The sequence below is a fragment of the Prevotella sp. CAG:255 genome (assembly GCF_000431195.1).
Taxonomy (GTDB): Bacteria; Bacteroidota; Bacteroidia; order Bacteroidales; family Bacteroidaceae; genus Prevotella; species Prevotella rara.
In genome coordinates this window covers 14,481-108,886 of record NZ_HF986802.1, presented here as the reverse complement: position 1 = coordinate 108,886, position 94,406 = coordinate 14,481, and the positions used below count along the sequence as shown (strand labels likewise).

The following is a 94,406-nucleotide window of genomic DNA, read 5'->3' as shown; positions in this document are numbered from 1 at the left end:
CGTTGGTTCTTGTCTCACGGGGCGCGTCATGGCCTTCGACAGCTCCTCGGTGCCGATGTATGAGCCGCGCGTAAGCAGGGTGGCACGCTTCACCACGTTGTTAAGCTCGCGCAGGTTGCCCGGCCAGCTGTATCGCGCAAGCATCTCCGACGCCTTGTCGTCGAATCCCGACACGTTGCGCCCCAGCTCCTCGTTGGCCTGACTGACAAAGAGGTCGGCAAACAGAAACAGGTCGGCGCCGCGGTCTTTAAGTTCGGGCATGTATATGGTGAACTCATTGATGCGGTGATAAAGGTCTTCGCGGAACTTTCCGTCGGCCACGAGCTGCGCCAGGTTGCCGTTGGTGGCGCACACCAGCCGGATGTCCACGCTTATTTCCTTGGGCGAGCCTAACGGGCGCACCTTGCGCTCCTGAAGGGCACGCAGCAACTGCACCTGCACGTCGTAGGTCAGGTTGCCCACCTCGTCGAGGAACAGCGTTCCGCCGTTGGCCTCCTCAAAGGCTCCGCGTTTGTCGGTCGTGGCGCCTGTGAAGGCTCCCTTGGTGTATCCGAAGAACTCAGACGCCGCCACGTCCTTGGGTATGGCTCCGCAGTCGAGCGCGAAGAAGGGCTTGTCGGCGCGGCTGCTCTGGCTGTGAATGCGGCGCGCAACATACTCCTTGCCCGTGCCGCTTGCCCCGAGAATGAGCACCGACATGGGCGTTGGCGCAACGAGGTTTACGTAGTCGTAGAGCTGGCGCGAGGCCTCGCTCGTGCCTTCTATATATTTCTTGGCGCCCGTGTGCGGCTTATGTTCTGCCGCCGCGGCGTTTTTGTCGGCTGCTTGTGTTGTCGCTGTCGTCAGCGTAGTTCCTGCCGTGGCGGCTGCTGCTGCGTTGTGGCTGTCGAGTGCGTCGTTTATCTTTTGCAGCAGGATGTCGGGCTGCACGGGTTTGGCTATATAGTCGCACGCTCCCGACTTCATGGCCAGCACGGCGTTCTGCACTTCGGCATAGCTCGTCATCACGATGAAGGGCGTCTGCATGTTTTTCTTGCGCAGCCAGTTGAGCAGAAACAGACCGTCGTGGTCGGGCAGACGGAGGTCAGACAGTATGAGGTCGAAGCCCGTACTGTCGGTCACTGCCCGTGCCGCGGCGCTTACGGAGCTTGCTCTCTCAACTGTGAAACCCTTTTTGCGCAGCCATGTCTGCATCATGGTTGCGTATGTAAGGTCGTCTTCAACTATAAGGATACTTGCCATGTAGGTCAGAATGTTGTTATGATAACAACTGCGTGTCGTCGTGCAAAATTAGCTTTTTTATTATACATGGCGCAATAAACCGTTGTTTTTTATTGCTTTTTAAAACTTTGAGATTAATGTCTGCGGCTTTCAGATATATTGATTTTTGATTATTCGACTGATATTTGTGCTTTGCGTTGCGTGCCTCGCCGCAAAAAATGTTATATTAGCAGAACATAATCTACAATTTAAAAATCGGAAAATATTAATATCATGAAAATCAAGATTACATTACTGTTTGTTGTCATTGCCGTGCTTCAGCCGCTGAGGCTTTTCGCGGCAGATAAAGGCAATGCAGGCAAGCCCCGCGTGATAGTGCTTACGGACATTGAGAACGAGCCAGACGACGCAATGTCGATGGTGCGCTTCCTGACATACTCTAACCAGTGGGACGTTGAGGGACTTGTTGCCACAACGTCGGTGCATCAGAAGAAGGAGACGGCAGCATGGCGCATACGCGAGATTGTGACGGCATACGGCAAGGTGAGAGACAACCTGCTGAAGCACGAGAAGGGCTATCCCTCGGCCGACTATCTGCTGTCGGTGATAAAGGAGGGACGCCCCGACTACGGCATGCACGCCGTGGGCAAGGGCATGGACTCTGAAGGCTCCGAACTGATAATCAAGGCCGTAGACCGCAGCGACAGCCGTCCGGTGTGGGTGCTTGTGTGGGGCGGTCCCAACTGTCTGGCGCAGGCACTGTGGAAGGTTAAGGTCACGCGCAGCGAGAGCGAGCTTAAGGCTTTTGTGTCGAAGCTCCGCGTGTATGCCATTTCAGACCAGGACGACAGCGGCGTGTGGATAAGAAAGACGTTCAAGGACCTGTTCTATATAGTCAGTCCGGGCTTCCATCGCCTTGGCGGATACCATTACGCCACATGGAGCGGCATTAGCGGCGACAAGTTTCACGGCCGCTTTGCCGGAGCCGACTTCAGCATAGTTGACAATCCGTGGCTCGACGAGCACATACGCAGCAAGGGCGAGCTGGGCAAGCAGTATCCCTACATGAAGTTTCTGATGGAGGGCGACTCGCCCACGTTTATGTATCTCATTGACAACGGACTGGGCTGTGCCGAGCATCCCGACTGGGGCAGCTGGGGCGGACGCTACGAGCTGTATCAGCCGCGCATGGAGCGCTGGTTTATTGAGCCTGAGACAAGGCCGATATGGACCGACGCGCAAGACGAGGTGATGGGCTGCGACGGCTCATGGCACACAAGCAACAAGGCTACGATATGGCGCTGGCGCGAGGCTTATCAGAACGACTTTGCAGCACGCATGGACTGGACCGTGAAGGACTACGGCGAGGCCAACCATCCGCCTGTGCCTGCACTGGCATGCGCGGCAGAGATGACAGCCGCCACGGGCGACACCATAAGACTGAGCGCAGCAGGCACATCTGACCCTGACGGCGACAGCCTTTCGTACAGCTGGTTCTACTATCCCGAGCCGGGAACCTTCAACGTGGCTACGGCGCGCACGGGCAGTCCGCTAAAGATAGTGGGCCACGACAGCCGCGACGCCTACTTTATAGTGCCCAAGGGCGGCCGTCTCGGCACGATGCACATCATACTGGCCGTTACCGACAGCGGCACGCCGCGCCTTACGCGCTACGCCCGTGTAATAGTGAATGTTGTTAAATGACGTTATTGAAAATAAATACTGTTTCAAATGAAAAGAATATTTCTAGCTTTGAGCCTGCCGTTGATAATATTGCTGTGCGGCACTCCGTTCCAGGCTGTGGCTCAGGATGACAGAACAAGAGTTATCGTGACGAGCGACGGCGAGATAGACGATGAATGCTCTTTGGTGCGTTTTCTCCTATATTCAAACGAATGGGACATTGAGGGTATCATAACATCAAGCTCACAATATCACTGGCATGGCCACAAATGGGCCGGTGACGACTGGATGGAGCCTACGCTGACTGCATATGCCGAGGTCTATCCCAATCTGCTGAAGCACGACAGGAGATATCCTTCACCTGAATTTTTGCGCAGCCGTACTTATCTTGGCAATGTAGAGACTGAAGGTGAAATGGACAAAGTTACTAAAGGCTCACAGCGTATTGTTGAGGTGCTGCTCGACAATACCGACAAGCGCCCGGTGTGGATACAGGCATGGGGAGGCACGAACACCATAGCCCGTGCGCTGAAGACCATAGAGGAGACTTATCCTGAGCGCATGGCCGAGGTGGCAGACAAGATGAGGCTCTTCCTTATATGGGAGCAGGACAGCACATATCAGGCTTATATACGTCCTCATTGGAAGAAATACAACATAAAGACAATCATATCTGACCAGTTTGAGGCCATCGCCTACCGCTGGAAAATGGTTCAGCCTGATTATATGCAGAAGTATTATGAAGGCGCATGGATGAAAGAAAACATATTGCAGAATCATGGTGCCTTGTGTGGTTCGTATAAGGCTCATGACAATGGCGACTTCCGTTCAGAGGGCGACTCTCCGGCTTTCCTGCATACAATAAATGTCGGACTGCGTAATCTGGAGAATCCCTCATGGGGCGGATGGGGTGGCCGTTATGTGCTGGTGCGCGAGAACACATGGCTTGACCCTGTGCCTGTTGAAGGATATAAGTATCCTGAAGGCCGCTGGTATGGCGATAACGGCTGGGGGCGATGCAGTCTTCGTCCCGGCAGCACTGCCACCGACGAACAGCGCAGCGCTTACTTTAAGCCAATGTGGAGATGGAGCATTGCAATGCAGAACGATTTTGCGGCCCGTGCCGACTGGTGCGTCAAGTCTTATGCAGATGCCAACCATCAGCCTGTGGTTGTGCTGGCGCATAGTGCCGACATAAAGGCCAAGCCGGGCAGCAAGGTCAGTCTTAGCGCTGCGGGCACTTCCGATCCCGACGGCGACAGCCTCACCTTCAGCTGGTGGCAGTATGTCGAGGCCGGCACATATCCGGGTTCTGTTGATATATCAGACAGCGGGTCTGTCAATGCAATGCTGACAGTTCCTGCCGATGCAAAGTCCGGGCAGACCATACACGTGGTGTGTGAGGTTACCGACAACGGCACGCCGCGCCTTACGCGCTACGCCCGTGTGGTTGTTACAGTGAAATAAACACATTAAATACAACTTAATATTATATGCAGAAATTATCAATATTGTTATGCTCCTTGTTGCTTGCGGCTTCGGCATGGGCAGGCAGCAAGGCCGATCCGGGCAAGCAGGCCATAGTGCTCGAGGAGTTTGTGTTCATGAAGTCGCCCACGCGCGACTGTCACGCATCGTCTATAATGGAACTGTCTGACGGCACTCTGCTATGCACATGGTTCGGCGGTACGCGCGAGCGCGCCAAGGACGTAAAGATATGGCTGGCACGCAAGCCCAAGGGCGGCACATGGCAGGAGCCTGTGGCCATAGCCGACGGCGAAGGCGGTACGGTGTTCAATCCGGTGCTGGTGCAGCTCAAGGGAGGCGACATACAGATATATTATCTCTGCCCGACGATAGACGAGGGCCGCGTGATAACCTCTTCTGACAACGGCCTCACGTGGAGCCGTCCCGTGGCCCTGCCCAAAGGCTTCGTAGGTCCTGTGGTCAACAAGCCCGTGTATCTCGACGACGGCACCATCGTGGCAGGAGCCAGCCTGCAGGACGCGCCCGGCAAGCGCATACACGTGGAGCGCAGCACCGACAACGGCCGCACATGGACCAAGACGCCGGCGCTGAGCGATCCTGCCGGAACAAAATATAAGCTCATTCAGCCCACCTTCCTCGTACACTCGCAGAAGCGCCTGCAGCTGCTGGCACGCCCCAACGGCAGCGGACCCGACACGAGGATAGCGCAGACATGGTCGGACGACGGCGGACTGACATGGGGCCCGATAACCGACACCACGCTGCCTAACAATAACTCGGCCATAGACGCCGTTACGCTGAAGGACGGCCGCCATCTGCTTGTCTACAACCACTCTACGCGCAACGACACCATAGGCGGGCGCAAGGGCAGGGGCATACTGACCGTGGCCATGACGCGCAACGGCATCGACTGGGAGGCTGCCGCCGTGCTTGAATATCGCACCGGTGCAGTGCAGTATTCGTATCCGGCAGTGATACAGACGAGCGACGGACTGGTGCATATCACCTACTCATGGCACCGCAAGCGCATAAAGCACGTGGTGATAGACCCCTCAAAGCTCGTTACCTATCCCATCGTAGACGGCGTGTGGCCCAAGGATAAAATGCCGTGGACAAAGAGCACCGAGACCGAGAGCGTGGCACAAGGCACAGAGGTGCTGCAGTAATGCACAGTGCCCGCACTGTAGCTTCTATATAATGTTAAAACAAGTCTTACTGAACCATGAAGAAACTTATATTTTCTGTTGCAGCCGCCCTCGTGCCGGCTCTGTGCATGGCCGACGGCCTTAAGGCTTTCCCCACGGCCGAGGGCTATGGCAAGTTTACCGTAGGCGGCCGCGGAGGCGACGTCTACGAAGTTACCAACCTCAACGACTCGGGCGAGGGCAGCCTGCGCCATGCCGTTGAGGCCGAGGGGCCGCGCACGGTGGTGTTCCGCGTGTCGGGCACCATCGACCTGAAGAAAAAGCTCACAATACGCAACCCCTACATAACCATAGCCGGACAGACCGCTCCCGGCGACGGCATCTGCATAAAGCGCTATCCGCTGAGCATAGCCGCCGACGAGGTGATAATACGCTATATACGTGTGCGCCTGGGCAACGAGAGCGGCGGCAGCGATGACGCCTTAAGCAGCCGCGGCCGCAAGAACATCATACTCGACCACGTGTCGGCAAGCTGGAGCATCGACGAGACCATGTCGGTGTATCACTGCAAGAACGTAACCATACAGTGGTGCATGATCACCGAGAGCCTCTTCGGCTCCAACCACGTTAAGGGCAGCCACGGCTTCAGCGGCATATGGGGCTCCGACCTCAGCACATATCATCACAACCTGATAGCCCATCACTCGAGCCGCAACCCGCGCTGGGCGTCGGGAGGCGGGCGCAACGACTATCGCAACAACGTTGTCTACAACTGGGGCTACAACAGCAGCTACGGCGGCGAGAGGCAGCAGAAGGGCAACCCCAAGTTCAGCTCGATAATGGTGAACATGGTGGGCAACTACTATAAGCCAGGTCCGGCCACGCGCGGCGGCAAGGTGTCTTACCGTATAGTAAACCCCGGCAGCCGCGGCGACGACGATTATGGTCTGTGGTATGTAGACGGCAATGTGGTAGAGGGCAACGGCGCTGTTACGTGCGACAACTGGAACGGCGGAGTGCAGCCGCAGGGCGGCAGCAGCGTGCTCGACAGGATAAGGCTCGGCAAGCCCTGGGATGCCATGAAGATAGATGAGCAGGCGCCATACGAGGCCTACGAGGCAGTGCTCGACAGGGCGGGATGCTCGCTGCCCGTGCGCGATGCGGTAGACCGCCGCATAGTGGCAGAGGTGCGCTCAGGCACGGCCACATTCGGCGGTAAGAGCTACAGCATCAGGAAAGACGCGGGCGATGACCATGTGCCCACGGGCATAATAGACTCGCAGCAGGATGTGGGCGGATGGCCCGAGCTTAAGAGCGCCGCCGCCCCTATCGACTCCGACCACGACGGCATGCCAGACGCATGGGAGCGTGAGCACGGCCTCGACCCTGCCAATCCTGCCGACCGCAACGGCCTTGGCAGCAACGGATACACTAATCTTGAGAACTATCTCAACAGCATTGCGCCATGACGTTCATGCCTGTGGCAAGCCTGCGCGCTGCCATGGGCCATTGCTCAGGCACGATGCGCCGTGTAAATAAAAGCCTGGCGGCAATGCCTGACGTGTGGTATTATGACGGCCTGAAGTGTATGCACATCTGATAAAGAGAAACATCTCCGGCCAAATCATAATCACTTATCTTGGCTTAAAACTAATGTTCGCAGCTTTTAGACATACGTTTTTTTTCTTCTTTTCAGCCGTCATGTCGCCTTGCATCAGCCTGCAAATCAAAAACACGCCGAAAATCGTAACTATTTTATACGTTTTTCCTTTCAGTCTAAATATTTCATGTGTTTTGTATGACTGTACATTAAGCAAATCGCATTCATTTACTTTCATACTGTTAGTGGCCCGTTTACGACCCGTAAGTGGGCCACTTTTAATGCAAAACCGGCCCACTTTTTGGTCGTAAGTCATAGGCTTTTTGTTGTCAAACAAAGCGGAGATATAATACAAAGAATTGTCAAGCCGAAAAAACTGCCAATACAGACAATTTTGAACCACTGAAAGACAAGCACTTCACCCGAAAGCTATCAGTAAAGATATTAGCATGCAGAGCCTGCACAAGCTTGGAACTTTTCGTGATTCTTTTGCTTGTGACATACACTTTAGCGCAAATATCAGGAATGATATGAATAATTTGTTTATGGGTCTGTATGGCAAGATACGGCTAATGAAAATGGCACTCGTTGAAACTGTCAGCGAGTGCCATTTGAGTATGGATATTTAGTCGGTCAATATCATGGCTATTATTTTTCGGGCACGTAGAAGGCATCCATCAGCGGAAGCACCATTGTAGGATCATTGCAGAACTGTTGTCCTGTTATCTCTTTTTTCTCCACCATTTCGACCAGCTTGGGGAACTCCCTGAAATATAGTTTCATGGCAGCCTTCATGCCTACATTGATTCCGCCTATTCCGAGCCAATAGGCTTTGGCTATATCATCTCCTTTCTTCAGATAGTAATATCGCCAAACATAATTGATTATGGTCTCCTTCTTGTTCACTGTATAATCCGTTGTGGGCGTTATATATCCGTTGACATTCTTTCCTTCGTAAATTAGCCGTAGGAATACTGGCTTCTTAAAAGGCTTTGGATTTTTCTTAAATAGATTGGGTACGCTCTTTTGGGCCTTTACCGATTCGTAAATTAAGGGTAAGGAGTCATTGAGAGTTGACGTGTAAACTATTCTTTTCACTTCTTCTGATGTGTAGGTGCGGGCTTTACCTTTGTAGGTGTCGCTTATATCCAATTCGTATAACTGTGAAGTTATGATTTTTGTGAGCGGAATCGAGATGTAACCTTCAATTACCGTGCCGTCAGTCAGCGTGCAGGTTACTTTGTAGTCGTCAGGATTGTTGCGTGCTATTGTTGGCAGCGCCATGAATAGTAGTGAAAGTATTAAGATAAGTTTATTCATTGTGTTTTATTTTAAGGTCGTTTACAATAAGGTTATTGAACACAGATAAACAAATTTTGCAAGTTATAGTTGTTAGACCATGCTTGTAAAATTTGGCTTGTAGATTACTGCTGATCAGTATAAAAGTTCGTCGCTTGCCAAATGTGCGTTGCACTATGCATGCCGAATGCATAGATAGTATTTTCTTTCAATACTTAACGGATGGTTTTCTCTTAATTCTGCCAATTTGAACCTGTAATGTAAGACATGGCTATTTTATCAATGTAATATTTGTTCGTCGCTCCGTTTGCATCTATAGAGCGAGACAAAATTCCTATATCAGTTTAAATATTACTCACAACCGGTTCCGTTTGTTCATTGTCGTTACATAAACATTTTGCAAATGCAGAAAAAAGCCTCAATACAATTTAGACGTAGTTTTTTTCGTGCACCTCCTTTTTTAGTTAAGAAATTATATCCATAGCCAAAAATACGATTTTTTTTCTAATTTTGTATATAAATATCAATATTTTATAGAAAATGAAACGAAAATAATATGAATATCATTATTTTCATTTTTCTTATTTGTTGCATTGAAAGAAGTTGCTATTGTTCTGACGGAGAGGAAATGGCTATTGCGCTTGCGTTATTGCGCACATTTGTGGCAAAAGAATGAAGGTGCGTCAGAATGTATCTCAGCATACATGTTCTGATGCACCTTCCTTTATTGTTTATGTCGTAAAGATGTTCCTGCCGCGTGTTGTTGTTAGCGTTTATGTCTGCGCCGTGCGCTCATGTAGGCAGGACAAAGAGTTATTTCTCGTTCAGCACTTTGTCAAATTGCTTGGCGAAGAACATTATCTGATAGTCTATTGAGTTGTGCCAGTAGTCGCCCGTGTGGCCGCCGGGGCGCACGTAGAAGTCATGCTTCACGTTGAGTTCGCGCAGGCGCTTGTGCGTCTGAAGGTTCACAGGATAGAAGAAGTCGCTGTAGCCGCAGTCGATAATGATGTTCTGGCGCGAGCCGAGCAGGCGGTCGAGCGAATAGTATACGGAGTGAGACTTCCACACTGTCTCGTTCTGAAACTTGTTGCCCAGCACCTTCTCTATCTGCCAGCAGTTGGGATACTGGCAGATGTCCATGCATCCGCTCGTGGTGCCTATGTTGCCGAACACGTCGGGATGCTGCAGTCCGTTCCACATGGCTCCGTGTCCGCCCATGCTCAGGCCTGTTATGGCTCTCAGCTCGCGGCGCGCGTAGGTGGGGTAGTGGGCGTCGATATACTCGGGCAGTTCCTTTGATATGAACGTCTCAAACTGCATCGACGGGTCGACGGGCGAGTCGACATACCAGCTGTTCTGTCCGTCGGGGCAGACGATGATGGTGCGGTAGGTGTCGGCCAGGCGCGCCACGTCGGTTATTCCAGGCCATGTGGTGCTGTTGCCGCTGTAGCCGTGCAGCAGGTAAATCACGGGATATTTGGCCTCGCCTGCGGCGTCGGGCGTGTATACTATGGTGCTGAGGCTGCGCTTCATCTTCTGGCTGTACACGCTCAGCGTGTCAACCTTTGCAGCGCGTGCCGCCGTTGCGGCCAGCATTATTATCAGCGCCGTCAGTATTGTTCTTGTAATGTTTGTCATGTTGTTATGCTTATTTTTCATTGTCTTTTTCGTCAAGCCGCCTTACAGCCTCCTCAAAGGCAGTTCTGAAGAAGTGGCCTTGGGCTATGAGGTTGCCTATGCGCTCGGCGTTCATCTTCATGCAGGCATACTGTCCCTGTGTGATGTTGGGCAGAATGGTGTCGAGCTCTTTCAGCGAGTCGACGCACAGACCTATGCCGTGCTTGCTTACAAACGGCGCCAGGGCGGCCTGCTTCCATATTATCACGGGCAGCGAGCAGCGCAGATAGAGCGACGTCTTGTGCGGATTGTTTATCTTGAGATATTCGCCCCAATCGCCCGTGCATCCGTCTTCAGAGGCTCCGTCCCACACCAGGCCGAAGTGGCCACGCGCCGTGGCTATAAGCTCGTCTGACTTTACGAAGCCCATCAGCTCAAACTTGTCGGCGCCCTTTGCCTTGCCAATCTCGAAGCCGTTGCCGTAGAGCCTCACCTTGAACGAGCTTATGTGTTCGCCCCAGCGGTAGAGGAAGGTGTTCTTGCGGTGGCTCAGCGCTCCGGCATACACTATGGTGCGCATGTCTTCGCTGCTGTTGTTCTTTGCAGCCTGCGTGTCCGACAGATAGTCGAATATGCCCAGCGTGCCCACCATGGCGCGGCATCCGTGGCTCTCGAGCCACTGCTTCATGCTGTCGTTGTGGGCTATTATGTAGTCGGCGTGGTTGAGCCGGCATATCTCCTTCTCGGGCGTGAGCGCCTTGCGGCGAAAGCTGCCCAGGTCGTGTATTATCACAACTACGCGCGCTCCCCTCATGTGGGCCATGCGGCACACCAGCGTGAAGTATTTTTTCAGCGGATACTGCAGCAGCAGCGTGTCGCCGCGTTTCAGGCTGAAGGGCGATTTTATCACTCCGGCGAGCGTCAGGAAGAAGTGCGCCAGCTTGTTGTTGTATGTGGTCTGCCTGAGTCCGGCGTTGCCGAGGCCCATGCTGTCCATAATCTTCTCTATGTCAGTCTTGGCCTTGTTGCCCGCGCTGCCCAGACCCTTGTAGTTGCGCGAAAGATACTTACAGTTATTTAATTCATAATTCATAATTCACAAATCATAATTGGCTGATGCCTAACTTTGTTTCACAATTCTGAACTCATAATATGGGGCAGAGAAATTTTCTTAAGTCTTAATTATTAATTCTTACTTCTTAATTTCCCACTTCCTTTTCTGCCAGCTTGAGAGCCTCGTCCACGGTGTCGTCCATGTCGAAGTAGGCATACTGCCCGAGTCGGCCTCCGAATATCACGTTGCCCATGCTGCGCGCCATCTGGCGGTATTCGGCCGCTATGGCGTTGTTGCGCTCGTTGTTGACGGGATAATACGGCTCGAGACCCTCGCTCCATGTGGCGGGATACTCGTAGGTTATCACCGTCTTGGGCTGAGTGCCGTATTCAAAGTGCTTATGCTCAATGATGCGGGTGTAGGGCACGTCGGCCGAGGTGTAGTTCACCACGGCGTTGCCCTGGAAGTTGGGCGTGTCTATCACCTTGGTGTCGAACCTCAGGCTGCGGTATTCGAGCCTTCCGGTGCGGTAGTCGAAGTATTTGTCAATGCGTCCGGTGAACACTATCTTGTCTGCCAGTGAGCAAAGTTCGTCGCGGCGGCTGAAGAAGTCGAGCTGCAGTATGGTCTCCGTGCCCTCCAGCAGGGCGTCGATGAGCCTGTTGTATCCGCCCTCGGGAATGCCCTGATACGGGTCGTTGAAGTAGTTGTTGTCGAAAGTCATGCGCACCGGCACACGCTTTATTATCTCTGCCGGCAGCTCGCGTGCGGGCCGTCCCCACTGTTTCTCGGTGTATCCCTTTATCAGCGTCTCGTAGATGTCGCGTCCGCAGAGCTTCAGCGCCTGCTCCTCAAAGTTGGCAGGACACTCTATCGAGGCATACTCGGCGCGCTGCTTCTTGAGCATCTCCTCGGCCTCGGCAGGCGTGCGCGTGCCCCACAGCTGATAAAAAGTGTTCATGTTGAAGGGCAGGTTGTACAGCCTGCCGTTGAAGTTGGCCACGGGCGAGTTGGTGAAGCGGTTCATCTCAACCAGCCGTGTAACATATTTCCACACCTCCTTCTTGTCCGTGTGGAATATGTGAGCGCCGTATTTATGCACGTTGATGCCCTCAATGCTCTCGCAGCGGATGTTGCCTCCGGTGCTGTCGCGCCTGTCTATCACGAGGCACTTGCGTCCAGCCTTGCGCGCCTCGTGGGCAAACACAGCCCCGAAAAGGCCGGCTCCGACAATAAGGTAATCGTATTTTTTCATAGTAACAAGTGTTTTTTATGTGCCAGCATGCTGCCGCCAGTGCTGCGGCGTGCGCCTTTCAGCGCTTTTTCTGCTTGCCGGTTATCTTTCTGAAAGCTTTCTTGAATTTGCCCGTTACGGCCCGCTTGTGCTCAAACTCGTCGAGCTTCTTTATCACCAGCGCCACGGTCTTGTCGGCGTCGATGCCTCTTATTTGGGCGTAGCGCCTTATCACATAGTCCATGAGCCGCTTGTCGTGCGTGAGCCGTTTCAGGTTTTCGGCGCAGTCGTCCTCCGTCGGCTGTATGAACTTTGAGCGGTTGGTGTCTATCAGCCAGAAGCTGAAGCCGCCGTCGGCAGTCCTCTCATACAGTATGTTCGTAAGGTTCAGGTCGCCGTGCATCACTCCCTTTTCGTGCAGCCGTGCCAGCAGATGAGCCAGCGCGTCGGCCGCGTCGCGGTCAAAGTCGTCGCGTCTGAGCAGGTCGGTGAGCGGCGGCAGCATGCACGACTCCGACACAAAGTAGCAGTCGGACATCAGTATGCCGTTGCCAAGCTCAAGATATGCCACTTCGCGGGGCGTGTTGAATCCCCTCTCGCGCAGCATGGCGGCAAAGAGATATGCCCTTGCGGCCTTGCTCTTCTTGAAGAACGAGTAGGCCACGCGCTGCACGGGGTTGGGCCGCTTGTAGTGTTTCACCACGAGCGTGCGGCCGTCAACGCAGAACGACTTCACTGTGTTGCGTCCCTTGTAGAGCGTAGTGCCCCCCTGACTGAACGTCTGAGGCAGGCTGCCCACAAAGCCGCTGAGCGCGCTGAAGCCGCTGCCTACCGTCATGGTCATTATCTTTTCCTTGCTCATGGGCGGCTCAGAGGTTAATGTTCTCGTAGTGCTTAAACCACTCGATGAAGTTCTTTATGCCCTCGTGCAGCGCAACCTTCGGCTTGTAGCCTATCTCGGTCTCGAGCTTTGTGGTGTCGGCCCAGGTGCGGCTTACGTCGCCCGGCTGCATGGGCAGTAGTATTTTTTCGGCCTTGCGGCCAAGGTTTGTCTCTATTTCGGCTATGAAGTCGGTAAGGCTCACGGGGCTTCCGAGGCCTATGTTATACACCTTGTAGGGCAGTCCGTTTGCCGTTCCCGTTCCGTCGGGCGTCTTGTCGAGCACCATGATGGTGCCGTTGGCAATGTCGTCGATGTAGGTAAAGTCGCGCATCATGTTGCCGTTGTTGAACACCTTGATAGGCTTGCCGCTGCTTATGGCTCTTGCAAACAGCATGGGGGCCATGTCGGGGCGTCCGGCGGGGCCGTATACGGTGAAATAGCGCAGACCGGTGCAGGCTATGCCGTAGAGCTTGCAGTAGGCGTGGGCCATCAGTTCGTTGCTCTTCTTGCTTGCTGCATAGAGGCTTACGGGACTTATCACGACGTCGTCTTCAGAGAAAGGCACCTTGCTGTTCATGCCGTAGACTGAGCTCGACGAGGCATAGACGAGATGCTCCACGTTGAAGTTGCGGCAGCACTCGAGTATGTTCAGAAAGCCAATCCAGTTGCTGTGCATGTAGGCGTAGGGGTTCTCTATCGAGTAGCGCACGCCTGCCTGTGCCGCCAGATGTATTATCTTGTCAAACTTAACCTGGTCGAACAGCATGTCGAGGGCGCCCTTGTCCTCGATGTCGAGGCGCAGAAACGTGTAGTTGGGCCATTTGGTGCTCACCGTGCGGTGGCCCATGCGCAGGCTGGCGTCGGCCTCTATCCCTGCCCGGCGCAGGCGGTAGAACTTCAGCTCGGGCGAGTAGTAGTCGTTGATGTTGTCGATTCCCACCACCTCGTCGCCTCTTTCGGCCAGCATTTCGGCGCAGCGGCTGCCAATGAATCCGGCCGCGCCGGTTACGAGTATCTTCATCTTCTGTTGATTTTTATCTGTTCGGGAGCCTGACTCCTTGCTCCGTTGTCATTCAGTTGTTGTCCTTCTTCTCGAGATAATCAGTTATTTTTCTTGCCACTACGCTCCAGTCGAAGTCGCGTATGGTGCGCAGTCCTGCCTCGCCATACTTCCTTCTCAGCTCCTCGCTCTGGTAAAGCTCCTTGATGTGGCGTCTGAAACAGAAGCGCCAGCGTGCCGAGCGTATGCCGTTCTCCTTGTCGCGCAGCAGGTCGAGCGTGCCGGCCTTGGTGGCTATCACGGGCACGGCGCACGCCATGGCCTCGGCCACGGTGTTGTTCCATCCGGTGTAGCGCGGGTTTTCGGCCGACACAAAGCAGTCGGCACGGTTGAACAGCTCCCAGTTGCGGTCGAAGGGATGGCCCACGACAAACTCGAAGGGGCACTTGCATGTAAACTCCTTTATGCGGCGTGCGGCGCCCTCGTCAACCGGCGTGTCATAGAGGAGCAGCTTTATGTTGTAGCCCTGCGCATAGAGCTTTTCGCACGCGCTGACCACATAGTGGGTGCCTTTAACGCGCTCCACGATGCGTCCGTATGCCATGACGACGAACGGGCGGTCTTTTACCTCATAGCTCTCCTTGGGCTTATAGTTGGCAACGGTTACGCCGCCGATGGCCTTGAACGACTCGCGGCCGAACTTCTTGAGGTCGTACTCGTATACGTTAGACGAGCAGGCGAACACCTCTACCTCGGGATTTTTCATCAGCTTGGCCACGTTGTCGCTCTTTCTGACGTGATAGAATATCTTGTGGCGCGCATCAGACTCAAGCACCATGGGCATCATCTTCACCGTGGTGGTCCACAGGGCGTCGAGCTTTGTGCCTTTAATCTTGTCGAAAGTGCTCATCTCGCCCTTGAAGTCGAACCAGTCGGGGCCCTTGCCGTCGGGTGTGAACACTATGAAGCGGTGGCCCTGCTCGACAAAGATGTTGCCGAGCTCGAGAAAGCGCTTAACGCCGCCGTAGAGCTTTGTGTGGGGCAGTAATACTCCTAATATCATATATGGTTGTTGTTAATTCGGATGAAATTTTATATTACCTTTTTCCGTGCTGCCGGCATCCTGCGTATCGCATTGATATACAACGACTTGCAATATGCCGTCTTTTGGCTTGCAATATGTGGCCTTTCAGCTTGCAATATGTGGTCTTTCGCAATGCGATATGTGGTCTTTTGTATTTCAGTCTGCCGGCAGGGCTGTATTGTACGGTGCCGGCAGGGCTGCGGGTTTATTGTCTTTTGTCGTTGTCCCAGAACTTCCACAGCGGTCCGAAGTCCTTTGTCAGCATCCACCACAGAGCCTTCAGGCGTCCGCGCAGGATGTTGGCCTTCAGATGTCCGTCGTGCCTGTAAGTGTCAGTAAGGCGGCTGTCGAAGTCGTGTCCCTTGTATGTGAAGATGCGCCTGAAGGTGGAGTTTGTCATGCCCCACTTGAGCAGAAACTGCATCTGGCCCATGTTCTTGCGTATGCGGGTGGTAGATTTTGTCTCGAAGTGATACACGCGGCTTGCCGATATGCCCTTCATCATCCTTATGCCGCAGAGATACAGCTTGGCGGTGAAGTCGGGGTCGCTGTACATTCCGGGCGAAAGCTCTATGCTGTAGCCGCCCACGAGGTCCCATATGTCGCGGTGAACGATGTTCGGCGGCAGCGTTGCGCCCATCCAGTCGTTCATCTTGTATGTGCGGAACTCGTTGAGCAGGTCTTGCTCCCTGAATGTCTCAGGCGTGTCGCCATAGTCGGCGTTTATTATCGAGTCGCCCTTTGTGCGGGGCTGTATTGTCGTCGACGACAGGAAGAACCGGTTGTCGGGCAGCGCCTTTATCTCGTCATACAGCGCCTTGTCCCATTCAGGCAGCGCATACATGTCGTCGTTGATGAAGAGCATATAGTCGGTCTTCACCTTGCTGCGCATCATGTTCATGGCCAGGCACACGCCCACGTTGGTCTGCGAGTGTGTGTAGTCGAGGCCCTGCTGCCTCACCCATTCGAGCGTGCCGTCGCTTCCGTCGTTGACGTGTACTATAATCTGGTGCCTGTATGTAGAGTTCTTCCTTATGCTGTCCACGCATATCTTAAGGAAGGGCAGGTTGTTCCATGTGGGTATGAGTATGGAGAATATTTCGCCGTTCATAGTCGTTACGTTATTTTGCAGGGCTTCGGCGGCGGCATTGCTTATATCCGCCCGTGCCTTTGCTTTGTTTGTATTATATGGTTATAGCCCCTTTGGCGTGTCCTTGCCGTCAGATGCCGAGCACGTCCCTGTAGACGTTCATCACCTGCTGGGCCACGTTGTTGCCCTCAAACCGCGTTATATACTGGCGGCTTGAGGCTATGCGCTCCTCGCGTCCGGGTGCTCCCTTGACAACCTGCTTTATGGCTTCGGCCATGGCATAGACGTCGTCGGGGTCGACATATATGGTGCCGTTGCCGCCTGCCTCCTCAAGACAGCTGCCCGTGCATGCCACAACGGGCAGTCCGCTCTGTATGGCCTCGATGACCGGAACGCCGAAGCCCTCGTAACGTGAGGGGTAGACGCACGCCTCGGCCATCTGATAAATGGCGGGCAGGTCTTCGTTGGGCACGTTGTGAAGTATCTTCACGCGGCTTTCGAGAGCGTTCTCCCTGATATACGCCTTCACCTTTTCGGTGTATGAGGTGGCCTTGCCTACTATCACCAGACTTATGTCCTCGGGCAGCATCCTCAGTGCCTTGACGGCCAGCAGCACGTTCTTGCGCTCCTCTATGGTGCCCACGTTGACGATGTAGCGTTCGGGCAGCATGTAGCCCGTGTGCACCTCGTGCATCTTCTTCTCGCCTTCGCGCATCTTGTAGCGCGAGCCGCAGCTCTGATATATAACGTCTATCTTCTCGGGGTTTACGCCTCCGTAGAGCATTATGTCGCGCTTGGTGCATTCGCTGATGGCTATTATGCGGTCGGCCTCGGCGCAGGTCTTTCTGAACTTCCACGCATAAATCTTGGTGTCGGGCCAGTTGTACCATTCAGGATGACGCATGAAGATGATGTCGTGAATGGTAACCACGGTCTTTATTCCGGCCTTCTTTATGCCTATGGGCAGCTCGCCCGAGAGTCCGTGATAGAGTTTTACGCCGTCGGCGCAGAGGTCGTCCACCATTGAGTGCATGCGCCACCATGCCTTCTGCAGGCCCGAAAGGCTCCTGCGGGGGTACACGAATCTTACGCCTGCCGACTCTCTTACCTGGCTTCTCAGTGCGCTGTCGCCCTTGTCGGGGGCGTATAGGTTGAGCTTTATGTCGGGCGTTATAACCTCCGAGAGGTCGTTGATCAGTGTGCGGGCGTAGCTTCCCAGTCCGGTGCGGTTACATACAATGCGCTTGGCGTCGTATCCTATAATCATATTTTACATATTTTGTTGCGGGCTGCATTCTGCCTGGCCGCCGTGCCGGCTTGCGCCGTCTTGCCGTTCCAGGGCACTTTGCCGCATGCTTGCCGCTGTTGTGCAGCGCGGCGTGTGCCGGCCCATTAATGTTATATGTTTCACGTGTGACAGGCTTACGGCCTACTTTCTCACCACGTGTCCGTTTTCAATCTTGAACTCCTTGTCAAACTCCTCCCTCGTGCGTTTCCAGCGGTTGTGGCTCCACAGATAGAAACGCGGCTCGCGCCTTATGGTCTGCTCGAGCATGACAAAGAACTTTTTGGTTATCTCAAACTCAGGCATTTCGCCGGGCTTGTCGGTCATGAGCTTGAAGGTGTAGATATATTTTCCGCGTTCGGGGCGTTCAACGTCGATGTAGAACACGGCGTTGTTCATCTTGCGCATTATGCGCTCGGCGCCCGTGAACACAGGTGTGTCGTGGTTGAGGAACGGCAGCCACAGGTGGATGTTGCGGTAGCGGGGCGCCTGGTCGGCTATGTAGCCGAAGAGATTCATGAGGTTCTGGCTGCGGAACGACACGAGATATCTCAGTATGTCCTTCTTGGGGACGCACACTCCGCCCATGCTCTGGCGCATGTTGATGAACAGGCGGTCGAAGAGCTGGCTGCGCAAGGGGTGGTATATCAGTCCGATTACGGCCTCGGGATGCTTCTTTATGACAAGGCCTGTGGCCGAGAGCAGCTCCCAGTTGCCGTAATGTCCGAGTATGCCGGCGCAGGTCTGGCCTCTGTCGAAGCACTCCTCAATCTTGTCGATGCCCCTGAACTCTATGCGGCTGAGCAGCTCCTGACGGCTGACGGACATGAGCTTGACGGTCTCTACGAAGTAGTCGCAGAACCACTTGTAGAATCCGCGCTCTATGCTGATGCACTCCTCGAGGCTCTTCTCGGGGAATGCCGATGTTATGTTGCGTCTGACGATGTCGCGGCGGTAGCGCACTATGTGGTAGAGAACGAGGTTGGCGATGTCTGATATCACATAGAGGGCCCTGTAAGGCAACTTTGACACCAGATAGAAAATGCCGTAGATTATGTTATATAAAAACTCTTTCATTCCTCTTTCTCCGGTTAGTTGATTACAGTGTCTGCATGTCGTTCAGCTTCTTGTAGTAGCCGTCGATGGCGAGCAGCTCCTCGTGGGTGCCGCGCTCAACGATCTCTCCCTCGTGTATGACGCATATCTCGTCGGCGTTCTTGATGGTCGACAGGCGGTGGGCAATGGCCACCGTGGTGCGCGTCTTCATCAGATGCTCGAGCGCGTCCTGCACCAGTCGCTCGCTCTCGGTGTCGAGAGCCGACGTAGCCTCGTCGAGAATGAGTATCGGCGGGTTCTTCAGTATGGCGCGGGCTATGCTCACGCGCTGGCGCTGTCCGCCCGAGAGGCGTCCGCCGCGGTCGCCTATGTTGGTGTCGTAGCCGTGTTCCGACTCCATGATGAAGTCGTGCGCGTTGGCTATCCTTGCGGCGTTCTCTATCTGCTCCTGCGTGGCGTTGTCAACGCCGAACGATATGTTGTTGCGGAAACTGTCGTTAAACAATATGGCCTCCTGGTTTACGTTGCCTATGAGCGAGCGCAGGTCGTGCAGTCCCATGTCCTTCACGTTCACTCCGTCGATGAGCACCTCGCCCTCCTGCACGTCGTAGTAGCGCGGTATGAGGTCTACGAGCGTCGACTTGCCGCCGCCGCTCTGGCCTACGAGCGCCACGGTCTTGCCCTTCTCGATGGTGAGGTTGATGTTGCGCAGAACCCACTTCTGGTCGTACTTGAACGACACGTTGCGGAACTCTATCTTGCTCTTGAAGTCGGTTATGTGCACCGGATGCTCAGGCTCCTTGATGTTGCTCTCGGCCATGAGTATCTTGTCCACGCGCTCCATCGAGGCCAGACCCTTGGGTATGTTGTAGCCCGCCTTCGAGAATTCTTTCAGCGGATTGATTATGCTGTAGAGTATAACGAGATAGTAGATGAACGTGGGGCCGCTCAGAGTCATGTTGTTTAGCACCAATACACCGCCGAACCAGAGCACTATGACAATCATCACCGTGCCGAGAAACTCGCTCATCGGGTGGGCCATCTGCTGGCGGGTGTTCACGCGGCGTATGTTCTCGCGGTATTCAGAGTTAATCTTGTCGAAGCGGCGGTTCATCTTCTCCTCGGCGCAGAAGGCCTTTATGATGCGCAGTCCGCCAAGCGTCTCCTCCACCTGGCTCATCGTGTCGCTCCACAGCGACTGTGCCTTTATCGACTTCTGCTTCAGCTTGCGGCCCACAAAGCCCATGAACCAGCCCATGATGGGCACTATGACGAGCGTGAAGAGCGTCAGCTGCCAGCTGATGACGAGCAGCGTGGCAAAATAGAACACTATCAGTATGGGGTTCTTGAAGAGCATGTCGAGGCTCGACATTATGGAGTTCTCAATCTCCTGCACGTCGCCGCTCATGCGCGCTATGATGTCGCCCTTGCGCTCCTCGGAGAAGAATCCGAGCGGCAGCGACGTAATCTTGCGGTAGAGCTGGTTGCGTATGTCGCGCACCACGCCTGTGCGTATAGGAATTATCGTGGCCGACGAAAGGAAATAGGCACCCGTCTTCAGAAACGTCATGAAGGCCAGAAACAGGCCTATGACGAGCAGCGTTGTGGTGGCGCCCATGCTCCCGATCATCTCGTAGATATAATAATTGGCGTTGTTTATCAGCACATCTTTCATGTTGCCGCTGCCCCAGTCCATCAGTCCGGCAGGCACGCTGGCCGCCTGAGTCTTGAAAAGTATCTGCAGGATTGGTATTATGGCCATGAAAGAAAAGATGTTCAATACCGCCGAAAGGATATTAAACACCACCGTCAGTACCAGGTATTTTTTGTAGGGAGGTACAAAACGGCGCAATACTTGTAAAAATTCTTTCATCTATCCGTGGGTTGTTCTTTTTATGGAATTTAGGTTTATTCCGGTTGCAAAGATAGTGTTTTTGTGCAAGAAAACAAAATATGGCGGCCGTTTTAGTTCATTATGGGGCTGTCTGAGGGGTCGCAAAGGCGATATGGGGGCTGTTTGAGGGGCTGATCCATGCCGGTTGTCATACTGCCGGAGCATGGCGGAAGGCACGCCGCTGCCGGCTTTTCCGTGTTCTGTCAGCGCCTTGCAGCATGAAGGACTGGTGCCTTTAGTTGCAGTTTCGTGTCCCTGTCGTGCGGCTTGTCGTGCGGCGCTTCGGGGCGGAATGTGTCGGGTTGTATAACGCATTGATACACAATGCGTTGCAAAAGGCCATGTTTCGGGCTCTAAAAGGTGGTCTTTTAGGCTGCAAAAGACGGTCTTTCGGACGGCGAAAGGTGCCCTTTCAGAACATGAAAGGCGGCCTCTTGATGATAAGAGTGCCGCCTTTCTCTTCAAAGTTAATATTATCGTGCTTCCAATTAGTCGGTTTTATGCCTCGCCGCCGTCTGCGAGCACGCCTTTGAGCGTTGCGCTCGAGCTGTCGGTTATCCTTACCCTTACGGTCTGGCCGATGTGGCAGTTGCCCTTGTTGAACACCACCACCTTGTTCTGTCCGGTGCGTCCGAAGAGCTGTTCGCGGCTGCGCTTGCTGAAGCCCTCTATCAGTACGTCGAACTCCTTGCCCACGTCCTTGGCGTTCGACTCTGCCGACAGCTTGGTCTGCAGCTCTATCATCTCTGCCAGGCGGCGCAGCTTAACTTCCTCTGATATGTCGTCGGGCAGGTGCTTCGATGCGTATGTGCCGGGGCGCTCGCTGTATTTGAACATGAAGGCAGAGTCGTAGCCCACCTCGCGCATCAGCGAGAGCGACATCTGGTGGTCTTCCTCAGTCTCGCTGTGGTAGCCCACGAATATGTCGGTAGATATTGCGCAGTCGGGTATTATGCGGCGAATGGCCCTCACGCGGTCCATATACCACTCTCTTGTATATTTGCGGTTCATCAGCTTCAGTATGCGGTCTGATCCGCTCTGCACGGGCAGATGTATGTGATGGCAGATGTTTGGCATCTCGGCTATCACGCGCAGCGTGTCGTCGCTCATGTCCTTCGGGTGGCTCGTGGTGAAGCGTATGCGCATGTCGGGCACGGCCTCTGCCACCATGCGCAGCAGTGCCGGGAACGCCACTTTCTCGCTCTTTGCGTCGGCTTTGCCGTCGTTACCCTCGCTGTTTACTTTTTCATTTTTACTTTTTAATTCTCCTAAGTAGGAGTTAACGTTCTGTCCGAGCAGCGTAACTTCCTTGTATCCGTGTTCGTGCAGGTCGCGCACCTCGCGCAGAATGCTCTCCACGTCGCGGCTGCGTTCGCGTCCGCGGGTGTAAGGCACGATGCAGTAATGGCAGAAGTTGTTGCATCCGCGCATGATGCTCACGAATCCGCCCACGTGCGGTCCGCATATTCTCTGCGGCATTACGTCGCGGTAAGTCTCTGTGGTAGACAGCTCGATGTTCATCGCCTTGTGTCCCGTCTCGGCCTGAGCTATGAGGTCGGGCAGGGTGAGATAGGCGTCGGGGCCGGCCACGAGGTCGGCATGATGGTTCTCGAGCAGGTCTTCCTTCACTCTCTCGGCCATGCATCCCAGCACTCCGATAATCATTCTTCTGCCCTTGCGCGTCATGGCGTGCAGGGTGTCGAGGCGGTTGAGCACTTTCTGTTCGGCATTGTCGCGCACGCTGCACGTGTTCAGAAACACGGCGTCGGCTTCGTCAACGCTTTCGCACAGTTCATATCCGGCCATCTTCATCACCGAGGCCACAACCTCGCTGTCGGCCACGTTCATCTGGCAGCCGTAGGTTTCTATAAATAGTTTCTTCATCTTCGTTGTTATTGGTGTTTTAGGGTAATGGGAGCAATGGGACGTATGAGAATTATACTTTGCCGGCTGATGCCGCCGCGCAGGGCTTGCGGCTGTCGTTGCCGGGCGTCCGCTCACTCTCTTTCATCGCCCAGTATTATCTTTGTTATCTCGGCCATGAGGCGTGCGTTGTCGGCGTCGCTCATCTTCGAGTCTTTTATCAGTATGGCTATGGCCACCTGTCTGCCGTCGGGCATGGTCACCACTCCGGCGTCGTTGTCGGCCATCTTGGTGCCGTCAGCCATGCGGAATCCCGTGCCGGTCTTGTGTGCCAGCGTCATTCCTTGGCTCAGTCCGGCCTTTATCTTGTCGGCTCCCGTGGTGGTTGCGGCCAGCGCCTGCTTTATACAGCGGTCGTATTCGCCGCTGAGCAAACGGCCGTCGTATAGCTTACGGAGCAGCCACACCACCGACTCGGGCTTGCTCCAGTTGGCATAGCTGTTTATCGGTGCTTCATACATCGTGGCCTCCGTCTCCGACAGATGGCAGTCTTTTATGCCCATGGCGTGTATCTCGCGGTCAACGCTGTCTATGCCTCCGGCCATGGCTATCAGTATGTCGGCGGCGTTGTTGTCGCTCTCGGCTATGGCGTAGCGTATCAGCTGCGGCAGCGTTATGCTGAACCTGCCGTCGGGATGCTGCTTCATCAGCGGACTGTATGTGTCCTTGCGCATCTGCTCAGGCGTTATGTTGAGCGTCGTGTCCACCGCTGCGCCCCTGCGCTCCATGTCTTTCAGCAGGGCAACGGCCACGTGGAGCTTGAACACGCTCATCAGCGGATACAGCCTTTCGTTGTTCATGCTGTGCATGGCGTTGCCTTCCATCCATGCCACGCCTATCTCGGCATCCTTGCCTTCAGCGAGTTTCTTTATGGCAGCAAGCTTCTTCTGTCCTTCGTATTGCGGCATTTCAGCCGTCACGGCAGCGCCTTCAGTCGTGCTTTCACAGCCACTTTCGCGGCCGGAAGCCTGCGTTCCGGCGCAGCACATAAGGCATAGCGCAGCTGCGGCTGCCCTCATCGTTATCTCTTTAAGCATTGTCTTTGCTCCTATGTTATGTCGCCTTTTCCGGCCATATGCATCAATGCGTGCAGCAGCCGGCAGCCTTTGGCGCTTATTTCGTTACTGAAGTTATCTTGTTGCGCGTGCCTCTCATGTTGGTGAGGAAAGCCTTTGCCGAACCGAACTTCAGGAACATGTCGAGCCTTACGGGTATGTGGTTGGCGTCGTCGGTTACGAAGAAGCGCGCTATCTCGCGCCATTCGCCCTTGTCCTTCTCGGTGTACGACAGTTCGAGGCAGCGGTATTTCACGCCGTTGTCGGCCTTCACGGTCTTGCGTCCCATGAATTTCAGCTTCGCTGGGTTAAGTCCGTTGCCGTCGGCGATGGGGAAGTCAACCACGTAACCCTTCTTCCAGTTGGCCGGGTCGAAGCTGCGCGCCCTGAGAAATATGTTCATCATGTCGTAGACACACTCGCCGGGAGTCACCGTGCGCTTTTCCACCTTGCCGTCCTTGTGCAGCCGGCTCTGTGTTATCTTGCACTTTCCGCCCGGATAGCTGTACCACACCTGGTCTACGGTGTAGCGCTTTCCCTCGAGCGCTCCCTTGCGGTAGTAGAGCGGTGCGAGGTTGGTTGTTGAATAGCAGAGCAGCGTGTCGCGCATCACGAACATCTTGTCCATCTTGCTGTTGCCCCTTGTGGTGAGGCTGGCGCGGTAGGCCTGCTGCCCGTTATACTTGCTTTGCACTATCGACATCGAGGCGGTGCCTACTCTTACCCATACAAACTTCCAGTTGTAGTATAGGTTGTATGACAAGAACTCGCCCGACTTGAAGGCTGTGTTTCTGAAGCTACACTGCGCCATGGCTGCCACGGCAGTTGCAATCAGCATTATTGCCAGTGTGAGTGTTCTTAGATGTTTCATGATATGTGCATTTTTGTTTGTGTCCTGTTCTTTCCGTGCCGGCCGGCGGCTTGCTGTCAGCGTGCCTGTCGTGCGTGCCGTCAGTTGCCCGGATATGGTATGCCCATGCTCTTGGCCCGGTCGAGGTTACGCTTCTTTATGGTCTTTTCCTGTTCGGGCTTCTGCTTTGTTATCTCCATGGGCTTTTGCTTTTCGAGGCTCCGTGCCGTTGGATTCCACGTCAGGTTGAGGTCCCATTTTGCCTTACATTCTAACTTTTCGGGATAGTAGTAGGTGGTTTCGGCCTGGCGGTCGGCGGCATATTCGCCCGTGTCCCACTTGCCGTTCTTGTTCGAGTCGATAAACATCCTGGCGTAATATGTGCCCGGCTTTACGTAGAAGAACGACGCGTTGCCGTCGGTTGTGGTCGTCTCTTTCACCACTTCGTCAGAGTTGTTGAGCATCTGTACCACCACCGTGGTGTCGGCCATGCCCGTTATGTTGAACATAAGCGTGGCAAAAGCGTCTTCGGTCTGTATCTTGAAGCCTGTCTTGAACGGCGCGGTGGTCTTGCCGTAGATGTCGGTGAAGGCCATGGTGTCGGTCTCCAGACTGTATTCCGTGCCCGGCCGCCACTCTCCGAGCAGCTCGTAGATGCGGTTGGTGCCTGCCTTCTGCCGCAGCACGAACGGCGATTTATACCACAGCGTGTCATGCTTCGAGTAGAGATGTATGCAGGCCGTGTCCACCTTCTGCAGCGGTGTGGGCATCTCGATGGTTATGTTCTGGTCGGGCGCAGGCTCTGACTGCACGTTGTATTTGGGCTCGAGCGCCTCGGCGGGCATCTCCGTCTGGTATTCCTTGCCGCGCTTCTTGGCTTTCTCCTGTGCCTTCTGCCACTCTTCAAACTGCTCTTTCTTCTGCTTCATGCGCTTCTCGTAAGGCTCCTTTGACAGCACGTCGAGCGTGTCGGTCTGCATCTGCAGCACTCCAAGCGTGTCGGTGGCGAGATATTTCAGTTCCATTCTGAGCGTGTCCTGGTTGACGAGCGTGGTGTCTTTCAGCCAGTAGGTGATGGTGTCCTGCTTCTCTGTCGTCTCAATGATGAAGGCGTCCTGCTCGTTGAAGTTGAGTCCCTTGATCTCCGGCAGCTGCCTGTTGCCGTAGCTGAAGTAGAGCGTGAAGCGGTTGGCATAGGCTCTTTCGCTCTTCAGCAGGTAGCGGTCGGTCTGCTCTTCGGTGAAGGCTCGCAGCACGATGTCGTCAGGCAGGAAGTGGGTGTAGGGCACCCGGCGTATTGAGTCGATGCGGAGCGAGTCGCGCCAGATGGTGTCCTGCCTTATGTCGGGCTTGAAGGTTGGCTCTATTATGTCGTGATTGAAGGCCAGCTGTTCGCTCTTCTGATTGAAGATATAGTTGTTGTCGGCGTCAGAGAGCGCATATATGCGGTATTTTCCGGTGGCAATGCCTTTGATGATAAACTTGCCGCGGCTGTCGGTTCTCGACACTCTGAGCATGGGCTGGCGTGTGAATATGCTGTCGCTCAGGTCGCTGTAGAGGCCTACGAGGATGCCTTTTATGGGCTCGAGGTTCTGCGCGTTGAGCACGTATCCTGCCACTTCGAGCGTGTCGATGTGGTCGCCTGTCGAGAAAGTGTAGGTGTAGTTGCCCAGCGGATTGCTCTCGTTGTTGTCGCTGATGGCGTCGGAGAAGTCGACGGTGTAGGTGGTGTTGGGCTTGAGCGAGTCTTTAATCTCCACCACGATGCGCTTTCCGGCGGCCTTGATTTCGGGCGTCTCGATCTGCGGAGGCGATATGACGACCTTCTCGGTGGGGTTGTCCACCTGGATATATTCGTCGAAGTTGATGCCTATCTTGCGCGTCTTGACGTTTATGCTCTTGTCGGCGGGCGAGCTGCCGGTTATTCTTGGCGGCGTCTCGTCATACCATCCGCCGTCGGGCTGTCCCATCCTGGCGCACGACGTGATTATCACGGCGGCCATGAACGTCAGCAGGGCCAGTGCGCCTTTCTTCAGGCGTGCTGCTCTGTGGCGTGCCTCGGCGGCGTGTGCGCTGCCGTTTGTGGTGCTGCGCCGTCTGCTGTTGCGCTGTGTGTCAGTGTTCATCGTCTTCGGTGTTAAATCTCAGCATTTGTTCTATGATGTCGCGGCTGTTGCTAAGTCGCGGCACCTTGTGCTGTCCGCCCAGCTTGCCCTTCGACTTGAGCCAGTCGTTGAACAGGCCCGTGCGCGCCTTCACGATGTCGAGGTGCTGAAGGGTTATGTCCTTGTAGCGCTTTGCCTCGTAGTCGCTGTTTATCTCCTGCAGCTTCTTGTCGAGCAGCGATGCAAAGCGGCCGAGGTCGTCGGGCTCTCTTGAGAACTCGATGAGCCACTGGTGGCGGCACTTGGCGTTGCCGTCCATGAACACCGGGGCGGCTGTGTATTCGAGCACCTCGGCACCCGTCTCGCGGCAGGCGTGGGCAAGGCCCTGCTCGGCGTTGTCGACGATTAGCTCCTCGCCGAAGGCGTTGATGAAGCTCTTGGTGCGTCCTGTGATTATAAACTTGTAGGGATTGGTTGACGTAAACTTGACGGTGTCGCCTATGATGTAGCGCCACAGTCCGCACGACGTTGATATGACCATGGCATAGTTTACGCCTGTCTTTACGCCTGTTATGGGCACTACGGTGGGATTTTCGGCTCCGAACTCGTCCATCGGGATGAACTCGTAGAACACTCCGTAGTCGAGCATCAGCAGCATCGACGGGTCAGAGGGGTCGCTCTGCAGGCCGAAGAAGCCCTCGCTGGCGTTGTAGGTCTCCATGTAGTGCATGCCGGGCGAGGTGATGAGCTGCTCATACTGCTTGCGGTAGGGCGTGAAGGCCACGCCTCCGTGGAAGAACACTTCAAGGTTGGGCCACACCTCCTCGAGGTGAGTCTTGCCCGTAAGCTCCATCACGCGTGTCAGCACGGAGAGCATCCACGAGGGCACGCCGCTCAGGTTGGTCACGTTCTTGTTCATCGTCTCGCGGGCTATGCGGTCGCGCTTCACCTCAAAGTCAGACAGCAGCGCCGTCTGCTTGCACGGCACTCTGACCAGGTTTGCCAGCGGACTGATGTTCTCTATCAGTATGGCGCTGAGGTCGCCCACAAGGCTGTTGCGCAGATTATAGTTGGGCGAGTGGCTTCCGCCCAGTATGAGGCTCTTGCCGTCGAACAGCCGGCTCTTGGGGTTGTTGCGCAGATAAAGGGCCACGGCGTCCTTGCCGCCCTGATAGTGAAGGTTCTGCAGACCGTCGTGACTTACGGGTATGAACTTGCTCTTGTCGTTGGTCGTGCCCGACGACTTGGCATACCACTTTACCGTTCCGGGCCAGAGCACGTCGCTCTCGCCGTGGCGCATGCGGTCGATGTCATTCTTCAGTTCCTCATAAGTGTTCAGCGGCACGTTAGCCGCAAAGTCCTCGTATGACTTCATATTGCCGAATATGTGCTTTCTGCCGTATTCGGTGTCCTTGGCACGGCCCGTCAGATATGCCAGCACCTCGTTCTGAAGTGCCCCGGCCTCGTTGATGTGCCGCTCAAGCTCCTTCTGCCGCGGCAGAAACAACTTGCCAATTATGCTAGTAATGCTCATCTTCTAAGAGGTATTTTTAAGCTGCAAAGTTAGTCTAAACTTTTGTAATACGATAAGATTTTTAATATTCTTAACACGCACGCACATCTTTACGCCGGGGCCTTGCAGGCCGTGTGGCGTGCGTGCTGCCGCCGGCCGTTTTATGAAAGATGCCCTTTCGCCTTGCAAAAGGCCACCTTTCGCCGCCTGAAACATGCCCTTTTGCAGCCCGAAAAGCCACCTTTTGCATGGCTGGATATAACGCCTTGTCAGCCAGTCTGTTACAAGTCGCCTTCCGCCTTGGCTGCACAGGCACTGTAAGCAGCGGCGGCACGGCATCAGAAACTGCCTCAAAAACCATGCCATGCCCATGCCACGGCGCAGCCCTTGCCCTGCCGCGGCGCAAAATAAACGGCCCGACATTGCCGGTTTTCAGAAAAAAATCATATATTTGCAGAAACATACCTTACACACATAACAAGCATAACTTATGAGTCATCCACTATGGTCTGATGAATACTGGCTGCTGCTCATGCAGCTCTATCAGCGCAAGCCGGCAGGCATAAAGCCCCTCTACTCGCGCGGAATGGTAGAGCTGAGCCTCGAGCTGCACATACCTCCACACTATCTTTACGAGCAGATGTTCAGTCTGCGCCGTGCCGCCACGCCCCGGCTCGGGCGACTCTGGGCCACATACGGCGATAACCCCAGGCGCCTGTCGCGCGACGTGAAAGTGCTGAGGAGCATGGCAGGATTCAGCAACGCAGCCCTGTTCTACGACGGAGTGGCCATGCACGAGTCGTTCGAGCGCGACTTCAGGCCCATGCCCTCATGCGGCCAGCTCATGCCGATGATGCTTATAATAATACTCGACCAGTACTTCCGCCTGACGCCTGCCACGATGATGTGCAACACGCCCGAGATAGCCGAGCTGTCGAAGCTCATGGGCATAAAGGCCGACGTGGTGGTGGAGGTGATGGAGACGTTTCAGACCTTCGACCCTTATCTCAACCGCAGCAAGGCCCAGCCGTCGCCGCTCACCGACGAGTGCCGCCGCGTATGGCAGCGCTACGGCAACGGCAACCCCGAAGAGCTGTCGTCGCTGGCAGCGCAGCTGAAGGCATATTTCGGCTGAAAACGATGCATACGGAGCAATCGCTAATATTCAGATATAAATACTAATTGAAGAAATGAGAATGACAATCAGGACAACGTTGATCAACGTTATGCTGCAGGTGGCGTGTGTGCTTGCGGCAGGAGCGCAGGTGCAGGAGCCCTGCGGAGTGTATGAGGCAGCCGACAAGGTGGACGGGCTAACCCGCCAAGGCTACATGGAGATAAACATAAAGGAGCCCGCCGTGCCCGATTTTTCGCAGACATTCGTCAAGGGCGCCACGCACAACTTCAGTCTTTTGCCTTCAGACTTCATGAAGAAGCCCTCACGCTATTTTGCCGGAAAGAAAGCCACGGGCTTCATCAAGTATCGCAGCAAGATACTTATCAGCAACACCGAAACCCTGATGCTGACCGACCCCGAGCCCGTGCAGGGCGGCTACAGGCTTAAGTGGGCAAGCGACATGGGCAAGACCGGCACCTGCACGATGACCATTGCAGCCGACGGCACGTTGTGGTTCACGGGCCTTGGCACCTTCGACAAGAGCATAGGTCCCGACAAGCTGGTGTTCGTAAGGCAGCCCGGGCAGACCGCAGCCAGGACATATCTGGCAGCCGGAAACGACAAACCGCAGCAAGGAGGCGGCACGCCTGCCACAGGCACGCCCGCTACAGGACAGACCGCCAACGGCCCGAAGGGCGGAGAGACGTCGGCATCAGCCGTGGACAAAGGGCAGACCACACTGCCCACCGACGGCACGCCTGCCTACAAGCCCGCTACCGACGCCGACGGAAACATAATGCTGCCGAAGGCAAGCAGCGGCACGCTGACAGGCAGATGGATAGGCAACGACGGACTGATGATAAAGCTCAACTCGATGAAGAAGGCATACAAATATTATAATGCCACATATCACGGATTTATAACCATGGAAGGACCGGGATACATCAACGAGGGAATCGTCGCCGTGGTGAAGCACTCTGACACCTGCGTCGGCCTTTACAGCATACCGCTCGACACCGATGTCAGGCAGATTCACTACTCTGAAATACATCTCGGCCCAACAGGCCGTGCCTCCACTTACCATCTCTGCGGAAGCGTTGAGGTGCGTTCGCAGTCATACAAACTTATGACCAACACCGCCATCTATAAGCTGAATCCCATAGACACACGCTATTACGGCATGTTCTCTACGGGCAACGAGGTGAGGCCCGTGCCCCTGAACTTCTACTTCAAGCAGTCATACGACGACGGCTACGGCAACGTGAAGCTGGGCTACGGCTGCATAACCTTGTCGTACAACATGGGCAGCTACATCGACAACGACTTCATCTATGACGCACAGATACAGGCAAACGGCAGCGTAAGGATAAAGTATCAGTGCGGCAGAACCGAAAACAAATACTCTGCACTGCTGGTATGGAACAAGGGCAGAAAGTCGTGGACGGTCACTCAGATTAGGCGTATTGAGGGCAGCAGCGACGACTGCTACATGATGAACAGCCCGCAGATAACGTTCAAGGACGATATCATGTAGGCATACGTCTTGTTGTCAGGCTGCGGCACATGGCTGCCGTGCTGGCGTAACAAATAAACAGAAGAGGCTGTCTCGGGTGTAATCCCTGACAGCCTCTCTTGCTTAATTTAACAGAATTAATGATGAAGCAAGTACGGATGTCTTGCTGTGATTTATAGCTCCGCTATCTTTTTAATAAAAGCCTTGCCGTTTTTTATGAATATTCCACGCTCCGGACTGTCAACCTTTCTGCCCGAAATGTCGTATATGCTGCCGTTGCTGCCGTTGTTGGTCAACGTCTGGTCAATGCCCGAAGCCGAGCTTTCGTTTGTTATGTAGACCACGTCTCCAGCCTTGGTCTCTATGTCATAGAGCCAAGTCTCGGGCAGCCTGTTGTTCACGCTCGAGTTGTCAACGTCAACATATTCGTCTCCTGATATCTTCTTTACAGGCATAGAGTAGGTGTAGAACAGCGGATTGGGGTTTTCGCCTTCAGCCTCTTTCACCTCATGTGTGTCCGACTTGATCTTTACGGGCACCCTTAGTCTGAGGTTTCCGCCGAGCGTTGAGCGCAGACGGGCACTCATCAGCTTGCCGTCTTTCCACACCATGTCCTCAAGCACGAAGCCGCCTATGGCTCTCAGACCCTTAATTTCGCCGTCGGCCCATTCGTCAGGAACAGCCGGCATTAGGTTTATAAAGCCGTCGTGGCTTTGCATAAGCATCTCTGCAATGCCCGCCGTACAGCCGAAGTTGCCGTCAATCTGGAATGGCGGATGTGCATCGAACATGTTTGGATAAGTGCCTCCGTCCTGTCCTTCGGTCCTGTCTGCCGGCACAAGCGACAGCTGGTCTTTAATCAGCTTGTAAGCATGCTTGCCGTCAAGACATCTTGCCCAAAGACAAACTTTCCATCCCATGCTCCATCCTGTCGACTCGTCTCCGCGGTACATCAGCGACACCTTTGATGCTCTGAACGCAGCCGGTGTGCGGTAGGGAGATATTGCCGTGCCGGGATACAGTGCCCACAGGTGTGACACGTGGCGGTGATGGTCGTCAGGATTGTCCCAGTCGTCGCGCCATTCCTGCAGCTGTCCGTATTGTCCTATGCGCAGTGGCAGCATCTTGTCACGCAGGCTCAGCAGCGATTTTGCGAAGTCTTCGTCAGTGGCAAGCGTCTCGGCAGCCTTTGCGGTGTTGGTCAGCAGGTCGCTTACGAGCTCGTTGTCCATGGTTATGCCTGCAAAGATGTTCTGTCCTTTATATGCTTTTGGTGAGTTTTCGGGTGAAACCGACGGGCAGACAACCATGAATTTGTCGCGGGGATCCTCTACCATGAAGTCGAGGAAGAACTCTGACGCTCCTTTCATTAGCGGATAAACCTCTTTCAGATAGTCGGTGTCTCCGCTGTAAAGATATCTGTTCCATAAGTGCTGGCAGAACCATGCGTTGGCCGTTGGCCACACTCCGCTGTAGGCTTTGTCCACGGCTCCTGTCATTCTCCACAGGTCTGTGTTGTGATGAAGCATCCATCCGTTGCATCCGTACATGTTCTTTGCTGTTTCGGCTCCTATCTCGCTGAGTTCCTTTATCATCTTTATCAGCGGCTCGTGAAGTTCCGGCAGGTTTGTCGATTCGGCCGGCCAGTAGTTCATCTCTGTGTTAATGTTCACCGTATAACGGCATTTCCATGCAGGGTTTGTGCTGCCGTTCCATTTGCCTTGCAGGTTGGCGGGCTGGCATCCAGGCTGTGATGAACATATAAGCAGGTATCTTCCGAACTGGAAATACAGTTCTACGAGCTGTGTGTCGTTGCCTTCAGCAAAGTCTTCAATGCGTTTGTCTGTAGTCTTTGACGGGTTGCTGTTCTCTCCGAGGTCAAGGCTTACTCTGTCAAACTGTTCCTTATAGTATTCTATATGTTCGGCTTTTGCCGTCTCATAGTTGCGTCCGGCATTCTTCATATATTCGTCAATACGCTTCTGAGGGTCGGCCGAGATATCCTTATAGTTCACAAAATTGGTTGCCATGGCTATGTGGAAGGTTACGGCGTCGGCGTCTTTCACAATCAGCGCGGTGTCGTTCTGTGTCATTGCACCGCCTTCGTTGTCAATTTTTGCATTGACTATGAAGTTCAGTTTTCCGGGCACGTTGTTTGCGGCTTTTGCCGTGGTTCCGCTCAGTGCGAGTGTGTTTCCGCTTACAGAGCGGTCAACTTTCACGCCGTCAGGATAAAACAGGCTTGCTTTCAGGTTTATTGCGCCCTTCTTTGATGCCGTGACTCTGATGATGAGCATCTGGTCGGTGAACGACGTGAAGGCCTCTTCCGTGTAAGTTACGTCGCCCACTCTGTAGGTTACTGTCGACACAGCGTTGTCTATGCTGAGTTGTCTGCGCAGCGAAGAGTAGTCTTTATGGCCGTCGTATTCGATGCGCAGACTTCCTGCCGGCTGGTATGATGCACCGAATCCGTAGTCTCTGTCGGCCAGAATTTGTGTCTCGGCCAGCGCCTGTGCCTCGTCGCTCTTGCCGCTGAAGACCAGCTGTCGCAGGTTATCAAGATACTTAGGTGTCTCAGCGTTGTAGTTTTTGTAGGGCGAGCCTTTTGATATAGTCTCCTCGTTGAGCTGATATTCCTCGCATACGGGATTGCCGTATACCATTGCCGCTATGCGTCCGTTGCCGAGCGGCAGGGCTTCGTTCCAGTTGCCGGCAGGCTTGTCGTACCATAGCTCCAGCGGTTCTCCGGCATAAGAGCCGAGCGCCATTGCCAGCGTTGTGATGATTGTTAATAGTTTTTTCATTATTGATAGATTTTAAAATAGATTGTTTGTTCGATGCAAAGGTATTGTTTGTGGCAATGCTTATGGTGGACAAATATTTTAAAAAGGTTCAAAATAGTCTTTTTGTCACGACGTAAACGGGGATTTTATGTTTTTTTCTTACTTTTGCAGTAGAATAATGATATTATGAGAAAAGCAAGTCTGGCAATCTTTTGTTTTTTGTTTATGACGTTATTGTGTGCGGCTTCCGACGTGCGTATTGTACATTTTGACAATGACGACGGGCTCGACCACAACATTGTTACGTGTATTATTCAGGACCGGGAGGGGTATATATGGCTGAGCTCGCGCGACGGACTGAGCCGTTACGACGGCTACAGCTTTGTCAATTACAAGGCTCAGCCCGGCGACGGCTGTCCTCTTGAGTCGAACCGTATTGACCAGATTTGGGAGTTGCCAGACAATAATATACTCTGCATGTCGGGACATCGGACCCTCAACCTGGCGGGATGCAAGTATTATGTATTCAACCGCAAGACGGGCAAGTTTGAGGTTTACAGGGGCAAGAACCTGCCCGGAGGCTCATATTATGTGGCCGACGAGAATGTGATGAGGCGCATCTCTTCTCTGAAAGAGTATGAAGGCCTGGAGACAAGGGTGATGTGCGAGGACAGGCAGGGAGGCTATTGGGTGCGCACCAACCGCGGCATAGACAGGGTTACGTTTGTGAAGGAGCCTCTGAAGAACACGAAGTTCAGCAATTTTGGCGAAGAAGTGGTCAGGGCCTTGCATCAGGACAGGGCCGGACGGGTGTGGATTGCCGACAAGAACGGCTTTGTGAGGATTGTCGACCGCAACCTGGGCAATGTCAGATATCTGTCTGCCGACGGCAGGATTACGCCTGCTGCGGCTGTATTCGGCCATAACGTGTATTGTATTTATGAAGACCGCCACGGGCAGATATGGCTCGGCACCAAGCCCGGCGGGCTGTTCAGGCTGCGCAGAAAAGGGCAGGGATGGGTGCTCGACCGCTATGTCAGCGGCGGCAGAAAGCCTTTTGGCATTAACTGCAATTCTGTGTATGCCATGGCTGAGGACAGATACGGACGCCTGTGGATAGGCACCTATGGCGGCGGACTGAATGTGGTGGAGAGGCCGGAGGCCGACATGCCGCGTTTTATCAATAAGGACAATGTGCTTTCAGGCTATCCGCGCGGGGCGCTCAAGGTGAGGTGTCTGATGATGACACGTAGCGGAGTGATGCTTGCCGGAACCGGCAGCGGGCTGTATACGTGCATGATTGACGGCAAGCCGCTGTGCCGGCTGAAGTTCTGGCGAAACGTGAGAAACCCTCATGACCCGTCGAGCCTGAGCAACAATGAGGTGATGGCGCTGGCACGCGACAGCAGAGGCAGGATTTATGTGGCCACTTATGGCGGCGGAACCAACAAGATTCTGTCGCGCAACCTGCTGAGCAACAACATACGTTTCAAGGCTTATACCACGGCTCAGGGTCTTGCCTCGGATGTCAATGTGTCGTTGGCAGCATGGCGTGGCGACAAGCTGTGGATAGTGTCAGAGGCCGGTCTGACGCTGTTTGACACTAACCGCGATGTTATGATTAACTATATGAGAGGCTTCTTCAGGGAGGGTTTTGCCTTCATGGAGACCATGCCGCTGTGTCTTGACAACGGCTACATGCTCTTCGGAACCACTCAGGGCGTGTTCGGCTTCAGCCCGTCTGACGTCGGCAAGAGCAATTTTGTGCCGCGTATTGTGTTCGGATGCGACGACTATGTTGAGCTTCCGGCCGACAAGAAGAACTTTACGATAGAGTTTTCGGCGCTCGACTATAATAAGAATGAGGATATATGGTATGCCTACCGCATGGACGGAGTGGACGGCGAGTGGATATACACCAAGTCGCATTCGGTAAGCTATGCGGGCATTCCGCCGGGAACGCACACCTTCAGGGTGCGCTCAACCAACGGCGACGGCATCTGGACTGACAATGAACGTACCGTGACGATACACCGTACCCCGGAACTTACGGAGACGCCCCTGGCATGGATGCTGTTTGGCGGGGCGCTGCTTGCAGCCCTGATAGTTATATATAAGGTGGCAAGATATATCAGCCGGCTGCGCAAGGAGGTGAACGAGATAACCACGGTTACTAATGAGAAGATTGAATATCTTAAGAACAAGGTGCATGAGCTTCTGACAGAAAGGCGCGACATGGACGTCGCCGAAGGTGAGGATGCAGCCGCCGAAACCACAGACAGCCTGTTCAGAAACAAGGCCATGGGATTTATCAATGACAATATAGCCAACTCTGACCTGTCGATAGACGACTTCTGCAAGGCCATGGGCATGAGCCGCACTGTGCTCTATGTAAGGGTGAAGAAGGTTTTTGGTTCGTCGCCCAACAACTTTATACAGGAGATACGCATTAAGAAGGCTCTTGCTTTAATGAAAGATCCGGGCGTGAGCATATCGGAGGTGGCCTACAAGTGCGGATTCTCCGACCCGAAATACTTCAGCCGCTGCTTCAAGAAGACAATGGGCTGCAGCCCTACCGAATATATGAAGAGGGGCGAGACGGCAGAGCCGTAGCGTCTGGCTGAAAGGCGTGTTGCATGCCCCGGTCTTATAAAATCTGATAGGGCATAGTGCCGCATCTGTCTTAATCTTACAGGCAGATTGATGCTTGCGGCTGAAAGCATAATTCTCCCGATGAGATAAAAGGTGGCCTTTCAGCGTGCAATATATGCCCTTTTGCATCGTAAAAGGTATCCTTTTGGCGGCTAAAAGGCCACCTTTTGTAAAGCCGTTCTTATTATGCTGATAATCAGCTGGTTAGCCGCTGCGTCCGAGTGGCCCTGCATCATGCGTCGTGCAGGCGTGCCGTTCTTGCCGGAATAGCAGGCTATGATACGTCAGAGCCTTGTTATGCATAAGTCAAGATAATAAAAACCGCCGGAGCATATCTCATTGATGATATGCCCCGGCCGTTTTAGTATAGGCGCAGCTTTATTACGGCGCTCAGTGCGTTATTTCATTATTTTTATCACCTTCACGGTGCCGTCGCCCATCTGTCGGCGTATGATGTTGATGCCCTTTACGGCCGATCCGAGCTTCATTCCCGATGTGTTGTATATGTCTTCCTTAACGGTTGTCTCGCTTCCGGTTCCGTTTATGCCTGTAGTGGTCTCGTATGTAGTGCCTTCGCTCAGGCTTCCGTATTCGTTGACAGCCTTTACGGTGAATTTGCCGCAGGTGCCTTCGGCAGGCTTGAAGCTTGTGTCTGTAGATATGCTTACCACCTTGTCGTCGGCGTCAGTTACCACGTAGCATATAGCATATGCCGACTCGTCCCAGCTCAGCGTGCTGCTTGCTGCGTCGTATCTCATGTTGGCAGGAGCGCTCACGGCCTCCATCAGCTTGCGCGGGTTCCATCCGTCAGTGCCTCTTGTTATGGCCTCGTATGTGTATGCGGCAGCTTCCTCGTCGGTAAGTGTAGCCTTGCATGTGCCCGTAACCTTCTGTCCGGTGTCGCCGTCAGTATATTCATATTCGGTGCGTCTGTTGCTCAGGTCAACAGGATTGCCGTCGGCATCCATGCTGTTGTATTCGGCAAACAGAGCCGGAATGGCTCCCATGTTGTTCCAGCCCTCAGGCTTTATGCCTATCTTCATTGTAGTGTTGAGCCATACGGTCTTTGGAGCGTTGTGCCACGGGCGTCCCAGCGCCGTCTTGTTGTCGTTGGCAAGCTCGTTGCCGTCTATGGTGCAGTTGCTGAACACGTATCCGAACTTTGTTCCTTCCTTATGGCATGGTGCCACGATCACAGATCCGCTTCTGACGTTGTATAGCGTGCAGCCTTCGAGCAGGACGTCGCCTCCGCCGTAGAAGTAGTCTACCGCACCCTCAATCCAGCAGTCTTTCACGTAGTGGCGGTCGGCCATGTTTCTTGAAGAAGTCTGCCATGTGTCCTGATAAGAGCGGAACTTGCAGTTGTAGAACGTCATGCGGTCGTTGCGCGAATACATGGCCAGGCCCATCGGTCCCGACTGGTTGTCAACGCCCCAGCTGTTATAGAAGGTTATGTTCTCAGTGTAGAAGTCGCTTGCATTCACCTCAACCACGCTGCTGTAGCCGTAGTTGTCTGACTGCGGATTGTTCGTAGACCATTCGTATCCTACGTCAGAGCTTCCTCCGTTGTTGATGGTATGCTTTATCACGGTCTTCTCCTTGTCCTGTCCTATAAGGTGTATGAAAGGCTTGCTCTCAGGTATCAGCACGAGTTCGTCATACTCTCCGTTCTCAACAAATATTAGGTAAGGCACGCTGCTGTTGTCAGGAGCGGCGTCGATGGCCTCCTGAACTGAAGTGAAGTCGCCCGAGCCGTCGGCAGCCACCACGGCGTCGAATACTTTCTTCTCGGGTTGCGGGCGCTGCATTGTGGTAAACTTGAATGTCGTGCCTTCAAAGGCGTTGCCGTTGAGGTCGGTCAGTGCGCCCTTGGGTACAACCACCTCACACTCAGTGCCGTATCCCATGTCGGCATAGGCATAAGTGGCTGTCTTGCTTCCGAATACAGGTGTCATGGCCTTTCCGTTTATCGTTACGTCGCCTGAGCCTGCTTTCACCTTCTCGTTGAAGTGAAGCACCACGTTGCCTGATGCTGAGGCAACGTCAGAGCCGGCCTCGGGCGATGTGGCAACAAGCTTCGGTGCCTCATGGTCGTCCTTCTGTTCGTTGTCGGCATATACAACTATGTCGGCAAGATAGAATCCCTCTGTGTCGCTGTCCGACGGCTCGCCGGCCAGTCCGCTTTCGGTGTCGCCTATCCAGCGCACATACACCTGTCCGCTGAGACCTTCGGGCAGTGTGCCCTCAAGCACCATCCACTGGCTGCTCTCGGTGCCGCTTCCCATGTCGATAGAGCTGAGGTCGGTGTAGTTTACGCCGTCGGTAGAGTATTGCATCTTCTGTATCTTGTGCACGCAGGCGTTGTCGAGAGCCGCCAGTGAGTGCACCTTGATGTTCTTATATCCGTCCACTACAAACTTAGCCACAAGGTAGCGTGGGTTGTCCATGTCGGCCCTTTCGGTGTAGCGGCGTATGCAGTTGCGCTCAATGCCGCCGAAGGTGCGTGTGCTTGCGCCCCAGTTGGTTGTCTTTCCGTCGCCTTCATACAGCTGAAGGTTGCCTGTGTTGTCTGTCGTGAAGCTGTAGTCGCCGGGGCGGTTTCCGCGCGGCTCGCTTACGCTGAAGTCCCATCCTACGATGAACGGAACCACGTCGAACGTAGCCGTAAACGTCTTGTCGCCGTTCATCACCACAGTCTTCTGCGCGTCGCTGCTGCCGTCGTTCCAGTAGAGGAAAGACGTTACAGAGTTTGGCACCACCTTCATCGTAACGCTTGTTCCGCTTTCATACTTACCGTCAACGGGTTCCGGCGTGAGCGACACGTTGCCCCATTTGGCTCCGTCGCCGCTTTTGTTTATGTTGAGGGTGTATGTCTCAACCGAAGAATACACGGCTGTGATGTCCATGTCCTTCTCAATGTTGAACGTGTATGGGTTCTCTGTCGACAGTATCTGTCCGTCTTTGTCCTGCCACTGCTTGAATCTGAATCCGTAGTTGGGCGTTGCCGTTATCGTAACTTCGCTTCCGGCCTCATAGTCAGCCTTTGCCGGAGTTACCGTTCCGGCGTTTTCCGGGCTGTTGGTAACGTTCATGTGTACGGCATTTGTGAGGTTCTTCAGCCATCTCGGGTCGCCTATCGGGCCTCCGTCTGTAGCTGCCGTAGCCATGGGCGACTCTGAGGTTATGCTGAAATCGCCGTTTTCAGGGTCAGGGAAAGGTATGTTCGTCAGTCCGAAGTCGGCCAGCGTATAGTCCGAAATCTCTGTGTCGGCCGCGCTTGCCTGGTTGTATGTTCCGTAGTCGGCTATCAGGTTTTTCTCTGCCAGCAGATATCCGCCCGTGGTGTTTAGTATGTTTGGCGCCTGTCCGTCAACGCCGGCTTTGTATATAATGTTGTTTCTGAATGTGTATTCAGAGAACAGTCCCACTTTGTTTCCAGTGTTGCAGATGGCATATTTTGATGCTTTCGACCATTTGTAGACAGTGTTGTTGCTGAATGTGAACAGCATGTCGATGTCTACATTCATTGAGTTGGGCGAGAAGAAGCTCTCTCCGCCTTTATAGTTATATAGTGTTGAGTTGGTTACGCTCACCTCTCTTACGCCGTGTTTCGGGTAGATAAAGTTGTATCCTCCGTCGCCGCAGTCGTGTATTATACATCTGTCCATCTCAATCTTGTCTATCACATGCCCCTCGTTGTTGGTGCGCAGGAAGCATCTGTTGATGGCCGACAGGTCACAGTTGCGCAGTGTGATGGTCTTTATGTCACCATAGGTGAGGTCCATGAAGTAGCTGTCGTTGGGTTTGATAACGAGCCCCTCCATAATAATTCCGCCTCCGGTTACAGACGCATCGCTTCCGCGGAACTTTACTCCGAACACCACTTCGGCTCCTTCTGCAGCCTTCAGGGTGACAGTCTTGCCGTCTGGAAGATTGATGTCTCCGGTGTATGTTCCCTCTTCCATGAGCAGAACGTCACCGTCTTTTGCTCCTTCATACGTTGCCTTGAACGTAGAAGGGTCTACATTGATGTCTGTGGCGCTGCATATCAGCGGCACAAACAGAAATAATAATAATGCTTTTAGCTTCATGATAGATTTTTGATTTGATTATATTTTTTTAGTGCTCAAAGGTAGATATAATGCCCTTCATGGTGGTTCAAAATAATACTGAAAGGGTGGATAATCGTATATTGTAGCCTTGTTTGGTCCGATATTATGGCTGTTTGGGATTGTTTTCCGCTGTTTTTGCTGTTGTCATCATGTGCATGCCGTTGCCTGTCTTATGGCTTGCGGCTGTAGATGATATAGGATTGTCGTGGCTGATGCAGGTTAAAAAATATGGTTGCAGGGTTGCGTGCATAGTTGTTTTTAAGTAACTTTGCGCTTATGAACAAGATTATATTGCTGTCGGCAGTACTGTTCATGCTGTTTTCGTGCGGCAGGAAGAGTGAGGACAAGGAGGCGTTCAGGGTGGAGGTGATGAACAAGATCACGCCTGTGAAAGACCAGGGGAACAGTTCGCTCTGCTGGGTATATGCCATGCTGGCCACCATAGAGAGCGAGTGCCTGATGAAGGGCGACTCGGTCAATCTGTCGGCTGCCTATGTTGCGCGCAACCTTATGCGCCGGCAGGCTGAGAGATGCTATCTTACGCAAGGCCGGTCGGGCTTCACCACGCGCGGCATGGCGCCCAGGCTGATACACATGATACTTGACTCGGGCCTGATGCCATACGACTCTTACCGCTCTGAATGCAACTTCAACGTGCTCTGCCGCAAGCTCGACTCGCTCTGCCGCAACGCCGTAGGGAGGCGCACGGGGCTCGACGCGCTGATGAGGAGCACCGACAGCATGCTCGATGATGTGATTAATCCCGTGCCGCTGCACGTGTGGATGCTCGGGGCTGAGTACACTCCGCAGCAGTTTGCGCGCAGCGTGTGCCGCGACGATGAGTATCAGGCGCTGACCAGCTTTACGCATATGCCGTTTTATGAGGACGTGGTGCTCGACGTGCCAGACAACCGTTACGGCGACAAATTCTACAATGTGCCCATAGACACGATGATGAACCGCATTGAGAGTGCGTTGCGCCGTGGCCACAGCGTGTGCTGGGAGGGTGACATAACTGAACCGGGATTCTCGTTTGAACGTGGCGTGGCACGTCTCCGTGACAACCGTAGTATGGCGTCGCAGGATGAGCGTCAGCGGTCGTTCGAGACCTTCCGCACCACCGACGACCACTGCATGGAGCTGATAGGGATAGCCCGCGACAGGAAGGGAGACCGCTATTTTATATGCAAAAACTCGTGGGGCACAGGCAATCCTTACGGCGGACTGATGTTCATGTCAGTGGCATACGCAAGGCTTAAGACTGTTGCCGCGGTTGTGCCGGTGGACACTGCCGACCTGCGCCGCATCCGTTAGGGCTGTGGCATGTATTCTGCCGGACGGCAGAGTCAGCCGTTTTACAGTTCTGTAAGCATCCTTCCGCATAGCGGTATGTATGCTTTAACGTTGTAAAAGCTATGCTTTTGCGTTGCGATACGTATGCTTTCACGTTGTAAAAGCTATGCTTTTGCGTTGCAATATGTATGCTTTTGCATTGTAAAAGCTATGCTTTCATGCTGCGATATGTGCCCTTTTGCGGTGTAAAAGACGGCCTTTTGCAGTGCGGCTTGACATGGGGCGAAGAGCCGTCGGGACGTGTGAGAGTGTAGATCAGTATGTTTATAACGATATATTTATTTTGTTTTTTATGAACGACAGAAAGTTTTTGAGTGATAACATTAAGGCAGTGATACTTGATTTTGACGGCACCGTGGGCAATTCGCGCGGTCTTATAGTGCGCACAATGCAGCAGACTATAAGGCGGTTGGGGCTGCCGGAGAGGAGTGAAGAAGAGTGTGCGTCGATGATTGGGCTGCCGCTGAAGGAGACATTCACGAGGATTATCGACATGGACGACGCCATGGGCGACCGCTGTGCCGAGGTGTACAGAGAGATATTCAAGGAGAACAACCAGCCGGGAGTGGTGAGCCTGTTTCCTAACGTGCGCGAGACGCTCGACGCAATACACCGCAGTGGCAGGATGATAACGCTGGCGAGCAGCCGCTCGAGGGCGTCGCTGCTGGGCTTTGTGGCCGACATGGAGCTTGGCGGATATATATCCTACGTGCTCGGTGCGGGCGATGTGCCCAACGCCAAGCCTGCACCAGACATGGTGGTCCGCACGATGGAGGACCACGGACTGAGGCCCGACGAGTGTGTCGTGGTGGGCGATACGGCCTTCGACATAGGCATGGCTCATGGCGCCGGCGTATGCGGTGTGGGTGTTACTTACGGCAACGGCAGCCGCAAAGAGCTCGAGGAGTGTGGCGCCGAGTTTGTGATTGATGATTTTTCGCAGCTTTGCGGCATCTTGAACATCAACGGATGATGCCTCGGTGAGGCTGCATGTGGTGTGGTAAACAATAAAACAAGATAAAAGCATCGGCACGTGTCCCTGCGCGGGAGCTATGCCGGTGCTTTTATCTTTGTTCTGAAAATGCGGCTGCTTCGGCTGCCGCTATTATATCTTCTTTAGACATCTGGCGTGGAGTGGCAGTGATGTCCGACAGGTCAAACTCGCTGTCAGCACTGCTTCCGGCCTGCTTTTTCTCTTCAGGTTCAGGTTTTACGTCGCTCACGGGCTCGCTGCTTTTTGCCTTTTCGGGCTGCTTGCTGTCGCCGGCGGTGATGATGAAGTCTTCCTTCTGCTCGATGTCCGGAACCACCACTACGGGTTCTTCCTCCATCTTTGTGCGGTCGGCCTTGGCAGCAAACACGGCGTCGATGAACTGCGGCTTGCGCCTCAGGCTCTGCAGGGTCTGCTTGCTTGCCAGCTGCTGGCTCTCCTTCTTGGAGTATCCCTTGCCCGAACCGCCCTCGAGTCCTTCAACGATGGCCTGATAAACGAATATCGGGTTGTTGTTCTCGTCGCGTTTCTGCTCTATGAGCTTGAAGTCGAGCTTTACGCGGTTCTTCTGGCACCATTCAATGAGCTTGCTCTTGAAGTTGACCTCCTTGTAGGCCACCTTGTCGAGATTGATAAGCTGTGAGAGTATGCGTTTCTTCATGAAGCGCATGCATGCTTCGTATCCGCGGTCGAGATAGATGGCTCCCACGAGTGCCTCGAAGGCGTTTCCGTCCATGTAGCTGTTGTGTGACGAGGAATGTCCGTTTGACATTATGAGCTGGCTGATGCCAATCTCCTGTGCCAGTTTGTTGAGAGTTTCTCGCTGCACAATCTTGCTTCGGGTGTTGGTAAGGAATCCTTCGCGCTTGCCTTCGAAGTGTCTGAACACGATGTCGCCCACAATGGCGTCGAGAATGGCGTCGCCCAGGAACTCAAGCCGCTCGTTGTTGACGGGCCGTCCCTTCTCGTTGCGCTTGGCTATGCTCTTGTGGAGCAGTGCCTGCTTGTAGAGACTGATGTCGTGGGGATAAAAGCCGATGACGTTGAATAAAGAAGAATAAAGCTCCTTTTCCTTGCGGAAAGGGAGCTTCATTTTATCAATAAAGTTGTTAATCATCATATTTCTTGAAGATAACACAGGCATTGTGTCCGCCAAAGCCGAAAGTGTTGCTCATAGCGGCGCGCACGGTGCGCTTCTGTGCCTTGTTGAATGTGAAATTGAGATTATAGTCTATTTCTTCGTCCTTGTCGTCTTCTTCGTGGTTGATTGTAGGCGGTATGATGTCGTTCTGAACAGACAGAACGCTTACCATTGCCTCAACGGCTCCTGCTGCTCCGAGCAGGTGTCCGGTCATTGACTTGGTAGAGCTGATGTTGAGCTTGTAAGCTGCGTCGCCGAATACCTCCTTAATGGCCTTAGCCTCTGAAATGTCGCCCACGTGTGTAGATGTTCCGTGAACGTTGATATAGTCTATGTCCTCCGGTTTCATGCCGGCGTCGTCGAGCGCTGCCTGCATAACGAGCTTTGCTCCGAGTCCTTCGGGGTGAGATGCTGTTATGTGGTATGCGTCTGCGCTTTCGCCTTCGCCCACCATTTCTGCATAAATCTTAGCTCCGCGAGCCTTTGCGTGCTCAAGCTCCTCAAGGATGAGGCATCCTGCGCCTTCGGCCATTACGAATCCGTCGCGGCTTGCGCTGAACGGACGTGATGCCCTCTGCGGGTCGTCGTTGCGTGTAGAAAGGGCGTGCATGGCGTTGAAACCGCCAACTCCGCATCCGCAGATAGCTGCTTCGGCACCTCCGCTCACGATGACGTCAGCCTTGCCCAGACGGATAAGGTTGAAGGCGTCGGCGATGGCGTTGGTTGAAGATGCGCAGGCAGATGTAGTGGCATAGTTGGGGCCGTGGAATCCGTAGTGGATTGATATCTGGCCGGCAGCGATGTCGCTGATCATCTTGGGGATGAAGAACGGGTTGAACTTAGGTCCGTTCTCCTTGTGCAGGGCGTTGTAAGACACTTCGTCCTCGAAGGTCTTGATACCGCCGATGCCTACGCCGAAGATTACTCCGATGCGGTTTTTGTTTACTGTCTCCAGGTCCATGGCGCTGTCTTTAACGGCCTGCATTGCGCTGACCATGGCCAGCTGTGTGTAGCGGTCGAGCTTGCGCGCTTCCTTGCGGTCGATCCAGTCGTTGATGTTGAGGCCTTTCACCTCGCATGCAAACTGGGTCTTGTACATGGAGCTGTCAAACAGCGTAATAGGAGCTGCGCCACTGACTCCGGCCAGCAGGTTGTTCCAAGTTTCCTCGGCTGAAAGACCTACCGGGGTTACAGCGCCCAGTCCTGTTACTACTACTCTTTTTAATTCCATTTAAATAATTATCGGAAATTATTATTTGGTGTTAGCCTCGATGTAGCTGATAGCGTCACCTACAGTGGCAATTGTTTCTGCTTTGTCGTCAGGAATAGAGATGTTGAATTCTTTCTCGAATTCCATGATGAGCTCTACAGTGTCAAGAGAATCTGCACCAAGGTCGTTTGTGAAGCTTGCTTCAGGCTTTACTTCTGTTTCATCAACACCAAGTTTGTCAACGATAATAGCTTTTACTTTTGATTCAATTTCTGACATGATTGTAATGTTTTAAAAATGTTTATAAATAAATTCCAATTCCAAAAATCGGTGCAAAGGAACGAATTTTTATTTAAGTGTGCAAATATTTTTGCAAAAAAAGAGCCCAAAGTTGCACACATGCCGTTATAGTGTGCAAGTTTTGTTGTCTTTTTACACCGTTTTTGTGTTGATTTTGTCGGTTTTGTTGAATTTTGTGCGCACACAGCGGGCATGTTGTATACAGACTGCTTACGGCCCAGTCGGCGGCATGCGGCATAAATGCCTGTATTACAGAGGGTTGCAAAAGGGCACCTTTTAGACGCTAAAAGGTGCCCTTTTGGAGGACGAAATGTGGCCTTTTGGAAGGCAAAAGGTCATGTTTTGCAAGACGGCCCTGCCGGGCGTATGCCAAGGCGGATGGTGGTCGGTCTTCATGCCGGCATGCTGGCGCCGCTTATCTGCATATCGGGTGTTGTGATGCAGCCTGCTTTTTGCTTTATGTCGGGCTTGTTTCCGCTTGATTTTTCGCAGGCATAGAGGCCTTTGTCAGGAAGAAACGGGCGGAAATATGCCGATATAGCACGGAAAGACGGCTGGGGCGTGGATGCACACTACGGATAAAGCCGGATGATGCCTGCTGACAGTTTTCCGTTTATGCTGTGCTGTGTGCATGTGCCGCAGGCATGATTACGCCCTGCCTGCGGGGGCCGACTCGCGCCGCAGCGGATAGTTGCCGCGCAGCTCCTCGAAGCTTTCGGGCGATGCCTTCAGCCGCGAACTGTCGTCGAGCGGATTGTAGAGCTGCAGGCTCAGGTCGTCGGGGTCGGCGGCAGCAACGAAGTCCTGAGGCAGTTCGGGCGGACTTATGATGCACGGCACGCTGATGCCGAAGTGGCGGCATAGGCCGCTTATCACCATGTTGTCGGCGTTAGCCTTGCCGTCGGCGCTGTAGCCTGCTATGTGAGGCGTGGCTATCCATGCCCTGTCCATGAGCCTGAGGCTTATCTGCGGCTCGTGTTCCCAGGTGTCTATCACGGCATCTTTCACCTTATTATATATAAGGGCGTCGAGCAGCGCGTCGTTGTCTACCACGGCTCCTCGGCTCGTGTTTATTATGACAGGCCTGCGCTGCAGCCGACCGAAGAAGTCGGCGTCGGCCATGTGCAGCGTGGGGTGGGGGCCGTCCTTTACGAGCGGCACGTGGAATGTTATCACGTCACACTGCTCCTCGATGTCTTTCATCGCTACAAACGTGCCTGCGTCGCCCCGTTCCTGCCGCGGCGGGTCGCACACGAGCACGCGCATGCCCATGCCGGCTGCCACTTGCGCCACCTTCGACCCTACGTGTCCGCAGCCCACGATGCCTATCGTTGAGTTTTCGGGGCGCATGCCCTTATCTCTTTTGAGCAGTATCAGCACCGAGCGCAGATATTGGGCCACTGAGGCAGAGTTGCATCCCGGACAGCTCATCCATTCTATCCCGGCGCGCTCCAAGTAGGCTGCGTCTATGTGGTCGAAGCCTATGGTGGCCGTTGCCACGAACCTTACGCGGCTGCCGCTGAGCAGCTGCTCGTCGCATCGGGTGCGCGTCCTGACAATCAGGGCGTCGGCGTCGCGCACGTCGCCGGGTCCTATCTCGCTCCCCTTCAGATACACGGCGTCGCCTGTTATGCGGCTTATGGCGTCGCGTATGTAGGGAATCTTGTCGTCAATCACAATTTTCATAATAACAATGATTTATGCTCCGCGGTGCACGCAGCCATAGCGTTGTGCAGCCGCCGGTGTTCAAATACAAGTCCAAAGTTACGAAAAATATTCTGTTTTGTTGGCTGATTAAAAATAATTTATTAGCTTTGCATTTAATATAATAGCGCCGTCAGTGCTCCGGCCGGACATGCCGGCTATGCCTGCGGCACGTCAGCAGAAGTATTAACTAAAACAAGAGCAAATGGCATTTACCGAACTTTGTAACGAGATTTTCAGCCGGGCGATAAACGACTATCACCAGGCCGACGACGTTGACACCAAGGTGAACAACCCCTACGGAGAGGGCACGATAGAGAACAGCCTGTATATGAAGTGCTGGATAGACACCGTGCAGTGGCACCTTGAGGATATCATACGCGACCCGCAGATTGACCCGGCAGAGGCTCTGCTGCTGAAGCGCCGCATAGACCGCAGCAACCAGGACCGCACAGACCTCGTGGAGCAGATAGACAGTTGGCTCAGGGACAAGTATAAGGACGTGAAGGTAATGCCCGACGCACGCATAAACACCGAGAGCCCCGCATGGGCCATCGACCGCCTGTCGATACTCGCGCTGAAGATATACCACATGAAGGAGCAGACAGAGCGCGCCGACGCCGACCCTGAACACCGCGAAAGGTGCAGGGCCAAGCTGGATGTGCTGATGCAGCAGCAGGTTGACCTCGGGACAGCCATCGACCAGCTGCTCGACGACATCGAGGCCGGCAGAAAGTACATGAAGGTTTACAAGCAGATGAAAATGTATAACGACCCGGCCACAAACCCGGTGTTATACGCCAAAAATAATAAATGAGGACAGAGCACATACTCATAATGAGATTCTCGGCCATGGGAGACGTGGCCATGACCGTGCCCGTGGTCTATTCGCTCGCAAGGCAGTATCCCGACGTGAGGATAACCATGCTGAGCAAGCCCTTTGCGCGCCCGTTCTTCGAGCGCATGCCGTCCAACGTGAGCTTCATGGAGGCTGACATCAAGGATGAGTATGACGGAGTGAAAGGGCTCAACGCTCTCTACCGCCGACTCACGGCAAAGAACTTCACCGCCATAGCCGACTTCCACAGCGTGCTGCGCTCCGACTATCTGCGCATGCGCTTCAACATAGACCGCTATAAGGTGGCTCACATCGACAAGCACCGCAGCGGCCGCAGGCAGCTCGTGGCCATGTCGGACAAGAAACTCGTGCAGCAGCCGTCGCCGTTCAGCAACTATGCCGATGTGCTTGCACGCCTGGGCTACCCCATAAAGCTCGACTTCAAGTCGATATTCCCCGAAGGCGGAGGCGACATTGGCCTGCTGCCGGAGAGCATCAGGCGCAGCGGCGAGTTCACGGAGAAGTGGATTGGCATAGCCCCGTTTGCCGCCCACGAGGGCAAAGTGTATCCTCCGCGGCTCATGGAGCAGGTCATAAGGCTCCTGACAGAGCGCCATCCCGACTGCCGCATATTCCTCTTCGGCAAGGGACAGCGCGAGACCGAATACTTTGGTGAGTGGTGCTCAAAATACAAACAGTGTGAAAGCGTGGCCGAAAAGCTCGACGGCATAAGTCTCGAACTTGTTCTGATGAGCCATCTCGACCTCATGATTTCAATGGACAGCGCCAACATGCACATGGCATCGCTTACAGCCACGCCGGTGGTCAGCGTATGGGGCGCAACGCATCCCTTTGCCGGATTCATGGGCTGGGGACAGAGCATGGAGAACGCGGTGCAGATAGATCTGCCCTGCCGGCCATGCAGCATATTCGGAAACAAGCCCTGCATCAGAGGCGACTACTCGTGCCTCAAGAACATTTCGCCCGAACAGATAGCTGCAAGGGCTGAGTTCGTGATGTGCGGCAGAAAATAAACTATCAGTTAATATCTAATTTATTAATTAAAAAGTAAGCATTATGAAAAAGTACATTTGTGACACTTGCGGTTATGTATATGACCCCGAAGTAGGCGATCCTGATAACGGCATACAGCCCGGAACAGCATTTGAGGACCTTCCAGAAGATTGGGTTTGCCCTCTATGCGGAGTTGGTAAGGACGAATTCTCAGTAGAAGAAGACGATTAATTCACAGTCGGATATAAAAAGCGCGGAAAGCATCTGTTAAGGCTTTCCGCGCTTTTTTTGTTTCAAGACACGGCCCCGGCGGCAGCAGAAGCGTTGCCTCAAGGCTCTTGCAGGTCAGACAAAGTTGAAAAAATAGCTGAGCATACATGCTGCAACGACGAACGCTGCAAGCAGGCACATTACCGCAAACACGATCTTAGACATTCTCTTGCGGTTCTTGGCGGCCATCAGACTCTTTTTCTTAAATACCTCCGATTCGTCTGTGTGGTCATAGTCTTGTCTTTTGTTTCTTCCCATTTCTTTTATTAATTATTATTTTTTATTACATGCTATGTCATCTTATAAAACTTGCCGGCATTCCGGCCGTAATTCAGGATATGTCATGATAGCGATTTCATTATGCTAAATCTTATTGCACAGACAATCCTTGCACAGAATATCCTAAAATCGTTTCTGTGTAATTAAAATAATAGTCAATATGCAGGAGGTTGTTTGTTATAGGCCAACGCCTATTTTCATTTCATTCAGATAATTTCGGGCTGCAAAATTATCATTTTTCTTTGGAATAATGAATAATAACGTCATTTTTTAAGTATCTTTGCGGTAAAGAAATAAAAAAACAGTTGTTTTATGGATAAATTATTGCTTTTAGTCCTGTCTTTTTTACTTTTTCAGTCTCCGCTTGAAGCACAGACAGCCCGTGATGAGATAAGAAACAATGTGTGTCTTTCGGCCAGCAACTATCTGGCTTATCCCGGTCCGTCTCAGAAAAAGCTGACGCCCGCCCCAAAAGGTTACAGTCCTTTCTATATAAGTCATTACGGCCGCCACGGCTCGCGCTATCTGATAAGTCCTGACGACTATGATGTCCCGGTGCGTGTCCTTGCCCGTGCCGACAGCCTCGGAAAGCTTACGCCGCTCGGAAAGGATGTGCTCAGACGCGTGACGATGCTCCGCGACGAGGCAGCAGGCCGCCTGGGAGAGCTCACCGAGCTTGGAGCTGAGCAGCACAGGCAGATAGCCCGCCGCATGTATGAGCGCTTTCCCGAGGTGTTCAAGGGCAATGTCGTGGTAGATGCAAAGAGCACCGTGGTGATACGTTGCATCCTGTCGATGGAGAACGAGATGCAGCAGCTGCTCCTGATGAACCCCAAACTGACGATAAAGCACGACGCGAGCATGCACGACATGTATTACATGAACCAGAGCGACCCTGCGCTTTATGCGCAGAAGATGCCCCGCCGCGCCGAAGTTATGTGGAAAGAATATTGCAGCCGCCGCGTAAATCCTGAGCGGCTGATGCTAAGTCTGTTCAGCGACAGCAGCTATGTTAGGTATGAAGTGGACGCTTCTGACCTCAACTATAAGCTCTTCTCGCTGGCATCAAACCTGCAGAGCTCGGAGCTCCGCCACAAGATTACGCTCTACGACATATTCACCGACGACGAACTTTACGCCAACTGGCAGATGGAGAACACGTGGTGGTATATCAACTACGGCGCATGTCCGCTCAACGGAGCCACTCAGCCCTTCTCGCAGCGCAACCTCCTGCGCAACATAATACATCAGGCCGACAGCTGCATAGCCCTCGACAGGCCCGGTGCAACGCTGCGTTTTGGTCACGAGACGATGGTGCTGCCGCTGACATGTCTGCTCGGCATCAACGGTTACGACAGTCAGATATCAAGTCTCGACAGTCTTGAGAGCAAGGGATGGATCAACTATAAGGTGTTCCCGATGGGCGCAAACATACAGCTGGTGTTCTATCGCCGCAGCCGCAACGACAATGACGTGCTCGTAAAGGTGCTGCTCAACGAGAACGAGGCAACGCTCCCCGTAGAGACCGACTGCGCGCCTTATTATCGCTGGAGCGACTTTAAGAAATACTATCTTGACAAGCTCGACACGTATAAGAATTAGTGGCTGTGATGCAATATGTGCCCTTTCAGGTTGCAAAAGGCCACCTTTTAGCTCCTGATATGCCACCTTTTAGAACCTAAAAGACGGCATATTGCAAGTGTTTGGATAACAGCGTGTTACGCAGGCCTTGGCAGACTGCCCCGTATGGCCGTGTGGCAGGTTGTGATAAGCGCAGCCGGCACACCGCTTATGGTGAGCAGAACCTTTTGGGGCCGTAAGGAAAAATATTCAGTATTAATTACTCTTCTTCACGGAAAAATATTAATTTTGCAGCGTTATGGCACAAAATCTCATTCAGACACAGGCGCAGAAACAGGTTCAGACACAGCGCCTCACTCAGCAGCAGATGCTCGTGGTGCATCTGCTTGAAATGCCGTTGACAGAACTGGAGCACAGCGTGGCGGCCGAGATTGACGACAATCCAGCCCTTGAAGTTGCCGGGCCAGACGACGTTCAGCCTGCCGACGACATGCATGAGAGCGTTTCCGGTTCAGACGAAGACGACGACTTTGACACCGTCAACGAGCGTGAGGAGCGCGAGTCGGCGCTCGACCAGGCCCTTTCGGGCATCGGAATGGACGACGAGATGCCTGAGGCCGCGCAGTATGTGGCAAGCAACAACCAGAATGCTGACTATGAGGAGATAACCTACGGCGACCAGGTGTCGTTCTACGACAGGCTCAAGGAGCAGATGGTAGACGTGGAGCTTACGCCCCGCGAGCACGAGATTATGGAGTATCTCATCGGTTCGCTCGACGGCGACGGACTTCTGCGCAAGGACATTGCCACGCTGAGCGACGAGCTGGCCATATACCATAACATAGATGCAAGCGAGCATGAGATAGAGCATGTGCTGCATGTGCTGCAGACGTTCGACCCCGCCGGCATAGGCGCACGCAACCTGCGCGAGTGTCTCCTGCTGCAGATAAGGCGCAGGGACAAGTCGGAGATGCGCTCGATGATGGAGCGTGTGATAACAGAATGCTTCGACGAGTTCATGAACAAGCGCTGGGACAAGATAGCATCGCAGCTCGGCATCGACACCGACACCGTGAAGACGGTTCACAACGAACTGCTGAAGCTCAACCCGAAGCCAGGCTCTTCGCTCGGCGAGACCGAGGGACGCAACATCCAGCAGATAACTCCCGACTTTATAGTAGACACGGCCGACGACGGCACTGTGTCGTTCTATATCAACAGCGGCAACGTGCCCGACCTCTATGTGTCAGACTCCTTCACCGACATGGTGAAGAGTTACCAGAAGAACAAGAGCAAGATGAGCCGCAGCGAGAAGGAGGCCCTGCTCTACGCCAAGGAGAAGGTGGAGCGCGCCCAGGGCTTTATCGACGCCATAAAGCAGCGCCGCCACACTCTGTATGTAACGATGAAGGCCATAATAGACATACAGAAGGCATACTTTCAGGACGGCGACGAGAGCGACCTGAAGCCCATGATACTCAAGGATGTGGCCGACAAGACAGGCCTCGACATATCCACCATATCGCGCGTAAGCAACATGAAGTATGCCCAGACACGCTGGGGCACGTTCAAGCTGCGCCACTTCTTCAGCGACAGCGTTAAGACAGAGAGCGGAGAGGAGATGTCGACGCGCAAGATAAAGGCCGCCCTTAAGGACATAATTGACAACGAAGACAAGCGCCGCCCGCTAAGCGACGACGCCATAAAGGATAAGATGAACGAGAGCGGATACCCCGTGGCACGCCGCACGATAGCAAAATATCGCGAGCAGCTGGGCATCCCCGTCGCCCGACTAAGAAAGAAATGAAAGAGAAAGAGATTATTTTCACGGCCAAGGTGCTGAGCGTTCTGTTCACGCCTTTCTATCTTCCGATATTAGGCCTTTTGATTCTTTTCATCTTCAGTTACCTCAGCCTGTTGCCCCTGACCTACAAGCTGTTCCTGCTGTTGATGTTCTATCTGTTCACGGTATTTCTTCCTACGGCCCTTATCCGTTTCTACCGGCGCTATCAGGGCTGGACGCTCATAGAGCTGGGCAGCCGCGAGAGGCGCGCCATTCCTTATGTGATATCCATTTTTTCTTATCTTCTGTGCTATTACATAATGGCTGCCACCCATGTGCCCCACTTCATGGGGAGCATCCTTATAGCAGCCCTTGTGATACAGGTGGCCTGCGCCATCATAAATCTTTTCATCAAGATATCCACCCATACGGCAGCCATCGGCGGCGTTACCGGTGCGTTGCTGGCTTTTTCAGTTATATTTTCGTTCAATCCGGTGTGGTGGCTCTGCATTGTGCTGCTGCTTGCCGGCATGGTAGGCACGAACCGCATGATTCTGCGTCAGCATTCTCTGCGCCAGGTTGTGCTGGGCTATTTGGCAGGCGTGGCATGCTCGTTTGTGTCTGTGCTGCTGTTCTGAGCAGTGCGTCTTTGTGCCTGCGGCTCTCTGTGTTGTGGCCGCAAGCCGCAAAAGTTTCGACCAGATAATGTATATTTAAAATAAAACAAGCTTAATATGAAACCATTAGTAAGTATCATCATGGGCAGCACGAGCGACCTGCCCGTTATGGAGAAGGCATGTAAGTTTCTCGACGAGATGCACATCCCGTTTGAGGTTAACGCCCTGTCGGCCCACCGCACGCCCGACGCTGTTGAGGCTTTTGCCAAAGGAGCCAAGGAGCGCGGCATCAAGGTGATAATAGCCGGAGCCGGAATGGCTGCCGCCCTGCCGGGCGTTATAGCAGCGTCTACCACTCTGCCGGTTATCGGAGTGCCCATCAAGGGTATGCTCGACGGTCTCGACGCCATGCTTAGCATCATACAGATGCCCCCGGGAATACCTGTTGCTACGGTTGGCGTAAACGGCGCAATGAACGCTGCCATACTGGCCGTAGAGATGATTGCGCTGGCCGACGAAGAGGTTGCCGCACGCCTTGCTGACTATAAGGCAGGACTGGGAGCCAAAATCGAGAAGGCCAACAAAGACCTCGCCGAGGTGAAGTATGAGTATAAGACAAATTGATTTATAATTCAGGAGTTAAAGTAGTTAAAGAAGTTATCGCTCACGGCGTGAGCTGAGTAGTTAAAGTCAAATGCCTTGTCTGTTATGGCAGGCAAAGTTAGTGCATGTCATTTCTGTGCTTTGCTTAGTGGAAATCTGTGTAGGCAAACATTGCTATGCAGCATTCTGAGATATATGACAGTTAAGATGTTTCTCTTTAACGGCCCTGCTTTAGTGCAGGACGACAGGCGTTGACGAAGACATCATCATGACATATGACTTTAACTACTTAGCTCACGCCGTGAGCGATAACTTCTTTAACTACTTTAACTCCTAAAAAAGTACAAGTCATGGACATCTTTAATTACACCCGAAGGGATAGTTCGGTTGTCAATGTGGGCGCAACTCCGCTGGGAGGAGACAATCCGGTGAGGATACAGTCGATGACAACCACGTCGACCAACGACACCGAGGGAAGCGTGGAGCAGGCCATACGCATAATTGAAGCCGGAGGAGAGTATGTGAGACTCACCACACAGGGCGTGCGCGAGGCCGAAAACCTGAAGAACATCAATGCCGGACTGAGGAGCAGGGGATATAACACTCCGCTCGTGGCCGACGTCCACTTTAATCCTCACGTGGCCGATGTGGCCGCGCTGTATGCCGAGAAGGTGAGGATAAATCCGGGCAACTATGTCGACCCGGCGCGCACGTTCAAGAAACTTGAATATACCGACGAGGAATATGCCGCAGAGCTGCAGAAGATAGAAAAGCAGTTTGTGCCCTTCCTCAACATCTGCCGCGAGAACCACACGGCCATACGCATAGGCGTAAACCACGGTTCGCTCTCCGACCGCATAATGAGCCGCTACGGCGACACACCTGCCGGAATAGTGGAGAGCTGCATGGAGTTTCTGCGCATATGCAAGCGTGAAAACTTCACGGATGTGGTAATCTCGATAAAGGCCAGCAACACGGTTGTCATGGTGCAGTCGGTTCGCCTGCTCGTCGAGGCTATGGACAAGGAAGGCATGAAGTATCCCTTGCACCTCGGAGTAACCGAGGCGGGCGAGGGCGAAGACGGCCGCATAAAGAGTGCCGTGGGCATCGGAGCGCTGCTGTCTGACGGCATTGGCGACACCATACGCGTGTCGCTGAGCGAGGAGCCAGAGGCTGAGATACCCGTGGCGCGCCACCTTGTAGACTATGTCGGCAAGAAACAGGGCCACATGCTCATACCGGGCAAGGCCTTTGAAGGCTTCTGCTGGACATCGCCCGAGCGCCGCAAGACACGTGCCGTGATGAACATCGGAGGCGACAACGTGCCCGTTGTGATATCATCGCGCCTCGGCAGCGACGCCGCTCCGGCTGATGCTGCAGGCAAGGACATGACGCCCGACTATATATACACAGGTCAGACTCTGCCCGCAGAGTGCGTTGCCGGACAGCGCTACATCGTAGACTTCGGCGTGTATGCTGACCTCGAAGACAAGACCGGCGTATATCCCATATTTCCATATAACGCCGTGCCGCTGATATCTTCAGTGGACGCGCCGCTGAAATTCCTTGTACTCCAGTTTGGCGTCGACACCGACGAATACACAGCCTGCCTCAAGTCGCACCCCGAAGTGGTGGTGATATGCGTCAGCAACCATCAGAACCGCCTCGGCGAGCAGCGCGCCCTGCTGCACGACATGATGTCGGCAGGACTCACCAATCCCGTTGTATTCTGCCAGATGTACCGCCACTCGCAGGACGAGAAGGGTGACTTCCAGCTTGAGGCGGCAGCCGACATGGGCGCGCTGATGTTCGACGGACTGACCGACGGACTGTGGCTCATGAACGACGGCACGCTCTCGGCAGCCGACATCGACGCCACGGCGTTCGGCATACTGCAGGCTGCACGACTGAGAACGTCGAAGACCGAATATATCAGCTGTCCCGGATGCGGCCGCACACTCTACGACCTACGTTCTACGATAGCCCGCATCAAGGAGGCCACCAAGGACATGAAGGGCCTCAAGATAGGCATAATGGGCTGCATAGTGAACGGTCCGGGCGAGATGGCCGACGCCGACTACGGATATGTGGGCGCCGGACGCGGCAAGATATCGCTCTACCGCAGAAAGGAATGCGTGGAGAAGAACATACCCGAGGCCGAAGCCGTTGACAAGCTGCTGAAGCTCATCGAGAGCGACCGCGCAGCCAACGCAGCCGGCTGAAAGCCGCTATAGCTGCTCACGTATTAAGCTGGTCCGAAGGCTTCAGGCGCATCATTTAGGTCAGGTTTGAGCCCCGTCATGAAGCCAGTCGGCAAAGCCTTCGTAACATACTGATATTCAACGCATTGCAAAAGGCCGTCTTTTACACGCTAAAAGACGGCCTTTTACGTGCCGAAAGCATACCTTTTGCAAGGCGAAAGGTATGCTTTCGCAAAACGCCTCCTCGCGTGCCGCTCCGCCGTGCCTGCCTGTCGGCAGTTTGTGCCGTTATAACCGATGATATGGTCTATAATTCAGACCGACCGCCATAAAACACTCCTGAAAGACAAATAATTAGCGCTAAAATTAGAATTTTATATAAAATATATTTACCTTTGCAATCAAATATAAATATATATGAAAACAGAATTAAATTATCTTGACAGGAACGAATTTAATTTCGAGCCTTCTCAAGAGGTAAAGGACGCAATTAAGAATTTTGATCTTAACAAGCTCTGTTTTTACACACGTATCTATGATCAGGGGAAGAAGAGCATATTCTCGGTATTCCTTTCAGAACAATACAGCATCGACGAGAAGCAGATTGTGCTGGGCTACGGCGCAGAGGACCTGCTGAAGATGGCCGTTCACTACTTCCTTACGGGCAGCGACGGCAACAAGACCATGCTGATACCCAAGTTTTCGTGGTGGTATTACAAGTCGATAGCCGACGAGGTTGACGGCCGCACGCTGCAATATCCTGTGTATGAGACCGAAGACTCGTTTGCATACGACTTCGACGGGCTGCGCCGCATGATAGCTGAGGAGAACCCGAAGATACTGCTCGTGGCGTCGCCCAACAATCCTACGGGCAACGGACTCACGCCTGATGAGCTCGAGCAGCTGGTGGGCATGGTGCCTGCCACTACCGTTGTGCTCGTCGACGAGGCCTATGCGTCGTATGTAACCGAAGACATATCTTACATAAGAAACCTCATAGCAAAATATCCCAACATAATATTCTGCCGCACGCTGTCTAAGTTCTACGGACTGCCGGGCCTGCGCCTTGGCTTCGGGTTCATAGGCAAGGGCGAGACGATGGAGCGCTTCAGCCGCTATGCCAACAAGTATCTGGGATACGACCGCCTGTCGGAGGAGATCGGCATTGCCGCCCTTAAGTCGGACGCCCACTACCGCGAGATAGCCCGCGTGATGGACGAGGCGCGCCGCATGTACACCGACGAGATAGGCTCTCTGCCCGGATTCAAGGTGTATAAGTCGATGGCGAACTTCATCCTCATTAAATATCCTATCGAACTGAAGGCCGCCCTGCAGCAGGAATTTGAAGGACAGAGATATAAGCCTGCAGCAGGAATTTGCCGGACAGAGCTATAAGGTGAAGTTTATGGACGAGCCTGACATCAACTCGCACATGCGAATAACCCTCGGACGCAGGGAGCAGAACCGCATGGTGGCCGACATAATACTAAAAGTTGCAAAGCGATGATAGCCGTAATATTAGCCGCCGGAATGGCGTCGCGGCTGCGTCCGCTCACAGACGACCGCCCGAAGTGCCTGCTGCGCGTTGGCAGCAAGTGCATACTGCAGCGCACGGTAGACAGTCTTGTGGCTGCCGGAATAAGGCAGATAGTGGTGGTTACGGGCTATCGCGGAGGCATGATACGCCTGTTTCTCGAGGGCAACTATCCCGACATCGACTTCCACTTCATTGAGAACGCCGACTTCAAGACCACCAACAACATATATTCTCTGTGGCTCACAAAGCCCTATGTCGCCAGACGCGAGTTTATGCTGCTCGACAGCGACATCCTCTTCGACGGCCGCATAGTGGAGCGTGTGCTTGCAGCGCCCGACACAACCCTTGCGCTCAACAGCCACAAGCTGGGCGAGGAAGAGATTAAGGTGATAACCGACGAAGACGGAAAGGTGAGCGAGATAAGCAAGACATGCAGCATAGACAAGGCCATAGGCGAGTCTATCGGCATAGAGAAGATATGCGCCGACTATTCAGAGGCGCTGTTCAGCGAGCTCGACCGCATGATTGAGGGCGAGCATCTTGTGGACATATTCTATGAGAGAGCCTTCGAGCGGCTCATCCCGCAGGGCCACAAGTTCAGCGTGGTGGACACCTCCGACCTCTTCTCTATAGAGCTCGACACCGTTGAAGACTTTAATCAGGCTTCACAACTGATACCCAGTGAGCTGTTCTGACACATGCCGTCAGAAGGCCGACAATCATCATACATAAAACAAAAAGCTGTTATGGCTGAATACAACATACGTGAGCTGCAGCTCAGAATACTCGAAACGCTAAAGGCTGTAGACAACGTCTGCCGCGAGCACAACCTGCGCTACTACATCTGGGCAGGCACAATGATAGGGGCGGTGAGGCACAAGGGCTTCATTCCCTGGGACGACGACCTCGACATTGCCATGCCTCGCCCTGACTCCCCCCGCCTCATTGAGCATGCCGCAGAGTGGCTGCCTAAGCCCTATGAGATGGTCTGCGCCGAGAACGACGGCGTCTATCCGCTGCCGTTTGCCAAGATTCAGGATGCCGACACCACGCTCATAGAGCGCATGCACCTTAAGTATCTGGGCGGCATTTATCTCGACGTGTTCCCCATCGACGGAGTGCCCGAGGGCGCAGTGGCACGCAAGCTCCACTTCGCACGCTACGAATATTACAAGCGAGTGCTCTATCTGCTCTTCCGCGACCCCTACAAGCACGGCCACGGACCAAGTTCGTGGGTGCCCCTGCTGTGCCGCCGCATGTACACGCTTGCTGAAGTTCAGCAGCGCATCAGCCGCCTGCTCCACCGCTACAGCTACGACAAATGTCGCCTTGTGGCCGACTACGACGACGGCTCAAAGGGCGCAATGGACAAGAAGATACTGGGAACGCCGGTGCCATACACCTTTGAAGATACCAAGGTGATGGGCGTGGCAGACTATGACACATATCTGTCTAACAAGTATGGCGACTACATGACTATACCAAAACACAACGCCCAGCGCCAGCACAACTTCCATTATCTCGACCTGAATCATCCTTACAGAGAGTTCAAGCAATGACAAATACAGAGCAGGACGGCAGCCGCCGTCCTGCTTTTTTATTGTTCCTGCCTGTCTTTTAAGTTCGTCTTATTCTGCTTTAATCCGTATTTTATTCTGCCTTAATCTGAATTCCATTTTGTCTTAATCCACCTTCCATCTTGTCTTAATCCGTCTTCCGTTCAGCCTTCTCTGTCTTGCGCGTCATCGTTAGCCGTCCCTTTAATTTGCCGTTATCTTCATTTCCTTTTTATTCAGACAGCCTTACGGGGTGAGGCCGCGCTGCATACGGCCTTATGCCTACAGCAGTATGTGCGCCGGATGCCGCTGCGGCAGGCAATAAAAAATCCGGACTTATGCATCTTTACGATGTCGCATAAGTCCGGATTTATATGTCATGGCCCTGTTGCAGGCCTCATTTTGCTTCTCTAAATCGTGCTTCAGCCGGGCTTTAAGCCTTCTTGGTGCTCTTTATCAGATAAACGATGAGCAGGGCATAAGCCACGAGCGAGCATATCTCAGACAGCGGGTTGGCCAGCCATTCGGTGTTGAGCACGTCAACTTCGGCAAAGCGCAGCAGTGCACTTACAACGCCCATGAGCGCTCCTCCGGCAATGAATCCGCTGGCAATGAGCGTTCCTTTCTCGCCGCGCTCCCTGTTTACTTCCTCGTTCTTAGAGCGTGTTGTAACATACCAGTTGATGGCTCCGCCGATGAGCAGCGGTATGTTGAGCTGTATTGGGATAAACATACCGAGGGCGAAGGCCAGTGCAGGCACCTTGAGCCATGTCAGCACGATGGCTATGACGGCTCCTATGGCATAGAGAACCCACGGTGCGTCGATGCCGTTCATGAGCGGATCGATCACTGCCGCCATGGCGTTGGCCTGAGGAGCGGCAAGTTGTCCGCTGGCAAATCCGTAGGTCTTGTCGAGCAGAATCATAACTCCGCCGACGGTTGCAGCTGAAACCAGAGTGCCGAGGAACTTCCATGTCTCCTGCTTGCGTGGTGTAGAGCCGAGCCAGTAGCCTATCTTAAGGTCGGTGATGAACGAGCCTGCAACCGACAGCGCCGTACATACCACGCCGCCCATGATGAGTGCAGCCACCATGCCGCCCGTGCCTTTAAGGCCTACTGCCACCATAACCACAGAGGCAAGGATGAGCGTCATGAGCGTCATGCCCGACACAGGGTTAGATCCTACGATGGCAATGGCGTTGGCAGCCACCGTGGTGAAGAGGAAGGCTATTACGGCAACGAGCAGTATGCCCACAACGGCGAAGAGCAGGTTGCCCTCCATTACGCCGGCCCAGAAGAATATGAAGGTGATTATTATCGTGGCTATCGAGCCTATGGCGATAATCTTGAAGGGGATGTCGCGCTGTGTGCGGGGCAGCTTCTCGGCAGCAGTCTTGTTGCCCTTCATCTCCTTTGCGGCAAGACCTACGGCCTGCTTGATGATGCCCCACGACTTGATGATGCCTATGATGCCGGCCATGGCTATGCCGCCGATGCCGATATACTTGCCGTAAGCGTTGAAGATGTCTTCAGGCGCCATGGCTCCTACGGCGGTGCTTATTGACGGATCCCACTGGTTGAGCACCGTGTCGGGATACATGAGCGCCATGGCGGGCACTATGAGCCACCAAACAGCCAGCGAGCCTACGCAGATGATGAAGGCATACTTGAGGCCGACGATGTAGCCGAGGCCCAGCAGGGCGGCTCCCGTGTTGACCTTGAACACCAGCTTGGCCTTATCGGCGAGCATCTCGCCCCAGCCGAACACGCGCGTGGTGAAGTTCTCGTTCCACCATCCGAAGGTTGCAACTATGAAGTCGTAAAGACCGCCCACAAGTCCTGCAAGCAGCAGCGGCTTGGCCTGTTTGCCGCCCTTAGCGCCGCTGATAAGCACCTGAGTGGTGGCAGTGGCCTCGGGGAAGGGATATTTGCCGTGCATGTCCTTGACGAAATACTTGCGGAAAGGTATGAGGAACAGTATGCCCAATATGCCTCCCAGCAGCGAGCTGAGCAGGATGTTGATGAACGAGGCGCCCATCTCGGGATACTTGTCCTTGAGGATGTAGATGGCGGGAAGGGTGAATATGGCACCTGCCACCACCGCACCTGAGCATGCTCCGATGCTCTGTATGATGACGTTCTCGCCCAGCGGGTTGCGGCGCTTGGCTGCCGTCGACACGCCCACGGCTATGATGGCTATAGGTATGGCGGCCTCGAACACCTGGCCTACGCGCAGGCCAAGGTAAGCGGCTGCGGCCGAGAACAGTATGGCCATGAGCACGCCCCACGTAACCGACCAGCCGTTAACTTCGGGAAAAGCCTTGTCGGGGCTCATCACGGGCTGGTATTCCTCGCCCTCCTTCAACTCGGTGAAGGCGTTGTCGGGCAACTTGATGTTGTCTTTAATTTCGTTTTCCATTGTGCTTTATTGTTTTTTTAAGGTTTATTTTATCATCACTTTCGATGTCATAACCCTGCCGTCGGCCGTCTTCCTGACAACGATGTTGAGGCCCTTCTGCGGCTCTGACAGCTTCATGCCCGACGGAGAATAATATGTAACCGACTTCACGGCTGCGCCATCAGCGCCCGGATTGCTTATTGCCGTGGTTACGCCCTGTCCGTATTCAACACTGAGAGTGGCTCCGGCGTAGGCTCTTACCTCGCTGTCAACCAGGCTGACGTCGTAGCCGTCGAGCTGATAGTGGTCAGAAGGCACAAAGTAATCTATGCTGCCTGAGCGCTTCTGCTCGTCCTTGGCGCCCTGGTTGCCGGTCATGGTTATGTTATAGTCGGTGTATTTGCCGCTTGTGGCATAGTTTTTCCAAGGATTCTTAACGCCGTCGAACACGCACTTCTCAACATACGCGTTGCACTTGTAGCCTGTGCCGATGCAATAGTTGGCAACCGACGACGAATAGAGGCAGTTGAGCAGATGCACCTGTCCGAAGCGTATGCGCGGCATACGTTCGCGGCATCCCTCGTCCCACCAGCAGCTGTAGAATGTGGTGCGCAGCTTACCCTCGCTCTCGGTCTCGCTGTCGCTTCCGCCCCAGAGGTTGCTGAAGCGGTGGTCGTCGGCTCCGCCTGAGCCTCCTGCCCAAGGTTCTTTCAGATAGCGGAAGCGGCACCATGTAACGCTGATATGGTCGGAACCGTTGTTGCAGTCGAAGTTTCCGTCCACGCCGTCCTGAAAGTCGCAGTGGTCAACCCACACGTAGTTGCAGTTAGTGAGGTTAAGATTGTCGTTGCCGTCAATATCATAAGCGCCCGCGCCCTTGAACGTAACGTTGCGTATTATGATGTTCTTGCTGTTCTTGAACGACAGTATGCCGCTCTTTTTCTTGTCGGTAGAGTGTGTGCTGTTTACCAGCGCCGAGCCGGGCAGTCCGTAGATGGTCTTGTTCTGCACGTTCTCGAGACCTATCTGTCCTGTTATTTCAATCTCTCCCTCAATATACACAGTGTGGTTGTAGGTGCCGATGAGCGCCGTTTTCAGCTCGCTCATGGTGGTCACCTTGATGGCGCCCTCGTCGTTTCCACCCGTTATGGTGCCGCCGACAGTGCCCCAGCCCACCGGACTGTTGTAGTCGTGGGCCGACATCTGTGCCTTTGCGGCCGTGCCAACGGCGAGCAGCATGAGTGCGCACAGCGTTAGTTTTGAAATGTTCATAAGACTTTTGTAGTTGTTAATTTTCATATACGATTCAGCCCGGCGCCGGCCCCGGCCATGCGCCCTGTGAGCGCTTGAGGTGCAGGCGGCGCCAAGGTCCGCTGATGTTTGCAGCTGCAAATTTAATTAAAATATGACAACAACATAGCAAAAAATGCTTTTTGTTTAGTTTTTGTTTGCAATAGTTCCGCATGGTTTCGGGCACTTCTGCCGCCAGCCGTTGCGGGGCAGAAGTGCAAAAGGCCACCTTTCACACTGCGAAAGGTGGCCTTTTGCACGCTAAAACGTGGCCTTTTAGAGCCTGAAAAGCCATGTTTTGCACGTGCGTATGTAACTGTCTGTAATACAACGCGTTACATCTGTCGATATGATTGTCCTTGACTGACACGGCGCCTTGCCCCCGGCATCACTTCATGAGTATGTCCGACAGCTGGCGCATGCCTTCAGATGCTCCTGCCGTTATCTGCTTCACGTCGTGGCGTCCGGCAGCCATCACGGGCTTGGGGTCGATGAGATATACGGGCACGCCGGGCTTGACATACTGCACGAGGCCTGCCGCCGGATAGACGTTGAGCGACGTGCCTATGATTACGAAGATGTCGGCGCCCATGGCCTCTTCGGCCGCCTTCTCGATGTTGGGCACCGCCTCGCCGAAGAACACTATGTAGGGGCGCAGCAGCGAGCCGTCGCCGGCCTTCTCGCCGGGCTTCACCTCAAGGCAGTCGGGCGTGAGCGTCTTGATGAAGTGGGGGTTGTCTACGTCGCGGCTCGAGCACACCTTCATCAGCTCGCCGTGCAGATGTATCACCTTCGAGCTGCCTGCCTCCTCGTGCAGGTTGTCCACGTTCTGCGTAACCACCGTTACGTCATACTTCTCTTCGAGCGCCGCCACGAGCCTGTGCCCCTCGTTTGGCCTGGCAGCCTGCAGTTTCTTGCGCAGCATGTTGTAGAAGTTATTTACATACACGGGGTCGGTCTCCCACGCCTCATGTGTGGCCACGCGCGCCACGGGATAGTTCTCCCACAGTCCGTCGGCGTCCCTGAACGTGCTCAGCCCGCTCTCAACCGACATTCCGGCACCAGTAAGAACAACAATTTTCTTCATCACTTTTCTATAGTTAAAAGGTTATCCGGCAGTCCTTTCCCGGGCCGACTAGCCGTCGTTCTTGGTGCGGCTTGATGCGGCTGGCGCCTGCAGTTGGCACATCAGCGCGCCGCCGCCCGGCCAAAAGACTATTAACAATGCACAAAATTAGTGATTTTTCTTCAATAATAATTCCGTAATCAGATAAAAATGCTACCTTTGCACGATTTTATTAAGGTAGTAATCATAAACAAATAGACAAAGAAAATGGATAAAGTAAGTTACGCTTTAGGATTGGGCATCGGCCGCCAGCTGGCACAGATGGGTGCGTCAGAGCTGAATATTGATGATTTCGCTGCGGCGATCAAGGACGTTATCGCGGGCAACGAGCTCAAGGTATCTAACCGTGAAGCGCAAACAATAGTACAGGATTACTTCCGCAAGCAGGAAGAGAAACTCAACGCCGAGCGCGCCGAGAAAGGAAAGGTTGCCAAGGCTGAAGGCGAGAAATATCTGGCCGAGAACGCCAAGAAAGAAGGCGTGGTTACGCTTCCCAGCGGACTGCAATATATGGTGCTGAAGGAAGGCAACGGCAAGAAGCCGAAGGCTACCGACCAGGTGAAGTGTCACTATGAGGGATTCCTCATCGACGGCACAGTGTTCGACAGCAGCATACAGCGCGGCGAGCCGGCAGTGTTCCCCCTCAACCAGGTTATAGCAGGATGGACCGAAGGCTTGCAGCTGATGCAGGAAGGCGCCAAGTACCGCTTCTTCATACCCTACATCCTCGGCTACGGCGAGGGCGGCGCAGGAGCTTCAATACCTCCATACGCAGCGCTGATATTCGACGTTGAGCTGCTCGAGGTGCTCTAAGCGGGCAGCCCGGCATGGCGGCAGGAGCCGTTAAAGTAAAGAATAAATAAAACAATAACGAATAAAAACAAAGATGAAAAAGCTTACATTCGCAGCCGTTTGGGCTGTAGCAGCCGCATCATTGGTTTCTTGCGGCAATTCAACACCTAAGGCAGACCTGAAAAACGATGTCGACACAGTGAGCTATGCCATAGGTATGGCACAGACACAGGGTCTGAAGGACTATCTGGTAAGAGGACTCGGAGTAGACACAGCATACATGGACGAGTTCTTCAAGGGACTTAACGAAGGAGCCAACGCAGGCGACGACAAGAAGAAGGCCGCTTACTACGCAGGTATACAGATCGGTCAGCAGATATCTAACCAGATGGTAAAGGGCATCAACCACGAACTCTTCGGCAGCGACTCGACAAAGACTATATCTCTGAAGAACTTCATGGCAGGCTTCATCAGCGGTACAACCGGCAAGAACGGACTCATGACCGTTGAGCAGGCTCAGCGCGTGGCTCAGCTCAAGATGCAGGCTATCAGAAGTAAGGCCATCGAGGAGCAGTATGGCGCCAACAAGAAGGCTGGCGAGAAATATCTTGCTGACTATGCCAAGAAGGCCGGAGTGAAGAAGCTCGAGGGCGGCGTGCTCTACAGAGTTATCAAGGAAGGCAAGGGCGAGATGCCTACAGATACATCTACCGTAAAAGTTCACTACGAAGGAAAGACAATCGACGGCAAGGTGTTCGACAGCTCTTACGAGCGTAAGGAGCCTGTAACGCTGCGCGCCAACCAGGTAATCCCGGGATGGACCACAGCCCTGACACACATGCCTGCCGGAAGCGTTTGGGAGGTTGTAATACCTCAGAACCTCGCTTATGGCGACCGTGAGCAGAAAGACATCAAGCCTTTCTCTGTGCTTATCTTCAAAATAGAACTTATCAGTTTAGGTAACAAATAATTAAATGAAGAAAATAATTTTAGCAGCACTCGCCATTCTGGTGAGTGCTTCTTTCAATACGGCAGACGCTGCCGCAAAGAAGAAGAAAGACAAGAAGGCCGTAGAGGAGCCTGCAAAGATTAGTCTGATAACCAAGTCTGACTCGCTCAGCTATTCAGCCGGCATGGTGCGCACCGACGGCCTTGTGCCCTACCTGAAGCAGGGCTTCGGCGTTGACACAGCCTACATGGCCGACTTCATCAAGGGATATGAAGACGCCGTGGCAAGGGGCATCGACGAAAAGACAAAGGCATACTTCGCCGGAGAGCAGATAGCCCTGATGGTAAGCCAGCGCATGCTGCCCTTCCTGAAGGACGAGTTCAAGGGCCAGAGCGACTCTATCAGCGAGGCACTCTTCAACAAGGGATTTGTCAGCGCGCTGAAGAAAGACTACACGCTGATGACAGACTCTGCTGCAAAAGACTATTTTGACAAGGCCTTCAAGCAGGCTGTCGACGCTCGCAACGAGGCAACACGCAAGGCCGGCGAAGACTTCCTGGCTGCCAACAAGACCAAGGAAGGCGTGGTTACGCTTCCCAGCGGACTTCAGTATAAGGTGCTCGTAAAGGGCAACGGAGAGATTCCTTCAGTAGACGACGAAGTAACCGTGAAGTATGAAGGGCGACTGATAGACGGCACTGTGTTCGACAGCAGCTACAAGCGTCCCGGCGAAACAGCCAAGTTCCGCCCCAACCAGGTTATCAAGGGATGGACAGAGGCCCTCACAATGATGCCCGTTGGCAGCAAGTGGGAACTGTACATACCGCAGAATCTGGCCTATGGCGACCGCAAGGCAGGAGCCATCAATCCTTACAGCACGCTGATATTCACCGTCGAGATGGTTTCGGTAGAGAAGGCTAAGAAGCCCGAGGCCGAGGCTGCCGCAAAGGGTGCTGACAGCAAGAAGGCAGCAGCGAAGACTGCCGCAAAGAAAACAGCCAAGACAAAGAAATAGTGTTCATTTGTCATAAAAAAGCATGGGAGACCGGCCAAGGTCTCCCTTTTTTTATTTCATTCTGCATAAAATGCGCTATTTTTTATGTCAAAATGTTGTATAACTCATTTTTAATATGTAAATTTGCTCGCATCAAACATACTGGAAACCAAAAGAGAATATAACTTAAAAAATAAAACTAATAACATTATAAAATGGAAAAGATTGATAGTCTTGATAAAAAGATTTTGAGCATTCTGTCAAAGAATGCCAGAATTCCGTTTAAGGATGTAGCAGCAGAGTGCGGCGTATCGCGCGCAGCCATACATCAGCGTGTACAGCATCTTATCGAGGGTGGCGTCATCACAGGCAGCGGATTCGACGTAAATCCCAAAAGTCTTGGCTACACAACATGCACATACGTGGGCATAACGCTTGAGCGCGGAAACATGTATAAGTCGGTAGTTGAGCGCCTTGACCACATACCCGAAATCGTTGAGTGCCACTTCACCACTGGTCCTTACACCATGCTCGTAAAGCTCTACGCACGCGACAACGAACAGCTCATGGACCTGCTTAACAACCAGATGCAGGGCATCCCCGGCGTAGTTGCAACCGAAACCCTTATTTCTTTAGAGCAGAGCATCAAGAGAGAAGTGCCCGTTCCGCAGGGAGAAAGCAGATAGTGTGAGGCTGGAGCAATGAAATCGTTTGATATTCAGAGCAGTCTCGACGACATATACGCCCGTTATCCTGAGGCCACTCGCCAGCCGGTGATTGGCCTCACAGGCAATTTTGCCGACGGCGACGCGCGTCTGTGCGAGCAGTATTACATGTCCGTGGTGAGAGCCGGAGGCACGCCGGTGATAATTCCGCCCGTTGCCGACAAGGACGTGATAATCAACACGCTCGACAAGATAGACGGACTGGTGCTCACCGGAGGCGGCGACATCAATCCGCTGTGGGCCGGTGAGGAGCCTTCGCCGCGCCTGCACGGCATCAACCACATGCGCGACAAGGCCGAGCTGCTGACCGTAAGGCTGGCATATAACCGCCAGATACCTATGCTCGGAATATGCCGTGGCATACAGACGCTCGTTACGGCCCTCGACGGAGAGGTTGACCAGGACATAGCCGAGAGCTTTGCCGCCGCACACGGGGCAGGCCGCGCTGCCGCGGCAGCAGGCCACAGCCTGATAAAGCACAGCCAGGACGCCGACCGGAGCGAGCCCACCCATACGGTGAGAATAAGCCGCGAGTCGGTGCTCTATTCGTTGTATAAGACGGAGACGCTTGCCGTCAACTCCATACACCATCAGGCCGTAAGGGCTTCAGGCAGGCGCTTCAGCGTCAGCGCAAAGGCACCCGACGGCGTGATCGAGGCCATAGAGAGCAGCGAGTTCAAGCCGTTTATCGGCGTGCAGTGGCATCCCGAGTGGCTCGGCGAGAGCGGACAGGTGCTGTTCAGATGGCTTGTAGACCGTGCACGCGACTTCTATACGGCCAAAGACCTTCACCGCCGCATGCTTACGCTCGACACCCATTGCGACACGCCTATGTTCTTTCCGCAGGGCATACACTTCGACCAGCGCGACCCGCGCATTCTCGTCGACATGCACAAGATGGCCGAAGGACATCAGGACGCTGTCATCATGGCGGCATATCTGCCACAGCCCAAGCTCGGCGAGACCTTTTCGTCGAAGGTGGCATTTAAGGTTGACGGGCCGCTTCAGTATGCCGACCTTATCTTCGACAAGATAGAGGAGATAGTAAACGCCAACAACCGCTACCTGAGCATAGCGCGCACGCCTTCCGACCTGTATGAAGACAAGCGCAAGGGGCGCCGCTCCATAATGCTCGGCATAGAGAACGGACTGGCGCTTAACCACGACATATCCAACGTAAGATATTTCGCAAGGCGCGGCGTTGTCTACATCACGCTCTGTCACAACGGCGACAACGACATCTGCGACAGTGCCCGCGGCTGCAACACTCATGGCGGAGTGAGCCGCTTTGGCGAGCAGGTCATTAAGGAGATGAACCGATGCGGCATAATGGTAGACCTCAGTCATGCCGGCGAAAAGAGCTTCTACGACGCGCTTAGCATAAGCAGTAAGCCCATCGTGTGCAGCCACAGCAACTGCAAGGCGCTGTGCGACGTGCCGCGCAACCTTACCGACGACCAGCTCAGGGCTCTTGCCAAGCATGGCGGAGTGGCCCACATCACGCTCTATCACGGTTTCCTGCGCAACGACAGTCAGGAGGCCACGGTCATGGATGCCATAGCTCATCTTGAGCATGCTATCAGCGTTATGGGCATAGAGCACGTAGGACTAGGCACCGACTTCGACGGCGACGGAGGCATAAGAGGCCTGGCAGACTCGTCAGAGCTTATCAACTTCACCCTGCATCTTCTGCGCCGCAGGTACAGCGAGCGCGACATCGCCCGCATATGGGGCGGCAACTGGCTCAGGGTTATGGCTCAGGTGCAGAGCAAATAAGAGAGTGTTTATAAAAAAGAAGTGTTATGCCGAACCAACAGCCGCATGGCGGCAGCTTGGGGTTCGCATATCAGTGCCACACTTCTTCCATTTATATTAAACGGTCTTTAGGGACTGGAGACCACAAAATATCAAAAGGCTATGAAGACATTTATTAAAAAAGCAGCATTGATATTTGTATTGATTCTTGCTGCTGTGCAAAACGTTAAGGCTGAAAGTACGGTCTATTTCTTTATTGACTTCAAGTTCTGGAACAGCGAATATAAGTTCACTCTTAACGGAAAGGAAGCCTTCTCTCTGATTCCCGAAGGAAAAGCCGTAAGTGGCATGGGCGGGGCTACGATGTATAACAAGGTTATGCGTAAGGTTGTCTTCAATAATCCCGACAGTTATGTAGTAGCCGTTGACTGTCCTTCTGCCCGCGGAACTTATCATGCGGAAATGAATCTGAATCTAGAGGACGGCGAGACATATTATGTGATTGTAAACGCTTCATTAAAGCGTAATTTCTATATTGAAAATCTTGACGAGAAGGATGGTGCTAAACTTCTTAAAAAGGCGCTGAAGGATGATAAGTATACAAAGAATGAAGACTTTGTCTATAATGGCAAGTAGATTGCTTGTTATTGCAGCCCTGCTGTTTAGTATGTGTGCTGTGGCCAATGCTCAGGAAATTTCAGACATCCTCTTTGGCCAGAATAACAAAGAAGATTATATGGGCCAGTATAACTACAATGGCAAGCGTAAAAACGGCTTTGGCATTGAACGTTATAAAAATGGAGCCGTCTATGTAGGCGATTTTGTCGAGAATGAGATTTCCGGTCGTGGCATGCTTATCTCACTGAAAAAGGAGATATCTAACGTTGATGGTGCTTATGTCTATGTGGGTAACTGGCGCGAAGGAAAGAAAAGCGGCCGCGGAGTTTGTTATGATGTATCCGGAAAAGTGGTTTATAGCGGTAAGTTTGTGAATGATAAGCCTTCAGAAAAGTCTTCTGCCGACAGTAAAAGCCGTTCGTTTGTTATTAAGGATATAGACAATAACCTTTATCTCGGAGAGATGTCGGGCGACAGCCAAGACGGCTTCGGACTGACATTAAGCGAGAGCGGCGAGATTGTCTATGGCTCTATGAAGGACGGTGTGCGCCAGGGTATAGGCATGATCTTCTATGCACCTGATGTATGGGAGGTAGGACGCTGGAGCGAAGGAAAGTTTTCTGCCTTCAAGAATTCACAGACAGCAAATGCCGATATAGCTTCGTTTCGTGCCTCAAACAAGGAACAGAACAGAATAATGCGTGAACAGTTGTTTGCTGCTGCAGAGAATTTTGCGCAGGCAGGCCTCACCGTTGCCACTATGGTCAACGATATCAAGGGTGGCGGTGCTTCTTCCGCTGCCGGTGGCGATGAGGCTGTAGACGGCAACGTTCCTTCAGGAAAGAGCAGAAGCTATTATCAGACAATGTATGACAAATGGGAGTTGAAGGCAAAAGAAACTTATAAGGATGGTGTGCGCCATAAAGCAAGTGCTGAAACACCCGGTGATTTTAGGGTAGTGACATCAGAAGGCAAGCTGCTGAGAACTTATCAGAGGTCAATGGAGCAAGTTAGACGTATGGCGAAGAAGGAAGGTTTTAACCTTAAGGTTTCTAAATATGAAACTGTCTCTTTTTAATTAAAAATATATATGATGAATGTTTTAAAATATTCTTTATTGTTATCTGCTTTTATGCTTATGGCGTCTTGCAGAGGCAATAAGAAGGCGGCTTCTGATGCCGATATGGCTGCTCAGCAGCCGGTTGGTCCTTCGTTTAATGCCGATTCGGCCTATGCTTACTGCAAGGCTCAGTGTGATTTCGGACCGCGCACGATGAACAGCGAGGCGCACGACAAGTGCGGCGAGTGGATTATGGGCAAGTTCCGTCAGTATGGCCTTACGGTGATACCGCAGAACGTTACGCTCACCGGTTTCGACGGCACTCCGCTCAAATGTACCAACATCGTGGCGAGCTACCGTCCGGAGCTTACCACCCGCATTCTGTTATGTGCCCACTGGGACAGCCGTCCGTGGGCCGACAACGACCCAGACTCGGCCAACTGGCGCAAGCCTGTGATGGGTGCCAACGACGGTGCCAGCGGTGTGGCTGTGATGCTTGAGATAGCGCGTCTGCTGGCAAGCGACACGACGAAACTTAATCTTGGCATCGACTTTGTGTGCTTTGACGCTGAAGACCGCGGCGTGCCGCGCTGGAGCACAGTTCCTGATAATGGCGACTCGTGGGCTTTGGGTGCGCAGCATTGGGCTGCCAATCCGCATAAGCCGGGATATGAGGCACGTTTCGGCATCCTGCTCGACATGGTAGGAGGTCAGGGCTCGAAGTTCTCTCAGGAAGGATTGTCAAAGCAGTATGCCCAGGGTATTGTCGACAAGGTTTGGGCTGCGGCAGAGGCAGTGGGCTTTGGCAGCTATTTCCCGTCGACAGACGGCGTGATGGTAACCGACGACCATGTGCCTGTGAATGATGTGGCAAAGATTCCTACGATAGACATCGTTCCATATTATCCTGACTGCCAGCAGAGCAGCTTCGGTCCTACATGGCACACGATTAACGACACGATGGAATATATCGACAAGAACACTCTTCAGGCCGTAGGCCAGACTGTTATTCAGGTGCTTTATTCAGAGAAACCATAAGACAGTAATATAATAATAAAATAGGCACGGCCATGCGGCTGTGCCTATTTTATTGTGGGGATGAGGATAATGGGAGAGATGGGACTTATAAGAGCCATGAGTCATATTAATCTCATAAGTCCCATAGCTCCCGTTCTTCCAATTAATTTTATAAGTATCATTTTTCCCATTAGTCGCATTCTTAATTACAGCTGTCCCGACTCAACCATCAGCACAACGCGCTCTGTCAGGCGGTCGGTCTTTTCGGGGTCATATTTCTTTGTCAGACTGGCGCCGAAAGCCCAGGCGAAGGCCTGATAGAAGCCTGCCCTTATGGGGCTGATGAACGAGCGTATAAGGTCGTAGGCAGATGAGTTGCACTCGCGGTAGACGAGCTTTATGAGCAGCTTGCCCTGCGAGTACGACAGCTTTTTCATTCTTGGCGTGTATCTCTTCTTGATGTCTTCCTCCACGCGCTTCATGTGCTCGTCGCGCGCTTTCTTGTTTGGCAGCGTCTGCAGATATTCGTAAGTCTCGATGATAACCCTGTTCACCTCCTTGGCTATGGGCAGCACCTTCTTTACGTTATACACCAGACGGTTGTAGGCGGCGCGCTGCCTGGCGTTCTTGAACACTGGCTGCGGATACACATACACGTTGTTAAGCTCAACATACTGTATGCTGTCGCCGTCAATGAGCACCTTGCCCACCTTGACCATAGGCACAAACGTAGGGTTGTCCATGTCAACCTCGTTGTCCTCGGGATTGTCGCCTTTCTTGTCCTGTGCCGTAGCCGTGGCCGCAAGCATCAGTGCCATCAGAGCCGTTATGAATATTCTAAGTCTTGTCACGGTTGCAAAAATAGTTATTTTATGCAAGTTGCCGAAGTTATGTTAGTTAAAGAAGTTTTCCGGCAGTTAAAAAAACAGGGCAGACATATCGCTTTTTCTGCGGCATGCCTGCCCTGACTGTCTTATTGTCTTGTCACCATCTTTCTTGAAACAGCCATGAGCGCCATGTAGAGCAGCGCGCCGCTCACCAGTCCGGCCAGTGCGTCTATGGCATAATGGGCCTGTATGTAGACCGTGGCGAGGCACAGCAGGACGTAGAAGGGCAGCAGGACGTAGAGCAGGCGGCGGTTGCCGCTGTGCCATGTAAGCAGCATCAGCACGGTGCTTATGCCCACATGGCTGCTCGGGAAGGCTGCCGTGGGCCTTTCGCCGGCTGCCTTGGCGTCTTCAACAAAGTGATAGAATATGCCGTCCTTGTATCCGGGACTGGGCAAACAGTCCTGATAATAGTTGAAATAGTCGTGAACGTTGGGGAACACGCCGTTGGCTATATTGGTCAGTCCGGCAGCCTTGTAGTAGAACGTAGGGCCTGTTACGGGCACGAGAACGAACACCACATAATAGATGAAGAAGGCTGTGAGCACCACGAACGAGGCACGCTCGAACTCGTGGTAGCGGAAGGCGAAGTAATAGAGCACCACGAGCGCTATCATCGGATAGTAGGAGGCATAGCCCATGTCCATAAGCTCGCTCACCACGGGCCACGGCATGGCCTTGCAGAACAGCAGGGCCGGCTGGCAGCCGAACATGTCCTGCTCCCATTGGGCAAACACGTGGTCGAGGTTGGGCAGCATGCGGTTGATCTCGTAGGTGTCGGGATACCACCAGCCCAGCAGCGCCATCTGCACCACCACGCGTGCCAGTCGTGTAAGCCGGCACGGCAGCATGCGGTAGACGCCCCACAGCGCCACCGTGATGACGGCAATGCGTATGCGCCCCCATATCATGGCGTCGGGGTTGGCCGCCTTGGTGTATGTGAAGAACACTATGAGCAGTGTGAGCACGAGATATGCCAGCACCACCCACTCGAGGGCAAACAGCCCCTTCTTGGGTTGCTTCTCTATTGTGAAAAGCTGCTTGATGAATTTTATCATTTTAAGAGATTGTTAGTGGTGGAAGAGGGGATGGGAGAGAACGGGAGAGATTGGGGATGTGGGGCTGATGAGACTTATAGGACTTATGTGAGCCATGCGCCCCATTTCTTTCATCAGTCTCATTAATCTCATTTTTCTCATTAGTCCCATTATTCTCATCTATCCAATTATCCTTATAATTTCCTTTACAGCCATCCGTTGTCTTTATACCATTTTATTGTTGCCGCCACGCCGCGTTTCAGGTCGTATTGCGGCTTGTAGCCGAGCTCGTTCTCGGCCGGCTTGATGTCGCACATCCAGTTGCGCTGTTTCATTATGTTATACTTGTCGTTGTTCAATGCCGATATCTTGCCCGTAATGCGGGCTGTCCATTCGCCGGCAAAGGATATTATGCGCAGCAGCCACAGCGGCGCCTTTATGCGCAGCAGCCAGGGATTGCCCAGCTCGTTGCTTATGAGGTCGCTGAACGTGCGCGACGAGTACACGCTGCCGTCGCTTATGAAGTATCTTGAACCTACGGTGCCGTGGTCGAGGGCAAGGAATACGGCCTGCACCACGTCCATGACATATATGAACGTAAGGTGCTGAGGTCTGTAGCCTACTGCGAAGTCAACATGCCTGCTTATGCTCTGCGCCATCATGAAGTAGTCTTTCTCGCGCGGGCCGTAGACGCCCGTGGGGCGCAGCACTATAAACGGAAATCCCTTTATGGCCTCGAGCCTTTGCTCGCTCTCCAGCTTGCTCTTGCCGTAGGCCGTGTCGGGGCATGCCTTGTCGGCTGCCGTTATCTCGGTGTGAGGCTCCTGCTCGCGCGCCGGACCCATCACGCTCAGACTGCTCAGATAGACAAAGCGCCTCAGCCCCGTGTTCTGTCTGCGCAGCGCCAGCGCCAGGTTGGCCGTGCCTTCAGTGTTCACCTTGAAGAAGTCGCTGCTGTGCAGGCATTTGGTTACGCCTGCCGCATGCACAACATAGTCAAACTGCTGTCCGCTCAGCTGCTTCTCCAGCTTGTCCAGGTTGCCCAGGTCGAGCTCTATAAAATGTATTCTGCTGTCGTTTAGATACTTCCTTGAGCTGCTTTTTCTTACGGCTGCCCATGTCTCGAATCCTCTTTTCAGCGCCTCCTCGACAATGAAGCTGCCTATGAATCCGCTTGCGCCCGTTATGAGTATTTTTTTCATTTATAGGATGTTGCTTCGATTTCAGGCCACAAAGTTACTAAAAAATCCGGCACAATTGCGCAAGTTGTTGTTATTAAAGTCTTTAAAACATAGTTTTGTGGCTGTTTGGGCATGCCGCCGCATGTTATAAAACATGAAAAAACACAGGCGTTAGCATGTATTATTAAAATATTTCGTTAGTTTTGTCAGTGGTTGTGCAGATTGCGTGCAGTCTGTGTTGCCGATAATTTTAAATTAACGACAAACATTTAAAACCGAATGATTATGAAACCTTTAAATCTTTTCCTGGGCATAGCCTTTGCCTGTGCGGCCTTTGGCTGCAGTGCCAATTCATCCAAAAGCGATGCTGCCGCCGCAGCAGCCGACACTGTCGCAAACCGCTCTGAGGCCGTGATATCAACGATAATGGAGCGCCGCAGCATACGCAAGTATAAGCCGCAGCCGGTTAACCGCGACACGATGCAGATGATACTGAAGTGTGGCATCAACGCGCCCAACGGCATGAACAAGCAGTCGTGGGAGGTGCGCGTGGTTGACAATCCTGAGTTTATCGACGGCATTACGGCTATCTACAAGAAGTATAATCCGGAGGTAGCGGCAGATGCGTCGTTCAAGAATATGTTCCGCAATGCGCCCACCGTGGTGTTCATAGCCAACGACCCGTCGTATGACTGCTCGCAGATAGACTGCGGACTGCTTGGCGGCAACATGATTCTGGCAGCCCAGTCGATGGGCATAGGCTCGTGCTGTCTTGGCGGTCCGGCCCGCTTTATGCGCACGCCCGAGGCTGCCGAATATCTTAAGAAACTCGAGTTCAGCAAGGGCTACGAGCTGCTCTACTGCATAGCCTTCGGCTATCCCGACGAGGCTCCCGAGGCTAAGCCGAGAAATGAGGCTAAGGTGAGGTTTATTGAATGATGTCTTTAGGAGATATTTATTTAGGAGTTAAGGAGTTAGGGGGAGTTAAGGAGTTAAGACAAATGCCTTGATTGTATTTTCAAGGCTTGTATGAGTCTCATTAGCTTTATCTGTCTCATTTCTCCCATAATTCCAATCCCATGAAACAGGGGCTAAGGCGAAACGCCTTAGCCCCTTATTTTATGGGAGTAATGAGACTAATAAGAATGATAGCCCGCATCCCCACAAGACCATATGTCTTGACTCCCTCTAACTTCTAAAATAATTACTTAACATACTCAGCAAAGTCTGTCAGATGCATGTCGCCCTTGCGCATCAGAGTGTCGTGCATGGCGAAGGCAGCTGTCAGGCAGTGGCGTGTCTGTCCCATCTTGGCAATCTTCAGATAGTCGCGCAGCAGCGGACGGTAGTCAGGATGAGCACAGTTCTCTATGATGAGGTGTGCACGCTCTATTGGGCTCTTGCCTCTCAGGTCGGCCACACCCTGCTCTGTAACTATGATGTTTACATCGTGCTCAGAGTGATCCTGATGGCTTACCATCGGTACGATAGAGCTGATAAGACCGCCCTTGGCAGTTGACGGACAGGTGAAGATGCTTATGTATGCGTTGCGCTCAAAGTCGCCGCTTCCGCCAATACCGTTCATCATCTTCGTTCCGCTGATGTGTGTAGAGTTGGCGTTGCCGTAGATGTCAACCTCGATGGCAGTGTTGATGGCAATGACGCCCAGTCGTCTGATAACCTCAGGCGAGTTAGAAATCTCGCTCGGACGCAGCGTCAGGTGCTGCTTGAAGTAGTCCATGTTGTCGTAAATCTGCTTCAGACATTCGTTAGACACTGTCAGCGAGCATGTAGACGCGTCCTTGATGCGTCCCTCGAGCATCATGCCCACCACGCTGTCCTGCAGCACCTCGGTGTAGATGTTGAAGTTAGGCACGCTCTCGTCGTGTCCCAGTGCGCCCAGTATGGCGTTGGCAGTGCTGCCCACGCCGCTCTGCAGCGGCAGGAACGACTGCGGTATGATGCCCCTCTTCATGTCGCTGATGAGGAACTGTGCCACGTTGTGTCCAATCTGGTCAGTTATCGGGTCGGCATCCTTGAAGGCTCTTGCCTCGTCGGCTATGTTACATTCTACAACGCCTACAATCTTCTTGGCGTCTATCTCTACATAGGGTGTGCCTATGCGGTCGTTCACGTGTGTGATAGGTATCGGCTGGCGGCACGGCGGGTCGAGCGGCTCGTATACGTCGTGCAGATATTTTGCCTCGGGGCTGTGGAATCTGTTAAGCTCCAGCACCACGTGCTTTGCCAGGCGTGCCACTGTGGGGCTGATGCCTCCGGCAGCCGTCAGGTAAGCCTTGCATGTGTCGGCGCCTTCCTCGATGTCGCACACCTCAATTATCGCCCAGTCAACCTCTCTCATAAAGCCGTAGCGCAGCTCCTGTGCCATGTGGCTCAGGTGGATGTCGTTGTAGGCTATCTCGCCTGCGTTTACGTGCTTGCGGAAGTCAGAGTTGGTGGTGTAGGGCGCGCGGTATTTTATAGCCTGCGCGTTAGACAGGTCGCCGTCGGTGCTCTGTCCTGTAGAGGCGCCGGTGAACAGTCCTACCTTAAACTCTCTGCCGGCCTCGTGCTCAGCCTGAGCTATCTTGGCCAGCTCCTTGGTTACGGCCTTGGCGGTGCCTGCGGGCGTAAATCCGCTCAGACCTATGTTCTCTCCGTTCTTAATCATTGCCGCAGCTTCGGCAGCAGTTATGCGTGTATAAGCCATGGTGAAAAAATTAAAAATTATGTCTTTATTCAGGTTAAACTTTTGGCAAAGTTACCTAAAATCAGCGGTAAAGCAAAATAAATGGCCTTATATTTTTCAGCTCGGCAAGTTAAATTATGTCATGCCCGATGTGCCGGGGCGCAAGTATGCGCGCCCGCGTGTACTTTATATTATGCATATATGTTTTGTTTGTCCCGTTTGTTCCGGCTGTTCAGTTCCGGCTGGTTTCATCTTGCATGCCTCTTCATTCATTTAATTAAGTATCACCACTTCGGGTGATGCCTCTTGCGTTGCTGCATCCGTGGGTGGCACACCCATGGTTATCGAGGTGCAGCCCTTCGGGCTCGTGGCGTGTGTTGTCTTGCTTTATAATTTGCTCTTTTACATGTCAAAGTGTCATTTCATTTTTGTACGGATTTTCTGACGAAATAGAAAATAATGAGCCATGCATGGCCGTGTTTTGGTAAACAATATTTACATTTATGTCCAAACGGGCAGCTTTTTCTGAATAACTCGGCCACTTTTGCATCAAAAACAGGCCGTTTCAGACCTTGAAACCACCCTGTTTTTTTATTGAAATAATGGCTTTTTTGTCCTAATTGGGACAAAAAACATTGCACACATTGCCTTCATCCGGCGTAACGCCTTATGCCGTAGCGCGTTGCGCTTGCACACGAAAACTGCCCGTTTTTGCGGCCGGATGATTTTAATTTCTGAATACTTCAGTATGAGAACGTCAGTCTGAATCACATTGTAAGTGTATGCTCTAATATTCTTTCATTATGTCATTCTGTCGCTGCATATGCTTACGCAAGCCGAAAATGTGCGTGATGATATATTTTCGTTGGCTATGCTTGATGTATGTAAGTATTTTTTTCTTGCCTGATGCCTGCATTTCCCTGTATTTAAGGCAAAAAAGTATATTTCTGACACCAAAACTTTTTATTGAGAAAAAGTGCCTGATTAATGATTTTTAACGCTAAGAGGGACCCTTTGTAATTACTTATTGTTATTTTTGCAATTGAAAAGTTTTAAGATAAATATTCCTTAAATAAGGTGTGCTTTTTACAAACATGCTGCTTGGAATAAGAACTTTAGCACAAAAATGTCGAACGAGCTTAACCTTAAATGGTGCCAGCATTCGAACTACTAATGTGAAAAACCTGTAATCGGTAAAAATAACATATACGAACCTATCAGCATGAATGGCCACGCAAGCATGGCTGTAAACTAAACTGCTAACTGAAATTGTCATAAGGCAACAACACAGTCTGAGAATGCTGTTTTACGATGTGAAATGATTGGTCAACGATGATATAAAAACCATCTGCTGAGATAATATAACTATGAATAAAAACAAGATTCCGAGAAATAGAAAAAACTAAAATATTTACAGGATTTATGATTAAACGCATATTAAGTACAGCACTATTTGTGTTGGCAACTTCAGCCACAATGCTGTCACAGAACGTGGCGTTGAAGACCAATGCATTATACTGGGCTACCACAACTCCTAACTTAGGGATTGAAGCCTCAGTAGGTAAGAAAAGCACGCTGCAGCTGTTCTATGGTCTTAATCCGTGGAAACAGTCGGGCGGCGACCAGTCGAGTCTGCGCCACTGGCTTGTTATGCCTGAATACCGCTATTGGTTCTGCGAGAGCTTCAATGGCTGGTTCATCGGTGCCCACCTCATGGGCGGACAGTTCAACGCAAGCAGCGTTGAGCTGCCTTTCGGGTTCTTCCCCGAGCTTGAGGACCACCGCTATGAAGGATGGTATGCAGGCGGAGGCGTAACGGCAGGATATCAGTGGGTGATGTCAAAGCACTGGAACTTTGAGGCATCCATAGGCCTGGGATACGACTACATAAAGTATGACAAATACAAGTGCGGAACCTGCGGCGAGAAGCTCAAGTCGTCGCACACCAACTATTTCGGCCCGACAAAGGCCGCGCTGAGTCTTATTTACATCTTCTGATACTATAAACCACCAAGGACATGAAAAGATTATCTATATATTGTGCATGCCTGCTGGCCGCGCCGCTCGCGCTGCAGGCACAGTGCGTGGAGCCTAAGCTGGCCGGACGGACGGTGACGGTAGAGAATATCAAGGTAGAGAACACTAACCAGACTATGGTGGTTGACCTCGACCTCAATATGGACTCGCTGAAGCTGCCTTCTAACATGAGGCTCGTCTTCACGCCCATCATCACTAACAACACCGAGGAGAGGCAGATGCCGCAGATAGTAGTGAACGGACGCAAGCAGGACATCTCTTACCGCCGCGGCGGACATAAGGACTTTCCGGCAAACGTGGTGGCTGTAAGACGTAAGAACAACACCGACCAGACGCTCCACTACAGCGCCGTGCTGCCCTATGAGCCCTGGATGAAGAACTCTAACGTCATCGTGGCTGAAGACCTTTGCGGATGCGGCGACGTGAAAGACCAGAACACCGTTGAGCTGAAGCGCCTGCGCACGCCGTTTATGCCGTATATGCGCCCGGCAGCCGAGGCACAGAAGGTGCGCCATGAGGAAGGACGCGCGTTTATCGACTTCCCCGTTGACAAAATCACTCTCTATCCCGAATACCGCAACAACCCGCGCGAGCTGGAGAAGATTGTGAACACAATCAACCTCGTGAAGAACGACAAGAACACAACCATAACAAACATCGAAATCCACGGATATGCTTCGCCCGAGTCGCCTTATGAGCACAACGCATATCTGGCACAGAACCGTGCCAAGACGCTCAAGGACTATGTGCGCAAGCTCGTGCATATAGAAGACCGCCTCTTCACCGTATCGTCTACGCCTGAAGACTGGGAAGGCCTGCGCGAGTATGTCGTTGAGGGCAATCTCGACAACAGCGACGCCATACTTAAGCTCATCGACGACAAGACGCTCGACCCCGATGCCAAAGAGTGGAAGATTAAGTCTACTTATCCTACAGACTACCGCTTTATGCTCGACTCATGGTATCCCGCTCTGCGCCATTCTGACTATGTGGTGAGCTACAGCGTGCGCCCGTTCTCGGTAGACGAGGCAAAACAGGTGCTGAAGACCAAGCCGCAGCAGCTTTCGCTCGAAGAGATGTATATGGTGGCACAGACCTACGAGCCGGGCTCGCGCGAGTTCAACGAGGTTATGGAGACCGCCGTGCGCATGTATCCCGACGACCCTACGGCCAACATCAATGCCGCATGCACACGCATGGAGAGCGGCGACCTTGAGGGTGCTAAACGCTATCTCAGCAAGGCAGGCAACTCGCCGCAGGCTCTGCACGCCAAGGGCGTGATGGCCATGCTCGAGGGCAACACCGGACAGGCGCGCCAGCTGCTCAATCAGGCTAAGCAGGCCGGAGCACAGGGAGTGGACAAAAACCTGCAGATACTCGACATGTAAAAACACGAGAATTGATAAAAATATTTTTTAAACCAACTCAATTTTTTAAATTATGAAAAAAGTAAAATTATTTTCCTTCGCATTGGCAGCGCTGATGCTGGGAGCTTGTTCAAGCGAAGATGGCATTGACAATGGCGGACAGCCACAGTGGAATGATAAGGGTAAGGGTTATATCAACCTTGCCATTCAGCTCCCTACGCAGCCTAGTACACGTGCCAACGATAATTTCGACGACGGCACACCGGCAGAGTATGAGGTGAAGGATGCTACTCTTATTCTGTTTGTTAATGACGTAGTGAACAGTGCCTACAACATGGATCTGAACTTCTCACCGGAAGGCACTACAACTGACAACATCACAACAACAGCTAAGATTACTCAGGAGATTAACAGCGTGTCTGGTGATATTAAGGCTTTGGTGGTTCTCAACAATAATGGACTCCTTTCTATTGCAGAAGGTGGTATATTGAATGTTAACGGAGCTGCTGCTACAGGTAAAAGTCTTTCAGAACTTAATGATGCTGTCAAAACAGCTATCGGTACAGACTACAGCTGGCACGATGATGGTCTGCTGATGTCAAATGCCATTATGGCTGACGCACAAGGTGGTACTGTAGATCCTACAAGTGCAAATGTTGTAGAACCTCTTGTTACTATCGACGGTAGCAAAATCTTTAAGACAAAGGCTGAGGCAGATGCTAATCCCGCAGCAACAATCTATGTTGAAAGAGCTGAGGCTAAGGTAACTGTAAAGAATGGTGCTAATGGTACTGTAACTGACGGATCTGGGCTTACTTATACAATTGACGGATGGGCTCTTGACAATACAAACCAGACCAACAAGCTGGTTCGTGATGTTACAGACTTTACTACATGGAAAGCTTTTAAGGCAACTCGTTCAACCGATTATCGTTTCATAGGCGGAACAGCCATTGCAAGCGGACTTTATAGAGTTTATTGGGGTGATGACTATAATTATAACACTACAGGTGTTGGTGGTCTCACTACTGTTGGCGGTGAGCATGCAACTCTGCCGGATGTTAATCCTGCTAATGGAGAATATGCAGCTTATTGTTTCGAGAATACAACAGACTTGGCTAACATGCTTGAGCAGAATCTTACACGTGTTATTGTTAAGGCTACATTCAATGGCGGAACAGAGTTCTATACTGTTGATGGCGACAGAAGCGATATATGGCAAGTAGCTGATGTAAAGAAAGAAGTTGCTGCACGTTTGCTGAATGATGTTACATTCAATGCTTGGGCTAAGGCCAATGTAGATCAGGGTAAAGCACTTTCATCAGATACAGACTTTGATGTTACATTCTCAACAGAAGCTGCCGGAAAACGTACCGTTGCTACAATTGTTCTTAATGAATCAGGTAAAGGCAAACTGAAGGCTGATGCTGCTGAATATCCTACAAATGCTGCAACTCTTGCTAATGACCATATTACATTAGAGTATTATGCAAACGGAGTTGCTTATTATCCTGTTTACATCAGACACTTTGATGAAACTCAGACACCTTGGGATGCAACTTATGAAACAGGCAATAGTATTTATGCTAATAAGTCTGATGAATATCTCGGCCGTTATGGTGTTCTCCGCAACAACTGGTACGAAATCAACGTTCAAAGCATTAAGAGCCTTGGTGATCCTAACGTAACAGAAGTTACTCCTGAACCTGTTGACAAGAAGGAATCTTACATCTCTGTTGATATCAACGTTCTCTCTTGGGCTAAGCGCAGCCAGAACGTAGATCTCTAATAAGATTGAACTTCATAAAAGTTAAAGTTAATTGACAACATCCGTGTGCGGCCGGTATGGGCCGGCCGCACATTTTCTTAAAAAGGCAGAAGCCGCAGAGGTGTGGCCTGCATGTAAGTCTGCCCGCAGAGACACCATGAGATACGGCGGGGTGCAGCTCCGGCACAGAGAGAGGAGCCGTTGCGGAACAATATTGCCGCAAACTAAAACTGACAACAACGAGGCACGACGCTCAAGGGCAAGTGCCCACAACATAAACAGCGACAGCCCAAGGCTAAACATCTGCTTAAGCAACACAGACAGATAGGCATCCGGGCTGGCCCGGCGGGGATAGACAGCAATGTCGCCGCGCAAAGACAATGCAACAATTAAATATGGATAAAGGAAATAAAAACAAAAAATATATATGCTTATGAAGTATCTTTCAATAAAGCGTCTGACTTGGCTGTGCATTGCGGCTTTGTCGACACCGGTGTTCACATCGTGCGACATGATGACCGAAGACAGAGACGACTGTCCCATGGGGCTGTATCTCAACTTCAAGTACGACTACAATCTTGAGCGCGCTGACATGTTCAACGACCATGTGGGAGCTGTAGATGTCTACGTGTTCGACGAAAACGGCAAGTATGTCACACGCCAGTCGGAGGCCAACGTGGGCAGCTCGCTGCCGCTGGCCGTGCCTACATACTCAATGAAGATGGACCTCGATCCGGGCAAGTATAAGTTCATAGTGCTTGCCGGACAAAACTCTTACTCTGAGCAGATGGAGTCGGGACGTGCACGCTTCGTCCGTTCTGACCTTACTGCCGGAGACGACATGACGGCACTCGACGTCAGACTCGAGACAACACAGCAGGGCAGCGACATGCTCCTTGTTGACAACCATGGACTGCCGCTCGACACTCTGTGGCACGGCATGGAGGTTGAACCTGTTGAGGTGTTCGCCGGAAAGCCTACTTACCACACCATCTCGCTCATGCGCGACACCAAGAAAATCAACGTGACAATGCGCGAGCTCGACGACCCCACACAGATGGACGTGGCAAACTATGACATGACCATCACCGACCGCAACTCGCACATCCTCTGGGACAACTCGCTCGACGAGACCAGCACCGTGGTTTATACGCCGCACGCAACATGGAATACCGACGACCGCACGCCGGCCTTCGACCATAACGGCGACCCGATAGACGGAGTGGGCAAGATAGCTCATGCCGACTTTATGACATCGCGCATATTGTATCATGCCGATGCAAAGGACGACGGCATACTGTCTATAGTGAACAAAAACACCAACATGGAAGTGGTGCGCGTCAATCTGCCCGACCTGCTCAGCCGTCTGCGCACGAGCGAGGAGATATACCGCTACTCGGAACAGGAATTCCTTGACCGCGGCTACGACTATCAGCTCGACTTCTACCTCAAGGGCGACCGCCTGGCTTACGTAAACATCAGCATCAGCGTGCTGGGATGGAGCAAGCGGGTGCAGTTTGAGGAACTGTGATTTAAACAGCCAACCAACCTAAAAATCACGAATGTCTATGAACAAGAATATATTACATACAGTTAAGGGCGTTGCGGGATGCCTGCTTATGGCATCTCTTGCGGCCGGCTGTGCGCAGGAAGACATCGACACCGCTCCGTCAGGCGGAGGCGGCATGTCGGCATCTTCTTATGTCTCGCTCAGCTTCGCATCGCAGCAAAGCACGCCTACGCGCTCTAATCCTACGGGAGGCGAACAGGGCAACGGAGATGAGACTGGACAAGATTATGAGAATGAAATAAAATCGGCCGTGGCCTTCTTCTATCAGGGCAGCGGCACTGACGGAGTGAACAGCAGCGGTACAACTCCAATCATGGCTGTAGCAACATTTAACGTTGGAAGCCCTACCGAGCCGGGCAACGGCATCGACCGCAAATATACAACAACGCCGCAGCAGGTAGACCTCGACGACGGAACATACAACGTGCTTGTGGTGGCAAATCCGGGCGCAGACTGGTGGACAGGCCAGTCGCTCACGCTCGCCGACGTGCGCAATCATATACAGACCACGGCATGGACAGCCTCAGGCTCTGACTATTCTGACTTCGTAATGACATCAGCAGCCGACGCCACGCTCACGCTTGAATCTAACTCAGAAGATGATCCTGCCACTGCTACGGTAAACGTAGAGCGCATGGCAGCAAGGCTCGACTATAAGGCCGAAGCGTCTTATCCTTGTACTGACCCGGCATATCCTAATGCAACCGTTGAGATAACCGGCGCAGCTCTGGTGAACAATCTTACTGCAGGCAGCTATATCATAAAGCGCGTTGCTGACGATGTTAACGGCACCAATCTGTCTTATCTCGGCAATGAAACTGCTGACGAGAACGGCGCAGCAACAAATTACGTGCTCGACCCGTGGACGGCAAGCAAGAATGGAAATCTTTACGGAACATGGTTTATGAACGGTTCTTCAGACCCCAACTGGTGGGCAGGTTATGTTCAGCCGGGCACTCCTGTCTCTGACGGAGCCGAAACATGGCAACGTATAGGCTATACCCTCGAAAACACTACGGCAGCCGATGCGGCAGGCAGCGACTACAGCACGGGCGTGGTGTTCAAGGCAAAGTTTAATCCGCAGGGCGTGGCAAATTATCAAGGCGGTGCAACATTCTTCGCCCTCGGCACTCACCTATTTGCATCAATGGAAGACATGATGACATACGTGTATGGTGCCGACTTCAGTCAGTTTGACGATAAAATCGATGCCTGCGACAATTGGGCATCAGTAAAGACTTTTGCGGCATCGCTGCTCGACAACGACCCGTCAGGCTATAAGGCTTTCCTGCTGGGGCAGGACGAAGCACAAGATCTTGCACAGGTTAAGGAAAGTCTTAAATGGAGCGCATATATGCTCAGCAATTGCGGATATTCGGCAAGTCTGAACGGAACTTATAAAGTTGTGCTCGACCAGAACGGCATTGTTACCCGTAACGCCTTGCAGTCTTACGGAGTGCGTACATACGAAGACGCCACATGCTATTACACATGGTGGGTGCGCCACAGCAATGACAACAATGATGAAACAAAGGGCATAATGGAGTATGCCATTGTGCGCAACAACATCTATAAACTCACGGTCAACAGCATCTATTCGCTCGGAAACTACGTGCCCGGCGAGGACGAGAACATCATTCTTGATGTTTACGTAAACGACTGGCTGCTGCTCGACCCGGAGACTCTGCCTATGTGATAAAATGACTTTAACGAAAAAACACTGACGTTATGAACAAAATGAAACAACATATATATAAGGCTATGTTATGGCTGCTGCCATGGCTGTGCGCCGTGCCTCTTGCCTCATGCTCGTTCGACGACGACATCGACCAGGGTGGCGACGGCACCGCTACGCTGCAGCTGAGCATTACGGCACGTGAGGAAGGCGACCTGAACACAAGGGCAGACGAAGTTGGCACCAATGGTGAGTATATGCACAACCTCTGCGTGCTAATTGTAGACGGCACCAATGTTGTTACCAAAAAACTGTTGCCCAACACCGATGATGAATTTGCCGGTAACACCGCAGCGCAGCAGGGCAATCTGAAGTCGTGGGTGTCAGACCCCTTCACGCTTCCCGAAGGCACTTACACCGTTTATGCCTTTGCCAACATTGATACTTATTATGATAATTTATGGGGCAGTCTTACAGGATTGCAGAGTGGTGCTTCACTCACAACTCTGAATGTGGATATAGATAATATCGTGCTTGAAGATCCAGCTGCAAAGCTTAACTTTGCTGAGGGAAAGTTTATCCCTATGAGTGCAAAGCAGACGGTTGTGGTTACGACTGCCACCAAGAGCATCTCTATCGGTCTCGACCGCCTGGTCAGCAAGATAAGAATGAGCATATCAGGCAAGGCCAATACAAAGGTTACAGCCCTGTCGTTTGGCGGATATGCCGACAAGATAACTCTCTTCTCAGATAAAACGTTGGAAGGAGCGACATACACAACGACAAAGAATATAACTGTTCCTGGTGACGGAACTCTGAAAGCTGACGGTACAGGTACAACAGGAACACTTGTTATTCCTGACTTTTATGTAAACTCTTCACCGGCAGACCATAAATTTAATGTCAGCGTTACTACTGACGAGATGAACGGAATTACATACGAGGCAACCACCGCAAGAGGCGAGCTTCCGCGCAACAGCATATTCCCGCTTACGCTGCAGCTCAACGACTATGGCCTCGACCTTGCCGCGCAATGCTGGGTAAGCCCGATAGGAAGCCTGCCCGTGGAAGTTCAGATTACAGGCTTTGATAATACATATCAAATAGTAGTGCCCGAAGGATGCCAGTTTGAGTTTACCGTAAATGGAGTGAAAAATAGTGGAGGAACAACCACTGTTACTAATCCTGAATGTAATTGGAATATTCCAGAAGGTGTTGACGGCATAATCTTTGAAAGCCAAACTACTAATGTGAAGACTATTAAGGGCCATGTTACGGCATCTGCCGGCAAGACTTTTGATCTTAGCCTTTTGGTTACGTGGCAGGATAATGGCGCAACATATAACCGCACATACACAGTAAAGGTACTTACCGACGACATTACCAACTTCCCGTTTAAGAGCAAAACGCGTACACCGGAGTTCGGTCTCGACTATCTGCGTCATGAAATGCTTAATATGTTCAAAAAATAAAAAGGAGGACATAAGATATGAAACATATACATAATTTATATAAACTTCTCATTCTTTTCTGCGCAACATTCCTTGCACAGAATGCAGTGGCGCAGGTGGAAGGAAATAAGTATCTGATGATAGACGAAAATTCTAAAGTCAGTACATATGGTGCTGATATTACAGCCAAGACATTAAAAGAGTCTAATGCAAGTGGGTATTATAATGGAATATCTTATGCATTTGATGGCAATACTGGTACTTGGTGGGCTTCAAGTAGAGCCGGGACGATAAATGTTGATATAGATTTTTATGCATATAGAACAATACGTGCGTTTCATTTTCTTAGTGGAGGAAATACTCAGGAAAGAGAAGATGAGTTACACGTTTATTCGTCAAAAAATGGTTATACATGGGATTTCGTTGAAAGTTTTGCTGGTGATAGAACAGTACAGCAGCATGATTATTGCTTGAAAAATGCGATTAACACGCGCTATTTGCGTTTGCAGATAGTTCCTGGACGTTCAGATTATGCACTTGCTATGAACGAAATAACATTGTATTCAGATGTTGTAGATTATTCAAACGTGACCATTCATCATAAAGCTGCCAAATGGTTTGACTTGCGTTCAAACATATCTGAAGCCGCAAAGAATATGGATACGTTTAATGATGAAACTGCATGGTATTCCGGCCCGAAGGGCGATATACAGGCCAGCCATGTATATATGGATACAATCTATGTTCATAAAGGAACATCTGTAACATTGGCTGTGCCTGACAGATTGTCAAACTCTAGTGTTGTATCTTATCAGCGTTGGTACAGCTATCGTACTGATGGAACTTTCCGCACACAAAATACAGGTAGTGACGAGGTATGGGATCTTTTGACACCTGCAGGTACTACGCCATGCCGTTTTGCTAATGGTTATGTGGGCAAGCCGCTTACTACATCTGATGTTATGGATATGAAATTTTATGTCCCGACAGATGAAGAGTTTAAAGCATGGTTTGGCGAAACGGCAGCTCAGACCTTTGACAATAATTATTATCTTGTGGGGTGTGATGTGTCAGGATATACAGACTTTACTAAGAGTTATAGCGACGCTTCCGGCTCATCTTCATTTTATCCGTCAAATCAGTCAGACGGACTGACGTATGAACCAACGCTTACTCACCGTATAATTTACTATATTATTGCCGTGGATGGCCGCGATACGGGAGAGGGTGCCACAGTTACATGGCAAAATGGTATGGGACGCCTGAAAAATACGGCTTATCAAGGAGGTACTACAACAGGAAAATATTTGGAGGAATATGACATCTCATTCCCGTTTACACGTATTTCAAATAATACGAAAGAACTTGTGGCATTGTCAAAGGACGCCCGGTCGTATGCAATTCCTGATGCGGCGATAGATGACGATAATGATGTATTAGATGTAAAACTGGTTGATAACGGGTCTGGAATAACGTTAGCGACAACATCTTTGAACGGAACGTCACGTATAATTCAGTTTAATTATCCAAATCCTAATTATTCGGATGGTACAGAGTATGTTAATGCAAATAACAGTACTGCAACTATTTATGTTACAAAAACAGTTTCCGGTACAACATATAATATTGCGAAATATAATTTGACTTTTGTGCGTGATACCAGATTGCTGACACAGACACAATTAGAGCAAATTGAAAACGGCACTATTCAGGACAATAACTTGAAGTATTATCAGTTCCGTACTGATAAATATTTGAGTGAGAATTATCAGTTGCTTACCAAGCTAGATTTCGATTACGATCCAAGCGTATCTGAACTTTATGGTCAGCCCGATTTCTATCAATTCCCATTGGATTGGACTTCAAGCAGCTATTCGTTCTACGATGGTGCTGACGGTACTGATTTCAAAGGGCAAAGCGGATATTTCCCTGAGTGGGGATATTATTCAATCATGAATGGATTTATAGAAGATAAATATTGGACTAGTGGTACGCTCAATCATGCAGGAAAACTTCTTCCAAACAGTACTTATCATATATTTATTGATGCTTCTGACCGTGCCGGAGTTATTGCCCGATTGCCATTTGAACAGAAATTGTGTTCCGGTTCGGAAATGTTCGTAACGGCATGGGTTAAGAGTGCAGGATATAGTTCTACAACTCCTGATGCCGGCATGCTCTTCTCTGTGATGGGTGTAAAAAAGGATGAAGCTACAGGTCAGGATGTGTATGTGCCGATATATCGTCATGCCTCAAGTCAGATACGCCGTACAGACTATCTGACAGGAGGTATGCCCGGAACGGGAACAGGAACAAACGAATGGTTACAGATGTATTTCTCTTTCATTGTAGAGAATGATGCACTTTATGACTCTTATGTTCTTCAGGTTGATAACAACAGTGAATCAACACAAGGTGGTGATATGTATATTGACGATATCCGTGTATATTTGGCAACACCAAGCGCTGAGGTTAAACAATTGGAAGCTACATGTACGAGTGAACGAACTATGATGAGTATTAAGCTTGATTGGGATCGTCTGCTTTCACGTTTAGGTGAAAAAGAAGGAACTGATCAAACTGATGCTATAGATTTTTGTTTTATCGACAAGGCAAAGTATGAGGATTATTTAACACAACATAGTGGAGATTATGAAGGCGCAATAGAATATTCTGTTGTTGAGGTAGGTAATAATAATCCGGATTTGGGCGGAGAGTATTATAACCAAAAATATAATACACTTTATTTCAAATTAGATTTTGACTCGAATACAGATTATGATTTATTGCCACATCCACGTTTGGCAAGAGATAATGGTGATGGAACGGGTAAGTATTATTTTTACCGTACAACTGATGAAGCCGGTACAAAATCATTGGCTGTAGATTTCTACTCGGCATTGACTCCGAACCGTTCTTACCTGATGCTAATTCAGGTAAATGACGGTAACCAGGCTACAGCTGCGGATTTTGCTGAAGATATAAATGATCCGTGTGGTATAAATACACCTTTCCATGTTACAGCGCAGACATTGCTTCGCGTTAATGGTGAGGTTGTTGACCCGACAACAGATTTCTGTGCCGGACAGATATTCAATTTCTCAGCCCAGATGCGTGTGCCTGTATCAGAAGACGATGGAACAGAATCTTATATTATAATAGATAAAGGTGTTTATTTCGACTGGTTCTTTGGTACGGAAGATGAATTCTTGGCTGAAAATCCAGATTATGGTAATGTGACATTATTAAGCGCACTTACTACATTCCGCGACATTTATCCAGACAAAGAAGATCTTACGGATGTGACGGCAGGTGACCATGAGACAATTGACGGACAAACGGTTAATCTGTCGCAGAATATGATAAATATAATCAATTATTATATTACAACTAAGACCGTTGAAGAAGGTATACATGCAAGGCTTATCCTGCATAAGGAAAACCTTGATATAACTCTTTTGAAGTCTGGATTACAGTTGGTTATTCAGCCTATACCTACACTTAAATCGCCTGATGGAAGTATCAGTGATGATATGTGGTCAAAAGTTTGTTGGTCGTATATACCATTGGAACTTAATGCTTCAGGTGACGCACCGCAGTTGCATGCAGGTTTTAATTCTGTAAAGTATCCTGCAGATGATTTTAATCCGGGACTACGTATAGGCTTGAGTCAAATTGAGTCTACTTCTGTCAGTCAGCCGATAAAAGTTAATTTGCGTGGTGCTCAATTAGTGTCAGCGGGTGCAAGTTATATTGGCATGATTACTTCTATATCTCCAGATGCTTATAGCAAAATATATCTTGTCGACACAGATGATCCTGGATATAAGAATGATACTTATTTTCCAGCAGATTTTAGTGAATATTCGTTGCCGATAGGTACATTAAAGTCATTGTATGCAGAAGAATATGATGATCAGTCTTCTTTTGAGGACTACATGGAAATATATTTTGATACGCAGACTACGCAGGCAAATGGTTTCCGTTTCCAACCTAAAGAAGGATATACTTATACCTTTGCTGTACATTTTGAAGAGCATGGTAATAATACCACAAATGCTTGTTTTGGAAGATTTACGGTTGGTATGAAGGTTGTGCCAGAAAATCTTGTATGGAATGGAACCGGTGCTACAAGCAACTGGAACAATGATGCCAACTGGAAGCGTGCCGATGCTAAGGACTTGAAGAATACAGACGGCACATATACTGATAATGCTGAAAATACAACAGACAAAGGCTTTGTGCCGATGCTGTTCTCTAATGTTATCATGCCAGCAGGGAGCAGGGCTGAGCTTTATATGGCAGGATATGGTGATGGCGGTAATGGATGGGTAAATACGAGCCGTCCAAGTTATATGGAACTGCCTACAGAGAATATCCAGTATGACCTGATGGCTTATGAAAAAGGCGGCGCACTCACCACTCAGCGTTATCGTGTGAATATTTGTAATGACATTCACTTTGAGCCGGGCGCACAGATGCTGCATGCCGAGCAGCTGCTCTATAACAAGGCATGGACAGACGTGGAGATTACTCCGGGACAATGGACTGCCGTAAGCACACCGCTGCAGGGCGTTGTAGCCGGCGACTGGTATGCTCCTACTGCAACAGGAAGACAAGAGACGGAGTACTTTAAGGATATAACGTTCAATGATAACGATTATAACCGTCTGAAACCTGCCGTTTACCAGCGCAGCTGGAGTACAGGAGCAAATATCGTTGAAAATGGCAGTGACAAAACTCTTGTTTCGTTTGATACAGAATGGAGTTCTGCATACAACGACGCAAGCGTGCCTTATGTTGCAGGTGGCGGATTCTCAGTTAAAGGAATCTTGAATCAGGGACAACAGCCATATTCTACAGAAAAATTGCTGTTCCGCTTCCCGAAGGCTGATACAAAATATATAGTAAGTACTGCTGATGATAAAACAGTTGACCGTACTACAGCAGGCAAGTTGCTTGTAACAGGCTTGTTGGATAGAAGCGATCCTTTAAAATACAATCCAAAAGCTGATGTTTCGGCAACTCTTACTCCGTCTGTCGACGGCAAGTATCTGATGGTAGGTAACCCGTTTATGGCTCCGCTCGATGTCCAGGCTTTTGTTGCTGCCAACAGCGACGTGCTGGCACAGAAATATTGGATTAACTCTGATTTGACAACAGCGGCTGTAACTTATGATGAAAGTAGTGAAAAATGGTCAGAGGGCACATCTCTTATTGCACCATATGCGGTGTTCTATGTTCAAATAGCTGAAACAGCAACACCTGATGAAAAGGGCAATTTTATAGTTAAATTCACTTCTGCCATGCAGAAGTTTGAAACAACTTCAACAGGTGAAGGCTCACAGACCGTTTCTCTCAAAATAAAGGCAGAAGACGCTGAAGGCTCAAGCAGCGCGGCTGTGCGCTATGCCGTTTCGGCAAGCAACGGCTTCGGCATGGAGGATGCACAGATGATTAGCGGACTGACAGGCAATGCCGACAACGCTCCTAAGGTTTACACCGCGGCCGGCAACACGGCAGTGAGCGTCAACCAGCTGAAGGATGCACAGCGCATACCGTTAGGCGTTACGGCAGCCGACGGCTCAGTGGTAACCCTTACATTCAGCGGCGTTGCAGCTGTTAAGGATGCCGCTATCTATGACGCCGAGCTGCAGAGCGAGACACCGCTCTACGAAGGCTATCAGCTCACGGTGAACGGTCCGTCATACGGCCGCTACTTCCTGATAGGTCACGGCTCGGGCACAACGGGCATAACCGAAACGGGCGCAGAGGGCAACGTCAGCGTAAGCTCTATCGTTCCGCGCCAGGTTGTCGTTACGTCAGATACGGCTCTGCGTTCAGTGAGCGTATGGTCGGCAGGCGGTGCACTTCTGAAGAAAGTATCGCCCAGCGGCAACTTCACCTGCACTCTCAATGGTGTCGACAGCGGCATGGTTGTCGTGCGCACAGAGACAGAGAGCGGCTCGCAGGTGACGAAAATAAGAGTTAGGTAAGTTTTTTATATTTTGACCGACAGGTCAAGTTGCAGGAGAGAATGGGAGTGTCCGTGAGGATGCTCCCATTATTTTTTTATGCCAGTTGTGAGGACATACCGGAAAGAACGGGGATAGGACAGATGACTGCCGGTGAGTAGATGACGGTGCCAAGCTTGCCGTTTGTTGACTATTTGTAAGATATATGTACTGCTTTTTAGTCTGTTTTACGCTAATACGTGCGTTTGATGTGTTAAAAACCTGATAATGTTTGGCACAATGAAAAGTTAGCACTATCTTTGACACTGAAAGGAAGGAGGCAGAACATAATGCCGAAACACCTTAATAATATAGTAAAAACACATAATTGAAATATAAACCTTAAAACTATGAATTCAGAAAAGAATATCCGTATGGAGCACGACCTCCTCGGCGCACGTGAGATTCCGGCAGACGCATTGTATGGCATACAGACATTGCGCGGCGTTGAGAATTTCTCAATCAGTAAGTTCAAACTCAGCCAGTATCCTCTGTTCATCAACGGTCTGGCATACACAAAGTGGGCTGCTGCTGAGGCAAACCATCAGCTCGGGCTGCTTACCGATGCCCAGTATGAGGGTATCAAGGCTGCTTGTCAGGACATATTGGCCGGCAAATATCACGACCAGTTCCCCGTGGACATGATTCAGGGCGGAGCAGGCACCAGCACCAATATGAACGCCAACGAGGTTATCGCCAACATTGCGCTGAAGCACATGGGCTTCAAGCCGGGCGACTATGAGCACTGCTCTTCTCACGACCACGTGAA

Annotated in this window: 67 protein-coding genes and 2 pseudogenes (1 of these 69 only partly in view); 38 read left to right on the top strand and 31 right to left on the bottom strand. The window is 52.1% G+C overall.

What is annotated here, in order from left to right:
• Positions 1–1,242: sigma-54-dependent transcriptional regulator (locus QVO66_RS06015; protein ID WP_288172663.1), on the bottom strand; the 1,242-nt coding region annotated here is incomplete at its 3' end.
• 252 nt (positions 1,243–1,494) lie between these two features.
• Here QVO66_RS06015 and QVO66_RS06010 point away from each other — a divergent pair.
• The 5 genes from QVO66_RS06010 to QVO66_RS05990 are packed head-to-tail and all read left to right on the top strand — an operon-like array spanning position 1,495 to position 7,137.
• Positions 1,495–2,925, top strand: a complete 1,431-nt coding sequence (locus QVO66_RS06010; protein ID WP_021854531.1) for a nucleoside hydrolase-like domain-containing protein — start codon at positions 1,495–1,497, stop codon at positions 2,923–2,925.
• Between the two features lie 27 nt (positions 2,926–2,952).
• The gene (locus QVO66_RS06005) at positions 2,953–4,371 is read left to right on the top strand and encodes a DUF1593 domain-containing protein (protein ID WP_021854530.1); all 1,419 of its coding nucleotides are present in this window, start codon (positions 2,953–2,955) and stop codon (positions 4,369–4,371) included.
• 26 nt (positions 4,372–4,397) lie between these two features.
• Positions 4,398–5,558, top strand: coding sequence for a sialidase family protein (locus QVO66_RS06000; RefSeq protein ID WP_021854529.1), 1,161 nt, complete (start codon positions 4,398–4,400; stop codon positions 5,556–5,558).
• Between the two features lie 56 nt (positions 5,559–5,614).
• On the top strand, positions 5,615–7,006 hold the full coding sequence (locus tag QVO66_RS05995) for a pectate lyase family protein (RefSeq protein WP_021854528.1): 1,392 nt from the start codon (positions 5,615–5,617) through the stop codon (positions 7,004–7,006).
• The gene (locus QVO66_RS05990) at positions 7,003–7,137 is read left to right on the top strand and encodes a hypothetical protein (RefSeq protein ID WP_021854527.1); all 135 of its coding nucleotides are present in this window, start codon (positions 7,003–7,005) and stop codon (positions 7,135–7,137) included. Before QVO66_RS05995 ends, QVO66_RS05990 begins: the two co-directional genes overlap by 4 nt.
• Positions 7,138–7,785: 648 nt before the next feature.
• Here QVO66_RS05990 and QVO66_RS05985 read toward each other — a convergent pair.
• The 16 genes from QVO66_RS05985 to QVO66_RS05910 all read right to left on the bottom strand — a co-directional run bounded on the left by QVO66_RS05985 (position 7,786) and on the right by QVO66_RS05910 (position 28,103).
• Positions 7,786–8,457 (bottom strand): hypothetical protein, encoded by a 672-nt coding sequence (locus tag QVO66_RS05985; RefSeq protein ID WP_021854524.1) that lies wholly within the window; start codon positions 8,455–8,457, stop codon positions 7,786–7,788.
• Between the two features lie 792 nt (positions 8,458–9,249).
• A complete protein-coding gene (locus tag QVO66_RS05980; RefSeq protein ID WP_288172662.1) occupies positions 9,250–10,098 on the bottom strand; it encodes an alpha/beta hydrolase in 849 nt (282 codons plus the stop codon).
• Complete coding sequence (locus tag QVO66_RS05975) at positions 10,088–11,149, bottom strand: galactofuranosyltransferase (protein ID WP_021854520.1); 1,062 nt, start codon at positions 11,147–11,149, stop codon at positions 10,088–10,090. Before QVO66_RS05975 ends, QVO66_RS05980 begins: the two co-directional genes overlap by 11 nt.
• 106 nt (positions 11,150–11,255) lie before the next feature.
• Positions 11,256–12,365, bottom strand: coding sequence for a UDP-galactopyranose mutase (gene glf / locus QVO66_RS05970; RefSeq protein ID WP_021854519.1), 1,110 nt, complete (start codon positions 12,363–12,365; stop codon positions 11,256–11,258).
• Positions 12,366–12,423: 58 nt separating this feature from the next.
• Positions 12,424–13,206 (bottom strand): lipopolysaccharide kinase InaA family protein, encoded by a 783-nt coding sequence (locus QVO66_RS05965; protein ID WP_021854518.1) that lies wholly within the window; start codon positions 13,204–13,206, stop codon positions 12,424–12,426.
• A 7-nt stretch (positions 13,207–13,213) separates the two neighbouring features.
• Positions 13,214–14,248, bottom strand: a complete 1,035-nt coding sequence (locus tag QVO66_RS05960; protein ID WP_021854517.1) for an NAD-dependent epimerase — start codon at positions 14,246–14,248, stop codon at positions 13,214–13,216.
• A gap of 52 nt (positions 14,249–14,300) precedes the next feature.
• Positions 14,301–15,290, bottom strand: coding sequence for a glycosyltransferase family 4 protein (locus QVO66_RS05955; RefSeq protein WP_021854516.1), 990 nt, complete (start codon positions 15,288–15,290; stop codon positions 14,301–14,303).
• 226 nt (positions 15,291–15,516) lie between these two features.
• Positions 15,517–16,422 carry a glycosyltransferase family 2 protein gene (locus QVO66_RS05950; RefSeq protein ID WP_021854515.1) on the bottom strand — a complete coding sequence of 302 codons (906 nt, stop codon included), beginning with the start codon at positions 16,420–16,422 and terminating at the stop codon, positions 15,517–15,519.
• A 109-nt stretch (positions 16,423–16,531) separates the two neighbouring features.
• Positions 16,532–17,668 carry a glycosyltransferase family 4 protein gene (locus tag QVO66_RS05945; protein ID WP_021854514.1) on the bottom strand — a complete coding sequence of 379 codons (1,137 nt, stop codon included), beginning with the start codon at positions 17,666–17,668 and terminating at the stop codon, positions 16,532–16,534.
• 162 nt (positions 17,669–17,830) lie between these two features.
• Complete coding sequence (locus QVO66_RS05940) at positions 17,831–18,763, bottom strand: lysophospholipid acyltransferase family protein (RefSeq protein ID WP_021854513.1); 933 nt, start codon at positions 18,761–18,763, stop codon at positions 17,831–17,833.
• A gap of 22 nt (positions 18,764–18,785) precedes the next feature.
• Positions 18,786–20,615, bottom strand: coding sequence for an ABC transporter ATP-binding protein (locus QVO66_RS05935; protein WP_021854512.1), 1,830 nt, complete (start codon positions 20,613–20,615; stop codon positions 18,786–18,788).
• A 519-nt stretch (positions 20,616–21,134) separates the two neighbouring features.
• The gene (gene miaB, locus QVO66_RS05930; protein WP_021854511.1) at positions 21,135–22,520 is read right to left on the bottom strand and encodes a tRNA (N6-isopentenyl adenosine(37)-C2)-methylthiotransferase MiaB; all 1,386 of its coding nucleotides are present in this window, start codon (positions 22,518–22,520) and stop codon (positions 21,135–21,137) included.
• Positions 22,521–22,633: 113 nt separating this feature from the next.
• Complete coding sequence (gene bla, locus QVO66_RS05925) at positions 22,634–23,596, bottom strand: class A beta-lactamase (protein WP_021854510.1); 963 nt, start codon at positions 23,594–23,596, stop codon at positions 22,634–22,636.
• Positions 23,597–23,672: 76 nt separating this feature from the next.
• Entirely contained in the window at positions 23,673–24,485 is an 813-nt protein-coding gene (locus tag QVO66_RS05920; protein WP_021854509.1) for a DUF3108 domain-containing protein, read from the bottom strand.
• Positions 24,486–24,565: 80 nt separating this feature from the next.
• Positions 24,566–26,590 (bottom strand): Ig-like domain-containing protein, encoded by a 2,025-nt coding sequence (locus QVO66_RS05915; RefSeq protein WP_021854508.1) that lies wholly within the window; start codon positions 26,588–26,590, stop codon positions 24,566–24,568.
• The gene (locus QVO66_RS05910) at positions 26,580–28,103 is read right to left on the bottom strand and encodes a GH3 auxin-responsive promoter family protein (RefSeq protein WP_021854507.1); all 1,524 of its coding nucleotides are present in this window, start codon (positions 28,101–28,103) and stop codon (positions 26,580–26,582) included. The genes QVO66_RS05915 and QVO66_RS05910 overlap by 11 nt, the downstream gene beginning before the upstream one ends.
• 469 nt (positions 28,104–28,572) lie before the next feature.
• On the opposite strand from QVO66_RS05910, the gene QVO66_RS05905 reads away from it, so the two are divergent.
• Both QVO66_RS05905 and QVO66_RS05900 read left to right on the top strand, forming a co-directional pair.
• Complete coding sequence (locus QVO66_RS05905) at positions 28,573–29,217, top strand: hypothetical protein (protein ID WP_021854506.1); 645 nt, start codon at positions 28,573–28,575, stop codon at positions 29,215–29,217.
• A gap of 55 nt (positions 29,218–29,272) precedes the next feature.
• Complete coding sequence (locus tag QVO66_RS05900; protein WP_021854505.1) at positions 29,273–30,733, top strand: hypothetical protein; 1,461 nt, start codon at positions 29,273–29,275, stop codon at positions 30,731–30,733.
• A 152-nt stretch (positions 30,734–30,885) separates the two neighbouring features.
• On the opposite strand, the gene QVO66_RS05895 is transcribed toward QVO66_RS05900, so the two are convergent.
• Positions 30,886–33,516 (bottom strand): glycoside hydrolase family 95 protein, encoded by a 2,631-nt coding sequence (locus QVO66_RS05895; RefSeq protein WP_021854504.1) that lies wholly within the window; start codon positions 33,514–33,516, stop codon positions 30,886–30,888.
• Positions 33,517–33,720: 204 nt separating this feature from the next.
• Here QVO66_RS05895 and QVO66_RS05890 point away from each other — a divergent pair, with 204 nt between their 5' ends.
• Positions 33,721–36,108, top strand: a complete 2,388-nt coding sequence (locus QVO66_RS05890) for a two-component regulator propeller domain-containing protein (RefSeq protein WP_288172661.1) — start codon at positions 33,721–33,723, stop codon at positions 36,106–36,108.
• A 437-nt stretch (positions 36,109–36,545) separates the two neighbouring features.
• On the opposite strand, the gene QVO66_RS05885 is transcribed toward QVO66_RS05890, so the two are convergent.
• Entirely contained in the window at positions 36,546–40,238 is a 3,693-nt protein-coding gene (locus tag QVO66_RS05885) for a pectinesterase family protein (protein ID WP_021854502.1), read from the bottom strand.
• 297 nt (positions 40,239–40,535) lie between these two features.
• On the opposite strand from QVO66_RS05885, the gene QVO66_RS05880 reads away from it, so the two are divergent.
• Both QVO66_RS05880 and QVO66_RS05875 read left to right on the top strand, forming a co-directional pair.
• Positions 40,536–41,573: a hypothetical protein gene (locus QVO66_RS05880; protein WP_021854500.1), complete on the top strand. Its 1,038-nt coding sequence runs from the start codon at positions 40,536–40,538 to the stop codon at positions 41,571–41,573.
• A 349-nt stretch (positions 41,574–41,922) separates the two neighbouring features.
• Entirely contained in the window at positions 41,923–42,585 is a 663-nt protein-coding gene (locus QVO66_RS05875) for an HAD family hydrolase (RefSeq protein ID WP_288172660.1), read from the top strand.
• A 91-nt stretch (positions 42,586–42,676) separates the two neighbouring features.
• On the opposite strand, the gene rnc is transcribed toward QVO66_RS05875, so the two are convergent.
• The 4 genes from rnc to pdxB form a co-directional block, all read right to left on the bottom strand.
• Complete coding sequence (rnc, locus tag QVO66_RS05870) at positions 42,677–43,720, bottom strand: ribonuclease III (RefSeq protein WP_053397666.1); 1,044 nt, start codon at positions 43,718–43,720, stop codon at positions 42,677–42,679.
• Complete coding sequence (gene fabF, locus QVO66_RS05865) at positions 43,713–44,975, bottom strand: beta-ketoacyl-ACP synthase II (RefSeq protein ID WP_021854496.1); 1,263 nt, start codon at positions 44,973–44,975, stop codon at positions 43,713–43,715. Before fabF ends, rnc begins: the two co-directional genes overlap by 8 nt.
• 21 nt (positions 44,976–44,996) lie before the next feature.
• Complete coding sequence (locus QVO66_RS05860) at positions 44,997–45,233, bottom strand: acyl carrier protein (protein WP_021854495.1); 237 nt, start codon at positions 45,231–45,233, stop codon at positions 44,997–44,999.
• Positions 45,234–45,902: 669 nt separating this feature from the next.
• Positions 45,903–46,940 (bottom strand): 4-phosphoerythronate dehydrogenase PdxB, encoded by a 1,038-nt coding sequence (gene pdxB, locus QVO66_RS05855; RefSeq protein WP_021854494.1) that lies wholly within the window; start codon positions 46,938–46,940, stop codon positions 45,903–45,905.
• 223 nt (positions 46,941–47,163) lie between these two features.
• On the opposite strand from pdxB, the gene QVO66_RS05850 reads away from it, so the two are divergent.
• The 3 genes from QVO66_RS05850 to rd are packed head-to-tail and all read left to right on the top strand — an operon-like array spanning position 47,164 to position 49,041.
• Positions 47,164–47,775, top strand: a complete 612-nt coding sequence (locus tag QVO66_RS05850; protein WP_021854492.1) for a DUF4254 domain-containing protein — start codon at positions 47,164–47,166, stop codon at positions 47,773–47,775.
• Positions 47,772–48,830, top strand: coding sequence for a glycosyltransferase family 9 protein (locus QVO66_RS05845; RefSeq protein WP_021854491.1), 1,059 nt, complete (start codon positions 47,772–47,774; stop codon positions 48,828–48,830). Before QVO66_RS05850 ends, QVO66_RS05845 begins: the two co-directional genes overlap by 4 nt.
• Positions 48,831–48,873: 43 nt before the next feature.
• Positions 48,874–49,041: a rubredoxin gene (rd, locus tag QVO66_RS05840; RefSeq protein ID WP_021854490.1), complete on the top strand. Its 168-nt coding sequence runs from the start codon at positions 48,874–48,876 to the stop codon at positions 49,039–49,041.
• Between the two features lie 114 nt (positions 49,042–49,155).
• Here the strand turns inward: rd and QVO66_RS05835 are convergent, their stop codons facing one another.
• On the bottom strand, positions 49,156–49,338 hold the full coding sequence (locus QVO66_RS05835; RefSeq protein WP_021854489.1) for a hypothetical protein: 183 nt from the start codon (positions 49,336–49,338) through the stop codon (positions 49,156–49,158).
• Positions 49,339–49,671: 333 nt separating this feature from the next.
• On the opposite strand from QVO66_RS05835, the gene QVO66_RS05830 reads away from it, so the two are divergent.
• From QVO66_RS05830 to QVO66_RS05795, 8 genes and pseudogenes are all read left to right on the top strand, one after another.
• Positions 49,672–50,961 (top strand): histidine-type phosphatase, encoded by a 1,290-nt coding sequence (locus QVO66_RS05830; RefSeq protein WP_021854488.1) that lies wholly within the window; start codon positions 49,672–49,674, stop codon positions 50,959–50,961.
• A 277-nt stretch (positions 50,962–51,238) separates the two neighbouring features.
• Positions 51,239–52,747 carry an RNA polymerase factor sigma-54 gene (gene rpoN / locus QVO66_RS05825; protein ID WP_021854487.1) on the top strand — a complete coding sequence of 503 codons (1,509 nt, stop codon included), beginning with the start codon at positions 51,239–51,241 and terminating at the stop codon, positions 52,745–52,747.
• Positions 52,744–53,361: a phosphatase PAP2 family protein gene (locus QVO66_RS05820; protein WP_021854486.1), complete on the top strand. Its 618-nt coding sequence runs from the start codon at positions 52,744–52,746 to the stop codon at positions 53,359–53,361. The genes rpoN and QVO66_RS05820 overlap by 4 nt, the downstream gene beginning before the upstream one ends.
• 96 nt (positions 53,362–53,457) lie before the next feature.
• Positions 53,458–53,964: a 5-(carboxyamino)imidazole ribonucleotide mutase gene (gene purE, locus QVO66_RS05815; protein WP_021854485.1), complete on the top strand. Its 507-nt coding sequence runs from the start codon at positions 53,458–53,460 to the stop codon at positions 53,962–53,964.
• Positions 53,965–54,293: 329 nt separating this feature from the next.
• Entirely contained in the window at positions 54,294–56,165 is a 1,872-nt protein-coding gene (locus QVO66_RS05810; protein WP_021854484.1) for a 4-hydroxy-3-methylbut-2-en-1-yl diphosphate synthase, read from the top strand.
• Positions 56,166–56,561: 396 nt separating this feature from the next.
• A pseudogene (locus QVO66_RS05805) lies at positions 56,562–57,651 on the top strand (pyridoxal phosphate-dependent aminotransferase).
• The gene (locus QVO66_RS05800) at positions 57,648–58,376 is read left to right on the top strand and encodes a phosphocholine cytidylyltransferase family protein (protein WP_021854482.1); all 729 of its coding nucleotides are present in this window, start codon (positions 57,648–57,650) and stop codon (positions 58,374–58,376) included. Before QVO66_RS05805 ends, QVO66_RS05800 begins: the two are co-directional and overlap by 4 nt.
• A gap of 51 nt (positions 58,377–58,427) precedes the next feature.
• Positions 58,428–59,240 carry a LicD family protein gene (locus QVO66_RS05795; protein ID WP_021854481.1) on the top strand — a complete coding sequence of 271 codons (813 nt, stop codon included), beginning with the start codon at positions 58,428–58,430 and terminating at the stop codon, positions 59,238–59,240.
• A 430-nt stretch (positions 59,241–59,670) separates the two neighbouring features.
• Here QVO66_RS05795 and QVO66_RS05790 read toward each other — a convergent pair whose 3' ends face one another.
• From QVO66_RS05790 to QVO66_RS05780, 3 genes are all read right to left on the bottom strand, one after another.
• Positions 59,671–61,656: an OPT family oligopeptide transporter gene (locus tag QVO66_RS05790; protein ID WP_021854480.1), complete on the bottom strand. Its 1,986-nt coding sequence runs from the start codon at positions 61,654–61,656 to the stop codon at positions 59,671–59,673.
• Positions 61,657–61,680: 24 nt separating this feature from the next.
• Positions 61,681–62,907: a pectate lyase family protein gene (locus QVO66_RS05785; RefSeq protein WP_021854479.1), complete on the bottom strand. Its 1,227-nt coding sequence runs from the start codon at positions 62,905–62,907 to the stop codon at positions 61,681–61,683.
• A gap of 406 nt (positions 62,908–63,313) precedes the next feature.
• Positions 63,314–64,012, bottom strand: coding sequence for an SIR2 family NAD-dependent protein deacylase (locus QVO66_RS05780; RefSeq protein ID WP_021854478.1), 699 nt, complete (start codon positions 64,010–64,012; stop codon positions 63,314–63,316).
• Positions 64,013–64,258: 246 nt separating this feature from the next.
• On the opposite strand from QVO66_RS05780, the gene QVO66_RS05775 reads away from it, so the two are divergent.
• From QVO66_RS05775 to QVO66_RS05740, 8 genes are all read left to right on the top strand, one after another.
• Complete coding sequence (locus QVO66_RS05775; RefSeq protein ID WP_021854477.1) at positions 64,259–64,864, top strand: FKBP-type peptidyl-prolyl cis-trans isomerase; 606 nt, start codon at positions 64,259–64,261, stop codon at positions 64,862–64,864.
• 73 nt (positions 64,865–64,937) lie between these two features.
• Positions 64,938–65,813, top strand: a complete 876-nt coding sequence (locus QVO66_RS05770; protein WP_021854476.1) for an FKBP-type peptidyl-prolyl cis-trans isomerase — start codon at positions 64,938–64,940, stop codon at positions 65,811–65,813.
• Positions 65,814–65,817: 4 nt separating this feature from the next.
• Positions 65,818–66,807: an FKBP-type peptidyl-prolyl cis-trans isomerase gene (locus QVO66_RS05765; protein WP_021854475.1), complete on the top strand. Its 990-nt coding sequence runs from the start codon at positions 65,818–65,820 to the stop codon at positions 66,805–66,807.
• Positions 66,808–67,001: 194 nt separating this feature from the next.
• Positions 67,002–67,472 carry an Lrp/AsnC family transcriptional regulator gene (locus QVO66_RS05760; RefSeq protein WP_021854474.1) on the top strand — a complete coding sequence of 157 codons (471 nt, stop codon included), beginning with the start codon at positions 67,002–67,004 and terminating at the stop codon, positions 67,470–67,472.
• Positions 67,473–67,487: 15 nt separating this feature from the next.
• Positions 67,488–69,287, top strand: a complete 1,800-nt coding sequence (locus tag QVO66_RS05755) for a membrane dipeptidase (protein WP_021854473.1) — start codon at positions 67,488–67,490, stop codon at positions 69,285–69,287.
• Positions 69,288–69,428: 141 nt separating this feature from the next.
• Positions 69,429–69,902: a hypothetical protein gene (locus QVO66_RS05750; RefSeq protein WP_021854472.1), complete on the top strand. Its 474-nt coding sequence runs from the start codon at positions 69,429–69,431 to the stop codon at positions 69,900–69,902.
• Positions 69,892–70,962, top strand: coding sequence for a hypothetical protein (locus QVO66_RS05745; RefSeq protein ID WP_288172656.1), 1,071 nt, complete (start codon positions 69,892–69,894; stop codon positions 70,960–70,962). The genes QVO66_RS05750 and QVO66_RS05745 overlap by 11 nt, the downstream gene beginning before the upstream one ends.
• Positions 70,963–71,022: 60 nt before the next feature.
• Positions 71,023–71,982, top strand: a complete 960-nt coding sequence (locus QVO66_RS05740; RefSeq protein ID WP_288172655.1) for a M28 family peptidase — start codon at positions 71,023–71,025, stop codon at positions 71,980–71,982.
• Positions 71,983–72,167: 185 nt separating this feature from the next.
• On the opposite strand, the gene QVO66_RS05735 is transcribed toward QVO66_RS05740, so the two are convergent.
• From QVO66_RS05735 to QVO66_RS05725, 3 genes are all read right to left on the bottom strand, one after another.
• Positions 72,168–72,779 carry a DUF4294 domain-containing protein gene (locus QVO66_RS05735; protein WP_288172665.1) on the bottom strand — a complete coding sequence of 204 codons (612 nt, stop codon included), beginning with the start codon at positions 72,777–72,779 and terminating at the stop codon, positions 72,168–72,170.
• Between the two features lie 155 nt (positions 72,780–72,934).
• Positions 72,935–73,906, bottom strand: coding sequence for a phosphatase PAP2 family protein (locus tag QVO66_RS05730; protein ID WP_021854468.1), 972 nt, complete (start codon positions 73,904–73,906; stop codon positions 72,935–72,937).
• Positions 73,907–74,091: 185 nt separating this feature from the next.
• The gene (locus QVO66_RS05725) at positions 74,092–75,087 is read right to left on the bottom strand and encodes an NAD-dependent epimerase/dehydratase family protein (protein WP_021854466.1); all 996 of its coding nucleotides are present in this window, start codon (positions 75,085–75,087) and stop codon (positions 74,092–74,094) included.
• 264 nt (positions 75,088–75,351) lie between these two features.
• On the opposite strand from QVO66_RS05725, the gene QVO66_RS05720 reads away from it, so the two are divergent.
• Positions 75,352–76,005 carry a nitroreductase family protein gene (locus QVO66_RS05720; RefSeq protein ID WP_021854464.1) on the top strand — a complete coding sequence of 218 codons (654 nt, stop codon included), beginning with the start codon at positions 75,352–75,354 and terminating at the stop codon, positions 76,003–76,005.
• Positions 76,006–76,270: 265 nt separating this feature from the next.
• Here QVO66_RS05720 and QVO66_RS05715 read toward each other — a convergent pair whose 3' ends face one another.
• A complete protein-coding gene (locus tag QVO66_RS05715; protein ID WP_021854463.1) occupies positions 76,271–77,776 on the bottom strand; it encodes a succinate CoA transferase in 1,506 nt (501 codons plus the stop codon).
• A 1,401-nt stretch (positions 77,777–79,177) separates the two neighbouring features.
• On the opposite strand from QVO66_RS05715, the gene QVO66_RS05710 reads away from it, so the two are divergent.
• The 8 genes and pseudogenes from QVO66_RS05710 to QVO66_RS05675 form a co-directional block, all read left to right on the top strand.
• A complete protein-coding gene (locus QVO66_RS05710; RefSeq protein WP_021854462.1) occupies positions 79,178–79,753 on the top strand; it encodes a DUF3575 domain-containing protein in 576 nt (191 codons plus the stop codon).
• Positions 79,754–79,773: 20 nt separating this feature from the next.
• Positions 79,774–81,180, top strand: coding sequence for a DUF3868 domain-containing protein (locus QVO66_RS05705; RefSeq protein ID WP_021854461.1), 1,407 nt, complete (start codon positions 79,774–79,776; stop codon positions 81,178–81,180).
• Positions 81,181–81,232: 52 nt separating this feature from the next.
• Positions 81,233–82,948 (top strand): Mfa1 family fimbria major subunit, encoded by a 1,716-nt coding sequence (locus QVO66_RS05700; protein ID WP_021854460.1) that lies wholly within the window; start codon positions 81,233–81,235, stop codon positions 82,946–82,948.
• A gap of 412 nt (positions 82,949–83,360) precedes the next feature.
• Entirely contained in the window at positions 83,361–84,458 is a 1,098-nt protein-coding gene (locus tag QVO66_RS05695) for a FimB/Mfa2 family fimbrial subunit (protein ID WP_053397660.1), read from the top strand.
• Positions 84,459–84,495: 37 nt separating this feature from the next.
• Positions 84,496–86,193, top strand: a complete 1,698-nt coding sequence (locus tag QVO66_RS05690; protein ID WP_021854457.1) for an Mfa1 family fimbria major subunit — start codon at positions 84,496–84,498, stop codon at positions 86,191–86,193.
• A gap of 32 nt (positions 86,194–86,225) precedes the next feature.
• A complete protein-coding gene (locus QVO66_RS05685; protein ID WP_021854456.1) occupies positions 86,226–87,644 on the top strand; it encodes a hypothetical protein in 1,419 nt (472 codons plus the stop codon).
• 17 nt (positions 87,645–87,661) lie between these two features.
• Positions 87,662–93,619 carry a discoidin domain-containing protein gene (locus QVO66_RS05680; RefSeq protein ID WP_021854455.1) on the top strand — a complete coding sequence of 1,986 codons (5,958 nt, stop codon included), beginning with the start codon at positions 87,662–87,664 and terminating at the stop codon, positions 93,617–93,619.
• A 368-nt stretch (positions 93,620–93,987) separates the two neighbouring features.
• A pseudogene (locus QVO66_RS05675) lies at positions 93,988–94,406 on the top strand (aspartate ammonia-lyase) (it continues 1,043 nt past the right edge of the window).

Excerpts from the sequence above, each read along its gene's own strand:
- QVO66_RS05685 (WP_021854456.1), top strand. The coding sequence starts at position 86,226 with ATGAACAAAATGAAACAACATATATATAAGGCTATGTTATGGCTGCTG.
- QVO66_RS05790 (WP_021854480.1), bottom strand. The coding sequence starts at position 61,656 with ATGGAAAACGAAATTAAAGACAACATCAAGTTGCCCGACAACGCCTTC.
- glf (WP_021854519.1), bottom strand. The coding sequence starts at position 12,365 with ATGAAAAAATACGATTACCTTATTGTCGGAGCCGGCCTTTTCGGGGCT.
- QVO66_RS05760 (WP_021854474.1), top strand. The coding sequence starts at position 67,002 with ATGGAAAAGATTGATAGTCTTGATAAAAAGATTTTGAGCATTCTGTCA.
- QVO66_RS05895 (WP_021854504.1), bottom strand. The coding sequence starts at position 33,516 with ATGAAAAAACTATTAACAATCATCACAACGCTGGCAATGGCGCTCGGC.
- QVO66_RS05765 (WP_021854475.1), top strand. The coding sequence starts at position 65,818 with ATGAAGAAAATAATTTTAGCAGCACTCGCCATTCTGGTGAGTGCTTCT.
- QVO66_RS05960 (WP_021854517.1), bottom strand. The coding sequence starts at position 14,248 with ATGAAGATACTCGTAACCGGCGCGGCCGGATTCATTGGCAGCCGCTGC.
- QVO66_RS05810 (WP_021854484.1), top strand. The coding sequence starts at position 54,294 with ATGGACATCTTTAATTACACCCGAAGGGATAGTTCGGTTGTCAATGTG.
- QVO66_RS05800 (WP_021854482.1), top strand. The coding sequence starts at position 57,648 with ATGATAGCCGTAATATTAGCCGCCGGAATGGCGTCGCGGCTGCGTCCG.
- fabF (WP_021854496.1), bottom strand. The coding sequence starts at position 44,975 with ATGGAATTAAAAAGAGTAGTAGTAACAGGACTGGGCGCTGTAACCCCG.
- miaB (WP_021854511.1), bottom strand. The coding sequence starts at position 22,520 with ATGAAGAAACTATTTATAGAAACCTACGGCTGCCAGATGAACGTGGCC.
- QVO66_RS05915 (WP_021854508.1), bottom strand. The coding sequence starts at position 26,590 with ATGAACACTGACACACAGCGCAACAGCAGACGGCGCAGCACCACAAAC.
- QVO66_RS05735 (WP_288172665.1), bottom strand. The coding sequence starts at position 72,779 with ATGGCACTGATGCTTGCGGCCACGGCTACGGCACAGGACAAGAAAGGC.
- pdxB (WP_021854494.1), bottom strand. The coding sequence starts at position 46,940 with ATGAAAATTGTGATTGACGACAAGATTCCCTACATACGCGACGCCATA.
- QVO66_RS05995 (WP_021854528.1), top strand. The coding sequence starts at position 5,615 with ATGAAGAAACTTATATTTTCTGTTGCAGCCGCCCTCGTGCCGGCTCTG.
- QVO66_RS06010 (WP_021854531.1), top strand. The coding sequence starts at position 1,495 with ATGAAAATCAAGATTACATTACTGTTTGTTGTCATTGCCGTGCTTCAG.
- QVO66_RS05905 (WP_021854506.1), top strand. The coding sequence starts at position 28,573 with ATGAGTCATCCACTATGGTCTGATGAATACTGGCTGCTGCTCATGCAG.
- rd (WP_021854490.1), top strand. The coding sequence starts at position 48,874 with ATGAAAAAGTACATTTGTGACACTTGCGGTTATGTATATGACCCCGAA.
- QVO66_RS05975 (WP_021854520.1), bottom strand. The coding sequence starts at position 11,149 with ATGAATTATGAATTAAATAACTGTAAGTATCTTTCGCGCAACTACAAG.
- QVO66_RS05920 (WP_021854509.1), bottom strand. The coding sequence starts at position 24,485 with ATGAAACATCTAAGAACACTCACACTGGCAATAATGCTGATTGCAACT.
- QVO66_RS05835 (WP_021854489.1), bottom strand. The coding sequence starts at position 49,338 with ATGGGAAGAAACAAAAGACAAGACTATGACCACACAGACGAATCGGAG.
- QVO66_RS05965 (WP_021854518.1), bottom strand. The coding sequence starts at position 13,206 with ATGAGCAAGGAAAAGATAATGACCATGACGGTAGGCAGCGGCTTCAGC.
- QVO66_RS05795 (WP_021854481.1), top strand. The coding sequence starts at position 58,428 with ATGGCTGAATACAACATACGTGAGCTGCAGCTCAGAATACTCGAAACG.
- QVO66_RS05980 (WP_288172662.1), bottom strand. The coding sequence starts at position 10,098 with ATGAAAAATAAGCATAACAACATGACAAACATTACAAGAACAATACTG.
- purE (WP_021854485.1), top strand. The coding sequence starts at position 53,458 with ATGAAACCATTAGTAAGTATCATCATGGGCAGCACGAGCGACCTGCCC.
- QVO66_RS05885 (WP_021854502.1), bottom strand. The coding sequence starts at position 40,238 with ATGAAGCTAAAAGCATTATTATTATTTCTGTTTGTGCCGCTGATATGC.
- QVO66_RS05950 (WP_021854515.1), bottom strand. The coding sequence starts at position 16,422 with ATGAACGGCGAAATATTCTCCATACTCATACCCACATGGAACAACCTG.
- QVO66_RS05680 (WP_021854455.1), top strand. The coding sequence starts at position 87,662 with ATGAAACATATACATAATTTATATAAACTTCTCATTCTTTTCTGCGCA.
- QVO66_RS05730 (WP_021854468.1), bottom strand. The coding sequence starts at position 73,906 with ATGATAAAATTCATCAAGCAGCTTTTCACAATAGAGAAGCAACCCAAG.
- QVO66_RS05900 (WP_021854505.1), top strand. The coding sequence starts at position 29,273 with ATGAGAATGACAATCAGGACAACGTTGATCAACGTTATGCTGCAGGTG.
- rpoN (WP_021854487.1), top strand. The coding sequence starts at position 51,239 with ATGGCACAAAATCTCATTCAGACACAGGCGCAGAAACAGGTTCAGACA.
- QVO66_RS05755 (WP_021854473.1), top strand. The coding sequence starts at position 67,488 with ATGAAATCGTTTGATATTCAGAGCAGTCTCGACGACATATACGCCCGT.
- QVO66_RS05780 (WP_021854478.1), bottom strand. The coding sequence starts at position 64,012 with ATGAAGAAAATTGTTGTTCTTACTGGTGCCGGAATGTCGGTTGAGAGC.
- QVO66_RS05690 (WP_021854457.1), top strand. The coding sequence starts at position 84,496 with ATGAACAAGAATATATTACATACAGTTAAGGGCGTTGCGGGATGCCTG.
- QVO66_RS05720 (WP_021854464.1), top strand. The coding sequence starts at position 75,352 with ATGAAACCTTTAAATCTTTTCCTGGGCATAGCCTTTGCCTGTGCGGCC.
- QVO66_RS05860 (WP_021854495.1), bottom strand. The coding sequence starts at position 45,233 with ATGTCAGAAATTGAATCAAAAGTAAAAGCTATTATCGTTGACAAACTT.
- QVO66_RS05935 (WP_021854512.1), bottom strand. The coding sequence starts at position 20,615 with ATGAAAGAATTTTTACAAGTATTGCGCCGTTTTGTACCTCCCTACAAA.
- QVO66_RS06000 (WP_021854529.1), top strand. The coding sequence starts at position 4,398 with ATGCAGAAATTATCAATATTGTTATGCTCCTTGTTGCTTGCGGCTTCG.
- bla (WP_021854510.1), bottom strand. The coding sequence starts at position 23,596 with ATGCTTAAAGAGATAACGATGAGGGCAGCCGCAGCTGCGCTATGCCTT.
- QVO66_RS05775 (WP_021854477.1), top strand. The coding sequence starts at position 64,259 with ATGGATAAAGTAAGTTACGCTTTAGGATTGGGCATCGGCCGCCAGCTG.
- rnc (WP_053397666.1), bottom strand. The coding sequence starts at position 43,720 with ATGATTAACAACTTTATTGATAAAATGAAGCTCCCTTTCCGCAAGGAA.
- QVO66_RS05695 (WP_053397660.1), top strand. The coding sequence starts at position 83,361 with ATGAAGTATCTTTCAATAAAGCGTCTGACTTGGCTGTGCATTGCGGCT.
- QVO66_RS05850 (WP_021854492.1), top strand. The coding sequence starts at position 47,164 with ATGGCATTTACCGAACTTTGTAACGAGATTTTCAGCCGGGCGATAAAC.
- QVO66_RS05785 (WP_021854479.1), bottom strand. The coding sequence starts at position 62,907 with ATGAACATTTCAAAACTAACGCTGTGCGCACTCATGCTGCTCGCCGTT.
- QVO66_RS05890 (WP_288172661.1), top strand. The coding sequence starts at position 33,721 with ATGACGTTATTGTGTGCGGCTTCCGACGTGCGTATTGTACATTTTGAC.
- QVO66_RS05705 (WP_021854461.1), top strand. The coding sequence starts at position 79,774 with ATGAAAAGATTATCTATATATTGTGCATGCCTGCTGGCCGCGCCGCTC.
- QVO66_RS05740 (WP_288172655.1), top strand. The coding sequence starts at position 71,023 with ATGGCGTCTTGCAGAGGCAATAAGAAGGCGGCTTCTGATGCCGATATG.
- QVO66_RS05955 (WP_021854516.1), bottom strand. The coding sequence starts at position 15,290 with ATGATATTAGGAGTATTACTGCCCCACACAAAGCTCTACGGCGGCGTT.
- QVO66_RS05770 (WP_021854476.1), top strand. The coding sequence starts at position 64,938 with ATGAAAAAGCTTACATTCGCAGCCGTTTGGGCTGTAGCAGCCGCATCA.
- QVO66_RS05725 (WP_021854466.1), bottom strand. The coding sequence starts at position 75,087 with ATGAAAAAAATACTCATAACGGGCGCAAGCGGATTCATAGGCAGCTTC.
- QVO66_RS05750 (WP_021854472.1), top strand. The coding sequence starts at position 69,429 with ATGAAGACATTTATTAAAAAAGCAGCATTGATATTTGTATTGATTCTT.
- QVO66_RS06005 (WP_021854530.1), top strand. The coding sequence starts at position 2,953 with ATGAAAAGAATATTTCTAGCTTTGAGCCTGCCGTTGATAATATTGCTG.
- QVO66_RS05710 (WP_021854462.1), top strand. The coding sequence starts at position 79,178 with ATGATTAAACGCATATTAAGTACAGCACTATTTGTGTTGGCAACTTCA.
- QVO66_RS05910 (WP_021854507.1), bottom strand. The coding sequence starts at position 28,103 with ATGAGCATTACTAGCATAATTGGCAAGTTGTTTCTGCCGCGGCAGAAG.
- QVO66_RS05940 (WP_021854513.1), bottom strand. The coding sequence starts at position 18,763 with ATGAAAGAGTTTTTATATAACATAATCTACGGCATTTTCTATCTGGTG.
- QVO66_RS05880 (WP_021854500.1), top strand. The coding sequence starts at position 40,536 with ATGAACAAGATTATATTGCTGTCGGCAGTACTGTTCATGCTGTTTTCG.
- QVO66_RS05700 (WP_021854460.1), top strand. The coding sequence starts at position 81,233 with ATGAAAAAAGTAAAATTATTTTCCTTCGCATTGGCAGCGCTGATGCTG.
- QVO66_RS05745 (WP_288172656.1), top strand. The coding sequence starts at position 69,892 with ATGGCAAGTAGATTGCTTGTTATTGCAGCCCTGCTGTTTAGTATGTGT.
- QVO66_RS05985 (WP_021854524.1), bottom strand. The coding sequence starts at position 8,457 with ATGAATAAACTTATCTTAATACTTTCACTACTATTCATGGCGCTGCCA.
- QVO66_RS05845 (WP_021854491.1), top strand. The coding sequence starts at position 47,772 with ATGAGGACAGAGCACATACTCATAATGAGATTCTCGGCCATGGGAGAC.
- QVO66_RS05990 (WP_021854527.1), top strand. The coding sequence starts at position 7,003 with ATGACGTTCATGCCTGTGGCAAGCCTGCGCGCTGCCATGGGCCATTGC.
- QVO66_RS05830 (WP_021854488.1), top strand. The coding sequence starts at position 49,672 with ATGGATAAATTATTGCTTTTAGTCCTGTCTTTTTTACTTTTTCAGTCT.
- QVO66_RS05820 (WP_021854486.1), top strand. The coding sequence starts at position 52,744 with ATGAAAGAGAAAGAGATTATTTTCACGGCCAAGGTGCTGAGCGTTCTG.
- QVO66_RS05715 (WP_021854463.1), bottom strand. The coding sequence starts at position 77,776 with ATGGCTTATACACGCATAACTGCTGCCGAAGCTGCGGCAATGATTAAG.
- QVO66_RS05945 (WP_021854514.1), bottom strand. The coding sequence starts at position 17,668 with ATGATTATAGGATACGACGCCAAGCGCATTGTATGTAACCGCACCGGA.